This is a genomic window from Seonamhaeicola sp. ABD4_175 (assembly GCF_056160885.1).
The window spans coordinates 692,058-807,400 of record NZ_JBSWYC010000002.1; the positions used below are offsets into that span (position 1 = coordinate 692,058).

Here is a 115,343-nt window from a genome sequence, read left to right on the forward strand (position 1 = left end):
GTTACATAGTTTAAAAATCTTCATATATAAAAACACAAAACACTATTTAAAAATTACAGTATGGGCAAATTAAAATTTATTACCATAGCTTTTTCAATTGCTATGCTTTGGGCTTGTAAAAAAGAAACTCCTGTTAACTATGCGTTATTTTCTGGAAATATTAGCAATACTAAAGGTGGCGAACTTAAAGTAAGCTCGTTAAATGGTTTTTCAAAAACAATTAACGTGAAAGACACAGGCATGTTTTCTGATACTCTTTTTATAGAAGAAAACGGTGTATACAATGTACGCTTTGGCAATTTAAGATTTGCTGCATATATAAAACAAGGCGCTAATATTAATATTGAAGCCAATGAAAAAGAGGCTTTAAAAAGCCTGAAACTAAAAGGAAGTAACGCAGAATTAAACAACTACTACGTTAACAAAGCCATTAAGAATTTTGATTTTATGATGGATAGAGAAAGTAATTTTAATGTGGATGAAACTACTTTTGAAGCTAATGTTTCCAATTTTCAAAAAGATTTAGAAAACCATCTTACCTCACTTAAAGATATTCCAGAAAACGTTAAAGAAAAAGAGTTAAGAGCACTTAACTATGGAAGATTAGCTAAAAAATCTAATTATGAAAGAATGTATGGCTATTTAACAAAAAACCGAGAATTTAAAGCTTCTGAAGCCTTTAAAAAAGAATTGGAAGAAATCACGCTTGACAACGGGGAAGATTATTTATACTCATCAGATTATCAAAGCATGGTTTCTAATAGTATTCGAAGTGCTGCTATGAAATATTACAGTCAAGATTCTTTGCCCTATCCAGAGGCAAATGCAAAAGCAATGGCTGATATCGCTAACCCAATCATTAAAAACGCCGAGTTATATAAAGCTATTTCAATGCGTTTACCAATGTCAAAAGATAAAGACAAAGATCTTCAAGACTTTTTAAATGCATCAACAAACCAAAAACACATTAAAAAAATAAAAGAATTACACGAGTCTCTAAAAGTTTTAGATAAAGGGCAACCATCTCCTAAATTTCATAATTATGAAAATTATGCAGGTGGCACAACTTCTTTAGATGATTTAAAAGGTAAATACGTTTACATTGATGTTTGGGCAACTTGGTGCGGGCCATGTAAATATGAAATTCCATTCTTAAAAAAAATAGAAGAGCAATACCATGGTAAAAACATTCATTTTGTAAGCATTTCTACAGATAAACAAAAAGACAAAGATAAATGGAAAGCTATGATTGCCGATAAAGAAATGGGTGGTATACAGTTAATTACAGATAACGATTTTAACACTTCTTTTGTATCTGATTATAAAATTATGGGTATTCCTCAATTTATACTATTAGACCCTAATGGTAATATTGTACAAGCCAATGCTCCAAGACCTTCAGATAAAAAACTAGTAGAATTATTTAATTCTCTAAATATATAATTATGAAAAAAAGTATTTTAATATGCTTAGTGGCTGCTATATTTTTTGCATGTAAAAACAAGCCAAATGCACAAGAAACTATTACTGGTTACACTATTACAGGTACCATTAAAGGCTTAAGTTCTGGTACAGTAAAAATTGTAGAAGAAGGAAATAGAGACCGCTCTAAGTTAAAAACAATAAATAGTACAGAAATAGCTAATGGTGAATTTAAACTTACAGGAAAAGTAGAACACCCAGATATGGTTAGCTTAGTTATTAATGATAAAAGTAGTAGTTTCTTTTTAGAAAATAGTCCAATAGAAATAACTATAAATTGGTCTGATGTAAAAGAAAACGATTGGCGATTCACTTCTACAGTATCCGGTTCAAAAACACATGATGAGTACACAAAAATAGATCAGAAAGCAAAAGCTGTTTTTAAAGACCCTAAGTATAAGGTTTTAGACTCTCTTAGAAATTTGGTTATTGCAGCTAAAAAAAGCAAAAATCAAAAAGATATGGATAAAGTATCGGCGCTTCAAAAAGAACTAAGACCATTAATGTTAGAACAAAGTGAAAGGTATACCAATACTAAGTTTAATTATGTAAAAGCAAATCCTAGTTCTCCTGTTGCTGTACATATTTTAGGGTTTCAGTATTCTGAAGGCAGAATGAGTAAAGATCAACTAAAAGAATATTACAATTTATTTACAGGTGATGCCCGTAAAACATCATTTTTTAAAAACTATATTACAAAGGTTTATAAAGATAATTTTGAAAACTTAGGTGTTGGTAATACAGCACCAGATTTTACACTTAAAAATTTAGAAAAAAATAACCTTACGTTATCTAAAATAAATGCCAAATATAAATTGGTAGATTTTTGGGCAAGCTGGTGTGTGCCATGTAGAAATTCTTTTCCTCATTTAAAAGAATTAAGAAAAGAATATAAAAATGATGGTTTTGAAATTATTGGTATAGGTACTGCAGATGTTGAAGATAAATGGCGTAAAGCTATTAAAGAAGACCAAACGCCGTGGTTACATGTATTTGATACTTCACCTGTAAAAAATGGAAGAGCATCCTATGGAGCAATAGCAAAAGCTTATGGCGTTCCTCATTTACCAACTACATTTTTAGTAGATGCTAATAACACTATTGTATTAAGAAACCCAACCAAAGAAGAGTTAGATGCTAAACTTAAAGCGCTATTTGGTCATTAATAAAGTAGTAGAATTATGAAAAGCACTATATTAAAATTATCAGGATTACTGCTTATTAGTTGTCTGTTTTGTATGAGTTGTAAAACCAATAATGCACCAAACGGATATACAATTACAGGTAATGTTAAAGGAGCAGAAGATGGTACTTGGGTAAAACTTAAAAGCACACCATCATTATTTACCGATCCTTTAATTACTATTGATAGTACTACAATTACTAATGGCACATTTAAGTTTACTGGTAAAGTGGCTAATGTAGATATGGTAGGTGTACATATTGGTACAAAAACTAGCGCATATTTTTATCTAGAAAACAGTAAAATTGCCATTGATATAGATGTATTAAGTTCTGAAGCAACAAGTGGATACAATGCTGCCAAAGTAACAGGATCTAAAACTCAAGATTTTTACAAGCTACAATTACAAAAAATGGATAGCATTAAAAATCAAGATAAATACGGTGCTTTTAAAGGGTTTAGAGAAATGGTTATGGCCGCAAAACAGTCTAAAGACGCTGCTTTAATGGATAAAGTAAAGCAAAAAATGGAAGCTTTAGAGCCCTTAGAAAAACAGCAACAGGAAGAGCTTAAGACGTTTAAAACAAACTTTGTAAAAAACAACCCTACATCACCAATTGGACCTAAAATAATGGGAGTTTCATTTAGTGAAATTATGATGTCTAGAGAAGAAATGAAAACAGTATATAACCTTTTTAAAGGTGATGCTGTAAAGTCTAGTGCTTTTAATTTCATTAAAAAAACCTATGAAGATTATGTAGAAAAGTTTGTTGCAGGTGCTACGGCTCCAGATTTTACCTTAAAAACAGTATCTGGAGATGACTTAACCCTGTCTAATGTTAAGGCTAAATATATATTAGTAGATTTTTGGGCTAGCTGGTGTGTACCTTGCAGAGCTTCTTTCCCTAAGTTAAAAAAGGTTTATAACACCTATAAAAGTGAAGGTTTTGAGGTTGTAGGTGTGGCTACTGGTGATAAAGACAAAAATTGGAGAGATGCTATACAAAAAGACCAAACGCCTTGGTTGCATGTTTTTGATGTAAATAAAAAATCTATAGGAAGAAATGGAGATGTAGCTGATGCCTATGGTGTTCCTTTTTTACCAACTACTTATTTACTAGATAGTAACCTAAAAATTATACTTAGAAACCCTACAAAAGAAGAATTAGCTACAAAACTTAAAGAATTATTTAAGTCTTAAACTTAACAATATATACTATGAAAAAAATACACAAAATACTATTTGTTTGCTTTATAGCGCTTATAAGCTTTAATAAAAACAACGCTCAAAATAAAGATAATACTTTTACAATTACAGGTGAGATTAAGGGCTTAAAAGGAAATTTATATTTTAGACATCCAGATAAAGAGTATACCAGAACAACACCTTCAGATTCTATTATAGTTACTAATGGTAAATTTAAATTAACAACAAACGTTTCTAAAGTTGCTTTAATAAGGGTGTTTCCTAAGTTTAATGGTCCTGACAAAAAACTATCAAAAATACCAAAAGGCGGTAGAGGTTATTTTCCTGTTAAATGTGCTTCTATAATGGTATATGCATCGCCAGGTGCAAATATCACAATTAAAGGCGAAGCAAAAGATTATTTTGATGCCTACCCAAGCGGTGATGCTTTTAATGATGGTTTAGCTAAAGTTAACAAACTTATGTACCCAATGTATAATGAGATGGGTAATTTAGCAGTAGAAAGCACCTATACTGATGATAAAGCTAAAAAAGAAGAGATTAATAAAAAGTCAGAAGCTATTTCTAAAAAATCTATAGATGCTCTAGTTAATCATATAAAAAATAACCCTAATGCTTTAGCTTCTGCTTGGTATTTAAACGATTTAATGTTGCGTACCCAAGTTACTAATGAGCAAGCAGAAGAACTATTTAGCGTATTATCTACAGATTTAGCTGCTTATAAAGATTATAAAGATGTTGCAACAAGAGTACAGGGTATTAAAGAAACTGCAGATGGTTCTCCTGTACCAAGCATAAAAACCAATGCAACTTTAAATGGTGAAATTTTTGACATTAACAGCCTAAAAGGTAAGTATGTTCTTATAGATTTTTGGGGTATATGGTGTGGTCCTTGCGTTGCAGAAATGCCTGAAGTAAAAGAGTTTCAAGAAAAACATAAAGATAATTTAGTAGTTGTTGGTATTAACTCTGGAGATACAAAAGAAAAAATAGAAGCCTTTGTAAATAAAAATAATTACGGTTGGATGCAATTAATGAGTGATAAGAAAAATACACCAGACAATTTTGTAAACAGGTTTAACGTACAAGGGTTTCCTACGAAGTTTATAATAGACAGAAGAGGAAAAATAATTAAAAGATTTGTTGGTAGCGGAGAAGAAGCCTTTAAAATGCTTGAAGAGTTACTTAAAAGCTAATTAATAACAAAAATTATGCGTATAAAACATTTTATGGTATTTATAGCTTTTGTTGCTATTAACTGCACAATTGTTGCACAAACTAGAGGTAATGAGTTTGATGCGCCTACACCTGTAGATCCTGTGAAAGTTAATGCAAATATTGTTTCTACAGAAGACCCTACAGTTAAAACATTAATTTTTAATGCAACAATTTTAGAGGGCTATCATATTTATGCCTATGTATCTCCACAAGATCCATATATACAATCTAAAATAGAATTAAAACTTCCTGAGGGTATTAATAGTATAGGTGAACTTCAAACCCCAACTATTAAGGCTTATCCAGGAAAAGGAGAGTTATATGTGTACACCGGTAAAATTCAGTTTAAGCAATCTATAAAAATAGGGGCTAATTACAACAACACAAATACAATTACATGCGGATTGTTTTATCAAACCTGTAATGCCAATATTTGTTTACCACCTACACAAAAAGACGTTTTATTAACTATAAAAAATTAAGGAATGAAAAATTCACTACATAAAATTTTGCTTATCATTATTATGATAGCTTTAGTGCCTACAGGCTATAGTCAAACACAAAAGTCTAATTTAAAAATATTATATGTAGGTACAAACCCAGACAAACCATTAACAGATAGAGAAAAAAGAATATCTAGTAACATAGAACGTAAAGTTGCATTACGAAAAACTAGAGCAAACGATTTTAAAAATTTTATTGGCCAATATTTTAATTCTGTTACAGTAGTATATGGTGATGAATTTAAAGAAGAAATGGCATCTGATTATGATGTTACCATTATTGATGCGTACTTAAAGCATTTTGCAGGAGGCTATACAAAAGATGAAAATGGAGAAATAACAGGCTATACAACCAGAAAGTTTTTAACAGAAAACTATAACGCTGCAACAATAATGATTGGGGAACCATCTGCATATATTGGAGAAGGAAGAGATTTAAAAATTGACCATTTATGTTTATGTTTAGATGCTCATGCTCATGGTATGAAATTAGATCACCCTATTTTTAACACACCTAACAAAGTAAGCGTAGCCTATGAGACCATAGAAACACCTGCTAACTACAAGGCAAGATATGGAGGCAGAAATTTAGAAGAAACAATGCAAATGTGGCGAGTACAAACCGAAGGATATACCGAAGGAAAAGGAATGCCTGTAGGTTTAGTTTCTACAGGTTACGCTTTTGACAATGGTATAGATGCCGAATGGATTTCTGGAGGTAACAACTCTAAAGGTGTAGAAGCTACTGCTATTGGGCGTCATGCAAATTTTTTACATTGGGGTTTTGCTGCAGCACCAGAATATTTAACAGAGAGTGCTAAACTAGCTTTTATAAATGCTATTCACTATATAGCACCTTTTAAAGGAACAAAGCAGATTACTAAAAAAATAAAAAGAATGCCTTTAAGAGAATATCTTAGAGAAAGCCAATGGACGGTTTCTGATGAAGGTTCTGCTGCATGGTTGCATTATGTTAACAAAGACCTAGATAAAAGAAAAGAAAACAAAGCAAAACTACAAGAAAAGAAAGATGCTGGTGAAGAACTCTCACAACTAGAAAATATGATGTTAAGAATGCCTATAGAAAAACATACAAGAATTTGGACTATTAGGCATGAGCCACAAAAGTTAAAGGACAAGTTTGGAGAAAATTGGGCTATGTATGAGAATTATTATATTGAAAATATGGATTATTTTTACCCAATTCCTAATGAAAGATACACATATTGGAGTGATGTAGATGAAGATGCTAAAGCTTTAGGAATAGCGAATAACAATATTAAAATTTTAGAAACCGCTATTACTATGCTTGTTAATAAAGACCGCACAGAAATGGCTAAACGTATCTTAAAAAGGTACACTAATGAATCATTTGAATCGGCTAAAGAATGGAAAAAATGGTTTAAGAAAAACCATAAAAGCCTTTACTTTTCTGAAGGTGATGGTTTTAAATTTATTGTAATTCCTTAATATTCCCCAACAATATTAGGTATTCAAAATGAGCTTTAATTAGCTCATTTTTTTTATATAGTGTTTAAACAAAAAAGCATCCCAATTTTCAATAATGAAAAAAGGAAAGCTTTCCATTGGTAAAATACTGAACTGCTCCAGTATCTCAACCTTTTTACCTCAATTTATATTGAGATAAAACAACACAACATCTTTAAAATGCCAAAAAAGCCTTAAGAGTCTTAAGGCTTTTTAGCAATTTTTGCGGTCTGGACGGGACTCGAACCCGCGACCCCCTGCGTGACAGGCAGATATTCTAACCAGCTGAACTACCAGACCGTTGCATGATTGCGGATGCAAATATACAAGGCTTTTTCAATATCGCAAATCTTTTTTTATGTTTTTTTAAAAAAAAATTTCTGACGCATATGCATTACACAAAAACGCACTGTTTATAAGGCTTTTAACTACTATATGAATTTTTGCCTCTCTACCATATAAGTTGTTAATATATGGTTGAAACTATCGTTAATATCGGCTTCTACATATTTTATTTTGTATTGCGCGCATTTTAATTTTAATGCTGTAAAATATGCTTTTACCCTTTGCAAATAGTTTTCTTTTACATTATCGGCATACAAATTTATATATTCGCCTGTTTCAACATCTATAAAACGCTTTGGTGTGTTATCAAAATTAAAGGCAAATTCTTTTTCTTTATCAAAAACATGAAATAATATTACTTCGTGCTTATTATATTTTAAATGCCTTAGTGCCTCAAACACTTTAGTTTCATCTTCATTTGTTTGAAACATGTCTGTAAATAAAAAAATCATAGAGCGCCTATGAATTTTCTCTGCTATTTCATGTAAATAAGTGTATGTTTCGGTTTGCTTATTTAAAGGTTTTTTAATGACGGTTTCGCTTAAAGCATTTAATAGCATTTGATGATGACGCTCGCTGCCTTTTTCTTGGGCATAAAAATTATAAGCATCACTATAAATACTTAAACCAACGGCATCACGTTGTTTTTTTAGCATTTGCATTAATGCGGCTGCGGCAAGTGCTGAAAACGCTATTTTGTTCAACTTGTTTATTGAAAATTGCGTCATTTCAGGATAATGCATTGAGCTACTATTATCTAAAATAATGTGGCAACGTAAATTGGTTTCATCATCATAACGCTTGGTATAAAGCTTATCGGTTTTTGCAAATAGCTTCCAATCTATATGGCGCGTACTTTCTCCCCTATTATAAATTTTGTGTTCTGCAAACTCTGATGAAAACCCATGAAACGGACTTTTATGCATACCCGCAACAAAGCCTTCAACTACTTGTTTTGCAAGCAGCCCAATATGCTTAAAACCTTCGGCTTTATTTAACTCTTTGCGAATATCCATTTAGTATAATACTACTTTAAAACAGCATCAACTATTCCGTATTCAACAGATTCATTGGCACCCATCCAATGGTCTCTATTAAAGTCTTTCATTACTTTTTCAAAAGCTTGCCCACAATTATCGGCTAGTATTTGGGCACTTAACTCTTTAGTTAAAATAATTTCTTTGGCAGTAATTTCAATATCACTAGCTTGCCCACGAGCACCACCACTTGGTTGATGAATCATTACACGAGCATGCGGTTGTATAAAACGTTTACCTTTTTCACCTGCCGATAAAATTATTGAACCCATTGACGCAGCAAAACCAGTGCATATAGTAGACACGCTACTTTTCAGGGATTTTATACAATCATAAATAGCAAAACCTGACGTTACGTAACCTCCTGGACTATTAATATATAAATGAATGGTAGCTGTTTCTAAAGCATCTAAATACATTAAACGATCTATAACATGTTTGGCTGAATCATCATCAACCTGCCCCCATAAAAATACTTTTCGTTCTTCTATTAATTTGGCATCTATAGCATCTTGTACTTTACCTTTTTTGCTCATTGTTTATAATGTTTCTTGATTTAAAAATTACTCTAAAATAAAAAAAGGTTTGCCATTACAGCAAACCTTAACCATTTTCTTTTTCTATAATTTATTATAATGCTGCTTCTATAGCCTCAGTGTATGAGTTTTTAGGAGCTACACCTACTTTTCTATCTACAACCTCACCGTTTTTAAATACTAAAACCGTAGGTATGTTACGCACACCGTATTTAGCAGCAAACTCTTGGTTAGCATCTACATCAACTTTACCAACAACAGCTTTACCTTCGTACTCACCGCTTATTTCTTCAATAATTGGTCCTACCATTCTACATGGCCCGCACCAAGCAGCCCAAAAATCTACTAATACAGGTTTGTCACTTTTTAATACTGTTTCTTCAAATGTTGCATCTGTTATTTCTAATGCCATAATATATATTTTTAAATGTTATCTAATTATTTAATTACAAAATTAGTCAAAAAAAACGCCGAAGCTTACAAACTAACAATTTGTTTTGTTTATATCGTTATTATTTGGGTTTATTAAAAAAAATTTCTGCAATTTACTTAATTCAATTTATAATGAATATGTTGCGATTCTAATTCTGAAATTAATTCTTGGCAAACACGTACTTTTTGTTTTCTACTTGGCATATTCAGCTTAATCTTATCCTTAGCATCATACACTATAAAATTTAAAGCATGATTACCAGGATGCATGCTTAATAAATCTTGAATTTTAGTAATAGTATCTTCTTTTAAATCGTTTATATTAAGTTGAAGCGATAGTTTTTTAGCATACTGCTCCATAACATCATGCAACAACTGAAAACTATTAAACTGTATACGTGGGTCGCTTTTTTTACCAGTATCTTTATTAGTCCAACCTTCACGAACAAAGGCCTTAACAAACACAAAACTATTTACCATTAAAAAGTGCCTAAACTTTAAATAATCTTCGCCAAAAATTCTGAATTCGAAACTATCGGTGTAATCTTCAATAGTAAACATACCCCAACCTTTACCCTGTTTACTTACACGATGTTGTACATCGGTAACAACACCACCAAACACCAATTCTCTATTAACGTAGGGTTCTAAATTATTAAACATGCCAACGGTAGCATTACAGAAGGTTTTCATTTCTGTTTTAAAATCATCCAACGGATGCCCAGAAATATAAATACCAACCACTTCGCGCTCTTTAGAAAGCTTTTCCATGGTTCCCCAATCTTCACAAGGCGGAATTGTGGGTTCTGCAATTTGAACATCGCTAGCTTCACCAAACAAACTTACTTGTGCTGAATTTTCGTTTTCCTTATGTTTTTGAGCGTATTTAATAACCATTTCTAAAAAGGTTAAATCGCTTTCTTTATGAAAATACTGTGCTCTATGCGTATCTGTAAAACAATCGAAACCACCTGCATAGGCTAAATTCTCGAAAGCTTTTTTGTTTGCTGCTCGTAAATCGATGCGTTTTGCCAAATCGAAAATAGATTTATACGGGCCATCTTCTTTTCTATTATCAACAATTGTCATTACCGCACCATGGCCTACTCCTTTTATAGCGCCCATACCAAAACGAACCGCACCATCGTTATTTACCGAGAATTTATAATAACTTTCGTTTACACTGGGCCCAAGAACATCTAGCTTCATTCGTTTACACTCTTCCATAAAAAATGTAATGGTTTTAATGTCGTTCATGTTATTAGACAGTACTGCTGCCATATATTCGGCAGGATAATGCGCTTTTAAGTAAGCCGTTTGGTAAGCAATCCACGCATAACATGTGGAGTGCGATTTGTTGAAGGCGTAACTAGCAAAGGCTTCCCAATCTTTCCAAACTTTTTCTAATATTTTAGCATCGTGCCCATTTGCAGTAGCCTGCTCAATAAACTTAGGTTTCATTTTATCGAGTACCGCAATTTGCTTTTTACCCATGGCTTTACGCAAAATATCGGCTTCACCTTTGGTAAAATCGGCTAGTTTTTGCGATAGTAACATTACCTGCTCTTGATATACCGTAATACCGTAAGTTTCCTTTAGGTATTCTTCCATGGCCGGTAAATCGTACTCAATTTCTTCGTCGCCATGTTTTCTTCGAACGAAACTTGGAATATATTCCATTGGCCCAGGGCGATACAAGGCGTTCATGGCTATTAAATCTTCAAACACCGTAGGTTTTAAATCTCGAAGGTGTTTTTGCATTCCTGGAGATTCGTACTGAAACACCCCAACGGTTTCACCGCGCTGGAATAACTCATATGTTTTTTCATCATCTAAAGGAAAACTTTCTGGATCTAATTGAACATTGTGTCTTGCCTTTACAATTTTAACGGTGTCTTTAATTAAGGTTAATGTTTTTAACCCTAAGAAATCCATTTTTAGTAATCCTGCCGATTCTACTACAGAGTTATCAAACTGAGTTACATATAAATCGGAATCTTTTGCAAGCGAAACAGGCACAAACTTAGTAATATCGTCTGGTGTAATAATTACACCACAGGCATGAATACCGGTGTTACGCACCGAACCTTCCAACATTCTAGCAGTATTTACAGTTTCTGCTTCAAGACCACTTCCTTCAGAAATATTTAAAAGTTCGTTTACTTTTTCTAGTTCTTCAGCTCTAAATTTACCTGCCAAAGCTTTTTCATCTAAACCAAAAATTTTATTTAGTTTAGACATGTTTGGAATTAGTTTAGCAATTCTATCGGCATCAAACAACGGTAAATCTAGCACACGTGCAGTATCACGAATACTGGATTTTGCTGCCATAGTACCGTAAGTAATAATTTGCGCTACTTGGTTGGCGCCGTATTTTTCAATAACATAGTCCATTACCCTACTTCGGCCTTCATCATCAAAATCGATATCGATATCGGGCATACTAATACGATCTGGGTTTAAGAAACGCTCAAAAAGCAAATCGTACTTCATGGGGTCTATGTTGGTTATCCATAAACAATATGCTGCTACCGAACCTGCAGCTGAACCACGCCCTGGCCCCACCGATACATCCATATTTCTAGCTTCACGAATAAAATCTTCAACAATTAAGAAATATCCTGGGTAGCCTGTGTTTTCTATAACGCTTAACTCAAAATCGAGGCGTTCAGTAACATCTTCGGTTAGCGGTTCGCCGTAACGTTTTTTTGCGCCTTCGTAAACTAAATGACGTAAATACGCATTTTCACCACGTTTCCCTCCATCTACTAAATCTTCATCGTGTTTAAATTCGTCTGGTATATCAAATGCAGGTAATAATACATCGCGTGCTAACTGGAAAGCTTCAATTTTATTTACAATGTCTTCGGTATTGGCAATGGCATCAGGCAAATCTTTAAATAGCGCCTTCATCTCATCAGAAGACTTAAAATAATACTCCTGATTTGGTAAACCATAACGATACCCGCGACCGCGACCTATTGGTGTGGCTTGCTTTTCGCCATCTTTTACACACAATAAAATATCGTGTGCATTGGCATCGGTTTGTTTTTGATAATACGTGTTATTGGTGGCTACTAATTTTACATTGTGTTTACGTGCTAATTTAACCAAGGTATCGTTTACACGATTTTCATCTTCTTGATTATGGCGCATAATTTCAACATACAAATCGTTGCCAAATTGTTGTTTCCACCAAATAAGGGCTTCTTCGGCTTGATTTTCGCCAATATTTAATACTTTACTTGGCACTTCTCCGTAAAGGTTACCTGTTAAAACAATAATGTCTTCTTTGTATAGTTCAATAAGTTTTTTATCAATTCGCGGTACGTAATAAAATCCATCAACAAAAGCATGCGAAGATAGTTTTGCTAAATTGTGATAACCGTTTTTATTTTTAGCTATTAAAACAATTTGGTAACCGTTATCTTTTCGGGTTTTATCTTTATGGTCTTCACAAACAAAAAACTCGCAACCAATTATGGGTTTTATTAATTTTTTATCTGTGATTTCTCCTTTTTCTTCTGCAGCCTCAATAGCTTCTTTTATGCTCTTATTTTTGTTATTTATTGCATTTATAAAATGAAATGCACCCATCATGTTTCCGTGATCGGTTAAGGCTACTGCTGGCATATTGTGTGATGCTGCAGCCGAAACTAAATCTGGAATACTTATGGTTGACTGTAATACCGAGAATTGTGAGTGGTTATGAAGGTGTACAAAATCTACTTCCTTTAATTCGGAAATGTTTTGTTTTATTTCTTCGGAAGATATTTGAGGTTCTTCGTTTTTTTGAAGCTTAGCTCTAATTTTAGCACTTTCCTTTTTTAGGTTTATGTGTTTTAAACCTATAAGCTGAATTTCTTGCGGATTGGCTTCTTTGAAATTTTTAAAATAATCGGGCTCTACATCAAGTTGCTCCTTGGTGTATTCTTGCAAACGTACAAGCTCTAAAAAACAACGTGTTGTTGCCTCTACATCGGCAGTTGCATTATGCGCTTCGGCAAAAGGCTCGTTAAATAAAAACTCGTGCAACTCGGTTAGGGTTGGTAATTTAAATTTACCACCACGGCCACCCGGAATTTTACACAGTTGTGCCGTATGCTCGGTACAGGTATCTAAAACCGGTAATTCTTGTAATGCGTTGGTAACATTTTCACGAACAAATTCGGCGCCCATAATGTTTAAATCGAACTTTACATTTTGCCCAACTACAAATTTGGTTTTACTTAAAGCTATGTTGAATTTTTCTAAAACTTCGGATAGCGGCACACCTTGTTCTGCTGCTAACTCGGTAGAAATACCGTGAATTTTTTCGGCATCGTACGGGATATTAAATCCATCGGGTTGTACTAAATAGTCTTGACTTTCAATACAATTGCCCAAAGCATCATGTAATTGCCATGCAATTTGTATACACCTTGGCCAATTATCAACATCGGTAATGGGTGCATCCCAACGTTTTGGTAATCCGGTAGTTTCAGTATCAAAAATTAAGTACATACGTTTAAATTTATAATATGTTTGAGCAGCTAATGTTTAAAAAAACGAGTTTATAAAAATACGCAGAATTTCGGCTTTTTCAACAGGAACTTGTTATGAGTTTTAAACAAATAAAAAACGCAACCTACATTGCGTAGATTGCGCTTTTTCAAACTAACTAACCAACTAATTTATGAAACTAACTCTTCATGCACCTTTTCGGTATTGATTGCTGCTTGTATGGCATTTTTTTGATTAAATAACATAGCATCAATACTTGGTGGTAATGTTCTTTCTTTTATTATTTCGTTATACTCTTTTAAACTGGCTTCTTCACCACGAATGGCTTCTTGTAAAATAGCTTCTTCGTCGTTTGATGAAAATAAAGATTTTAAGCTCATCCAATTTCTATGCATTGTGCCTTTAAAACTTCCTGTTTCTTTAGGCTCTTCACCATAATTTAAAATTTCTGTTCTTATTTGTTTAGCAAACTCGCTGCGCTCTGTAGCTCTTCGTTTAAAAAAGATTCTCAAATTGGTACTTTCTACATTTTTAGCTGCATTTAAATACCCTTTTTCGGCGTCGTAATTTTTTACTAAAAGTTCATTTAACTTATTTGAAATTTCTTCAGTGTACTTCATAATTCTAATCTTATCATTTTAAATTTCAATAATTTTTTTTGAGATGCTTATTGTTTCACATCTATTGTAAATATAAGGCTTTACAAAGCTTATGTCAAGCTATTTAACAAGGTTTAAAATACCTTTAAGAACGTATTAACAGTTTAGTTTAAATCATAATTTTAAGGTAAGACCGTTCTGTATCAATAACATTTTTAATTGATGTTTTGTGTTCTTGTAAAACATTGTTAGTGCTATTGGGTAATTTGTTGTTTTTTAAAAAATCTTCGTACTTATTAAGGTTGGCTTTCTCTTCTTTAATAGCCTCTTCTAAAACTAAAAGCTCTGTATTGTTACTAAAAATGGTTTTTAAATTTAACCAATTCCTATTAAGAGTTTCAGCAAAACTACCCGTGTTTTCAGGTTGTTTACCAAAATTTTTAATTTCATTTTTTAGTTGCGCATCAAATTTATTTTTATCATCTACACAACGCTTAAAAAACAACTTAAGTCTGCTGTCTTCAACATTTTCAATAGCATTTAAATAGCCTTTTTGCGTGTGATGATTTTTTAATAATAACTCGTTTAATCCGTTAGAAACTTTATCAACATACTCCATAATTCAATTACATTTTAAATTTCAATAATTTCTTTTATGATGCGTATTGTTTCACATCAAACTTATTTAAAACTACAAAGTAAAATAGCCAATAAAAAACGTTTAACACTGTTTAGCAGAATTTTAATACAATTTAACAACTCAAAATATTGCTGTAACGACTATTAATAGCGTATTTTTGAAAACCAGCAACTAAAAAAACAATGAAATTTAATTACTTAACATTCATATTAATATTAGCCAGCTTGCAATTACTTGCGCAAGAAACACCTTTGTATATAGGCACATTTACAAATGATGGCAGCCAAGGTATTTACCACACAACATTTAATGAAGAAACAGGAAAAATGGGCGTAATTAATTTAGCTATTGCTACAGACGACCCATCATTTTTAGCGTTATCACCAAATAAAACCCACCTTTATGCTGCTCATAAAAACGGTTTTGTTTCTTCTTACAAAATAGAACCCAATTATAAATTATCATTACTAACCCGCGTTAAAAGCGAAGGTAAAGGCGCTTGCCATATTGCTGTAAACACTGCAGGTAATAAGGCCGTTGTTTCTAATTATGGTGGTGGCACTGCGGCTATTTTACCAATAGATTCTGATGGTATGTTAGGTGAAGCTTCTCAAGTTTTTAATAAAAATTCTGAAAATAAAACCTCAAGAGCGCATTCAGCTTTTTTTAATGAAGATGAACTTTACGTAGCTTATTTGGGCAAAAACGCTGTGTCTCAATATAAATTACAAAAAGGTGATAACAATAATAATATTTACAAACTGAAAGAAAACGCCATTGTTAACGTAACCGGAAACCCAGGACCAAGACATTTCACCTTTACAAAAAACGGAAAATTTGTTTACATTATAAATGAGCTAGCAAGCTCAATAACCGTAGCAAAAAAAACTAAAAAAGGCTTTAAACTTGTTGAAACCGTTTCTACACTTCCAAAAGATTTTAATGAAAAAAACAACTGTGCAGATATTCATTTATCTAACAACGAACGCTTTTTATATGGCTCAAACCGTGGACAAAATACTATAGCTATTTTTGAAAGAAACCCAAAAAATGGCAAAATAAAACATATTAAAAACGTGCCTGTTCATGGTAACTGGCCAAGAAACTTCACCTTAAGTCCTAATGGCAATTATGTTTTAGTAGCAAACCAAAAAAGTCATAATATTTCGGTATTTAAAGTAAACAAAACCAATGGCAACCTCAACTTTTTGTACGATGTTAAAACACCATCGCCAGTTTGCTTAATATTTTAGCTAAATGCTTGAAAATTAAAAATATTAGAGTATCTTTGCGCCCTCATTAATAACCCGAGGTCGGGAACCTCAAATAATTAATAATTATGCCAGTTAAAATTAGATTACAAAGACACGGTAAAAAAGGAAAACCTTTTTACTGGATTGTTGCTGCAGATTCGCGCGCAAAAAGAGATGGTAGATACTTAGAGAAATTAGGTGTTTACAACCCTAACACAAACCCTGCAACTGTTGATTTAGATGTTGATGGTGCAGTAAAATGGTTACAAAACGGTGCACAACCAACAGATACCGCTAAAGGATTATTATCTTACAAAGGTGCATTATTAAAAAATCATTTAGCAGGTGGTGTAAAAAAAGGTGCTTTAACTGAAGAGCAAGCTGAAGCAAAATTCAATGCCTGGTTAGAAGAAAAAGCTGCTAAAATTCAAGCAAAAGCCGATGGTTTATCTGAAGCTGAAGCAAAAGCGAAAGCTGATGCATTAGCTGCTGAAAAAGCTGTTAACGAAGCAAGAATTGCTGCTGCTGCACCAGTAGTTGAAGAAACTGAGGAAGCTACTGAAGAGGCTGCTACCGAAGCTGAAGCTACAAACGAAGAAGAATAAAAATTAATTTTTTATACTTTTAAACTCCGGTACAACGTATCGGAGTTTTTTTATTCCCACGAAAGTGAGAATCTAAACCAATAATAAATTTCTAAAAAAAATATTTCCGTATGCGCGGAAATAGAAAAAGATTACCTTTTCTATGAAAAAAGACAATTGTTTTTACTTAGGAAAAATTGTAAAGAAATATAGCTTTAAAGGCGAAGTGTTGGCAAAACTTGATACAGACCAACCAGACATTTACGAAAACTTAGACGCTATTTTTATAGACCTAAAAAATAATCTTGTCCCTTTTTTTATAGAAAAATCGCAATTACACAAATCTGATTTACTACGCATTAAATTTGAAGATGTAGATACCGAGGCCGATGCCGACGCCATAATGAAAACCAACCTGTTTTTACCTCTAGAAATGTTACCAAAATTAGAAGGTAATAAATTTTATTTTCATGAAGTTATTGGTTTTACTATAACCGATAAAAACTTTGGAAATGTTGGCACATTAAAAGCAATAAATGACGCTACAGCGCAAGCCCTTTTTGAAATAGACCGCAATGGCACCGAGGTATTAATACCAATGAATGATGAATTTATTATAGAGGTAAACAGAACAAATAAAACTATTATTGTAGAAACCCCCGAAGGTTTAATAGATTTATACTTACAATAACTAAAGTGCCGCCATTATAGGCTCTCCTCTTTCAATTAAATGTATTCTTGCCTGTACAATATCACGCTGTTTTAGTAAAGCTCTACAAAGTGATAGTGGTAAATTTATTTGAGACAACAATTCATCATATTTAGCAACACACAACAACTCATTTGCATAAACTTTAGATAAAAAATCTAAGTCACTACCCATTTTAACTTGTTGCTTAAAATTAGTTCTAATTAAATGAAAACGTCTTTTTAAAACAATTTGCATCTCGTTGTTTTCATCAAAACGTTTTAATTCCTTCTTTAATGCTTGAATAAACTTATTGCGCTGTGCAGCACTTTTTTTACTAAAAGCTATATTATCTGTAAATTTTAGGTCTTTACTAGCTTTATTATAAGCGTTTTCAATTTCTTCATTTAAAATAACTAAGTCGTTTAGCTTCTCTACAATGTAATCTGTCTGTTTCAAATCCCAAAAAATTTTTCGTTTTTAAATATACGTATTAACAACTCTGTTTCGATTTTTAAAGTATAAAGTTTTAACAAATGTTTTCAACAATCAACAATAATTCTTTACTATTGTGCTTACAAAAAACACAAAAATGGCTCAAAAACCCTTTAGTTTCAAACAGTTTACAATAAATCAAAACAAATGCGCCATGAAAATTGGCACAGATGGAGTTTTACTTGGTGCTTGGGCTAGTATAAAAAAACAACCTTTTGCCGTGTTAGATATTGGTGCTGGCACTGGTATTATTGCGCTTATGCTAGCACAACGAAGCAATGCTGAAGTTATTGATGCTATTGAAATTGATGCCGATGCTTACGAGCAATGTGTTGATAATTTTGAGCAATCTCCATGGGGTGATCGTTTATTTTGCTATCACGCGTCATTAGAGGAATTTGCTGAAGAAATTGATGATGAATATGACCTCATTATATCAAATCCGCCTTTTTATTCTGAAGACTTTAAAACCGAAAATACCTCAAGAGACATTGCTCGTTTTCAAGACGCTTTGCCATTTCACCATTTACTAAATTGTAGCGTAAAATTACTATCAAGAAACGGCACTTTTTGTGTGGTTATTCCTTTTAAAGAAGAGGAAAAATTTATAACCTTGGCTAAAAATTTTAAGCTTTATCCAAACAAAATATTACGTGTAAAAGGTAACAAAACATCTGACATAAAACGCAGTTTAATTGAATGTTCTTTTACAAAAAGCAATGTTTCAATAAATGAATTAACTATTGAAACAGAAAGACACGAATACACACCAGAATACATTGAATTAACAAAAGAATTTTATCTTAAAATGTGATTTATTAAAGCCAACTCACTAATACATCATTAGCCTTCATGCTTTAGTTTCAAAATTAAATACTTCACAAATAAACCTGTTTTCTTTAAATTATTTTCAATAAATTTGATTTTAAACTGAATAATATCAAATTATGAAGCCAGATTTATTCGAAGCTCCAGACTATTATAATTTAGACGAGCTCCTTTCCGAAGAACATAAATTAGTACGTAATGCTGCCAGAGACTGGGTAAAACGTGATGTATCTCCAATAATTGAAGATTATGCCCAAAAAGCAAAATTTCCCACACAAATTATTAATGGCTTAGCCAGTATTGGCGCTTTTGGCCCATACATTCCAATGGAATATGGTGGCGCTGGTTTAGATCAAATTAGTTATGGCCTCATCATGCAAGAAATTGAACGTGGTGACTCTGGTGTGCGTAGTACGGCTTCGGTACAATCATCATTAGTTATGTATCCCATTTGGAAATACGGTAACGAAGCACAACGAAAAAAATATTTACCCAAACTTGCTAGTGGTGAATGGATGGGGTGCTTTGGTTTAACAGAACCCGACCATGGTAGCAACCCTGGTGGTATGGTTACTAATTTTAAAGATATGGGCAACCATTATTTACTTAACGGCGCTAAAATGTGGATTAGCAATGCACCTTTTGCGCAAGTAGCTGTAGTATGGGCTAAAAATGAAGAAGGCAGAATTCATGGCCTTATTGTAGAACGCGGTATGGAAGGCTTTTCTACACCAGAAACACACAACAAATGGTCTTTACGCGCAAGTGCTACTGGCGAACTTATTTTTGATAATGTAAAAGTACCTAAAGAAAATTTATTACCTAATAAATCAGGGTTAGGCGCACCATTAGGGTGCTTAGATTCTGCCCGTTACGGTATTGCTTGGGGTGCTATTGGCGCTGCTATGGATTGCTACAATACTGCTTTACGCTACAGCAAAGAGCGCGTACAATTTGGCAAGCCTATTGGGCAATTTCAGTTACAACAAAAAAAACTAGCTGAAATGATTACAGAAATTACTAAAGCGCAGCTTTTAGCATGGCGTTTGGGTGTTTTAAAAAATAACGGCAAAGCAACTTCTGCTCAAATTTCTATGGCAAAACGCAACAATGTTGCCATGGCTTTAAATATTGCTAGAGAAGCCCGCCAAATGTTAGGTGGCATGGGTATTTCGGGTGAATTTTCTATTATGCGCCATATGATGAACCTTGAAAGTGTTATTACTTATGAAGGCACACACGATATTCATTTACTAATTACTGGGCTAGATGTTACTGGTTTAAATGCCTTTAAATAAACACGTATTTCATTTAGAAATCAACAAACTCACTACATCGTTTTAGTAAAAAATCTCTGGTGAATATGACTTTTGACAGTTTTTTTCAGAAGTTCTAAATCTAACTTTGTTAACACAATAACCAACTGCATACAGTTAGTAAAGTTAGAACTTATGGAAAAATTACGAAAAGACATTGTTCAATCTATAAATTTAAAGTTAGCTGCTATTGGGCAACCAACTTTTAAAGATGACGAAGGTAGTAAAGAAACGTTTAGCGACCCTAAATTTGATGAGTTAACTACCGGATTAATAATGAGTATAAGAGAGAAGTCCAGACTTCTAGCAAACCATCTTTCTCCTGCTGATGCAAGAATTCAAAACTTTATAGATGATTATTTAAAAGACATCCCTTTTAATAAAACATACAAGTTACCAAATGATACGCTTATACTTTCTAAAAAAGGACAAGCAAGAGAAGCTAGTTTACCTGCAAACGGCAACTCTTTTGTAAGTGATTTAGTAACATCTAAAAGGCTTAAACAAGGTATTTTAAATAATCCTTTACATGATAAGCGAACAACAAAAGGCACATTCCACATTGTTGAAGGCCCATTACCTGTACCTTTAGACAAAAAAGAAGTTCCAAAAATTGTTTTTGCTCACTTTATTAATGCGGCATTTAATGCACCCGATAATTTAAAAGCTCTACCATTTACATCATTACAAAAAGAGCAAGCTAAAGTAATGGTGTCTATGTTATTAAGACCCGTTGTTTGCCCAGAAGTAAAAGGTGTTATTGAAGAAAAATCATTAGAAGTACGCTTTTTTGCTCCAGGTAACTTAGTAAGTAATTTAGATTTTGTTGAAAACATTTTTGGTAATGCCGGAGACCCAAGTTTAGCGCACAATGATGCAGCTTTAGATACAGAACATTGGACAGGCCACACAGGATGTATAATTTTAGCACCACATTTAAAATCTTTAAAAAAGAAAGATGTTGGGCTACCACATTACAATGATGCTACCGAGCGCCAACGTAAAGACGGTATGTGCTACCAAGATGAAAATGAACTTTATAATGATGGCGGCGCCTTTAAATTAACCTGTAGAGATGAACGCGGTGTTGTAGTTACACTTATTGCTGATAATTACTACGGCTACTCAAAAAAAGAAATAAAAACCCAAATAAGCTACTCTGCTAATCTTTATGGCTTAGTTGAAGAAGAGCATGCTGGTGGTGCTATTGCTTATGCAAGACGTATTATGGGTGATACCGTTAACGGACAAGATTATATTGATAACTATGGATTAGACCACACCTTTGAAGATGTTAAATCTCTTTTAGCTGATAAAATTGAGGTAAAACCAGGAAATTATGCCATAGATAAAAAATACCCAAACGTTATTTATGTACCTGAAACGGCTTACTTCAACATAAATAAAAATAATATTAGCTGGAAACATAATGGCAAAAAACAAAAATTAACATTATCGCCGTTTAAAACCTACGTGCACCCATCGGGTAATAAATTACGTTTAGAAAAACACCCGTCAATAAATTTATGGCGTATGGTTGAAACATACCCTGAAGGTGTATTTTGCCACAAACCCTGTACAGTATCTGGTGGTGGTAAATCAGAGATTTCAAAATCTATGCAAAACGCCATTACGTATAGCTCTTTCAACATTCATGATATTGAAGAAGACTTTAAAAAGGCCGATGAAATTATAGAGTTTGATTATTCAACTAGATGGAAAGTAAAAGACCCTAACCGCCCAAAATCACGTTCATTCTTAAGTGAAAAACGCACATTAGGTTCAGTGGTTAAATTACTAACACCTTCTGAAGAAAACTCTGATGAATTTAATGAGTGGTTAAAAAATATACCTGTTCACGTACGCTCTTTAGTGCTTTTTGTTAAACGTTTATTTAGGCAAGCACATGGTGCCGATTTAAATTGGAAAGACATGATGACTGTTGAAATTATAAACGGCGTAAAAGGCACCAAATTAATTTACAACAACACACCTGTAGTTGGTAGTTACGTACGTATTGGTTTTAATCAACAAGGCAATTGGATGTTAAATAAACTACGATCTGATTTTTCAGCAAGTGAAAAAATTCAAACTGAAGATGATATTTCAGCATCAATAACGCTTCCTAGAAATCAGTTTAAAAACTTAAATCCGGAGTATAACAATCAAAGCTTTAAAGTGCTTACTAACTGTGAAGCACACCTTTTCCAAAGACCAGATGAGGCCATTGTAAGAGGTTATGATAAAGGTGCTGAATTAGATATTATTTCAAATGGCAGATTTTTAACCAATTACGAAATGTTAACTAAAAAAGATGCCATTGCCATTTATGAAGACACAATAAATTACGATAAATACACACAACCTGTTAAAGATTTCATTTTAGAAATTGTTAATAGTGAAGATGAGAATATACAGTTTGTACTACCATCGCACCCAAGAATTATTGAAGATGGTTTACCAACAAAAAACCCTCGTTACCTAGAACCTAACAGGTTTTTTAACGAAACAGAAGCATCATACATTGCAGATATTGGCGTGCGCTTACACCGTAAAGTTAAGCCACAAGACCCAGTAATACATGTTGTAAATGCGGTGTTACCGGGTAGAAGAAACAATCCGGTTGATAAAGAAGCTGGTATTAGACCACTAGCTGTTTACAACCCTATTCACTACCAAGAAACACCAGAATTGTTTATGGATTTTGTTTGTAGTTTAACAGGTAAGTCTCCTTCAACAACCGGAGCGGGTTCTGAAGGAGCGCTTACTAAAGCACCTTTTAATATGCTTACACCAACTACAGATTTAAATAACGCGCTTCTATCACATATTTTAACAGAATCTAACGGCTTTAGTACCGCTGCAGGATATGTGGGTGCCGAAAATAAAATAGACCACGATGTGAGTTTATTAATACCCGAAATTTGGGCAAGAATGACACCTGCAGATAGAGATCCTAAAAACTTAATTGCCAATGGTTCTTTAGAAAAACTTGAAGATTTTGAATACCAAGGCAAAAAGGTATTAGCAAGCAGACTAGGTTACAGAATAACAAGAAAATTCGATTTATTATGTTTAAATAGAATTTTTGATGAACCTACCGCTGTATTTAGTGAACGTATGTTAAAACCAGAATTACAAGGAATGGAAGACTACGTTGATGGTATTAATAACATAGTTGAAGCACAACAAAAAGTAGCCTTAAATTATTTTGAAGATGGTAGCGTTGAAGCAGCTATACCACCACTAAAAATACTATTACACATTATGGCTTACGGCAATTATGAAGGTAAAGATATTAGCAACCCAGAATTACGAAAATACTTTACAAGAGATTATGTTTTAAATAGTAATTGGTATAAAGAACGCTTAAAAATTAAACAACAAAAAGATTTAGCGTACTACCAATCTCAAATTACATACTTAGAAACCTTTATATCTGAACCTAATAATAGCAAATTAGTAGAAGAAATGAACATTAATAACAAATTAGAAACCACTAAAAAGTTATATGAAAACGCAAAAACTAATGCGTATTTAGAAAGCTTAGTGGGTACTATTGGAACAGACCCACTATTTAAAAAGTAGTTTATTTCATTTTAAGCGTAAAAGCGTTTCGCATTTATAAATTATAAATGTTGAAACGCTTTTTTTATTAAATTTTAGTTTGTCATTTTAAAACAATATTTTAGGCTTTTGTTTTACAATAGTTAAAATGGTTTTAAACGCACTAAAAGAACATATTAAAAAAAATATTGAAATTTCTAATGCCGATTTAGAAACTATTTGCAGTTATTTCAAACCAAAATCTATTCAAAAAAAAGATTTTCTACTCACACAAGGTAATATTTACAAATACGAAGGCTTTGTAATTAATGGGTGCTTTAGGGTTTTCTCTATTGATAAAAAGGGTAATGAAAACACGCTATATTTTGCCGCTAAAGATTGGTGGTTAATGGATATTGATAGTTTTATGAACCAAAAACCTTCAAACTTAAATATGCAAGCTCTTGAAGATAGTGAAGTGTTATTAATAAACCGAACAGATAAATTAACACTCTATAAAACACTTCCGGTGGTTGAAAAGTTATTCCGTATCATGTCACAAAAAGCGCTTGTAGCATGGCAACGCAGGTTAATTCGCAACCAATGCGAAACAGCTAAAGAACGCTATCTATATTTTTCTAACACCTACCCTAACATTGCCTCTAAACTAACCGACAAACAAATTGCTAGTTATTTGGGCATTACCCACGAATTTTTAAGTAAAATAAAAAAACAATCATAGTTTTAAAAAATTATCTAAAATTCAACCTAACAAATTCAGCGCTATTTTTTTCTACTATTGAACTTGTTCAACAATTTTCACCTAACAGTTTTTAATTTTTGTGTTTTCAAACAAAACAACAATTATGAACACACTAAAAAAACTAAACTTTTGTATAATTACACTTGTAATTACACTATTTTCTTGCGCATTAGAAGCACAAATAACCAATGATATTACTGATGACGAAGCTTTAAAAGCTCTTTTAGCTGCCAAAGCCAAAGCCGAAGCAGATAACGTACTTGTAAACATAGCTGTTGTAGACGCCGGAGCAAACCTAAAATCATTTATAAGAATGGATGAATCTTACCTAGGTAGTATTGATGTAGCTATTAAAAAAGCTAAAACAGCACGTTATTTCAATATAGACACAGGAAAATTAGGTGAACTTACCCAACCTGGTGGTATTATTTATAATATTGAATTAACTAATAATGGTTTGGTATCTTTTCCCGGAGGTATTCCTATAAAAAATAAAAATGGCAAAATTATTGGGGCCATTGGTGTAAGCGGCGGCACTATAGAACAAGACAGAGAAATAGCAACCGTAGGCGCTCAAGCTATTTTAAATTAATTACTTTTGATAAACAACTAGACATTATGAATACCATAAAAAACCTTGCATTACTATTTACGCTTTTAATAGCCCAATTAAGCTTAGGTCAAAACAACAACAACCTAATGCTTTACAGACAAGATTTTAAAAATATAGCTGGTAAAAATACCGTTTCTGTAACTAGCTACGAAAAAAACGGTAAACACCTTGTATTTGTTGGTGGCGCAGGAAATGTAGATGTATTTAGCCTAGATAAAGAGGGCGTACTTACACCTGTTAGCAACCACAAGCTTTACAAAGAAAAAGGTCCTGCAAGAGGTATGGTAGCTGATAATATTGGAGGTAATGATTTCCTATTTGTAGCCAATAAATTTGGTAACGTTGTTGAAACCTTCAAGATTTTAGATAATGGTTCTTTAGAACGTGCTGCTATGGTAGAAGATACTGAAGACACACACCTTGCTGTTGGTATTACACTGCAAGTGGTGCATATGAAAAAGACATCTTATTTATTTGTAGGCGGACTTGAAAGAACAACTCCTGGTCTTACTTGCTTTAAAATTAATAACGACGGTAGCTTAACACATGTGCAGTCCATGAAAGATACTGATGAGTTACACACTGATGGAATTATTGGCATGTATACCGTTAAAATTAAAGGAAAAACCTATTTATATACCAGCGGTTTTCAAGATAATGGGGTAAGTAGCTTTAGAGTCTATGAAAACGGTAAATTCAAAAACGTAAATAATATTCATGACAACACAACAGATAGATATCTAACAGGAGCATACCCTGTAACTGGCGTTACTTTAGGCAACAATAATTATGTTCTTGTGGGGCACAGACACCATAAATATTACACAAGAGGTGGATTTATTAAAAACCCAGATTTTACATATCATGGAGATGGCGTAAGTGTATTTAAATTAAATAATAGAGGTGCACTTGTACCGCACTTTGTTTTAAAAGACGATGAAACTAATAAATTACAAGGGCAAACAAGAATTGAATTAGTGTCTAGCAACGGAAAAGAAGCCATTTTTGCTGTTGGAACCAGAGATGATGAAGCCATACAACTATGTAAATTAAACGAAGATGGTATTTTAAGTTCTATTAACTATTTAGAAACTGGCTTTTCAATTTACTATGGTTTAAGATCTCATAAAATTGGTGATGATAATTTCCTAATTGCAGGATCTAACAGGTTTGATTTTGGTAAAGCAGTATCTTATAAAATTGCTCCTAAAATAAATAGAGGCAATAAGGTTATTAAACACATTGTACATCTAAAATATAAAGATGAAGCCTCAGAAAAAGAAGTAAATGCTGCCGTACAAGCTTTTGTAAATCTTCAAAATGAAATACCTTCTATTTCTGCTTTTGAATGGGGAGAAAACGATAGTACCGAAAGACACGACAAAGGCTTAACACACTCCTTTGTTATTACCTTTAAAAACGAACACGCAAGAGAACAGTATTTATTTCATAAAGCACATCTTAATTTAATTAATAAATACGCACACCTTTTTGCTGATGCTGTAGTGATGGATTATTGGACAGAACAGTAATAATTCCAAAAGAAAAAATAAAAATGTTTAATTGTTGGCATTAAACGTCAAGAATACTTCAATAATTCTTGGCGTTTAAGGTCTTCAAATAAAATATTCATGTGTAAAATGAAGAAGTTTATTTTACTATGCTTTCTAATTTCATCATTTTCAGTAATACCTCAAGAAAATAATAAAAATACCAAACAAGTTAAGCTAAGTTTAACCGATGGTGTTTATCCTTTTTTGCATTACGCATCTACCGCTGCTGCAAATATTTATGGAGGCATAGAACAAGAAGCAAGTTACTCTGGGCAATTGTATACCGGTGTTACTTTAGATTTTGAAAAATTACTAAAATGGAAGGGTACTCGCGGAAAAATTTCTATGATAAACCGCCATGGTAAAGGGCTTGCAAATGAAGTAGGCTCAGTATTTGAACCTTTAAATCTTGTGGGCGGGCAAAACACATTTTTATATGATTTAAGTATTGAAAAAGATTTTGGAGATAAATTCTCTTGGAAAATAGGGCGCACAACAACTGTTGACGATTTTTCTGTTTCAAAATGGTATTTTTATTCTATAAGTAATACCATAAATGGTGTTATTAGAGCGCTTTTATTAGATGGGCAAACAACAACCTTTCCTTTTGCTACTTGGGGCACAAGGTTTAAATACAAACCAAACACCAAACATCAATTTCAACTAGGGGTTTACCAGTTAAGCAAAACTGTTTTTGATGATACTAAAAATGGTTTAGATTTTGCGTTTAGAGCAACAGATGACACATCTGTATTTTTACAATATGATTGGTTTGGAGAAATTTCAAACCGTAAAACTAGAGCTTACATTGGTGCTAACCAGGTTTTTGGAAACTTATCAAATTTAGATTCCAACAGTATCACTAAATATTTTCTACGCTTATATGGGCACATTGATGTAAATTTAACCAACATTATAAATGCATTTTTAACAATGGCTTATACACCACATGGTGCTGTTGCAAAATTACCTTTTCAATCTAGTTTTGGTTTAAATTGTAAAGGGCCAATAAAGTCTAGAATTGATGATAGAATACTATTCTTTGCTACCTTTGGGGCATTTAGCAATGAATGGGCAGCTGTACAAAACCATAATTCACTTTCACCTGAAATGGTTTTAGAGTTGGGTTATCGTTTTCAAATTACCAACTATTTTGTATTACAACCTGCCATACAATACAGTATTTGCCCTGGTGGTACTGGCACAATTAATAACGCCGTTATTCCAGGTATTTGGATAGAGGCTAGCTTTTAAATATTTTGATATTGCTAACTTTGTACACATAAGTAAAGCATTAAAACATAACTATAAACACAAAAAAATGAGTGATTTAAAAAATAAAAAAGCCATTATAACTGGAGGCGGAAGAGGTTTAGGCAAAGCAACAGCCATAGCCTTTGCTAAAGAAGGAGTAGATGTGGCCATTACTGGCAGAAACGAATCTGTTTTAAAAGAAACAGTAAACGAGCTAGAAAGCTTTGGCATTAAGGCCATTTATTCAGTTTTTGATGTTGGTAATTATAACGCTGTTAAAACCAGCATTAAAGATATAATTACGCGTTTAGGTGGCGTAAATATTCTGGTTAATAACGCAGGTATTGCCGCCATTGGTTCGTTTATTGAAATGCCTGTTGAACAATGGGAACAAACTATTCAAACAAACGTAATGGGCATGTATTATGTTACCAAAGAGGTTTTACCTCATTTAATAGATAATAATGAAGGTGATATTTTTAATGTAGCCTCTACAGCTGGTTTAAATGGCAACCCTAATATTTCGGCATATTCTGCATCAAAATTTGCGGTAATTGGCATGTCTGAATCTTTAATGAAAGAAGTAAGAAAAAACAATATTAGAGTTATTACTTTAACACCAAGCACCATAGAATCAGACATGACCATTGGTTTAGGTATGTTAGAAAAAGGTTCTGAAAATGTGCTACAACCAGAAGATTTTGCGCAACTCATAATATCGGGTTTAAAGTTACCACGAAGAGCCATGTTAAAAACAGCTGCTTTATGGACCACCAATCCGTAATAAACATCTAAATTTTAATGTATTAAGAAGCGCTTCAACATTGAAGCGCTTTTTTTAATTACAAACATCAATTTCAAAAATTGTATCTTTAAAAGAAAAATGATTTTGAAAAAACTACTCAAATACGTTATGTTTTCTGGCGTATTTTACCTTGGCTGTTCTTCTTCAGATGTTAAAAATGAAAACACAACCCAAGTTGAAAAAGAAGAAATAATTGAAACTACTCCAGAGAACACACCCGATAGCGTTATAAAAATACTATCGTTAGGTGATAGTTATACCATAGGTGAAAGTGTTTGCAAAACCTGCCGTTTTCCAGAACAGCTAAAAGATAGCATTATTAAAAAAATTGGCAATAATGATGTTAATTTAAAAGTAATAGCCCAAACCGGCTGGACTACTTCTGCCTTAAAAAATGCTATTGCTAATGAAAATTTAGATGATAATTATAACTTGGTTACCCTTTTAATTGGCGTTAACAACCAATACCAACAGCAGCCTTTTAGTGTTTTTGAAAAAGAATTCCCAGAGCTTGTAAGCAACGCTATAACTTTGGCGCAACTAAAAAAAGATAAAGTAATTGTAGTTTCAATACCAGATTACGCTTACACACCCTTTGGTAATGGAAATTCAAGCATAAGTGAAGAAATAAATATGTACAATAATTTTATAGAACGTTACTGTAACCAATACGGTATAACCTATGTGTACATTACAGATATAACACGCGAAGGCCTTGAAAAACCAGAACTTGTTGCTAATGATGGTTTACATCCATCTACACTAGCATACAGCCAATTTGTTAGTTTTATTTTACCCGAAGCATTAGAAAAAATTGGATACACTACAAACTAATTATAACTATATTAGCTTAAAGTTTTAACTAGTATGTTTTCATCAAAAAAACGTTTAAACCACGCTTACAAAAACGCCAAAGTTGTAACGTTTAATAATACCAGTAAATACATTTTATTTAGTGATTGCCACCGTGGCGACAATAGTTTTGCTGATGATTTTGCTAACAACCGCAATATTTACTTTCACGCCTTAAAACATTATTATAACGAAGGTTTTAATTATTGTGAATTAGGTGATGGTGATGAGCTTTGGGAAAACCTATCGTTCTCATCAATTTTAAATGCACATAAAAATGTGTATATGCTTTTAAAGCAGTTTCACAAAGAAAACAGGCTGCATATGATTTGGGGAAACCACGATATGGTATACCGAAACCCCAACTACGTTAAAAAACATTTATCTACATATTTTGACCCAAAAATTGGAGAAAATGTTGAGCTATTTAAAAATATAACCTACAACGAAGCCATTGTTTTAAAACATGAAACCACCAAACAAGAATTATTTTTAACCCACGGGCATCAAGCCGATTGGTGGAACTTTTTATTTTGGAAATGGAGTCGTCTTTTAGTAAGAATACTTTGGAAACCCCTTAATGTTATGGGTATTGCAGACCCCACAAGTCCTGCTAAAAATTACACCGAATTAATTAAAGTTGAAAGGCGTGCAAAAAAATGGATAGCCCAAAACAACAATTTACTAACTATTTTTGGCCATACTCACCGCCCAAGATTTCCTGAACCCGGAGATATTGCTTTTTTTAATGACGGCAGCTGCGTTCACCCACGTAGCATTACAGGTTTAGAAATAGAAAATGGTGCTATTTCGTTAATTAAATGGCATATTGCAACTAAAGACGACGGCACTCTACAAATAGTTAGAACACTATTAGAAGGTCCTGTAAATTTAATTGATTACAGAACGTAAGTATGCTCCAAAAACGTTACGAAGGGTTTTTACAAACACCCGTTTTATGGAAAAATAAATCGGTTTTTAATTTAAAACAGTTTGACATTGAAACCCAATTTTCAAAAATTAATATTGAGGTAGATGAAACACTTCGTTTAGGCAAATATATTGAACGTTTTGTTTCTTTTGAACTATTGCAACAACCTGATATTTCAATAATAGCAGAAAACATTCAAATACAAAAAGATAAAATTACTTTAGGGGAAATAGATTGCTTGTTACTAAAAAAACAGCAACCCATTCATTTAGAAATTATTTATAAATTCTATTTATATGACGAAACCGTTGGACAAAATGAAATTGAGCACTTTATTGGCCCAAACAGAAAAGATACTTTAGTTGAAAAACTATTAAAACTTGAAAAAAAACAACTTCCGCTACTCTATTCAGATACTTGTAAACCGTATTTAGAAAACTTAGATTTAAATATTAATACTATTTTACAGTATGTTTATTTTAAAGCACAATTATTTTTGCCGTATAATAACCAAAACATACAACTTAAAACGTTAAACAATAATTGTATTGCGGGCTATTATATTAATACTAAAGATTTAGAAAATCTTTCAAATTGTAAATTCTATATACCAACAAAAAAAGATTGGTTAATAACACCTCACCCTAATGTAAACTGGAAAAACTACACTGCTTTTAAAACAAAGGCTCATAATTATTTTAACACGCAATTCTCTACACTTTGTTGGATTAAATTTAAAAACGGAAGCATAAAAAAAATGTTTCTAGTTTGGTGGTAAACTAGAAACATTTTTATGGTATTTTAATGTAAAGCCTGTTATTCTTTAGGTAGTCTTTCGTCAATCATTTTTAGTGGCATACCTTCCATTAAATCAAATACATCAATAATGCTTCTAAAGGTATCTTCTTCTTCAGATTGTTCGGTAATAAACCATTGTAAAAATACTTCTGTTATAAAATCATCAGCTTTTCTTGCTGCTTTAAATATTTTATAAATAGATTCTGTAACGGCTATTTCTTGCTCTAAACCAGTTTCATAGATAGCTCTTAAACTTTCAAAATCATTATTTACGTTGGTTACATTTGGTGAAATTGCTGCTCCGCCGTTATCATTAATAAATGTAAATATTTTCATGGCGTGTTCACGCTCTTCTTCAGCTTGCTTGTAAAAAAACGCTTTGCTATTTAATAGCTCACGTTGGTCACACCAAGAGGCCATGGCTAAATATGAAGCTGATGCTTTCATTTCCATAGCAATTTGATTATTTAGCATGTCCATAACATCTGTGTTAATAGACATTTGTTTTCTAACTATTGTATTCATACCTAATGTGCTTTTACACAAATTTACAATAAAAATGTGGTGTAAAAGAATGCAAACAAAATTTAAATAAAGTCTAAATAAATAGAATTAAGCTAGTACTGGCGCTTGAAAAAATACCGCAATTTGATCTTTTAGTTTTAATAACTGCGGAATTTCTAAAAAAAGCAAATGTTGCTTATCGGCTACAAAAAGTAAAACGAAGTTTTCGTTATCAATAATATTATTTAATGCATTATAAGTAGTTAATGCATTTATTTTACGCCTTAACTCAAGCATTTGCGGAAAGCTTAAGTGTATTACCTTATTTGGTGTAATTAAAGCATATTTACAAAAAGTAATATGCTGTATTTGATAACTGGTATGGGTGTTAACTACATTTTTCACAGGTGCAAATATAGCCTTTATTTAGAATAAATAAAAACAAAAATTATTTAAGTTTAAGCTTTGCCATTATTTAACTTTCAGGAGCAAGTTCAACAGCTAAACCATCCATTTCGGGTGTTATTTGTATTTGGCAGCCTAAACGGCTATTATCTTTTACATCAAAAGCTTCAGATAACATAGCCTCTTCATCATCACTCATTGGAGGTAAATCATTATCAGTTAGCACATAACATTGGCAAGATGCGCACATAGCCATACCACCACAAACACCAATGGTACCTTCGGGAGCTAACTCATATGAGCGAACAACTTCCATTAAATTCATGGCCATATCTGTTGGTGCAACTATATCATGCGTTACACCATCTCTATCTGTAATTTTTAAATTTACGTCTTGCATTATAAAGTGTTTACTGCCAAAGGCATATCATAATTTATGCCACAAATTTAGGTTAAGAAAATCATTTATCTAAATGTTTTCTCTACTAATTTAATAGGAATTAAAAAAATTGAAGATTTTATAAAAATAACATCACATTATTACAACATTTGCAGTAATGCTATGCACTTATATTAATTACTTGCTCTATTTGAGGCGCATACTTTTTTATAGTCATTTCTACACCCGATTTTAATGTCATTTGGTTAACACTACAACCAACGCATGCTCCTTGCAATTGTACTTTTACAAGTTTATCATCTTCTATTGATAAAAGCGAAATATCACCACCATCACTTTGTAAAAATGGGCGAATTTCATCTAATGCCTTTTCAACATTTAGTTTTAGTTCTTCTGAAGTCATTCTATTACTTTTTAACTGCCGAACAACCTGCCATGGTTGTTATTTTAATGGCTTCGGTTGGTGGTAAATTTTCGTTACGTGCTACTACTTCTTGCACTACATTTTGAGTTAATTTTTCAAAAGCTTGCTCTAAAACAGTAGCTGTTTGTAATGCTGCTGGCCTACCAACATCACCAGCTTCTCTTATGCTTTGCACCAATGGTAATTGCCCTAGAAATGGTACTTTTAAATCTTTGGCTAAATTTTTAGCACCTTCTTTTCCAAAGATATAGTATTTATTATCTGGCAATTCTTCTGGTGTAAAGTACGCCATATTTTCAATAATTCCTAAAACAGGCACCTGTATGCTATCTTGCTGAAACATTGCTACGCCTTTTTTAGCATCGGCTAAGGCAATATTTTGTGGTGTACTAACTACTACAGCTCCTGTAATTGGTAATGATTGCATGATGCTTAAATGTATATCACCTGTTCCTGGAGGTAAATCTAAAAGTAAGAAATCTAATTCTCCCCAATGCGCATCAAATATCATTTGATTTAATGCTTTGGCCGCCATTGGCCCACGCCATACAACAGCTTGATTTGGTTGTGTAAAAAACCCAATTGACAATACTTTTACTCCGTAATTTTCAATAGGTTTCATTTTAGATTTTCCTTCAACATTAACGGCTAGAGGTTTTTCAGCTTCAACATCAAACATAATAGGTATTGATGGTCCATAAATATCGGCATCTAAAACACCAACGTTAAAACCCATTTTTGCCAATGATACTGCAAGATTAGCTGTAACGGTAGATTTACCTACACCACCTTTACCTGAAGCTACTGCTACAATATTTTTAATACCAGGTATTGGCTTTCCTTTTATTACATTGGGTTTGGGTGTTGCAGGCGCATCAACTTTTACATTTACTTTTATTTTGGCTTTTTGGTAAACATGTTCATGTATTGCTTTTAAAATATCAACTTCAACACGTTTTTTTGCTTGTAAACTTGGGTTGTTAATTGTAATATCTACAACCACTTCATCACCAAAAGTTACCACGTTTTTTACGGCGCCACTTTCAACCATGTTTTGTCCTTCACCAGGTACCGTAATGCTCTCTAATGCTTTGTATATATCTTGCTTATTAAGCTTCATGTAATTATAATTTATTCTAATGTACAAAGGTAATGATTATAGGCTGAAGAAATGTTACCTTAACACAAGTTTTGTTTATTATGCTATTTAATTTAGTTATTGCACTTTAAAAATGATTTTAAATAAGAATTAGCAAATATTACTGCGCTTCTGAAGGATCCCAAAACACGTTTTCAAAATTTTGAATTTGATTATTAACCACCTTAACACCTTCGCTTTCTAAAAGTTGTTGCATAAGGTTTGTGCCATCAAAATGATGTTTTCCGGTTAGCAATCCATTTCTATTTACAACCCTGTGTGCGGGCACATCTTTTCCGCCAGATCCGTTCATGGCATACCCAACCATTCGAGCGCTTTTGGCAGCTCCAAGATATTTTGCAATGGCTCCGTAACTTGTAACACGCCCGTATGGTATTAAACGTGCTACTTTGTAAACTTTTTCAAAAAAACTTAAGGTTTCGGGTTTCAAGGTGTTTTAAAGCTCTTTTACAATATTTATTAATGTTACTATTGAAATTATTCCGGTGATACCGCCAATAATGTAGTTCATATTTTTTTGTGATGTAAATGCCTTGTTTTTCACTTTATCAAAAAAGAAAATATACATGTAAAGCATTACAAAGGTACCTGAAACTGCACCAGCTACATACGCTATTACATTTATTTGCTCAAAATTAAGCCACCCAAATGATGCTAATGTAATAGTCATGTATGCTTGATATGGTATTGGAAACACATTTATTGATGACAAAAACAAACCTTGAAAAAACCTACTATGTTTACTTTTTGTTTTGGTTTTTATTTGCTGTTTGGTGGTTGCTTTAGCTACAAATAAAAAGTACACCGTAATAAGAACAAAAATTACAAAGGCTACACGTTGTAATACATCAACCACTTCTGGGTGCTTGCTTAAATACCTTGCAAAAACTGATGCCACATAGGTTTGTACTGCTACAATTACACAAACACCAATAGAAAATATTATACCACGATTATGCCCTTCTTTTAAGCTAATTTTTGCAGCCGTCATGTTTAACAGCCCTGGTGGTATTACTCCAACTAATGCAATAATTAAACCTAAAAAAAAGATGATGGTTATATTCAAAACTAGTTAATTTGAAATTTAATATACGTAATTGGTTTATTTTGCTCTAGGTATTGCGACTCATAAAATGTTTGAATAGCGGTAACTTCTTCTGGGCTTCCTTCTTGTTTATAAACATCATTATTGGCATATAGCACATTATGACCAGCACCATGAAGTAAACCTAATGTATAACCATGCATAAATTCACTGTCGGTTTTTAAATTCATAATACCATCAGGTTTAAGCACTGTTTTATATTTAGCTAAAAAATCGGCATTGGTTAAACGGTGTTTAGTACGCTTATATTTTATTTGCGGGTCTGGGAAAGTAATCCAAATTTCATCAACTTCATTAGCTTCAAAAGCAAAAGCTATTAATTCAATTTGAGTACGTAAAAAAGCAACATTGGGTATGTTTTCATCAATAGCTGTTTTAGCACCACGCCAAAAACGTGCGCCTTTAATATCTATGCCTACAAAATTTTTATTAGGGTATTTTTTAGCTAAGGCTACAGAATATTCGCCTTTACCGCAACCAAGCTCTAAAACTACAGGGTTATTATTTTTAAAAACTTTTGAGCGCCAGTTACCTTTTAACTCAAAAGTAGCATCAACCAACGCTTCTCTTTTAGGTTGAAATACGTTTGAAAATGTTTCGTTTTCTCTAAATCGTTTTAGTTTATTTTTACTTCCCACTGTGTTTTTAACTATTTCTTATTATTTGAAAATATTTGGTAAAATTAAGGAAATATACACAAGCCTTTATATGCTTATCTTTGTTTTTCTTATTTTTTGTGTTTGTGAAACTTTTTTAAGCACTTTCACACAAAAAATATTAAATAAAACCAACATTTTGGTTTTGCAAAAAACACCCAAATACACATTTGTGAAACACAATAAAAAACGAATTTTAGTAGCTCCTTTAAATTGGGGTTTAGGGCACGCTACCCGATGCATACCTATTGTAAAAGCCTTATTAGATCATGGTTTTGAACCCATTATAGCCAGTGATGGTGTTGCTTTAAAACTTTTACAAAAAGAGTTTCCTATGCTGTCATCTATTGAATTACCCGGATACAACGTAACCTACGCAAAAAATGGAAAAAACTTTAAAATGAAACTTATTAAAGATTCTCCTAAAGTTTTAAAAGCAGTTAAAAACGAAAAAAAAGCAATTAAAGATATTGTTGAAGCGCATCAAATTTCGGGTGTTATTTCTGATAACAGATTGGGTGTTTATAGCAAAAAAGTACCTTCGGTTTTTATAACACATCAACTTAACGTACTAAGCGGAAGTACCACTTGGTTTAGTACTAAAATGCACCAAAAAATTATAAAAAAATTTAGTGCATGTTGGGTACCTGATACTGATGGCGACATTAATTTAAGTGGAAAACTTGGACATACAAACACCTTTGACATCCCCTTAACTTACATTGGCCCATTAAGTAGATTTGAAAAGAAAACTACGACAAAAAACAATAAATTATTAGCTTTAATTTCTGGCCCCGAACCACAACGCGGTTTGTTAGTTGATAAATTACTTAATGAACTTAAAGATTACCCTGAAAAAACAATATTAGTTAAAGGCTTGATGGAAGATGAACAAACCATACAAGTTATGGGCAATATTACGGTTTACAATTTTATGACATCTGATCTTTTGGAAAAAACCATTAACGAAAGTGATATTGTTATTTCACGTTCTGGTTACACTACGGTAATGGATTTAGCAAAATTAAATAAAAAGGCTTTTTTTATACCAACACCTGGGCAATTTGAGCAAGAGTATTTAGCAAAACGTTTAACCGAAATGCGCCTTGTACCAAGTTGTAAACAAGATGATTTTAAAATTGAAAAAATTGAAGACGTTAAAAACTTTGAAGGTTTAAAGGCTTTTGATTTTGATGTAGATTACAAAAAATTATTCAGCCTTTTCTAAGGTGAATGAAAACTCACTACCAACACCATATTCACTTTCAACATAAATTTTTTCGTTGTGTGCTTCAATAATATGTTTTACTATTGATAAGCCTAAACCAGAACCACCCTCTTTTCTTGAGCCACTTTTATCAACTCTAAAAAAGCGCTCAAACAAACGTTTAATGTGCTCTTTTTCAATACCTTCACCATTATCTGTAACACGTACAATTACTTTGTTCTTTATTAAGTTTTCAATACTAATTTCGGTGGTTCCTTTAATTCTACCATATTTTAAAGAATTTACAACTAGGTTTGCCAACACTTGCTGTATACGTTCTTTATCTGCCCTAACCATTATTGGTTCGGTGTAATCCATATCAAAGGTTAAAGTAATTTTCTTTTTTGCGGCTTTCATTTCAAACATATCAAATACGTTTTCAACAAGCTCAACAATATCAAAAGCTTCGGTTTTTAAACTTAAATCGCCTACCTCAAGTTTGGTAATCATATCTAAGTCTTTAATAATATACCCTAACCTTTCAATGCCTTTACTTGCTCTTTCAAGGTATTTAAGTCTAATGTTTTCATCATCCATACCACCATCAAGCAGCGTTAAAATATAGCCTTGTACTGTAAACAATGGTGTTTTAAGCTCATGTGATACATTACCTAAAAATTCTTTACGGTATTGTTCTCTTACTTTTAAGGTTTCAATTTCTATTTTTTTGTCTTTTGCAAATTTATCAATCTCACGGGTAAGTGTTTTCATGTCTGTTGTAATGGCCGTTTTATTTAAACTAGCCGATTCTAACAACGTTAAATCATCATAAATTCTTTTTACACGTTTGTAAATGAATTTTTCAATTCTAAATTGAATAATTATAAAGCAAAATATATATACACAAGTAGCAAAAACAGGTATATAATACCACTGTGGTGGATGAAAATAATATAAAAAAACGCTTATTAAAAGCGTTATAAATGCGGTTATGTATAAAGACGTGTTTATAGCAAACCTATATGTTTTTTTAAACTTTGCTTGCGCTTGCATGTGGTACTAACTAATCTACAAATTTATACCCAACGCCTTTAATGGTTTTAAAACTATCATCACCTAATTTTTCGCGTAGTTTTCTAATGTGAACATCAATGGTTCTGCCACCAACAACTACTTCATTACCCCAAACGGTGTCTAATATTTCATCTCGTTTAAAAACCTTTCCTGGCTTTGAGGCTAACAAAGATAATAATTCAAATTCTTTTCTTGGCAATATTATTTCTTTGCCTTTTGATGTTACTTTATATTCGTCTCTGTTTATTACAAGACTGCCTATTTTAACGGTATCAGAAACATCTTCTTCTTTGTAACGGCGTAGTAATGCTTTAACCTTGCTTACCAATACTTTTGGTTTTATTGGTTTGGTTATATAATCATCAGCACCAGCATCAAAACCTGCTACTTGCGAGTAATCTTCACCTCTTGCAGTTAAAAAAGTTATAATTGTGTTTTTTAAGTCTGGATTTTTACGCAATAATTCACATGCTTCAATACCGTCCATTTCAGGCATCATTACATCTAAAATAATGAGTTGAGGCAATTCTTTTTTTGCTTTTTTAACGCCTTCACTTCCGTTTTCGGCAGTTATTACTTGGTAGCCTTCACTTGTTAAATTGTAGCCTACAATTTCTAAAATGTCTGGCTCATCATCAACTAACAATATTTTAATGTCCTTTTTTTTCATTTTTAATAATTTCAAAAGGTAAAGATAAAACTAAAAGCATAATATACTCATTATTGACTAATTAATAACATTAAGGTAACAAAGTACTTACGAAAAGTTAACCTTTCGATGTATTGCGCAAATGTTTAACACTTTTTTGGTATAAATTTTGTTGTGTTTTCTTAAATTTACACTACCTAAACGGTACTTTATGGGAAAAAATTACTTTTTATCTGTTTTTTTTATGCTAGTTTTTTTGTTTTGTACCCAAAACGGTATATCTCAAATTTATGCAACAAATACGCCTGCTAAAAACAATATTGAAGGTTTATCTATTTACCCCAACCCTGTAAAAAGCGGCCATACCTTTATATACATATCTTCGAAAAAAAATTTAACAAAGCATGTTGAGTTTTTTAATGTAATAGGAAAATTAATTTACAAAACTAAGCTAATTGGCAAAGAGTTAAACATAGCCAATTTAAGCAAAGGCGTGTATATTTTAAAAATATCTGAAAATAACGTTAGCGAAACCAGAAAATTAGTGATAAAGTAAAGATAACGTTATTTACGTGTAAAAAAAACATCAATTTACACATAACACTTAAAATACCTTAAAGTTTATACATAATTTAGGAGCTTAATTAATTTAAACTCTCATCCTTATGAAAAAACTTTACTTCTTTCTACTTACTATTTTATTAGCAAATGCTTCTTTTGGGCAAACAACTTTAGCCACAGATAATTTTACTTATCCAAATGGACCATTGGTTGGCAACGGCTCTTGGACAACACAAGGTGGAACAGCCGGAACTCTTCTTGTAACGAGTGAAGAGATAGCCGTTTCACAAGATAGTGGCTCTGAAGATGCTGAATTGAAATTTGCAGACAATTTAACAACAGGTGTAATTACTGCTACTTTTGATATTAAAGTTTCTGCAACTGCTATTACTGGAACTGATTTTGAATACTTTGCTCATTTTTCTAATGATACAAGTTTTGACTTTAGAACACGTATAGATGTAGTATCTCCAAACGCTACTGGAGATTATAGTTTAGGCTTAAGCGCTGCATCAAGTACCAATGATGCAAAACTTACTACTGATTTTAATTTTGGAGATACTGTTTCAGTTGAAATATCATTTAACCTAGATACTGGAGTTGCTTCTCTTACTGTAGGCAGCGAAACGATAACTTCAAATGGCAGCACTGGAGAAACACTTGATACTTTCAATTTAAGACAATCAAATTCTTCATCAGATGAAACAATTTTTGTTGACAATTTAGTAATCACTCATGCAACTACCCTTTCATCTAACCAAAAACAAATAAAAGGGTTTGCTTTGTATCCAAATCCGGCAAAAGGCTTTGTTAATATTACTAGCCAAAGCAATGCAAAAATTTCAGTATCAGTTTTTGATATGTTAGGCAAGCAAGTAATTAATGCCGTTACAAACAATAACACCCTAAACGTTTCAAGTTTAAAAGCTGGTGTTTATGTTTTAAAAGCTACGCAAAACAATGCTGTAACTACACAAAGATTAGTTATTAAATAATGAATTGAATACACATACATTTAAAAGCGTTGCAATAGCAACGCTTTTTTATTTTAACTACTTTTGTATTTTGTTTTTATTTGAAGAAAATTGCTTGATAAATGACAGATTACCATAGTATTTTTAACATTAAAACTAACGAAGCTTTTGAAAAAAAGGCTCTTGAAATTTTTAAATTTCAGTTTGAAAACAATAGGGTTTACAGGTCTTTTTGCGATTTACTCTATAAAACACCCAGCGATGTTAAAACCTTAACAGATATTCCGTTTTTACCCATTCAGTTTTTTAAATCGCATACTGTTTTAAGTTCAGAAAACACCATTGAAACCACTTTTACAAGCTCTGGCACCACTGGGCAAAATACCAGTAAACACCATGTAACCAATATTAAAATTTATGAAAACAGCTTTAATTTTGGGTTTACAGAATTTTATGGCAATGTTGAAGATTATGTGGTTTTAGCACTACTACCATCATATTTAGAGCGCCAAGGCTCTTCATTAATTTATATGGTTGATGCGCTTATAAAACAATCAAAACAGCCCGAAAGTGGTTTTTATTTAAATAACTTATCAGAATTAAAAAACACCCTATTAAGGTTAAATTCTGAAGGAAAAAAAACACTACTAATTGGTGTGTCTTTTGCACTTTTAGATTTAGTTGAAACCTATAAATTCAATTTAAAAAACACGATAATAATGGAAACTGGCGGCATGAAAGGCCGCAGAAAAGAGTTGATACGTGATGAGCTTCATACGTTATTAAAAAAAGGTTTTGGTGTTGATAAAATACATAGTGAATATGGCATGACCGAACTTTTAAGTCAGGCTTATTCAAAAGGCAACGGCGTTTTTACCTGCCCAGGTTGGATGCGTATTTTAACCCGCGACACCGAAGACCCATTAACTATTAAAAAAACAGAAAAAACAGGCGGATTAAACATTATAGATTTGGCTAATATTAATTCTTGCTCCTTTATTGCCACACAAGATTTGGGCCGTTTAAATACTGATGGCTCTTTTGAAATTATTGGCAGATTTGACCATTCTGATATTCGCGGATGCAATTTAATGGTACTTTAAAAAAATTAAAATACACCTGTAAGGTTTTTAACTTTTAACAGACCAAATAAAAGAGCTAAGAAAAAGAAAGATTAGTTTTTATTTAATTGGTTAGTGATAAGGCTTGGTTTTTACACCAAGCCTTATTTTTTTATACTATTCTTAAAATGAAGTAATTTTTTTTACCACGCTGCAATAACACAAACTTATTGTTTATTAAATCTGAAGCAGTAATACTATAATCTTCTTTTACTTTTTCTTTATTTACAGAAATTGAATTTTCTTTTAAAGCGCGTCTTGCCTCTCCGTTAGATTTTAAAAACCCACCCTTTTCGGCCAAAGCAGCTACCATATCTAATCCGTTTTCAATATCACTTTTTGAAATTTCGGTTAACGGCACACCATCAAACACATCTAAAAATGTTTGCTCGTTTAATGCTTTTAAATCTTCACTGGTTGATTTTCCAAATAAAATACCACTGGCTTTTATGGCGTTATCTAAATCTTCTTTAGAGTGTACCATGGTAGTAATTTCTTCAGCTAAACGTTTCTGTAAATCACGTAAATGCGGTGCTTCTTTGTGTTCTTCAACTAAAGTTTCTATAGCCTCTTTAGTTAAAAAAGTAAATATTTTAATGTACTTTTCAGCATCTTCATCACTGGTATTTAACCAATATTGGTAAAATTTATATGGTGATGTTCTGTTAGCATCTAACCACACGTTTCCGCCTTCGGTTTTACCAAATTTAGTACCATCGGCTTTTGTTATTAATGGGCAAGTTAATGCGTAACCTTTACCACCGCCAATACGCCTAATAAGCTCTGTACCTGTGGTAATGTTTCCCCATTGGTCACTTCCGCCCATTTGTAAGGTGCAGTTTTTTTCTTTGTATAAATGAAGAAAATCATACCCTTGTACTAATTGATAAGTAAATTCTGTGAAAGACATGCCTTCTTTAGCTTCAGAAGACAAACGTTTTTTTACAGAATCTTTAGCCATCATGTAATTTACGGTAATGTGCTTACCTACGTCTCTAATAAATTCTAGAAACGAAAAATCTTTCATCCAATCGTAATTATTTACTAAAACGGCAGCATTGGCTTCGCTACTTTCAAAATCTAAAAAACGTGCTAATTGGCTTTTAATAGCATTTTGATTGTGGCGAAGTGTTTTTTCATCTAACAAATTACGTTCGGCAGATTTTCCTGAAGGATCACCAATCATACCTGTAGCACCACCAACAAGCGCATAAGGTTTGTGGCCTGCTAATTGAAAATGACGCAACATCATAACACTTACCAAGTGCCCAATATGTAAAGAATCGGCCGTTGGGTCTATACCTACATAGGCGCTTTGCATACCAGACATTAAATGTTCATCGGTTCCTGGCATGGCATCATGTAGCATACCTCTCCATGTTAATTCTTCAACAAAATTCATTTTCATCTTTAATATAATTTATTGTACTGCAAATATAAAAATACCATACAATTAGTAGGTTATAATTAGTATTCTTTCTGAAGCTTTTTAGCTTAGGCTAATTAAAATATTCATTATTTTAGCCACATGATTTTAGTTACAGGCGGTACAGGTTTAGTTGGATCTCATTTGCTTTACAAACTTATAAGTAATGGCGAAAAAGTAAGGGCTATTTACCGAAACCAAAAAAAACTTGAAAATATTAAAAACGTATTTTCATGCTACACTAATAATTACCTTGAGCTTTACAATAAAATTGAATTTGTTGAAGCTGATATTTTAAACATTCCGTTGTTAACTGATGCTTTTAAAGGTGTTTCATACGTATATCATTGCGCAGCATTTGTATCTTTTGAACCTGATAAATACCAACTCTCTAGAAAAACTAATATTGAAGGTACAGCCAATGTTGTAAACCTATGCTTAGCAAATAGCATTAAAAAGCTATGCCATGTAAGCTCTATTGCTACTTTAGGAGACAGTACAAATAATGCGTTAATTGATGAAGATGCTATTTGGAATCCTGAAGCCGATAACAGTATTTATAGCATTACTAAATACGGTGCCGAAATGGAAGTTTGGCGCGGTACCCAAGAAGGTTTAAATGCTGTTATTGTAAATCCTGGGGTTATTTTAGGCGCAGGTATTTGGCGCTATGGCACCGGAAACTTATTTAAACGCGCACAGAAAGGTTTTACCTATTACACCAATGGTACTATTGGCTTGGTAGCAGTTAATGATGTTGTAGATATTATGATAGCGCTTGTAAAAAGCACTATTACTAAAAAGCGCTTTGTTTTAGTTGCAGAAAACTGGACTTACAAACAATTTTTACAAGCATTAGCAAAATCTGTAAACAAAAAAGCACCCAAAAAACAAGCACCTATTTTTCTTTTAACAATAGCTTGGAAGTTAGATTGGTTAAAAACAAAACTTACAGGTAAAAGACGTGTACTTACTAAACATGTAGCATCTGCATTAACCACCGAAAAAAACTATAGCAGCAAGCATGTTGAAACTGCCATAAACTATACGTTTACACCTATTAATAAAACAATAGAAAATATTGGTGCTTGTTTTTTAAAGCAACACTAATTACAACTCAATATCTAAATTTTCTAATTCTTGTATTGTTTTGTCATCAATTGACGGTGCTGGTTTTACAGTGTTTTTACCTTTTTTAAATTTAATAGAATCGCGTGTTTTTAAAACGTCATTTAAAGAATCTTCACTATGTTTAACACGCTTTTTTTGTTCTTCTTTTTGTATCTTTTGGTAATGCTCTTTAAGTTTTACTAAACTATCATTTACCATTTGGTAAATTTCTTCATAGTCTTTCATTTTGTATGTATAATACACATTACTTTCGGCAAATTGCAAACTATCAATATTATACTTATTGTAAATATAGGTATTTGGAAAAATACCTTTGTCTTCTAAAGTTTTTCTGTTTACAGCATTTGCAGACCCTACTAATTTGGCATCTATTAAAATATTAACCATTTGTTTTTTAGAAATTAAATTCTTTGGCTTCTTAGGGCTATTATTACACCCTATAAAACTCAAAATGGTTAAAAAAACTATAAAAAAACGTTTCAACATTACCTATTAAAAGTTAATCGTTTAGCATATTTTGCATTACTAAATTTTGCATTTTGGTAAGCAATATTACCATTTACAAAGGTATGCGTTATTCTAGATTTAAAGGTTGTGCCCTCAAAAGGAGACCAGCCACATTTGTACAATATATTTTCTTTAGTTACTGTCCATGGGTTGTTTAAATCTACCAACACTAAATCTGCATAATAACCTTCTTTAATATAACCGCGACTTTCAACATCAAATAAAATAGCTGGGTTATGGCACATTTTTTCAACTATTTTTTCAATAGAAATTTTACCTCTATGGTACATTTCTAACATAGCCGGTAAAGCATGCTGCACTAATGGCCCACCAGAAGGTGCTTTAGTATAAACGTTTTTTTTCTCTTCTAAAGTATGTGGTGCGTGGTCTGTTGCTATAACATCAATTCTGTCATCTAGTAAAGCTTCCCAAAGCTGTTCTCTATCTTCAGCTGTTTTCACTGCCGGATTCCATTTTATTAATGTGCCTTTCTTTTCATAATCTTCATCAGAAAACCATAAGTGATGTATGCAAACTTCGGCCGTTATTTTTTTATCTTTTAAAGGTGTTTTGTTTTCAAATAGACTAGTTTCTTTTCCTGTAGATAAATGAAAAACATGTAACCTTGCACCGGTTTCTTTTGCTAATTCTATAGCTTTTGAAGATGATAAATAACAAGCATCTTCACTTCTAATTATGGGGTGTTGTGAAATAGGAATATCATCACCATACTTTTCAATATGTGCTTGTAAATTGTTTTTTATTGTGTTTTCATCTTCACAATGTACTGATATTCTTAAATTGGTATTTTTAAAGATATTTTTTAAAACCTCAGGGTCATCTACCAACATATTTCCTGTTGAAGACCCCAAAAACAATTTTAAACCTGCTGCTTGATTAGCATCTAATTTTAAAATTTCGTTTAAATTATCGTTTGTACCACCAAACATAAAAGAGTAATTAGCCGATGATGTTTTTGCTGCAATGGCAAATTTTTCTTCTAATTTTTCAACAGTTGTAGTTTGCGGGTTGGTATTGGGCATTTCAATAAATGATGTAATACCACCGGCTATTGCTGCTTTAGACTCGGTTTCAATGTTTGCTTTTTGTGTAAGTCCTGGCTCTCTAAAATGTACTTGATCATCAATAACACCAGGTAAGAGATATTTGCCTTCTGCATCTAAAACTAATACATCGGCAGATTTTGGTGTTAAAGATTCTCCTATTTTCTTTATGTACTCGCCTTCTATTAATATATCGCCATTAAAAATAGCCCCCTCATTAACTATATTGGCATTTTTAATTAGTGTTTTTTTCATTTATTTATATTTAAATAGAATTACGTTTTACTTTTTAAATAAGCTTTTAATTTTCATTGAGACAACACCAAAAATAGCTTCAGATATTATGCCGCGGTGTAATTTAGATTCGCCTTTAGTTCTATCTGTAAAAATTACGGGCACTTCAACAATTGTAAAGTTTTTTAAATAAGCTTTAAATTTCATTTCAATTTGAAATGCATACCCAATAAACTTTACAGCATCTAAATTTATAGCTTTAAGCACATGGTTTTTATAGCACACAAAACCCGCTGTGGTATCTGTAATATTCATACCCGTTATAAAACGCACGTACTTTGATGCAAAGTACGACATAAGTACTCTTCCCATAGGCCAATTTACCACATTTACACCTGTTTTGTAACGTGAACCTATTGATACATCGGCACCATCAATAGCACATGCATTGTATAGTTTTGGTAAATCGTTTGGGTTATGTGAAAAATCGGCATCCATTTCAAAAATATAATCATAACCCTTACTTAAAGCCCATTTAAAACCATGAATATAAGCCGTACCAAGTCCAGATTTTTCTTTTCTTATTTCTAAAAACAATCTGTTACTGTAACTTTTTTGAAGCTCCTTAACTTTTATAGCTGTTAAATCTGGTGAATTATCATCAACAATAAGCACATGAACATCATTAGATTGCCCTAAAACTGCCTTTATTATAGCTTCAATATTCTCAATTTCATTATACGTTGGAATAATAACTACAGCTCCTACCATTCTAATACTCTTGAACATTTAATTTTGGCAAATGTACATTATTAAGCCCGTATTTTTTTTAAATTTTCCTTAATAATTTTAAGCTTCTTCTTAATAAAATATAATAATTTTAAGGCATGCTTAGAGAAATTATACATAATGAACTTTTTACCATTTTGCTAGTTATTGGTATCGCTTTAGTTGCTATTGCTAAATTAGCTGATCCAAAGCGGTTTAACGACTTTATTTATGTAATAGGAAACTCTAAATATTTAAAAATTTACTCTAGAGAACAGAAGTTTTTTGATAAGTTTGATGCTCTTTTATTTTGCAACTTAATAATTTGTGCCGCTACTTTTACATATGTTGTTTACAGGCATTTTACTAATATTAAAAGTACCAATGTTAATTTATTATTTAAAATGGCGGTTGGTATTGGCGCTTTTATACTTATAAAAGTACTTTTAGAAAGGCTTATAGCCAGCCTTTTTGAAATTGACAAATTAGTTGACAACTATATATTTCAAAAAATAAGCTACAAAAATTACATTGGTATTTTATTACTGCCTATAAATGCTATTTTACTATACAAAATTCAAGTTTCTTTAACGGTAATTTACATAATGGTTATTATTTTATTAATTGCAAATATTATAGGAATAATAACATCATTTAAAATGCATCAAAGTTTTATAAAAAACTATTTATTCTATTTTATTTTGTATCTTTGCGCACTTGAAATAACACCCTATCTTATATTATACAAGGTGTTTATGAGTTAATACAGAACAAACTACTTGTGCCTATGAAAGTGAAAACAATTTTAGTATCTCAACCAGAACCTAAAATAGAGAACTCACCATACTTTGATTTACAAGAAAAACGAAAAGTAAAAATTGATTTCAGACCGTTTATTCATGTTGAAGGTGTACCTGCAAAAGAAGTAAGACACCAAAAGGTTGATTTAAATAATTACACAGCCATAATTTTAACTAGTAGAAATGCTGTAGATCACTTTTTTAGAGTAGCTGAAGAAATGCGCTTTAAAGTACCAGATACATTGAAATATTTTTGTCAATCTGAAGCTGTTGCTTATTACCTTCAAAAATATGTTGTGTATAGAAAACGTAAAATTTATGTTGGTAAACGTACATTTTCTGAGCTTTCACCATTAATAAAAAAGTATAAAGACGAAAAGTTTTTATTACCAAATACCGATAAAGTTAAACAAGAAGTACCTGACACATTAGATGCCTTAGGTGTAGATTGGAAACAGGCCACTTTTTACAAAACTGTAGTGAGTGATTTATCAGATTTAGCTAATGTTTATTATGATGTTTTAGTATTTTTTAGTCCGTCTGGAATTGAATCTTTATTTCAAAATTTCCCAGATTTCAAACAAAATGACACTAGAATAGCTGTTTTTGGAAACACAACTATAAAAGCGGTTGAAGCTAAAGGTTTGCGTGTAGATATTGCTGCACCAACACCCGAAACACCTTCAATGACAATGGCTTTAGAAAAATACATTGACAAAGTTAATAAAGGGAAATAATTACCATAAAATACTATTAAAAAAGGCTGATTTTTTTTAAAAAACCAGCCTTTTTTCTTTAACTAATAAACACTTAAAATGCGTAGCGTTGCGGTCCGCCACGTCTTATCTCTTCACTACAGTGCGCTTCAAACTTTTTAAAATTTTCTCTAAAAGCATTTGTTAATTTAAAGGCTGTAGTGTAATATGCTTTATCATCATTCCAAGTAGCTCTTGGGCTTAATACACTTGTTGGCACGCCAGGGCAACTTCTTGGTTGAGCTACTCCAAATACAGAGTGAATATGGTAATCGTCATAATTATACAAACCTAAATCACCATTTAAAACGGCATTTATCATGGCCCGTGTATATTTAAGTTCCATACGCTTTCCTACACCATAAGGGCCACCCGTCCACCCAGTATTTACCAACCAAACATTAACGCCAGATTTAACCATTTTTTCACTTAGCATTTCAGCATATTTTGCTGGATGTAAAGGCATAAAAGGCGCACCAAAACATGCTGAAAAAGAAGGTACAGGCTCAACGACACCTGCTTCAGTTCCTGCTACTTTTGCTGTATAACCCGATATAAAATGATATGCAGCCTGACTTGGTGTTAATTTTGAAATTGGCGGAATTACACCAAAAGCATCAGCCGTTAAAAAGAAAATATTTTTTGGGTTTTTGCCTATTGAAGGCACTTTTATATTTTCAATATGATGAATTGGATAACTAACCCTTGTATTTTGTGTAATGGAAGTATTTGCAAAATCTACCACACCATTATCATCTAATATAACATTTTCTAATATGGCGCCTTTTTTAATGGCATCATAAATTTCAGGTTCTTTATCTCTTGAAAGGTTAATTACTTTAGCATAACAACCACCTTCAAAATTAAAAACGGTGTTTTCGTTTGTCCAACCGTGTTCATCATCACCTATTAAACTTCTTTTTGGATCTGTTGATAGTGTGGTTTTTCCCGTACCAGATAATCCAAAGAAGATAGCAGTATCACCCTTTTCACCAACATTGGCACTACAGTGCATTGGCAATGTGTTTTTAAAAACTGGTAATATAAAATTTAAAGCTGAAAATATACCTTTTTTAATTTCGCCTGTATAACCTGTACCGCCAATAAGTGCTATTTTTTTTGAAAAATCTAAAATTGCAAAATTATGTTGTCTTGTACCATCAACTTCAGGATTTGCCATAAAACCTGGGGCATTTACAACCGTCCATTGCGGATTAAAATTATCTAACTCTTCATCAGTAGGTCTTAAAAACATGTTGTAAGCAAATTGATTGCTCCAAGGATATTCATTTATTACACGTATGCTCAGTTTATAATTTTCATCGGCGCATGCGTAAGAATCGCGTACAAATATTTCTTTGTTAGAGAGGTAATTAACAACTTTACTATAAAGTTTATCAAATTTATCTGCATCAAAAGGAATATTAATATCGCCCCACCAAACGCGGTCTTTGGTAATATCATCTTTAACAATAAACCTGTCTTTAGGTGAGCGCCCTGTAAATTCACCGGTATTAACTGCCAAAGCACCAGACGAGGCCTGAGCACCTAAGCCCTTTTTAATTGATATTTCATGAAGTGCTTCTGCCGAAAGCTGGTAATGTAATGTAGCATTTTTTATGCCGTAACGTTCTAACGAAATCGTTTTCGTAGTTTGGGTGTTTTTATCCATAAATTCGTAAAAATTTAAGTTTTACGCAAAATTAATAGTTTTATTTTGATAATTATACTTTTTAAACAGCTATTTCTGTTTAATTTTTAAAAATTTCACAATTAAAATACTCCAAGCAACTACAAGTAACAAACCACCAATTGGGGTTACAAAACCAATAGTTTTAAAGTTAAAAGCAGACAGATTATTAGTTGCTAAACCATAAATAGACCCCGAAAAGAACAAGACTCCACAAACTACTAAATAGAAAATAATAACCTTGGTTTTTTCAGTTAAAAAAGAAGTACCTCCTACAAAAAGCAAAAATAATGCATGATACATTTGATAGCGCACGCCTGTTTCAAAAGTTTTTTGAGCCTCCGTTGAGATTAATGATTTTAAACCGTGTGCGCCAAAAGCACCTAAAATTATGGCAATTACACCAAATATAGTACCTGCTAATAATATTTTTTTGGTCATTATTTATTGTATTAATATTGCAAAATTAGTGAACTAAAACTAGTAATTTATTTACCGGGTTAATCAATTTTAATATTTTAGTTTTAAATTGAAATCAAATTATTAAATTAGCCTTTTAAACAGAAATCATTTTAAATGAAATCAAAAGACAAAGCTTTAACAATAGACGGAATAGACAAAAAGATATTGCGTGCCCTTATGGTAGATGCTAGAACGCCCATTTTAGAAATAGCCCGAAACGTTGGCATTTCTGGGGCTGCCATACACCAGCGTTTACGTAAACTTGAAAAATCTGGTTTAATAACTGGTTCAAAATTTGTAATAAACCCAAGAGTTTTAGGCTACACAACTGTAGCTTTTATTGGTGTTTATTTAGATAAAGCCATACATAACCCAGAAGCTATTAAACAACTTAAAAAAGTGCCCGAAGTACTAGAATGCCATTATACAACTGGCAATTGGAATGTACTTATTAAAATTATTTGTAAAAATAATGCACATTTAATGCACTTATTAAATGACGAAATACAAACTATTTCGGGAGTTTCTAGAACTGAAACATTTATTTCACTAGATCAACAAATTGATCGCCAAATGAAGATATAAATAAAAACCCCGAGCTAACACTCGGGGTTTTTTATTGATAATTATAATAGTTTTTTTACTAAAAGTTTTTACTACTTCATTTTCATTAACCAATTACGTACATCAACTTCTTGTTTAATGATGTTTCTTAATTCATCAATTTTAACGCGTTGTTGCTCCATAGTATCTCTATGCCTTATGGTAACGGTATTATCTTCAATGGTATCATGATCTACTGTAATACAAAATGGCGTTCCGTTAGCATCTTGCCTACGGTAACGGCGTCCTACAGCGTCTTTTTCATCATAAATAACATTAAAATCCCATTTTAATTCATCAACAATTTTACGTGCTATTTCAGGCAAACCATCTTTTTTAACCAGCGGCAAAATAGCTGCTTTTACTGGCGCTAAAACACTTGGCAATTTTAAAACAGTTCTGGTAGTACCATTTTCTAATTCTTCTTCTTGTAATGCATTAGAGAAAACTGCTAAAAACATTCTATCTAAACCAATTGATGTTTCTAATACATAGGGCACATAGCTTTTGTTCTCTTCAGGATCAAAATATTGTAATTTTTTACCTGAAAATTTTTCATGCTGACTTAAATCGAAATCAGTTCTAGAATGTATCCCTTCTAATTCTTTAAAACCAAACGGAAATTTAAACTCAATATCGGCAGCAGCATCAGCATAATGTGCTAATTTTTCGTGGTCATGAAAACGGTATAAATCTTCGCCCATACCTAAACTTAAGTGCCATTTTAGGCGGGTTTCTTTCCAGTGTTCATACCATTCTTTTTGTGTGCCTGGTTTAATAAAAAATTGCATTTCCATTTGTTCAAACTCACGCATTCTAAATATAAATTGTCTGGCAACAATTTCGTTTCTAAATGCTTTACCTGTTTGCGCAATGCCAAACGGAATTTTCATTCTTCCTGTTTTCTGTACATTCAAGAAGTTTACAAAAATACCCTGAGCTGTTTCTGGGCGCAGGTATAAATCCATAGCACTTTCTGCACTTGCGCCTAGTTTTGTACCAAACATAAGGTTAAACTGTTTAACGTCTGTCCAGTTTTTGCTTCCGGTTAGCGGGTCTGCAATTTCTAATTCTTCAATTAGGGCTTTAACATCGGCTAAATCTTCGTTTTCTAAAGATTTTGCCATTCTAGATAGAATTCTATTTATTTTTTCTTGATAACCAAGCACTCTACCATTGGTAGTTACAAATTCTTCTTTGTTAAAAGCATCACCAAAACGTTTAGCTGCTTTTTTTACTTCTTTATCAATTTTAGCTTCTATTTTAGCACAATAATCTTCAATTAAAACATCGGCTCTGTAGCGTTTTTTAGAATCTTTATTATCAATTAAAGGGTCATTAAACGCATCTACGTGTCCTGATGCTTTCCAAGTGGTTGGGTGCATAAAAATTGCAGCATCTATACCAACAATATTTTCATGCATTTGTACCATGGCTTTCCACCAATAATCTCGTATGTTTTTCTTTAGTTCGGCTCCGTTTTGTGCATAGTCATAAACAGCGCTTAAACCATCATAAATTTCGCTACTTTGAAATACATATCCGTATTCCTTTGCATGCGATATAACCTTCTTAAATTTATCGTCTTGATTTGCCATAGGTGCAAAAATATAAAACGCCCTGAAACTAAAAGCGTCCAACATTAAAATTTATTGAAATTTGTGGTATTTTTATGTAAGTTTACTCATCTATTTTCTAAATTAAATAAACTTCACAATACCAAAATAAATGATAGCTGATGTAGTAAACTTATTTTTTCCTAAGGTTTGTTATGCCTGCCATAGTTTGCTACAAGATAATGAACACGATATTTGTATTGATTGCCGGCATGATTTACCTGTTACAAACTTTCATTTTGATGATAATAATAGCGTTAAAAAAGTACTTTATGGCCGTGTAAAAATTGAATTAGGCACCGCTCTTTTTAGGTTTGAAAAAAAGAGCAACGTACAAAGGCTCATACATGGCTTAAAATATAAAGGCTATGAAAAAATTGGGTTTACACTTGGCAATTGGCTTGGTGGTGAGCTTAAAAATATTGATGCCTACAGAAATATTGATTGTGTAATACCCGTACCTTTGCACAAAAAGAAATTACAAAAACGTGGTTATAACCAAGTAACTAAATTTGGACAACAATTAGCACTTGCATTAAATGCCCAATTTATTGATAATGTATTGGTAAAAATTACAAATACCACTTCACAAACCAACAAAACACGTGTTGCACGCTGGAAAAACACTAACGAACTTTTTGCATTAAAAAATATGCAACACATTGAAAACAAACATATTTTATTAGTTGATGATATTATAACAACTGGCGCTACCTTAGAAGCGTGTGCCACGGTGTTACAACAAGCTAAAAACATAAAAATTAGCATTGCCACCATGGCAATAGTACCGTAATTTGCACGTTATATTTCTAATTTTATGTAGGTTTGTGCAAAATTAAGTTGGTAATGAATAAAACCCTTTCAAACGTTGTTTTATTAGTTTTTTTTGGAACGCTTTTAATTAATTGCGCTAACCGTGGTACACCCGATGGCGGCCCAAAAGATGAAGAACCTCCAAAAATTGAAAAATCGTCTCCAGAGAACTATTCTACCAATTTTAAAGGCAATGAAATTGAGGTTGAATTTGATGAGTATATAAAAATTAAAAACATTGAAAAACAACTCATTATTTCGCCACCAATGAAATACCAACCTGAAATTAGGCCAATGAGTGGCGCTAGTAAAACAATAAAAATTAAAATTATTGACACACTTTTACCAAACACCACCTATGCTTTTAACTTTGGAAATAGTATTGTAGATAATAACGAAGGAAACCCATACCCGTACTACAGATATGTGTTTTCTACCGGAGATTACATAGATTCTTTAAAAGTACAAGGCCAAATTATTGATGCTTATAACAGAGCACCAGAAACCTTTGTAAATGTAGCTTTATATGAAGTAGATTCTACCTTTACAGATTCTATTGTTTATAAAGAAGTACCTAAATACATCACCAACACACTTGATAGTCTTACCACATTTTCTATTGAAAATATTAAAGCCGGCAAATATATGCTTATGGCTTTAAAAGATAATAATGGTGATAATAAATTTCAGCAAAAAACAGATCAAATTGCATTTCATAAAACGTTTATTAACATACCTACAGATACCACATACACATTAAAACTTTTTAAAGAAGCGTTAGATTTTAAAGCTGTAAACCCAAAGCTTATTTCTGGTGAAAAAATTGCTTTTGGTTATGAAGGAGATTATAAAAACATGCAAATAAAAATACAGTCTGAAACACCCAAAGATTTCAAGTATAAAATCACTAAAGATAAAGAAACAGACACACTATACTACTGGTACAAACCAAGGTTAGAGGTAGATTCGTTGTTATTTAAAGTAACAAACACCAATTATGAAAAAGATTTTACAGCAAGAATTAGCGTGCAAGAACGCGATTCTTTAATGCTTAATGCCAACCCTACAAGTTCTATTTCTTTAAATGAAGATTTTAAAATTTCAGGCACAACACCACTTACTTTTTTTGATGCTGAAAAAGTAACTTTAATAGACAAAGATTCTACCAAAGTAAACTTTACCACAGCATTTGATACTATTAACAACACCTATGTTTTCAAATTTAAAAAAGCGTATGAAAACAATTATAATTTTGAAATAAAACCCGAAGCTTTTGAAGATTTTTACGGCACTTTTAATACAGATACACTAAACTATAGTGTTAGCACCAGAAAAGAATCTGATTATGGTTACGCGCGTTTTACATTAGTTAATGCCAAATACCCACTTATACTTCAATTAACCAATGATAAAGGCGATGTTAAATTTGAAACTTATGTTGAAAAACAACAAGAAGTAGACTTTTTAAATGTTACACCCGGAAAATATTTTGTAAGAGCCATACATGATGCTAACGGTAACAAAAAATATGATTCTGGTAATTATTTAAAAAAGATACAGCCAGAACACGTGAGCCACTTTATTTTTGACAATGACGAAGAAATAAGAGCCAATTGGGGTTTAATACAAACGCTTAAATTTTTAGACTAAAAGCATCCTTATCATCTAGAAAGCGTAGCGCGTTTCTATATTTTAAAACATGTTGTTTTTGCAAGGTTACAACTTCAACCTGTGTTTTATTTGGTTGTGTATTTGTAATTTTAGCACCTAAAACATCATATACTGCAGAGTTGCCTGAGTATTCAATACTTAAACCATCTACACCAACTCTGTTAACTCCAATGCAATAACTCATATTCTCAATAGCTCTTGCTTTTAAAAGCGCATCCCAAGCATTTATACGTTTTTTGGGCCAGTTGGCAACGTATAATAACACATCATAATCTGTTGTGTTTCTTGCCCAAACAGGAAACCGCAAATCATAACAAACTAAAGGGCAAAATTTCCAACCTTTATAATTAACAATAAGCTGCTTAATTCCTTTTGTGTATACTTTATCTTCACCGGCTAATGTAAATGTATGTCGTTTATTGTAACTGTATATTTTTCCGTTAGGTTCAACAAAAATTAAGCGGTTGTAATAATTATTATTTTCAGTTATTACAACACTACCCACAATTGCAAGCTGGTGTTTTTTGGCGGTATCTATCATCCAATTAACTGTTTTACCTTGCATGGTTTCGGCAACAGTTTGGGCATTCATTGTAAAACCTGTTGTAAACATTTCTGGCAACACAACAACATCTACATTTTGTGGTAGTGCTTGTATTTTATTGTAAAAATTAAACCGATTTTGTTCAGGGTTTTCCCAAACTAAATCGGTTTGAATTAGTGCTATATTTAGTTCGTTTTGCATATTGAAAATTACTTATTTAAAACAGCAAAACCAAACTTAAACTACGTTTACACTTAAATAGATTTAAGTTTTTTTTCGGCTTTAATAAACTTTTCATTAAGCTTTTCTAGCTTTTGCTCATATTGTATTTCTTTAATTGGAGATAGCTTTCCTTTTTCTTTTAAGCGTTTAAACTTAGCTTGTGTTTTTTCTAAATTATTTTTTGCTTTATTGTAGTTGGCCTGTATCGTTTCTTTTCGTTTTAATGCTTTGGTTGCTTTTTTACGTTTTTGCGCTTCTTTTTTTCTTTCTTTTTCGGCTTTCTTTAAATCTTTCTCTTGCTTTAGTTTTGTTTTCGCGTCAGCTTTTTCATTTTTTAATGTAGCTTTAATAGCCTCTTGTTCGGCTTCGGTTAAGGTGGCCGTTACATCTTCACCATTTTTATAAATTTTACTGCCTTTTAGCTTGTAATTAACCGTATTTACTTTACTATTTTGAGCGTTACATGTTATACTAAAAAACCCAAAGCTTAGTACTAAAATTAAAAGTTTCATATGTAATATTAAGTTTATTTTTTATTAAGACACACTGCATTAAAAAAAGTTACATACAAAAAAAAGTAACGTTTAGGTTGGATTTTTAAACGTTACTTTTATAAATGGCTTAACCTTGAGTTAAACCAGTTTTCGCTTTCCTCTCAAAAGCTTAACTATTCTTCTTTTCATTTTACATTTAATTTTTTGCATTTCTTTTAAATTATTTTCAACCTGTTCATTACAGGGTTTATGCTCGCAATCGTAAAAGTTTTCAATAGTCTTTATAAAATCTATTGTTTTTATGCATTGCATTAAATTAAAGTGTTCTTTAGGTTTTTTTATTTGAGAAATAATGTTTTTATGTAGTTCTTGTTTTTTAATGAAACTATTAGATATTAAAACGCTTTGGTTATTTTTTAAACTATCTGTTTCTTTTTGTATTTTATGAGATTGTAATAGAAAATATAGTGTTATAATAATGTTTACAATTACAACCACTGAAAGTATTTTTATTATTAACATGTTTAAGTTTTTTTAGGTTAGATTTAGGTAAAACAATAGGATAATAATTCTCCTTTACTAGAATTATGTATTGTTAAAAATTAGAATTAAATAAGCTGTTTGTGTTTCATTTTATTTTCTGAAGATTCTTCTAAATAAAATTTAGCGTTATTAATTACCCTAGATAAATCTTTATCTAACTTGTAAGAAACTATTAAAATGTGACATGATAAGGCACCGAAAACGATGACAAAAACTAGTAAAATAAGTAATATGTTGAAGATTGACATACTTTTGATTTTTAATGGATTAAACAATTTACTACAGCAAATTTATAGATTGTTTTAATCCATTTTTCCGTTTATCGATAAAACGCCTTAACTGTTTCGGTTAATGGTTTTATTTTTAAGATTAGATATATTAAACAATATCCATTTTCTTCAATAAAAAGGATGCATTCATGTTTTGGCAAACACCTTGTTTTAGCATGTAATCAAAATAAAGTTCGTTATTAATAATTTCGGCATCAAAATAATAATTCTTCACATGTTTAAGTTCATTTTCAATAGCACATAAACTCAAATCGTGCGTTGCAATAATACCTGTAGCGTGTAATGCCACTAATTTTTCAACAAATTTTTTAGATCCAATAGCCTTATCTGTACTATTGGTACCTTTTAAAATTTCATCTAAAATTATAAAATAAGAATCGTTTTTAATGGTATCAACAATAAACTTTAACCTTGTTAATTCTGAAAAGAAATACGAACTATCATCTGTCAAAGAATCTGTAGTACGCATGCTTGTTATTAATTTTACCGGATTGTATTTACTAGATGTTGCACAAACTGGCAAACCAACATTGGCCATAACTATATGTAAAGATACTGTGCGCAAAAAGGTACTTTTGCCTGCCATATTTGCACCGGTTACAATAAAAAACTGTTCATTATCAATTTGTAAATTACTATCTACACGCTTTGAGGCGTTTAATAGCGGATGCCCCAACTTTTCAGCTTTAATAACTTCAGAAGAATTTGTTATTTCAGGATACACAAACTGCCTGTGGTTAAACGCATAATTACCTAGTGAAATGTAAGCATCAAAAAACTGTACTACTTCAAACCAATCATTAACTTTATGACCGTAATTTTTAATCCATTGTTCAATTTTGTAACTATTTTTTAAATCGGTTAAAAAGTATCCATTTCCAAAAAAAGCACCAATAATGTTGTTTCTATTATCTAAAGCATCTAAAGCTTTTGAAAGCTCTTTAAAAATTACTGAAGCTTTTTTGTTTTCAGAAGTTATAAGCGCTTGTTTTTCTTTTAAAAGTTTAGATTGAAATTTGGCCTCTTCAATTTGCTTTAGTAATACACTGTATTGCCTAAATGTATCCTTTAATTTATCTGTTTTAAATGATAATTCGTTTATTTTTTTCACATAAACACCCGTAATACCCAAACCAACAAACAACCAATACCCAATAATAGACGGTGCAATAAAACCACCCAAAGTTGCCAGTAATAAAACGCCTGTAATTATTGAAAAAACCAAAGGCAACCAGCGCATAGTTTTAGGCAAAAACAACGTGTAACTTTTAAGCCAACTAATAATAGATTTTGCTGAAGTTTCAATGGTTACCAAACTAGACGCTGCTAAATAAAACTGGCGCCACTTTGGCATTTCACTCAATTCTTTTATGGCTTTTTGCCTCACCGAGATATCATCAACATTATTAGCTTTTAATAGATTTGAAAGTGTTTCTGTGCCCTCATTTATTGTAGTTCTGTTTATGAATTGAAAGAAAGAACCACGACCAAACAAATCAATATCTAAGCTATAAAAATGTGAAGGATCTTGATATTTGCTACCACTATCTCTGTCATGAAATTTACCCAATGCAATAGCAATTTCATCATTATTAACAGTTACCAATGCTTCAAAAAAAGCCTTATTATTTTTAACATCGGTGTATTTTGATAATAATTTCACAAAAACAACCACACCAATTAACGCTATTAAAACAGCAATCTGCCAAGTATTAATTGTAAAATAAACACCTAAACCTGTTAATAAAAATACTGTTAACCTCACCAAGCTAAGTGATATCATTTTTTTATGACAAGCTTTGGCTTTTGCCTTATATAATGTAACGTTTTCTTTGTAAAAGTTGTTTGTATCTATCATTTTTAAATAAAGAAAAGCCCTGAAAAAACTTCAGAGCTTTTATAATGTATTGTTTTTAAATTTTAGTCTCTTCCAAATACTTGTAGCGCCCAATATAATAAGTTAGCAAGCGCACCAATAGCCGCTACTAAGTATGTTCTTGCAGCCCACTTTAAAGCATCTTCAGAGCCTTTATATTCATCTGGAGTTACAACATTTTTATTTTTTAACCATGCCAATGCGCGGTTACTAGCATCATACTCTACAGGTAATGTTATAAAGCTAAACAAGGTTGCAAACCCCATTAATACAACACCTGCCACAGCTACCCACCAGCCTAAACCTAAACCAGCGGCACCACCTAACACTAAACCACCAATGATTAACCATTGAGACATGCCAGAACTAACACTTACAATAGGCACCAATGTTGAGCGCATTTGCAACCAATTATATGCCTGGGCGTGTTGTACAGCATGCCCAACTTCATGTGCTGCTACTGCAGCCGCAGCAGCGTTACGTTGGTTGTAAACAGCCTCACTTAAATTAACGGTTTTGTTTTTTGGGTTATAATGATCTGTTAACCTTCCTGCTGTTGAAATAACTTCAACATCATAAATACCATGATCTGCCAACATTTTTTGTGCAATTTCTGCACCACTCATGCCATTACGTAATGGTGTTTTAGAGTATTTATCAAACTTGCGTTTTAGCGTGTTACTAACCGCCCAACTTACAAGTGTTATAGCACCAATTAATATATAATATCCTATCATTTTGTTTTTTCTTTTTAATTATAAAGTAAATATAACAATAATTACACCATAAATATAAAAATGAAAGTTTGTCATATAAAAAAAAGAAAACCCTAACAAACAAATGTTTATTAGGGTTTCTGCTATTAACCTGATCAACTTAAATTATGCAGTTTCAAACGCTAAATCAAACGCTTCTGCAATTTCTTTATAAACTATTTTACCGTTTACTATGTTGAGTCCTTTTGCAAGTGATTTATTTTTCTTGGTTGCTTTTTTCCAACCCATGTCTGCTAACTTAATAACGTACGGTAATGTAACATTAGTTAAGCCCACTGTTGATGTATAAGGCACTGCACCAGGCATGTTTGCCACTGAGTAATGCACCACCTCATCTATAATATACGTTGGGTCTTGGTGTGTAGTTGGTTTTGTAGTTTCAAAACAACCACCTTGATCTACAGCCACATCAACCATTACGGTACCGGGTTGCATATCTTTAAGCATATCTCTTGTTATAAGTTTTGGTGCTTTGGCTCCTTTTATAAGTACACCTCCAATAATTAAATCGGCGTCTTTAATGTGTTTTCTAATGTTATATTCACTAGAAAACTCGCTAATTACGTTATTTGGCATAGTTTCGCTAACATGCCTTAAGGCTTTCATATTTATATCTAAAATAAATACGTTTGCGCCTAAACCAGAAGCCATACGTGCTGCTTGCACACCTACTACGCCTGCACCTAAAATTAAAACCTTTGCTGGTGGTACTCCCGGAATTCCGCCAAGTAAAATACCGCGTCCCATAATAGGTTTTTCTAAATATTTAGCCCCTTGTTGAATAGACATTCTTCCAGCTACTTCAGACATAGGAATTAACAACGGCAAAGAACCATCTTTATCTTCAACAGTTTCATAAGCAATACAAACAGCCTTACTTTCAATCATAGCTTTTGTTAACGGCTCACTAGATGCAAAATGAAAATACGTAAACACGGTGTGGTGTGGTTTAATTAACGTATATTCTTGTTCAATAGGTTCTTTAACCTTCACAATCATTTCGGCAGTTGCGTAAACATCTTCAATAGTATCAAGAATTGTTGCGCCTGCTTCAACATAATCTTCATCTAAAAAACCACTGTTAAAACCAGCATTTTTTTGCACATAAACTGTGTGATTTCTTTTAGCAAGTTCAAAAACCCCAGATGGCGTCATACCAACACGGTTTTCATTATTTTTAATTTCAATAGGAACACCAATTTTCATAAGCGGTGATAATTTTTAAGTTATTTGTTAAAAACGGTTACAAATTTAAAACATTAGATTGAAAAAAAATTCAAAAATCATGTTTTTATTAAAAAATAATTAAGGAAATGAACATATATTTATGAATTAACTAAAATAGACATTCACAGCATATCTTTTTTAACTATTTTGTAATTAAGACGTATAAATATTAAAAAACCCCTAATTTTTTTGAAATAGTACTAACGTTTAGAGTATTTAATTTTGAAGTAAACCAGTAAGAAAGACGATATAATGGTGATAGAGTTTGCCAAAATCATTGATAAACTATTCATTAAAATGCCATACACTAGCCAAAATAAAACACCAATGAAAAAGATGAGCAGCATGGGAAGTGATAGTGCCGATACATCTTTAGTTTTCCAAGTTTGATAAACTTGAGGTAAAAAAGCCGATGTTGTTAAAACAGCGGCTGTTAAACCTATAATTTCTATATAATCTATATTAAAAACTTGCATAATGGTTAAAAAACATTGCACAATTTTAACCTACAATATTTACAATTTTACCGGGCACTACAATAACTTTTTTAGGCGTTCTGCCGGCTAATTGCTCTTGTGTTTTTTGGTGAGCCATTACTGTTTTTTCAATATCTTCTTTACTCATATCTAATGGCAACTCCATGGTAAAACGCATTTTACCGTTAAATGAAATTGGGTAGTTTTTACTGCTTTCTACTAAATGACTTTCATCAAACTTAGGAAATGCAACTGCGCTAATACCTTTATAATCATTTGGTAATTCATCTGGTTGAATGTATTTACCAAACTCAACACAAGCGTAAAGCTGTTCTGCTACATGTGGCGCATACGGTGAAATTAACACCAATAACGGCTGTAAAATAGCTTTACTTGTACATTTTTGAGATAATAACTCGTTTACAGCAATCATGAAGGTTGATACTGATGTGTTGAATGAGAAATTTTCAATATCTTCTTCAACCTTTTTAATGGTTTTATGTAGTGTTTTAAGGTTGTCTTTGGTTGGCTCTGCATCAGTTACTTTTAGTCCGTTGTCATCAAAATACAGTTTCCAAAGTTTTTTTAAGAAACCGTGCACACCGGTAATACCAGCTGTATTCCAAGGTTTGTATTGCTCTAACGGGCCTAAAAACATTTCGTATAAACGTAAACTGTCTGCTCCGTAATCTTTACAAATATTATCTGGATTGACTACGTTGTATTTTGATTTTGACATTTTTTCAACTTCTCGTGAAACTTTAATAGTTGTTTCTGAAGAAATATTTTGATTATCAATTACTTTTTTTCCATCAAAATAATGAGCATTTTGTAATATTTCAAATCTTTTATCTGTTGTCAAAGAACTGAAGTCTAATTCGTTACTAATATTAACAAAATTAATATCAATATTAGAAGTTTTGAAAGACTTGTAATAAATTTTAAATTCAGAATAAATACTATTAGCATCAATAAAAGAATTAACTTTTTGGTATAAAAAATCTTTAACTCCAATAGTTAACTCGTCTACATCACTTTCTTTATTCTCCAAAGAATCAAAAAAATCTTTTCCAATAATAACTTGACTATCTATAACTTGAATATCTTCTGAACCTTTCTTTAAACGTCCCTCAATAACATATAAAAAGGCGCTTTCTCCCAAAATCATACCTTGGTTAATTAGTTTTTTAGCAAACTCATCATGACCAACATAGCCTTTATCAAACATAAATTTTTGCCAAAAGCGCGAGTATAGTAAATGACCTGTGGCGTGCTCAGAACCGCCAATGTATAAATCTACCTGTTGCCAATAATTAATGGCTTCTTTTGAAAAAATAGCCTCATCATTTTGTGGGTCCATGTAACGGTTAAAATACTGCGAGCTTCCTGCCCACCCTGGCATGGTGTTTAACTCTAAAGGAAAAACTGTTTTGTTATCAATTTTTTGGTTTTCTACAACTTCGTTTTTATCGGTATCCCAAGCCCATTTTGTGGCGTTCCCTAATGGTGGCTCACCGGTTTCGGTTGGTAAATATTTTTCAACTTCGGGTAACTCAATAGGCAAATATTTAGCATCAATCATTTGTGGCATGCCATTAACATAATACACAGGAAATGGTTCTCCCCAATAACGCTGGCGGCTAAATACGGCATCGCGCAAGCGGTAATTAGTTTTTCCTTCGCCTTGCCCAATTTGCTCTAACTCATAAATTACACGTTTGGTAGCTTTTTTATAATTCATGCCATTAATAAAATCACTATTGGCAATAATGGTTTTGTCTTTATCGGCAAAGGCTTGTTCAGAAATATCTACACCTTCAAAAATATTTGGTATTTCAATTCCGAAGTGTTTTGCAAAATCATAATCGCGCTGGTCTCCACAAGGTACCGCCATAACAGCTCCTGTGCCATAGCTAGCAAGTACGTAATCGCCAATCCAAATAGGAATAGGCTCTTTAGTAAACGGATGTTCTGCATAAGCCCCTGTAAATACGCCCGAAATGGTTTTAACATCGGCCATTCTATCGCGCTCGCTACGTTTTGCTGTAGCTTCAACATAGGCATTTACCGCAGCTTTTTGCTCTGGTGTTGTAATTTTTGACACCAAATCATGTTCTGGTGCTAAGGTCATGAAACTTACCCCGAAAATGGTGTCAGGACGGGTGGTGAAAACCTCGATAGTCTCGTCATAATCATTTACATTGAAAGTTACCGAAGCCCCAACCGATTTTCCAATCCAGTTACGCTGGCTTTCTTTCAAAGAGTCTGTCCAATCTATAGTTTCTAAACCTTGAAGTAAACGTTCTGCATAAGCAGAAATGCGCATACTCCATTGTGTCATTTTTTTACGCACAACCGGATGTCCTCCGCGTTCAGATACGCCGTTTACAATTTCATCGTTTGCTAAAACGGTTCCTAAAGCCGGACACCAGTTTACTTCAGTTTCAGCTAAATAAGTTAAACGGTATTGTAGTAATATTTGTTGTTGTTTTTCTTTTGAAAAGGTTTTCCAATTTGCTGCTGTAAAGCTTTCAATATCATCATCACAAGCAGCGTTTACATTGGCATTTCCTTCGTTATTAAAAACATCTATTAATACTGAAATGTCTTCAGCTTTATTAGTATTGTAATTAAACCATGAATTAAATAATTGAATAAAAATCCACTGTGTCCATTTATAATATTTTGGGTCTGATGTTCTTACTTCGCGAGACCAATCGAACGAAAAACCAATTTGATCTAGTTGGCGGCGGTATGTTGCAATGTTTTCTTTGGTTGTAATTGCAGGGTGCTGACCCGTTTGAATGGCATATTGTTCTGCCGGAAGCCCAAAAGAATCATACCCTTGCGGATGCAGTACATTAAACCCTTTATGGCGTTTGTAGCGTGCATAAATATCAGATGCAATATATCCCAACGGATGCCCAACATGTAAACCTGCACCACTTGGGTACGGAAACATATCTAACACATAATATTTGGGTTTATCACTTTGGTTTTCGGCTTTAAAGGTTTTATTTTCTGCCCAATATTTTTGCCACTTGGCTTCTATTTCGTTGAAATTGTAATTCATGACTCTTTTAAAGATATTTAACGTCATTGCCAATAAAGTGAAGCTATCTGCTAATTAAAAAGATTACTTCGTGGTTGCTACCCTAGTAATGACGGCTGCAAATTTAAACTTATTATAACACTATTAAAAGTTAAACGTTGTATTAGTTAAGGAATACAGAATTCTTTTATATTTTTACTGCATTAATGAAATAGATTTTATGAGTTCATATTTTGAAAAACAACAAAAACGCCGACTTATTTCTTCATACTTTTCAGTAGTATTAAGCATTGCGTTAGTATTGTTTTTACTTGGCTTGTTAGGTATTATACTTTTGAATGCAAAAAAAGTATCAGACCATTTTAAAGAACAGGTAGTTGTTACCATTTATTTAAAAGAAAATGCCAAAGAAGTTGAAGTTAAACAACTTGAAAAAAGTTTAGCTATGAGCGATTATGTAAAATCTATTGAATACGTTAGCAAAGAGCAGGCTGCCCAATTTATGAAAGCTGAAACAGGCGAAGATTTTATGGATTTTGTAGGCTACAACCCTCTACAGAATTCTATTGATGTGCATTTAAAAGCAGATTATGTAACCTCTGAACATTTAGAAACCGTATCTTCCGAGGCTTTAAATAAAAAGTTTGTTGATGAAGTAAGCTATGATAATGACTTGGTAAACCTAATGAATGATAACGTTAAAAAAATTAGTTTTTGGGTACTTATTATAAGTGCACTTATTACTGTAATTGCGGTGCTTTTAATAAATAGTTCCTTACGTTTATCTGTATACTCAAAACGATTTACCATTAAAACAATGCAAATGGTTGGGGCAACCAAACACTTTATACGCAAACCTTTTATTTGGAAAAGCATACGTTTAGGCATTATTGGTGCTACATTGGCTTTAATTGGTATGGCCATTGTGCTTTATTATTTAAACCAAACATTTCCTGAATTACAATTACTTGCTAAACCTGTTTTAGTTGTTTTACTTTTTGCTTTTGTTTTTGCCTTAGGTATTATTATTACTTGGATAAGCACCCATTTTGCAACCCAACGTTTTTTAAATTTAAAAACCGATGAGTTGTATTATTAAGTATAAATTACATTTAGATTAACACTTTGGCACCAAATAAATGCTTTAATTTGCAATATTGATTTTAAAACCATGGGAGAAAAAAAACGAAAAGAAGACACAAAAGCCATGTTTGTTTTTGGTAAAAAAAACTATAAATTCATGTTTATTGGTTTAGCTATTATAGCTATAGGCTTTATTTTAATGTCTGGTGGCGGTAGTGATGACCCCAATGTTTTTAATCCTGAAATTTTTTCTTGGAGACGTATTCGCTTAGCTCCTGCTTTGGTTTTAGCAGGGTTTGGTATTCAAATTTATGCTATTCTTTTAAATCCGGATAAGGAGTAGTTTTCCAAAAAACAGTAAGAAATCTATTTAAACCTCTTGTTATAGAACAAAGAAAGGCTAATCCGTTTTATTTCCTAACAGCAAAAACCCAAAGTTTTCAGCCATTTGCTTCACATATGTGTAACTATTTCGCATAGCATCTTGTAAAGATTTTGCTTTGCTAATAACAGCGTTGGCATAGGTAATTCCCATAGCATCTATATCATTTTCTGATAATTCTACAGCGCCACAAAAAGCAGCAACCTTTATGTTTTTCGCTTTCGCGGAAGTTAACACTCCTTGAATGGTTTTACCAGACATTGTTTGTGTATCTAATTTACCTTCGCCTGTAATAATCCAATCTGCATGCGTTATTTTTGCATCAAAATTCGCTAAGTTTTTAATAAGTTCTATACCCGGAATTAATTCGCCTTTTAAAAACAATTTTGAAGCAATACCCATACCTCCAGCGGCACCAGCTCCTTTTACATTTTGCACATTAACTTTAAAGGTTGCCTCTAAATGTTTTGCAAAATCTTGCAAGCCTTTATCTAGCATTTTAATATCTCTTTTGGTTGCACCCTTTTGGGCAGCATACACAAAGGCTGCGCCGTTTGGTCCGTATAACGGGTTTGTAACATCGCAAGCTACACTAAATTTTGTGGTTTGTAATTTTGGGTGCGCTTTTAAAACACATATTTTTTTAATTTCTGAAAGATGAGCGCCAATAGGTTCAACTTCTTGGTTGTTGTCATTAAAAAAACGATATCCTAAAGCTGTTGCCATACCCACACCACAATCGTTAGTTGCGCTTCCGCCAATACCTAAAATAATGTGTTTAGCACCTTTATTTAAAGCGTCTTCAATTAATTCACCTGTGCCAAAGGTAGATGCGTTTTTACAATCAAATTCTTTAGCTTTTAACAATTTTACACCAGAAGCTTCGGCCATTTCAATAAATGCGGTTTTAGAATCTTCAGCATATAAATAAGATGCTTCAACAGCTTTAAAAAATGGATTATTAACTACTAATTTCACCCTATCTCCTTTCAAATAATAATTCACAACGTCAATGGTGCCATCGCCACCATCGGCTAATGGTAATTTTAAAATTTCAATCCCAGGGTTTTTGGCTAACAAACCTTCCTCTACTGCATTACAAAACGCTTCACCTGTTAGTGAATTCTTAAATTTATCTGGAGCAATTACTACTTTCATTGTTAAAAATTTAATTTAAAATTTGTGATAATGACATAGCTAACAAGGCTATTACTACAAAATATGATAGTAAAATAAGCACTTCCTTTTTTCCTGCTTTATAAAATACAACCTCTAAGCCTTGCTTAGTTTCTTTCTTAATAATTAAACTAATTGTGTATGCCACAATAATAGTTACAAGACAGCCAATGGCATTCCACCAAAACCAAAATACTTCTGGCACATACAGCCACAAATACATGTTAAATAACACGCCTGCCACAATACCAATATTTGCACCTAACGCATGCGTTTTCTTTGTTAAAATTGCCAATATAAATGCAGCTAAAATAGGCCCGTAAAATACTGAGCTTATTTTATTAATTACTTCTATAACTGTGCCCTCAATACTGCCAGCAAAAAATGCAAAAAACAGGCATACTAAACCCCAAAAAAGCGATAACAACCTAGAGTTCATTACATATTGCTTATCAGACATGTTTGGTTTGAAGCGTTTAACAAAATCTTCTAAAGATACGGCAGACAATGAGTTTACTGTTGAACTTAATGAAGACATTGCTGCTGACATTATTGCTACTATTAAAATGCCTATAATACCATTTGGTAAATATTTTATAATGAAAACTGGCACCATTAAATCGGCTTTTTTACCTTCTAAACTTGTGATGTTAGATTGGTAAACGCTATCCATCATACTTTGAAAACTAGCATCTTGTAAAAGCAATGTACCCAACACCAAACCCATAATACAGTAAGTTAATGTTATTGGAAAACGAAACAAGCCATTTGCTAACAACAACTTTTTTATTGTTGGCATGCCTTTGGCAGATAACAACCTTTGTGATTGTGTTTGGTCTGTGCCGTAATACGAAGCATACAAGAAAAAACCACCAATTACCATGGGCCAAAAGCCAAATTCGTCATTTTTATTGGCGTTGTTAAATCCCCATTTAGAGAAATCTACAGCCGTTAATCTATCTTTATCAACGTTGGTTAAAAAGTTTTCAAAACCACCCAATTCACTTAAACCATAAATTAAACAGATAATAATACCAAAAAACAAGATGAGCATTTGAATAACATCTCCCCAAATAACAGCTTTCATTCCTCCCTGAAACGAGTAAACCATTGTTATGGCACCTATAATTAAAATAGAAATCCAGAATTCAATACCAATAGTAGCCTGTAAAATTAAAGCCATAGTGTACACCATAACACCTGTTGCTACTGAACGACTAATTTGAAACACAAAACTTATTAACAAACGTGATGAGGCATCAAAACGTTTTTCTAAATACTCATAAACACTAACAATTCCAGATTTATATAATGATGGAATAATGGCTATTAGTAAAAACGCCATAGCTAGTGGCACGCCAAATTCATAGGTTAACCACTGTAAACCACCACCTTCTTTTAAACCTACAAATGCCGGAGCCGATATGAAACTTATGGCCGATAATTGCGTAGCCATGGTTGACAAACTTAATGGAAACCAACCCATTGATTGACCACCCAAAAAATAGTCTTTAGAGTCGTTATTTTCTTTAAAAAAATAGCCAATTCCTAAAAAACCTAGCAAATACACTACTATAATGATATAATCTATGTAATTCATAATGACTTATTTTTTTAAATGTTTATTCTATTTATTTTTTGTTTAATAAATCTACCAATAAAGCTGCACTCCATGAAAAATTATTGCCGCCATAACCTGCATTTACCGTACCGTGAATTTCTTTTCTAGAATCAAAATACTCATAAAAACCGTTATGTTCAATAATACTTACAGTATCATTTTTTACACGTTCAGCAATAGCATTGTATCCGTAATCAATCAAACCATTAAACAACATCCAGTTTAAGTTTACCCAAACAGGACCACGCCAATATTTTTTAGGGTTGAAACGCTCACTTGTAGGATCAAAAGATGCACACAAGTATTGATTATCTCCTCCAAATCTTTCTATCATAACGTTAACCATAGTTTCTGCTCTTTCTTTACTAGGAATATTTGCAAATAATGGTGCAAATGATGATGATGACAAAAAGTTTAATTGTTTTTCGTTTCTTAAATCGTAATGTACATAAGCGCCTAAATTTTCATCATATAATTTAGTATTAAATGATGCTATAGCTTTTTCTTGCCATTGTTTTAATTGCTTAATTTTAGCATCATTATTTCCTAAAAGCTCATATAAGTTAATTAAACTTTGATTAGATTTTATTAAAACGGCATTAAATAATGGGTCTTGTACTAAAAACGGCGATAATTCAGCTATTTTTTCATCGCTGTAATTATGTGCTTTTGCTATTTCAATAATATGCAAATAGTGGTCGTACTCACGTTTTGATGGTCTTTCAGAAGCATCAACATGTGTAGTATCTCTACGTTCAAAGGTGTATTCTGGCGGATTCATTGTTTTCCAAATGTCATCCCAAATTGGCGAATTATCGGTACCAGATTCCCAGTTATGGTAAATATAAACTAAGCCTTCGTTATTAACATCTCTGTTATTGTAAAAGTACTCATGGTTAAAGTACACTTTATCAATTGTTTCTTGAATAAACTTTAAAGTTGCCTGTTTATCTTTACTAATTTTATAAATTTCTTCTAACACAAAACCTGTTACAGGTGGCTGTGTCATACCTGTAGATTTGTATTTTTTTGATGATAATGGGTGTAAATCTGATCTATGAAAATCTGGACCAGGAAAATACGTATCGCTTTCTGTATGAAATATAATGTGCGGTATAAAACCGTTGCCCCATTGGGCGTCTAGTAAGGTTTTAATTTCTTGTTCGGCTTTTGGCATATCAAAATGTGCAAAACCAATAGCAATTAAGCCAGAATCCCAAAACCATTGGAATGGATATAACTTAGCACATGGTACACTAAAACCATCTTTCCAGTTATTATTTAAAACCTCTTGAGCTGTTTTGTACAAAGCGTTTTTCATGTTATTTTTTTTGTGAATTAAAATAGTGCATGTGCTAGTTTGCAATAAAAAAGCCCACCACCAGTAACCTTAGCTAAAAGGTGGTGAGCACAAACTAAACAACTAATCTATTAATCTATATTGTGAATGAATTAAAAATTGAATGTAGCAGTTAAGAAAAAACGTCTTGGTAAAATTGGTCTTCCGAAGAAAAACTCAGCATCACCCGCTTGGTTAATGTTTCTTGGATCTCCTTCGGTTACGCCTTCATCATCAAATAAGTTGAATACTGAAAAACCAAGCCTTAACGTATCTGTACTATCTTCGCCTCCCATAGGAAACTCATAACCGGCACCAATACGTGCAATTGTTATAGCATCTAATTCAACTGTGTTAGTATCTGAAGTAAACTTACTTCCTGTATGATTTAATGAGAATAAAGCATCCCATCCATTATTATCATAATACACACCTGCCGAACCTAAGAAATTTGGTTGTCTTGCAAGTTCATTACCTTCATCGGCAGTAGTAGTAGTGTTTGCCACTAAATCTGTTCTTTCGTTTTTGCTAATTTCATGTGCTTGATAGGTTGCAGAACCTCTTAAACTAAGGTTATTAGCAAATGCCCAATCAAAAGTAGTTTCTAAACCAAAGGTTCTTGTGCTTTGTTCAGAGCGGAATAAATCTACTAAAGTACCACCGCTAAAACCTTGATCTATTTTAATTCTGTCACTTAAACCAACGTAATATCCAGCAAATGATCCTTTAAATTTTTGAGTACCTAATTTTGCACCAGCTTCAAACTGAATAATTTTTTCTGAGTCATATTTACTACCCGTTACACCAGTTGCAATAGGTGCAAAACCTCTAATTTGTGGAAAGAAAAACCCTTTTGAAAAGTTTGCATACAGGTTAACTGTTTCGTTTAATTTGTATAAAGCAGCTAAAGATACTGCCCAATCTGTAGCATCAACTTCTGCTCTAATAAAACTACCATCGGCGTAATTTACGTTTGCCAATTCTGGTGTTAATTCTGGGTTATTGTATACTTGTGTTGATACTATGTTACCATCATTAAATATTCCTTTTGTGTTTTCAATTCTAAAACCAACATCAAAACGCCATTTATCAAACACCATTTCATCAGTAATATAGAAAGCTGTTTTGTTTTGTGATAAAAACCTATTTGATGTCATACCAATTCTGTTGTATAAACCACCTTCAGAAAACACAACATTATTTCCACCAGCATCAGTATAGCTTAAGTTTACAAGTTTTGGATTGTTATTAAACTCTGATAAAACTCTGTATTGGTAGTTTACATCTTCAGCTTCAGTACGTGCTAAAAACACACCTGCTGTAATGTTATGTGTGCCGTTTTCAGCTTCTAAAGTTTTTGTTAATGATGCCTCACCAGAGTAATCTGTCATTGGTCTTAATCTATCAATATGTAAGTTATCAATAACTAAATCGTTGCCATTAATACCAGCTGCTGTTCCTTGATATTGGGCAACGTAACCTAAATTACCTGGCGCTACATTGTTTACATAATCATTTAATGTAATTGGGTTGTTATTATCACCATTACCACCAACATATAAAGCAAAATTATGTTTATAGTTTGCGTATCTTACTTTTGATTTAAATTTTAAATCATCAGCAAAGCTATAGTTAAAATCGCCCATTAAATAACCACCTTGTGTATGAACACCATCTTCAATTGGACTTTTGTAAGCACCGCCTGCAGTTAAAAATGACGTATGTGCCAATTCACCAGATAATAATTGAGAAACCTCTTCACCATCATTACCTGTTAAGCGTGTTCTGCTGGCACCATCTAAAGGTAACGGCATAAAAAATTGCGCTCTATCATTAATAAACTGACCGTGGATGGTAAATGATCCGTTTTCAAATTTTTGTTTTATGTTAGCTCTAAACTGCGCACCTTTTGTTGGTAAACCTGTTTCTATTGGCCCATCATCTTTTCTTACAAAGCCTGTAAATGCGTAGTATGTGTTAGAGTCTTCACCACCTAATTTTCCGCCAGAATAGAAATCTGTTTTAATACGTCCTTTATCTGCCCATTCAACATTAATAATGTTTTCATCATTAGAATCGCCTGTTTTACTTGTATAGTTAATAATACCAGCTACAGAACCAGCACCGTACAAAACTGCGGCACCACCACGTACAAATTCTACACCTTTAAAACCTATGTCTGGTCTTGCATACACATCATGCGCCGATGAGTTTAAACCAAACGTACTCATAAGCGGCATACCATCATACTGCAACGGATTGAATACATATTGCCCGCCAGATGGCAAACCTCTAACAAATATGTTTGAAGCTGTTTCACCTCCGCCACCTTCGGCAGTAATACCGGGAATACTTCTTAAAACATCTGCTTGCGAGTTTACAGAAAGCTTGGTTATTTCTTTCTGTTTTAGTGAGCTTATAGACATTGGTGTGTCTTTTTGTGATCTAAACGTTGCAGAGGCAGTAAGTACAACCTCATCTAAACTATTGCCGCCTTCTTGCAATACTATTTCTAATGCAATTGGGGAACCATTCAATGTTATGTCCTTAATAAAGGTTTCATAACCTATAAAAGATACTTGTAATTTTTGGGTACCGCTTAAACTTGTGTTAAAGCTAAACTTGCCATCAAAATCTGTTGTAGCGCCAGTTGAACTGTTTAAAATAAGCACATTAGCACCAGTTACTGGTACGCCGCTTTGATCTTTTACTGTTCCAGAAACATCTGTTTGCGCAAACATTATAGAAACACTAAAAAAGCATAGTAAAGTTAAAATAGTATTTTTCATCTTATTTAGAATTAGTTAATTATAACTCAAATTTATAATCAATACCATAAAAAAAGCACTAAAAAATTAGCATATTTGTACGCAAACGTTACCGCAAACGTTTGCAATTTAAAATTTGTTATTATGAAGAAAGAAAACGTATCATTAAAAAAGCTCGCAGAAACTCTAAATTTATCTATATCAACCGTTTCTAGAGCCTTAAATGATCATCCTGACATTAGTGAAGCTACAAAACAAAAAGTAAAAACCTTAGCCAAAAAATTAAATTACACACCTAATTTGTTTGCTAAAGGTTTTAGGCAAAAAAAAACCAATATAATAGGTGTAGTTGTACCAAATATTACGCATTATTTTACTAGTACCATTTTAAAAGGTATTTTAGAAGAAGCTTCATTAAAGGGTTATAAAGTTATTATATCTGAATCTGATAACGATGCCGAAAAGCAAATTGAAATGCTTAACACCATGTTGCAGTTCAATGTTGATGGTATTTTAATGTCAATATCAAAAGTTACAAGAAAAGTAGACCGCATTTTAAAAGTTATAGACAGAGTTCCAGTTATTTTATTTGATAAAGCTTCAAACAAAATACCGTGCTCGCAGGTAGTTATAAATGAAGAAGAAGCGGCCTACAATGCTATTGAACATTTAATTAACATAGGAAAAACACGTATTGCTATTATTAAAGAAAATGAATACTCATATAATTCTGAGCGTAGATTTGCTGGTTATTTACGAGCATTAAAAGAACACAACATTGAAGTAGACGAAAAAATTATTATTAGTGTTGATGATATTTCGCTACGCCAAGGCAAACGTATGGCCAACTTACTTTTAAGCTTAAAACAAAGACCCGATGCTATTTTTACTATAACTGATAGTGCTGCTATTGGCGTTATTCAAACCTTAAAAAAGTTTAATATTAAAATTCCTGAAGACATTGCTGTAATTGGTTTTAGTAACTCAATAAGTTCTACAATTATTGAGCCTATGCTAACAACTATAGATCAACCTGGAGAAAAAATAGGCGCTACAGCCGTTAAATATTTAGTTGATGATATTGAAAACCCTAATGAACTTACCAATAAAACCATAGAAATTAAAGGCAACCTTATTATAAGAGATTCAACTTTTAAAGCGGTTTAAAAATAAATTCACAAACTAAATAGCTGTAAAAAAGTCTATTTTAATACTTTTGCTGCCATGGATACAATAGATGCAATTATTTTAGGTATTATTCAAGGCCTTACAGAATTTTTACCAGTGTCTTCTAGCGGACATTTAGAGTTAGGAAAAGCCATTTTAGGTAATAATTCTGTGCCCGAAGAAAGCTTACTTTTCACCGTAGTGTTACATTTTGCCACTGCTTTAAGTACTTTAGTTATTTTTAGAAAAGATATTTTAGATATTATAAAAGGCATTTTAAAATTCCAATGGAATGAAGACATGCAGTTTCTAGCAAAAATTGTAATATCTATGCTGCCTGCTGTAGTTGTTGGGTTGTTTTTTGAAGAACAATTAGAAGCGCTTTTTAGTGGCAACATTATACTAGTTGGCGCTATGCTAATTGTAACAGCTGCCCTATTATTTTTGGCAGATAAAGCTAAAGACACCAACAAAAAAGTTAGTTTTAGTAACGCTTTTGTAATTGGTATTTCGCAAGCCATTGCTATGTTACCAGGTATTTCGCGCTCTGGCGCTACAATTTCAACCTCTGTTTTATTGGGTAATGATAAAACTAAAGCTGCACGTTTTTCGTTTTTAATGGTTGTACCTTTAATTTTTGGTAAAATTGCTAAAGATGTTTTAAGTGGCGATATTTCTATGGAAAGTCAAAATTTCACAGCACTTTCCATTGGTTTTGTGGCAGCTTTTGTTGCCGGCCTTTTTGCATGTACTTGGATGATTGCCTTAGTTAAAAAAAGTAAGTTATCATATTTTGCTATTTACTGTGCCATTGTTGGTATTATAGCTATTGTTGTTTCATTTTTAAACTAGTTTAATGACTGCAGAAGATTATTTAACCGGACAGGTTTTACTTATTGACAAACCTTTGCAGTGGACCTCTTTTCAGGCAGTTAACAAACTACGCTGGGAAATTAGACGTGCCTTCAACATAAAAAAAATAAAAGTTGGGCATGCAGGCACCTTAGACCCTTTAGCAACTGGGCTTTTGGTTATTTGTACAGGAAAAAAAACGAAAGAAATAAACACATTTCAGGCTCAAATTAAAGAGTACACTGGCACATTTGTTATTGGCAGCACTACACCTTCTTTTGATTTAGAAACCGATATAAACGAAACGTTCTCTACTGAGCATATTTCCGAAGAAATAATACACCAAACCACTAAACAGTTTGTTGGTGACATTGAACAATATCCGCCTGTTTTTTCTGCTATTAAGAAAGATGGAAAACGCCTTTACGAGTTTGCTAGAGAAGGAAAAGACGTTGAAATAAAACCAAGAACAGTATCAATTTCTACATTTGAAATTACAAATATTACGCATGCAAACACACCAAAAACCAACAGCATTCATGTTGAATTTAAGGTGGTTTGTAGCAAGGGTACATACATACGCTCTTTGGCTAACGATTTTGGAAAAGCATTAAACAGTGGCGCGCATCTTTCAGTTTTAAGACGCACAAAAATTGGCGATTTCAATGTTGAAAATGCGGTATCTATTGAAAACTTCATAAAAAACCTTAACAACTAATTATTTCTATTTTACGTATATTGTAATACATAAACTTTAATTATTGCACTTAACAGATAAACATAAAGCCCTATTATTAACGTTTTTTGTTGCTGCATCAGTTATTCTTACTGTTTTTAGCTTCAGCTTAAAAAAACATAACGAACGTATAGCCGAAAGTTATTATGAATTAGAGCCTGAAGATCCGCTTTCTAAAGAAGAAACTGAAGTTTTAAACGCTTTAGATAAATTAAATAACACCAAAGCCGAAACCAATAGCGCTTTTAATGAAACACAAAACGCCAACCGTTTTGCTCAAGCCTACAAAACCATTGCACCACCCGAAGATTATGAACCACAAACAAGCGATATAAATGCTGCAGACACCTATACTGGTGGCTACAAAGAAAAATATAAAAACATGCAAAAGGCAGAAGAGTTGAATGAAGATTTACTTTCAAAATTCAACAAAGCAAATGCAGTTTTAAAAAAGCAAACAGGAGCTCATAATAATGCTAATAGCACCATTGGTTTTTCTTTAAAAAACAGAACCAAACAGCACATACCAATACCCGTTTACCTTTGCGAAGAAAATGGTAAAATAGTAGTAACCATTACTGTAAATGCTGCAGGCAATGTTATTGATGCTTATGTAAACAACGCATCAACATCAAATAACGCGTGTTTAATTGAACATGCTTTAGATTATGCAAAACAGTCTACCTTTAGTGTAGATGCTGCAAAACCATCACAAATTGGTACTATCACATTTAATTTTATTGGCAAAAACTAGGCTGAAATTTGCACAATAATTGTGTAATATCTTTTACTATTGTTTGGCCCTTATCATTATTATACCAATGTTGTAAATCTTCTTTAAATTCTGGTGTTAACGCGCCATTTTCAGCTTTAAACCTATTTACAAAATTAGTAGCCTCACTTGGTCTTGGCCCATAGGTTGCAAGCACCTCTTCGGTACTATTATCAATCATTATTAATTTCGGTATAGATTTGCTTCCGTTAGTTAAAAACATATCCATTAAAGCTTCGTTTTCATCTCTTAAAACTACTTTTAAAGTAATATTAGGGTTTACTTCAGCAATTTTATTTAGCGCGGGCATTACATGGGCCGCATCTCCACACCAACTTTCTGTAATTACTAACCAGGTTACAGGTAGTTCAAAATCAGCCAATATAGCTTTTTGTTTTGGGTCAATTTTTAAAGTTTTATCCCAACGTTTCATTCGGCGCGCACTTAATTTGGTATAGTTAATACGCGCTTCACTTTTGTCTTCTCCTGTTGTGTTGTTATTTGCTGCCAATGTATCAATTACCTCGCGGTAGGTATTGTAACTAATACTTTTATTTAAACTAGTTTTTATAGTTGTATTCATAGTAATAATATTTTTGCAACGTTGTAAAATTAGTATCTTGCCATTGCTTATTGCATGATATTTGTCATAAACACACTTTAAAACTTACAAAGTTATGAATGCTAAAAATAGATGCGCTTGGTGTAAAGATGATGCGCTCTACCAAAAATACCATGATGAAGAATGGGGCGTTCCTGTTTATGATGATAACACATTATTTGAATTTTTAATTTTAGAAACATTTCAGGCTGGTTTAAGTTGGATAACCGTATTACGAAAACGTGAAAATTTCAGAAAAGCTTTTGATAATTTCGATTATAAAAAAATAGCCACTTACAACCAAACTAAAATTAACAGCTTATTACAAAACGCTGGAATTATTAGAAATAAACTGAAGGTAAATGCTACCGTTACCAACGCACAAGCTTTTATTAAAATTCAGGAAGAATTTGGAAGTTTCAGCAAATATATTTGGGGCTTTGTTGATGGTAAACCCATTAAAAACAACTTTAAAACACTTGCCGAAGTTCCTGCAAACACGCCTTTAAGTGATACAATTAGTAAAGATTTAAAGAAACGCGGATTTAAATTTGTAGGCACAACAGTTGTTTATGCGCATATGCAAGCAACAGGTATGGTTAATGATCACGTAACTAACTGTTTTAGGTATAATGAAGTTTAAAAACTATATTTTTTTAGCGCTACTTTGTAATGCATTTTGTTTTTCGCAGGTGAAAAATGAAAAAGAAGAACGCATTAAACAAACTGATTTTCCTGAATTAGCAAGCTCCTATTTTAACTTTTTAGCAAATAATGTTAGCTACTTAAAATTTTATAAAGAAACCGATGGTGAAAAAGTTAGTTTTGAAACCAAATTTAAACTTAAAAAACTACACTACAGCGTTGAATTTGACAGCATTGGCACTTTAGAAGATATAGAAATATTAATAAAACAAAAACATATACCAAAGGCATCATTACAAAAGATTAAGCGTCATTTTTCTGATAAATTTGAAAAAATAAGATTCATTAAAATTCAAAAACAGTTTATAAACAATAGCAATAAAACAGACAAACAGTTTATTGAACACATTGTAAATAACCCCAACCAAAAACCTACACATTTTGAAATTATTGCCGAAATTAAAACCAAAGAGCGTCACGAATTAAGAGAACTTACTTTTAATGAAAATGGTACTTTTAAAAAATCTAGAAGAGTTACGTCTGCTTCATACGAGCATGCATTATATTAAAAACACACTACACATATTACTTTTTTTAATAATATATACAGCTGCTTCAGCACAAAATAACTTTAGTAGTTTGGGTGAAACCATGGCATCTGTAAACCATAATTTCAGTAAAGAATACAGTGCTAATTTTGCTGTTAGAAGTAGGTATTTTTTATACCAAAACAACTTAAACTACAAACAACAACAAGTAGATTTTTACCATTTTTCAACTTTTAAACTAAACTTTATTCACAAGTTAAGCTTAGGTATTTATTTCCGTAACCGAGATTGGTTTAACACGGGTAGTGATGAGTGGCGTTTTACACAACAGTTTAATATAACCAAACAAAAACTAGGCATACGATACGGCCATAGAATACGGTTTGAACAACGAATATTTAACGCCTTTACTGCCTTTAGGCAGCGTTATAGATTTGCTGTAGATTTTCCGTTGAATGGCGAAAAACTAAACATTGGAGAAACGTATTTAGTAGCCAGTACCGAAGCTTTAGTTAGTTTTAGTGAAGCTCATAAACCTTTATTTGACCAAAGATTTACAACATTAATTGGCTGGCAAATAGACCAGCACTTGAAACTACAAAGCGGCTTAGAATTTAGGTGGGAAAGTTATAATGTAAACGCTAAAAACAATCTTTATTTATTAACGACTGCGGTACTTAAAATTTAAGCCTCTAAATACTGTAAAAATAAATCTCTAGCTATATTTTCGGCACCTAAGCTTTGTAAATGGTCTGTATGTACTTGGCAATCTATAAGTTTATAATTACTGTTTTGTATAAAGGTTATAAAACCCACTTTACTAGCATTGCTTACTTTGGCAAACATACTTTCGCCACAAAACACGCCATTTTTTAAATCTACACCATATAAACCGCCAACAAGCTGGTTGTTTTGCCAAACCTCAACCGATATTGCCAAACCTACTTTATGTAAGTTTACGTAGGCGTCAATCATGCTATCAGTTATCCAAGTGCCTTGTTGCCCAAAACGTTTAATTTTTGAACATTCTTGCATTACTTGTTTAAATGCGGTGTTGGTAGTTACTTTAAAGCGCTTACTACGCAATACTTGTTTCATGCTTTTTGAAACCTTTAATTTATTAGGAAATAACACAAACCTAGGGTCTGGGCTCCACCAAAGTATAGGCTCTTCAGCATCAAACCAAGGAAAAATACCCGATTTATAAGCAAGTACTAAACGGTTTACAGATAAATCTCCTCCAACAGCTAATAAACCTTCGGGTGTAGCTTCATTCACACTAGGAAACCATAAATTTTTACTTATATAATGCATGTTGTAAAATTAAAAAACCTCAACATAAAATGCTGAGGTTTTTTTAATATTCCTGTGTAAACAGAATTATTTAATATCATTAAAATGGTAAATCATCATGATCTTCTTCGTTTAAATTTCCTGCTGGCTCAAACGCATCAGTTGGTGGTACGGGTGGTAAATTACTATCTCCTGCTGCTTGTTGTTGCACTGCTTCAATTCTCCAACCCTGTATAGAGTTAAAATATTTGGTTTCACCTTGCGGATTTACCCATTCTCTTCCTCTTAAATTAATATTTATTTTTACTTGTTGCCCTACTTGGTAATTGCTTAATAAATCGGTTTTATCTTGCACAAACTCTACCATAATATGTTGTGGGTACTGCTCTTCTGTAGTAACAACAATTTCTCTTTTTCTAAAACCATTAGCTCCAAAAGTTTGTGTTTCTCCTATTACTTTTATTCTTCCTTGAACTTCCATTACTTAAAATATGTATTTATTATTTACTCTTACTTAATAAAATTTTCCAAGCACTTTGCACATCGCCATAACTTAAATAGTTACTGGCTAGTTTATGCTTTTCTCTATGCGATGCGGTTTTTATATTAGGATACCTGCTTGCTAACTTTTTAATAAATGCATCAACTTCATCGTTACTTGGTAATGCTTCAACATTGCCTAACATACCTAAATCATTTCCTGTTAAAATCATTGAATTTTTTACATGCTCAGGAAAATTATCAACGCCAATACCTAAGGTTGATAATGGTTTAGGTATTTCAAAAAAGCCTCTTCTGGCTCTACTGTAAAAACTACCACCTGCTCTGGCAACTAAATCTAATCGTTTTTGATTTATGGTGTTATCTTCATTTATAACTTCATCATCAATATGAAGTTTTAAAACTTCACAAATAACCAAATTACCTGCACCACCCTCGGTGCCTAAAGCTATAACTTGGTTTACCTTACACTCTAACTGCACTGGCGATTCTGCAACTCTAAACGGCTTAACCACATCAGATTTTAACATAGTTAAACCTGCTTTTTCAAATTCATTTACGCCTTCAGGGTACTCTGTACTTGATAATGACATTTGTTGCACCAAATCATAATTAACCACATTTATAACCACTTCCTTAATACTTTCAACATTATGCAATGTGTGTTTTGTAGTGTTATCTCTTACTCTTCGCGCAGGCGAAAAAATTAATATAGGCGGATTTGCACTAAAAACATTAAAAAAGCTAAACGGCGATAAATTGGCTTCTCCCTTATCATTAATTGTACTTGCAAAAGCTATAGGTCTTGGTGCAACAGCACTTAACAAATAACTATGTAATACGCTGGTTGATAGGTTTTTTGGATTAAATGACGCCATTAACAAATTTAGTTTTAACAAAGGTAACTATTATGTGTTGTTTGAAAAAACAGAATTACTAACAACTAGCACAATAATATTAACAGAATTGCATTATATTACAATGTAAATGTATAGTTAATGCTTTTTACTAAAAACCAAAACACATTTAGGTGGATAATTATTGCCACTTCTTTCATTATTGTTTCTGTTATTTTATGGAAAACCTACGAGTTTTTTCAGCATTTTAAGCATGAAGAACGTGTGAAAATGGAAAATTGGTCGTTTGCACAATCTGATTTAATTAAAACAGACAACCTAAACGAAAACATGGGCGATTTACCATTACAGGTAATTACTAGTAACAAAACCACACCCATGATTATGGTTAACAGAGATGGCAGCATAGATTTTAACAACATAGACCCAAAAAAAGCACAAGACACCGCCTATATTAACAAACTTATTTTAAAATTTGAACAAGAAAACACCCCTATAAAAGTAAAGTTTGATGGTAAACTTTACAACACCATTTATTACGGCAACTCACCTTTATTAAACAAACTAAAATACTACCCATTAGCATTAATACTAATTGTGGTACTGTTTGGCGCGGTTATTTTCTTCTTTTATAGTAGTAATAAAAATGCTACCCAAAACAAACTTTGGAGTGGTATGGCAAAAGAAACGGCTCACCAAATTGGTACACCATTATCTTCTTTAATTGGTTGGACCGAAATTTTAAAAACCGAAAATGTAAACCCAGATTATATTATTGAAATTGAAAAAGATATTGATAGACTACAAATTATTGCCGAACGTTTTAGTAAAATAGGCTCTTTACCTACACTAGAAACCGCTAATATTGTTAAAGAAACCATTACTGCTTACGATTATTTAAAAGCAAGATCATCAAACCTTATAAATTTTAATTTAATAACATCTGAAAAAATAATACCTGTTAAACTTAATAAACAGCTTTACAGTTGGACTATTGAAAACTTAGTTAAAAACGCCATTGACGCCATGAAAGGCCGCGGTAGTTTAACTATTGAGATTTTACAACTTGAAAATCTTGTTAAAATACAAGTAACCGATACCGGAAAAGGCATTGCAAAAAAAGATTTTAATAAAATTTTTGAACCCGGTTTTACAACCAAAAAACGTGGTTGGGGTTTAGGTTTATCGCTTACTAAACGTATTATTGAAGATTTTCATAATGGAAAAATAAAAGTACTTTCTTCTGAAAAAAATAAAGGCACCACAATACAAATTACCTTAAAATATGCTTAAAACATGAAGGAATCATTTATTAATTTAAAAGAGGTTACTTTAAAAAATAATTGCCCTGAGTGCTACAATAATGAAGGCTTACGTTTAACCTTTACACAAAAATTTGTAGAAACTATGTTTTATAAATCTATTACAAACCAAATTGAACATGTTTTAGAGTGTAAAGTTTGTAAAACAACTATTTACCCTGTGCAATGGACTGATGATATTGATCGTGTTTTTGAATATCAGCAAAAAGCTGTTACGCCAAAAAAAGCTTCAAAATATTTTAAGAACACTTTTTGGGCTACCATTTTATTAGGAATTTTGTTAGTTATAACAATTACGGTGATGCTAGTAAATCCTAATATTCTAGGTGTTTTTTAATAGCAGTGGCTACACTTTCAAATGCTTCAGGTGTTAAGGTTTCCTTTTTTATAAAACGTGCATCATCCATACTATGCAGTGGTATTAAGTGAACATGTGCATGTGGCACCTCTAAACCTATAACGGTTATACCTACGCGTTTACAGGGTATAGCTTTTTCTATAGCTAAAGCAACTGTTCTTGAAAAGCGCATAAGCCCATTGTAAGTAGCTTCATCTAAATCAAAAATTTTATCAATCTCTTTTTTAGGAATACAAAGTGTATGTCCTTTACTATTTGGGTTTATATCTAAAAAAGCTAGAAAATCATCGGTTTCTGCTATTTTATAACAAGGTATTTCGCCATTAATTATTTTGGTAAATATTGAAGCCATAATTATATTTTAAACCTGCCAGATAACACTAGCAAGTTTTAGTTTTTTATCTAGAAATTTCTACAATATCAAATTTCATTACACCACTTGGCACTTTAATTTCGGCAACATCACCAACAGATTTACCTAATAAACCTTTACCAATTGGCGAGTTTACTGAAATTTTACCGCTTTTTAAATCGGCTTCACTTTCAGCCACCAACGTATAAGTCATTTCCATACCATTGGTTTGGTTTTTTATTTTCACTTTTGAAAGCACTAAAACTTTTGATGTATCTAACTGAGATTCATCAATTAATCTTGCTGTTGAAAGTGTTTCTTCTAATTTAGAAATTTTCATTTCAAGTAATCCTTGTGCTTCTTTAGCGGCATCGTACTCTGCATTCTCACTTAAATCACCTTTATCTCTAGCTTCAGCAATAGCTTGAGATGCTTTTGGGCGTTCAATATCTTTAAGCTGTTTTAGCTCATCTCTTAATTTTTTTAATCCTTCAGCTGTGTAATAAGATACTTTACTCATAACTTCATCGTTTATTTAATAACTTGAAATGCTGAAATACAAATAGTTTAAAATCTGTAAGTTCAGCATAAAAAAAATCCCGTTCTCACGAGATTGTAATGCAAATATACAAAATATTTAAGTTGGTTTACTTTTTGTTGTAAATTGCAATCCATTTTTTTACTGATTATGAAAATAATTTATAGCATACTTATTTTACTGGTTTTAAGCGCTTGTAGCAGTAATTCTGCCACAGATGAAAACTGTAAATTTTTAATAGATATTAATGTTTATGAAACCATAAACCTAAGCTTACCACAATACAGCCAATTACCTTTTGCAGGTAACCCTGTTTATTTGCCAAATGCGGGAAATGCGGGAATAATTGTTGTTAGTACGGGAGCCGATTATTATGCTTGGGATGCCGCAGACCCAAATGTTATACCTAATGAGTGTTCGGTGCTAACACCTTCGGGTTTAAATGCTACTTCAAACTGTGCTACTAAAAACAAATACAGCCTTGTAACTGGCGAACCTTTGGAAAACCCAGAATTACGTTGCTCATTAAAATTTTACCGCGTAGAAAAAAGCGGAAATATTTTAACCATTTTTAATTAGCCAATACCATTTTTTAAATTTATTAAAGTTGCATTAGGTAGCTGCTCTTGTAAAAAAGCAATAGCTTTTTGGCTTCTAACACCAGATTTACAATACACAACCAAAGGTTTTTCAGTAGAAATATTTTGAAACTTTGTAGCTAATTCACCTAAAGGAATATGTTGGCCACCAATACTATGTTGAGCGCGTTCCCAAGGCTCTCTTACATCTAATAAATTATAGGCTGCTTTGTTAGTGTTTAAGGTTTCTATTAAAATGCTTTCTGAAGGTTTTTCAACACCACAAAACACGTTATAATCAGCTTCTAAAGTTGTAATTTTTAACGCTTCATTTTTACTAAAATCAAACATCATTTGTTCCATATTAAGCACATTAAACGTTAATAGCTTACCTGATAAAACAGTGCCTTTTTCTAATATAATTTTTAAAACTTCATTGGCCTGATAACAGCCAACAATACCCGGTAAAACACCTAAAACACCAACATCTGAACATGATGGCACTGAACCTGCACTTGGTGGTGTTGGGTATAAACACCTGTATGTTGGTCCGTTTTTATAATTAAATACTGATAGTTGCGCTTCAAACTTAAAAATAGAACCAAACACTAAAGGCTTGTTGGTAATTACAGCAGCATCATTACATAAATAACGTGTTTGGAAATTATCAGAACCATCAACAATAATATCATATTCTGAAAATAAATTGACGGCATTTTTTGTTGATAAAAACGTTTCAAAAACATTAAAATTAACGTGCGGATTGAGTTGTTTTAACCGTTTTGAAGCCGTTAATGCTTTAGGTTTACCAACATCATCAACCGTATATAAAATTTGACGGTGTAAATTACTAACATCAACCACATCACCATCAACAATACCAATAGTGCCAACACCTGCTGCGGTTAAGTATTGTAAAATAGGGCAACCTAATCCGCCAGCACCAATAACTAATACTTTTGCTTGTTTTAGTTTTTCTTGTCCTTCAAGGCCTATTTCATCAAGAATAATATGTCTGCTGTATATTTTTTTTTCGTTATCCGTTAGCATTTTGTGCTATTTAAAATGTTGCCAATCTTTCCAAACGGGCTCTAAACCTTGCTTTTTAAGCATTTGTGCAATGGTTTCGGTGGGGCGCTCATCAGATATTTCAAACTGTTCTAAAGTTTGAGGATCTACGGTGTAACCTCCAGGGTTTGTTTTACTTTCTGCACTTACCGATGTAATACCTAAATGCACCATGTGGTTTCTAAATGTTTCACTTTCTCTGGTAGACAAAGATAACTCAACATCTTCATCTAACAACCTAAAAGCACAAATGGTTTGTACCAAATCTTTATCTGTCATTTCTACTTTAGGCTCTAAACCACCACTGTGTGGGCGCAAACGCGGAAAAGAAATAGAGTACTTTGTTTTCCAGTAGGTTTTTTGCAAATATTTAAGGTGTAATGCTGTGAAAAAACTATCTGCTCGCCAATCTTCTAAACCAAATAATGCCCCTAAACCAATTTTGTGAACACCTGCACGCCCCAATCTATCGGGTGTTTCTAAACGATAATTAAAGTTCGATTTTTTTCCTTTGGGATGATGCTTTTTATATTCGGCTTCATGATACGTTTCTTGATATACCAAAACGGCATATAAACCAGCATCAATTAAGGTTTCGTATTCCTTTTGGTTTAATGGCTGCACCTCAATTGTAATATTTGAAAACTTGTCTTTTATAAGCTCAATAGCATGTTTAATATAAGGCACACCCACGGTTTTGTTAGCTTCACCTGTAACTAGTAAAATATGGTCATATCCTTTACTTTTTATGAAAGCGACTTCTTTTAAAATTTCGGCATCTGTTAATGTTCTTCGCGGAATTTTATTAGTCATACTAAAACCACAATAAGTGCATATATTTTGACATTCATTAGACAAATACATAGGAATGTACATTTGAATAGTGTTACCAAAACGCTTTTTAGTAATAGCCTTACTTTGTACTGCCATTTGTTCTAAATACGGTGCTGCAGCTGGCGATAATAGGGCTTTAAAATCTTCTAAATTGCGTTTTTGTTTGGCTAAAGCAATTTCTACATCGGTTGCTGTTTTGTTATGAATATTTGCCAATACATCATTCCAAGCATATGAATTAAATACATTTTTAAAAGATTGCATAACTACTATTTAGTTTAAAAATGAGGTTAACGGGCTACTAGCCTCGGCGTGTTGCTTAACACTTGCTAATTTTGCATTGTAAGCCATTCGGCCAGCTTCAACAGCCATTTTAAAAGCAACAGCCATTTCAACAGGGTTTTGTGATACGGCTATGGCTGTATTTACCAAAACAGCATCGGCACCCAACTCCATAGCATAAGCCGCGTGCGATGGGGCGCCAATACCAGCATCTACAATTACAGGCACATTACTTTGCTCAATAATAATGTCTAAAAACTCCATAGTTTTTAAACCTTTATTGGTGCCTATTGGTGCTCCTAAAGGCATAACACATTGTGTGCCAACCTCTTCTAACCGTTTACACAATACCGGATCTGCATGAATATATGGCATAACCACAAAGCCCTGTTTTACAAGTGCTTCAGCAGCTTTTAAAGTTTCAATAGGATCTGGCAATAAATATTTAGGATCTGGATGAATTTCTAACTTAATCCAATTAGTTTCTAAGGCTTCACGTGCTAATTGTGCTGCAAAAACAGCTTCTTTGGCATCTCTTACACCCGATGTATTTGGTAATAAATTAACATGTGGTTGTTGTATACTTTTTAGCATTTCATCATTTTGATTATGCGCTTCCACACGTTTTAATGCCACGGTTACCAACTCACTTTTTGAAGCTAAAATAGCTTCTGCCATTACGTTGTTTGCACTAAATTTACCCGTGCCTGTAAAGAGTCTTGATGTAAATTCTTTATCGGCTATTTTTAATGTATCGTTCATTATTTTATTTTTTAAAGCTGTAGCGTTGTTCTTGCGCACTACCAGCATTTAACAGCGTATGAAACGCTTTAATTTTATTAAAATCGCGTGTTATTTCTCCTGAAATTGCTATACCGTGAATACCTGTTTTTAATAATTCTGGCACATCATTTATTGTTATGCCTCCAATAGCTATAATGGGCATACTAGTATTTAAAGCATCAATAATTGACAAATAACCGTTTGCGCCTAAAATAGGACTTAACTGCTTTTTTGTTGTAGTAAACCTAAACGGCCCTAAACCTATATAATCTACCTTTTCATTAATACGTTGTTGGCAATCATTTAGCGTGTTGGCTGTACCACCTATAATTTGCCAGCTTTTTAAAGTTTTTCTTGCTATGGTAGGGTTAGCATCTGTTTTTCCAAGGTGTACACCGTCGGCATTTACAGCTTCAGCAATTTTATAATGGTCGTTAATTATTAATCTAGTTTGAAAATGACTGGTAATGTCTCTAGCTTCTTCGGCTGTTTTTAAGATTTTTTTTTCAGAAACATCTTTTAAACGCAATTGCACTAATTCTGCTCCGTATTGGCAAGCTTTTTGGATGTTTTCTAAATGCGCTTTTGGTGTGTTTCCTTGTGAAATATAATGTAGTTTATTTATCATTTTTTTACTAGTTTTTTTATTATATCTTATTGTGAATGCCTAAAAGTGATTCATTGGAATTTAAAAACCGCTCTATGTATATTTTTGATGAAACAGCCGCCTCCTCAAGTGGTAAACCCAAACAAATTTGAGATGCCAATGCAGATGATAACACACAACCACTACCATGTTTTTGAAACACCGTTTTAGCATTAGGTAATATGTTTACCATTACAATACCGCTGTGGTACAACTCATCAGTTCCTTTTTTATCGGTTCGGTGTCCGCCTTTTAAATAAACATTGGTTTTACTTGAAATATGCGCTATGGTATCTTCAATATTTTTATCTGGATATAGCATTTGTATTTCATCATAATTAGGTGTAATTAAGTAGCATTTTTTCCAGATTTCATCTAAAATATCTTGGTTTTCGGTAGTATGAAAATCGAAACCCGCCGTTGCTTTTATTATTGGGTCTAAAATTATTTTAACGTTAGCATTTAATGTATGCAACACATCAATTAAAACAGATAGTGTTTTCCAGTTTTTAACAATGCCTATTTTAACTACATTAATTGTAAACCTATCAAACAAGGTTTTTATTTGAGCAATTATTAAATCTTTTTCAACCCAAATACATTCTTTAAAATTGGTATCATTTTGAATTGTAATAGCTGTACATACTGATAAACCGTATAACCCATGAGCCTCAAAGGTTTTAACATCTGAAGTTAAACCTGCACCACCTGACGGATCATGACCTGCAATGGTTAGTATATATTTATGTGTTTCCATGTTATTATATTAAAACTAATTAAAATGACATTTCATTGTTTTGAAAACCTCAACAGGCGTATTACTTTGCCAAATACCACCCAAAACGCCTACGCCTTTATAACCAAGCTTATCAAATGCTGTTAAATTATTTGCTGTAACACCGCCCATACCTATAATTGTTTTATTAATGTGATTAACGTTAAAACCACGACCACTATACCCTTTTTTTGAAATAGATGAAAACACCGGACTTAGCAAATGATAGTTAAAAATAACCGGACAATTTTCTAATTCATCAGGTTCATGAAACGAAGAGCTTATGGTTTTTGTTTCTAACAAATTACATGTTACGTTTAATAATTTAGCGTACTGCGTAATAAATTGTTTTTTATTTATTGAAGATGGCATTGTGTTTAAAACCTGACGCCTTTTGACTTCTTGAAAATGAATACCTTTTAAATTAAAATTGTTTAATAGCTCATGAAAACGATGCGTTACTATACAATTGTGATATTTGGAATCTATTTGGTTTAAGTAATCACAATGTTGCTGATAATTCATATGAGGTTTTCTAAGGTGAAAATACTGCAGCCCGTTTTGAAACAATTGTTGAAGTACATCAATTTCATTTGTAACGTTATATTCTGGCGCTATTAAAACTATCATTTTTTTTGAGTTAGGGATTGTAGTGGAAATCCTTTTGCTTTTTTTGCAAAAGATTGCAACGGAAAGCCCGCCCACGCTTTTTCAGCGTGGGAACTCCCTTATTTTTATTTACAAATAAATTTCAGATCCTTTTTCTTTAAATTCTTCAGATTTTTCATTCATACCTTTTTGAAAAATTTCGTTGTTTTCATCAATATCATTTTCGGCAGCAAAATCTCTTACCTCTTGTGATATTTTCATTGAACAGAATTTTGGTCCGCACATTGAACAGAAGTGGGCAATTTTAGCACCATCGGCAGGTAAGGTTTCATCATGAAATTCGCGTGCTTTTTCGGGGTCTAAACCTAAGTTAAATTGGTCTTCCCAACGGAACTCAAAACGTGCTTTACTTAAGGCGTTATCACGGTGTTGAGCCCCTGGATGCCCTTTGGCTAAATCTGCTGCATGAGCTGCTAGTTTGTAAGTAACTACGCCTTCACGCACATCGTCTCTGTTTGGCAAGCCTAAATGTTCTTTTGGTGTTACGTAACATAAAACGGCGCAACCGTACCACGCTATCATTGCAGCACCAATACCCGATGTAATGTGGTCATAACCTGGTGCAATATCTGTAGTTAGTGGGCCTAAGGTGTAAAATGGTGCTTCATCGCAAGCCGCTAATTGCTTATCCATGTTTTCTTTTATCATGTGCATTGGCACATGCCCTGGGCCTTCAATAAAGCATTGTACTTCGTGCTTGCGCGCTAATTTTGTTAGTTCACCTAAAGTTTCTAATTCGGCAAATTGCGCTTGGTCATTAGCATCGGCAATTGAGCCTGGGCGTAAACCATCGCCTAAAGAAAAGGCCACATCGTATTGTTTTAAAATTTCGCAAATGTCTTCAAAATGCGTGTATAAAAAGTTTTCTTTGTGATGTGCTAAACACCATTTTGCCATAATGGAACCACCACGAGATACTATACCTGTAACGCGTTTAGCCGTCATGGGCACGTAACGCAATAAAACACCTGCGTGAATGGTAAAGTAATCTACACCTTGTTCTGCTTGTTCAATTAGGGTGTCTTTAAAAATTTCCCAAGTTAAATCTTCTGCAACGCCATTTACTTTTTCTAATGCTTGATAAATGGGTACTGTGCCTACTGGTACTGGTGAGTTACGAATAATCCACTCGCGCGTTTCATGTATATTTTTGCCGGTAGATAAATCCATAATAGTATCTGCACCCCAACGGCATGCCCACACTGCTTTTTCAACTTCTTCTTCAATAGATGATGTTGTGGCTGAATTACCAATATTAGCATTTACTTTAACTAAGAAGTTTCTACCTAAAATCATAGGTTCACTTTCAGGGTGGTTTATGTTATTTGGAATAACGGCGCGACCACGAGCAACCTCTGAACGCACAAATTCTGGGGTTATTTTTTTAGGAATTGAAGCCCCAAAATCTTGCCCTGGATGTTGTTTAGCTAATTCGGTCATTTCATCAATTTTTTGATTTTCACGAATAGCAATGTATTCCATTTCTGGGGTTATAATGCCTTTTTTAGCATAATGTAATTGTGTTACGTTTTGCCCTTTTTTTGCTTTTAATGGCTTTTTTAAGTGTGAAAAACGCATATGATTTAAACTAGTATCGTTTAAGCGTTCATTACAATATTGTGAAGAAAACTGACTTAATTGCTCTACATCTTTTCTATTTAAAACCCATGGCTCGCGTATTCTTTCAATTCCGTTGTGTACATTAATGTCTTTTTCAGGGTCAGTGTACGGGCCAGATGTGTCATATACCGTTACGGGCTCATTGGGTGTTACTTTACCCGTCATAGAATCTTTAGTATCACTTAGCGTTATTTGACGCATAGCTACTTTAATTTCAGGGTAAATTTGCCCTTTAACATAGATTTTTTTTGAATTTGGAAATGGATTTCTTGTAATTAATTGCGCTGTTGGTGCCGTGTCCTTTTTTTTCATTTTTTATTGCTTTTGGCTGTTGTAATGAGCCTTTGGTGTTTATATTATTTAAATTTATATTGAAGCTAATGGCTACTTAAAACCCAATATCTTTTAGCTTTTATCCGCCTTGAGTTGCTTGAATAATTAAAATAGTATCGCCGTTAAAAAGCACTTTGTTTTCCCAGTTAGCTTTTGCTATTATTTCTTGGTTAATAGCTACAGCAATGCCTTGGGTTGATGATACCGTGTTTGTTAAAAACTGTTGTAATGAAATATTTTTGGGTGCGCTTTGGGGTTTGTTGTTTACTGTTATTGTTATCATTTACACATGTTTTAAAATGACAACTTTAGGTAGAACGCCCCGTTTTTACGAAGTGTAGGTTTTAAAAAAACCTCTGTATTATTATAAATAAAACATTCACTTTTCCCTACGTAAGTACTAACTTCATCAGGTTCAAAGGGTAAATCTCAGTTTCAAAAAAAATTGACATTATCAATTTTAAGGAAACACCCCTAAAGTTTATCTTTAACAAAGATACTACTAATTTTATTTAAAATGAAAAAAGCACCTCTGTAATGAGATGCTTCTTCCTTTGGCAATTATAAGTTAATTGTTGCTTTCGTAGAAAAATTTAAATCTATTTTAAAACTTTAAAGTTACGCCTAATAGAAAGTTAGAGGTGGCTTGTGGATAGTAACCTGCGCCTTCTATTGTAGTAACTTCACCGGGTACAGACCAATCATCATCAAATGTGAAGAAAAATCCATTTGAAATATATTTTTCACCAAAAATATTATTTACTAAACCTGTAAGCGTTATAGATTTAAAAATTGATTTAGTTTTAATTTCATAAACAACATTTAAATCGTTTACAAAATAACTATCAAGCTTAGAAAATTCTGAGTCTATATTACCCATGTATTGTTCACCTACAAACTTGCTTAACAATGTAGCTTGAAAATTAGGCATAAAACTATACGTTAAAGCATTACCAACCACAACATCTGGTGAAAAGGCAATATTAGTTTCACCTAAGTTTTGCAAAACACCGTCGCGTTTAAAAAATGTTTCTTGGTTTTTATTTGAACTTATAGTAAAGTTAGGTTGTAGTGTTAATTTATTTAGAGCAACAGTAGCTTCAACCTCTAAACCAACTCTATAACTTTTACCTGTATTGGCTCTTATTTGAGCCCCAGAATTATCTAAAGCACCGGTTGCCACCAACTGCTCATTGTAAGCCATGTAATAAGCGTTTGCATTAAAGCCTACATTTTTGTTTTTGTAACGCCAACCTAATTCAAAATCGTTTAACTCTTCTGGTTTTACTTCTGGGTTGTTTTCAAAATCGCCTCTGCTTGGTTCTCTATTTGCTCTTGCATAAGAAAAATACAAATCGCTTTTTTCATTTAAACTATAATTGAAACCTAATTTAGGGTTAAAGAAATTAAACGTTTTATCTATTTTAAAAACTTCTAAATCTGAATTAATACCGCTTGTATCATAGTTAACACCTCTGTATTGCACATCGGCATAAAGGCTTAAATTATCATTAAGCTTGTAAGTTAATTTTGAGAACGCGTTGAAGTCATATTTATCACCATCACCTTCATAATAACGATCTCGAAAATTATTGGTGTTTGCATATTGTTCCCAAATTAACTCTCCAAAATGATTGCCATGATAGGTACTGTAAGACAAACCAGTAATGATGTTTACCTTATCATTTTTATAATTTACATTGGCATTTAACACATAAAAATTGTTATCTAACCATCTTCTGCGCACATAATCTTGAGAGGTTACTTCTTCGCCATTAACTGTTATTGGATCTTTGCCCAAAAATTCGAAACTAGCATCGTTTGCAAAAAACACATTTGAGTAGTAGTAATCATCAACAAATTCTTCAAAAAAGCCTCGACCGTCTGTATAATTTAAACCTAAGTTTGTGGACCAATTGTTGTTCCATTTTTGATTCCAATGTAATTGATAATGGTCTTGTTTGTAATCATCTACTTGGTTATCATAATACCCTTCAAAAACACCATTTTCATCTAACTGAATACCACTAATATTGTAACGTCTGTTGTCATTTATATTTGGGTTTGCACCCACTGCAGCCACATCTACAGGATTAAAACCGTACCAAGACTGGTATGTAATTTCATGCCCACCAAAAACCACAGCTTTAAGCAAAGTTCCGTTATTTACATAACTACCTTGTACAAAGTAACTTTTTAGGTTTGAAGTGGCTCTATCAATATAACCATCTGATTTTATTTGTGATAATCTACCAGCTAATTCAAAATGATTATTTAGTAAACCTGTACTAAATTTAACATTATGGCGTCTTGTATTATAACTACCAAAACTATGCGATGTTTCGCCTTGTGTTTCCTTTGAAACGGCATCGGTTAAAATATTTACACTAGCCCCAAAAGCACCAGCGCCATTTGTTGAAGTACCTACACCACGTTGCACTTGTAAACTTTCTACCGATGATGAAAAGTCTTGTAAATTTACCCAAAAGGTTCCTAAACTTTCAGCATCATTATAAGGTATACCATTAATAGTTACGTTGGTTGAACTACCACTTACACCACGCACTCTAATACCTGTGTAACCTATACCAGCACCGGCATCACTAGTTGTTACAACCGATGGTAAATAGTTTAATAAAACAGGAATATCTTGCCCTAAATTGCGCTTTGCAATTTCTTCTTTGCTTACATTTGAATGTGTAATGGGCGAATCTGCATCTACACGTACTGCTTTTACTAAAACCTCGTCTAGTTTTTGGGTTGAAGTTGAATCTGTTGTTTTGTTGTTTTGTTGCGCATTAATTGTGGTAAAACATATTAATGCGAATAAAAGAATTAAGTTTTTCATGTCGATTACATAAAACGTTATAATCGAATAAAAAGAGGTAATTATTCTTCAGTTTATATTAAATTGATTTTTAGAAAATGTGATACTTATTTAATATTCAAACTGCTTTAAATTTAACAGTTTAGTATAACATAATCTTTAATTCCTAAACAGCATTACCTGTTCTAGGTTCAATGGGTATGATCTCAGCCTGATTCCAATTGTCAATCATATTTAGCGGTTAACAGTTTTACTGCTTACTGAAAATTTGGACTGATTACTGGATGTAGCACCCCTTTTTGAGAACGCTGCAAATGTACTAACCAAATAGTAATTATTAACTATTTGTTTACTAATTTTTTAGTTTAAATTAGGTTTTTGCCTATTAGCTTTTTTTAAAGCCTGTTTCTTTTTAGTGTCTAATCTTTTTTTAACTACGGCTTTTGGTACTTTGGTTGCAATACGTTTTTTAGGTTTAATTAACGCTGTTTTTATTAGCTGCAAAAACCTACGTATTGCCAATTCTTTATTTTTAAATTGACTTCGGGTGGTGGCACATTGTAATATTAACACGCCGTTGTTGGTAAGCTTATTTTTTAGTTTTAAAAATATACGTTGTTTTTGCTCTTGGGTTAAAACATTTGATTGAGACACGTTAAAACTAAGCTCAATTTTTGTAGCTACCTTATTTACATGCTGCCCACCACTGCCCGAGCTTCTTACGGCTTTGAAATTAAGTTCGTTTATTAAATTATTTTGGTTAAACATTAATTTGTTTGGTGTGCTGGTTTTAGTAAATCGTTTACTGTTTTTACGGGGTTAAAGGTTTCTAAAGGTACTTCAACAAATACGGTAATCCAGTCTGCCATACTACCATTCCAAAGTCCAGGTAACTCTAAAGCTTTAATATCTGTACCGTTTTGTGTTTTCATGGTAATAAAAGCGGCATCATAATCTACATAATCTTTCAAATTAAATTTTTCACCTTTATAATTTTTAACGGCACACACTAAATCTGTTGGGTTAAAATGTGTGGCTTTGTAAACAATACTTTGTTGTTCTTTACTACTAAAATTTATTTGAGCAAACTCTACAATTTGTAATGATACATTACCATTAGCTTCTTTAACCCAAAATGGTCCGCCACCTGGTTGTCCTTCATTTTTAACCATACCGCAAACACGCATTGGCCTATTTAATTTTTTCTTTAAATAGACTTTTTTCTCTTCAAGCGAAAGTGTATCAAACTGTTTGGTTACAACAACATTTAACCTGTGAATTAAAAAAAGTGCCATTATTTTTAGGTCTTCTTCATTACAAGTATTTGTATCTAATTTATTTAGAAATTCAAACACTTTGTTTTGAATGCTAAGTAAAACACCTGCCAATAGTTTTTTGTATTCAGAAATGGCTATATTTTTACTTTCAACAGTTATGTTATCAATATTTTTTATGAAAATAAAATCGTAGTTTAAAGCATCTAAATTCTCTAAAAGCGCACCGTGACCTGCGGGTCTGAACAAAATAGAGTCATCTTCATTTCTAAAAACTTTGTTGTTTGATTTTAAAGCAACTGTTTCTGTTTCTTGTTTTTGATACGAATAACTTACATGAAAATTAACACCTGTTTTATCTGTAATTGATTTGTTAACTTTATCAAATTCTGCTTCAAAATATTTATGATGTTTTTCAGAAACTGTAAAATGAAGATGTGCTTTATTATTTGATGAAGCGTAGATTGTTGACTCTAACAAATGCTCTGTAAAAGCCGAAACATATTCATTTTTATATTTATGAAACGGCAACAGCCCTTTTGGGTAAAAACTGTAGTTTAAAGCGCCTTCGCTTAACATGGTTTTTACAAAAACAACACGCTGCTCATCTTCAGGTAAAGCGTTGTAATTTAAAGTAGTTTTTTCTATTTTTTTTATAACATCATTATAAAACGGAAATGCCTGTAAATTTGAAAAAAATGTATCTACTAAGTCATTGCTCTGCGCTTTAATGTATGCTTTTAAGGTTTCTTTTTTAGGATTGAAAGTTTTTAAAAACTGAAACAAAAATTTAAACATTCTTGTAGCAGCACCCGAAGCCGGCACAAACTTAACAATAGACAATGCGTCTTTTTGTTTTTCATAAAGGTTAATATACTCTTTGGTTTCAGCAGCATTAAAACTTTCAATGCCTTTATTAATAGTTGCTGCAGCCAATAATTTTGAATAAGACATGCCATTTTTTAAGCGTTCTATTTGGCTATGTACTTGGTCTATTGTTATGCCTTTGTTATGTATTTGCTGTATATCTTTTTCGGTAAACATTATTTATTGTTTTTTAATAGCTTATCTATATGTTTTACGGCCTCATTTAAGCGTTCTGTTTTACTTCCTTTTAACAACACAAATGGCCTGTTTTGCTTAATTAATTCGTTTTTAAAGGCTTTAAACATTTGTTTTCTTTCGTTGGGTTTATCGCGTAAATCATCGGCTTCCCAAGGGACATCAATATAAGTTAAAAAATATAAATCGTAAGTATTTTCAATGGCAAATTTATGTAAAGTTTCATTGCAAATACCTCCGTAATACACTTCAGAATATACTTTAGTTTCTAATAAATCTGTATCACAAATTAAAACGGTATCTGTTTTTTGTGCTAGTGCATTTTCTAACCGCATTTGGCCAATGGCTATGGGTAACAAATCGTGTGGTTCGCAAGTTTTTCGTTCGTTATTCCATTTATCTTGTAAATATTCACGAGCGTATTCTGGCACCCAAACCGAATTGTAATAGCGCGCTAACTGCCTAGACAAGGTAGTTTTTCCGGTAGATTCTGGCCCAAATAAAACTACTTTTACGCAGTTTGCAGGTTGTTGTTTAAGCTGTTTTTCCATGCTTTGTAACCGTAAATTGCAATAACGGTAAATATTAAATATTGAAGTGATGTAAACACCAAGCCTTTATACAAATATAAGGGCACAGAAATAACATCGCCAATAATCCAGTACACCCAATTTTCTAATTTCTTTTTAGCCATAAGCCACATGCCAACAAAAAATATAGCCGTTGTAGTGGTATCAACATAAGCCGTCCAGTTATTAAACTTATTATTAACCAAATAAATAACAGCTACAAAAATTAGTGTTAACACAAATATAACAACAGTATATTTTTGCTCTTTTTTAGTGGTTTTGGTAACAGGCACTTGGCTGTTATTGGCATCTTTTCTTGTCCAGTAATACCAACCATAAATACTCATTGTAAAATAATACGCATTAATTAGCATATCACCCAAAAGACCGTAAACTAACAATATATAAACAAAAATAGCGGTACTAATTATACCCGATGGGTACACTAAAATATTTTCTTTTTTTGAATACCAAACTGATAAAAAACCAAAAAACACACCAATAAACTCCAACACAATTAAATGCGTTGGTATGCCTTGATATTGCGAAAATAACCAATTAAAAATGTGGCTCATAATCGTGTCTGTTTGATTTTACAATTTTCATATAAAGTAAGCCTTTATCAATAAGCTCAAAAGCTTCTTTTATTTCTGTAGTTAATACATGCATCACTTCGTCATAATTACCAAAAACCTGAGTGCTCAATGGGTTTTCTATTACTTTTAAGTTTGAAGCTCTTAACTTTTTTATAAAATGAATTATAGCTGGCTCAAAATTATCTTGTAATGGCGTTAATGTTAATTCTACTGATATTTCCATTTAATATTTCTTCTTTTCATTTCCACGAAGGTGGAAATCTTAGTGTTTCTAATTTTATTGAAATACTTAAACAAGCTCTCTACAACCAGGTTTAGTACAACAATTTATTTCCTTAAATCATCAAAAAAAGATGCATCATTTTCAAAAGCAGTACCAATAACAACTAGGTCTGCTCCATTTTTAAATACATTTTTTAATTGTAATTTGGTTTTAATGCCACCACCAACTATTAATGGCACATTAAGTTCTTTTTTTACGTTGTTAATTACTTTTAAAGGAACATGCTTTTTGGCACCACTACCGGCTTCTAAATACATTAATTGCATTCCTAAAAGTTCTCCTGCCTTTGCCGTATCAACAATATATTGAGCGTTATTTTGATCTAGTGGTTTTGTTCCTGTTACACGCTGTACCGCTGTGTCATTGCCGCCATTAACCAGTAAATAGCCCGTTGGTATTACCTCTAAATTTGTTGCTCTTAATTTAGAAACTGCTTTTACATGTTTACCAATAAGATATTCTGAATTTCTGCCAGAAATAAGAGATAAAAACAAAATACCATCGGCTTTATTTGTAATTTGGTTGGTATCTCCTGGAAATAAAATAATGGGTAAATTAGTGTGTTTTTTTATTTCATTTACCAAAACATCCGTTACATTTTCATGTACTGTACTGCCGCCAACAAAAATATGAGTTGTTATAGATGCATTTAACTTCAACATAAAATTGGCTACTTGTACCACTTCCATTTTATCCGGATCAATTAAAACAGCTAATAATTTATTACCCTTTAAAGCCGCTGTTTGTATGTTTTTGTATATAGTGTTCATACTAAGCAATGGCATAAGCACAGGTAAAACCTTCAAACGCTAAAAATGTTATGTTATAACGGCACTTTTTGTTGTTATAATCAATCCAAGCCAAGGTTTGCTCGTCTTCAATATTAAAAGGAATTACTAAACAATGATTTTTAAAACTTAAACCAGGTGTAGCATATAATTTGTATAACGATTCTTTTACACACCAAATTACGGTAAGTTTTTTTATGTAATCATTAGCGTTTTTATCTAAATACAAATTTTCATAATCAATAAACTTATGCGCAATTAAAGATATTTTATCGCGTTGTTTTTCAACATCAATACCTACTTTACAATTGCTTACAATCATTGCCGAAAAATTAAACGAGTGTGTTATTGAAATTTGTTTACCATCTTTTAAATAAGGTTTTCCAAAATCGTCATAAAATAAATCGGTATCTGTATACCCAAACTCCCTAAGCAAATGGCGTACACTTAAAAATCCGCGTTGGTGCATTTCACTTTTCATACTGTTAACTCTATTAAGGCTATTTTCAGTAAGTTGTAAAGGCGCCATTAATGCGTTAAAAGATTCTGTAATCTTCCAAATTTTAACACATGTTTGTAAATTAGGTGTAAGGGTTTTATAAAGAGGCATTTAGTTTTATGAAAGTTATTGGTTATCTTTGCACTTTAAATTAAAAAGACCCACAAATATAATAATATGAGTACAAAAACAGTTGCTTACGTTCCTAATAAGGTTAAAGATATTTCATTAGCCGCTTGGGGAAGAAAAGAAATTGAATTAGCCGAAGCTGAAATGCCAGGTTTAATGAGCTTACGCGAAGAGTATAAAAACTCGCAACCACTTAAAGGTGCGCGTATTGCAGGTTGCTTACACATGACTATACAAACAGCCGTTTTAATTGAAACATTACAAGCTTTAGGTGCCGAAGTAACTTGGAGTTCTTGTAACATTTTTTCTACACAAGACCACGCAGCCGCTGCCATTGCCGATGCCGGAACCGCTGTTTACGCATGGAAAAACATGAACGAAGAAGAATTTGATTGGTGTATTGAACAAACTCTTTTCTTTGGTGAAGACAGAAAACCTTTAAACATGATTCTTGATGATGGTGGCGATTTAACAAACATGGTTTTAGATAAATACCCAGAGTTAGTATCTGGCATAAAAGGTTTAAGTGAAGAAACCACAACAGGTGTACACCGTTTATACGAGCGCGTTAAAAACGGTACATTACCAATGCCAGCAATTAACGTAAACGATTCTGTTACAAAAAGTAAATTTGACAACAAATACGGTTGTAAAGAAAGTGCTGTTGATGCCATACGTCGTGCAACCGATGTAATGTTAGCCGGAAAACGCGTTGTAGTTTGTGGTTATGGTGATGTTGGTAAAGGTACAGCAGCTTCTTTTAGAGGCGCAGGAAGTATAGTTACCGTTACAGAAATAGATCCAATTTGTGCTTTACAAGCTGCCATGGATGGTTTTGAAGTTAAAAAACTAGAAACCGTTGTTGGTAATGCCGATGTAGTAATTACAACTACAGGAAACAAAGATATTGTAAGAAGCGAGCATTTTGAAGCTATGAAAGACAAAACCATTGTTTGTAACATTGGCCACTTTGATAACGAAATAGACATGGCTTGGTTAAACACAAACCACGGAAACACAAAGGTTGAAATTAAACCACAAGTTGATAAATATACCGTTAACGGAAAAGATATTATTGTTTTAGCCGAAGGCCGTTTAGTAAACTTAGGCTGTGCAACAGGACACCCAAGTTTTGTAATGAGTAACTCATTCACAAACCAAACCTTAGCACAAATTGAACTTTGGAACAACGCCGAAGCCTACAACAATGATGTTTACATGCTACCAAAACATTTAGATGAAAAAGTAGCAAAATTACACTTATCTAAAATTGGTGTTGAGTTAACCGAGCTACGCGAAGACCAAGCAACATATATTGGTGTAACCGTAGAAGGACCTTATAAACCTGAGCATTATAGATATTAATCTAGACTTCTTAAGATTGTTAGAAAATTAAAAATCCCAAGCAGTGATGTTTGGGATTTTTTAATACTTCTCAATACAATTCTTCATACTTCAGAATCACTCAAAGTGGCGTTTTATAAAATTCATTAAACAAAATTTATTTTGGCATTTTGGCAATTGCTAAAGCACCGTGCTTTCCGCTATATCTTTGTTGTGCTAAACCTGTTTCAGCAGCTATAATCGTATAAAATCTAATTTTTAGTTTTCACAGCAATATTCTGTACTTATAAGCACAAAAAAGGATGCCGCATCAATCACTATTGCTACACGTCTTTCGGTTCATATTCGCCCTCAAAATACCACCACAAACTAGAATCTATAGAAGATTTCATTTTATTAATATCTACATCATCTTTTAAAAAAACCGTTAAATTTTCATCAACACGATTACACTCAACACTATTTCTAATTTCAATAGCGTCAATTTCATTAAAATGCTCTAGGTGTGTTTTAATTCTATGATCTAGAGACACATCACCTAAAAAAATTTTAATGGTAGGCTGCATTGGGGAATTCCTAATTTCTGATCTAAATGGAAGCATATCTGTAATTTTTTAAAGTGAATTATATAAAGTTAGTAATTTTTTTAAAAAAAGTCAATAAAAAAAGCCCTTCTCCTAAAAAGGAAAAGAGCTCTTTTATAAAACAAATAATAATTACTCTTCTAAATTAAGCTTTTTTAAATCATGAAAAAAGAACGTTTTGTCATTATTCATGCTTACAAATAATCCGTTTGGAAACGCAGTACCTAAAGCCATTGTAGTAACATCACAACCATCAGTTTCTGTGGTTCCTAAATTTACTTCTTTTACAAAAGCATTGGTTTTAACATCAAAAACATTAAATGTACCTGCTTGTTGGTTTGATACTATTAAAAACGATTTATTAGGGTAATGCGCAATGGCAATACCTTCAATATCTTCTTTAAAATATTCGCCACCAAAACAGAAAATTTCTTTATTCCCTTTACTTGGTTCTGCATGGTATTTTCTAATACAATGCCCTTCATCAGAATAATAAACAACACCTTCTTTGTTGTTTACAGCAATAGCTTCTATTTCTTTTTTCCCACTAAATTGGCCAAATTTTCTAACTAAATTAGCGTGTACTCCTAAAGTATCAGCAGTTAATTCATACTGGTATAAATAATTTTCTTTAGGGCCTGTTTTACGGCCTACAATGGCGTATAATTTGTTAGTTTTTTCAGATTTATAAAGCGCAATACCCATTGGCAAGTTAGCTTCGGGTTGTGTAGCATCTGTAAACACTTTAAAACCGCCATTATCTAAAGGTTTCATATCTGGCACAGAAAATAATCGTATTTGTTGGCGCTCTCTTTCGGTAAATGCCACAACATCAACTTGTGTTGAGTCGTTTATTTTAAAGCCATAAGCAACATCTACATTATTTGGGCGTTTTAAACCTCTAATTGTTTTATTTTCTATTATTTTACCTTGAAGATTAAATGCGTAAATAGCCCCTTCAGTGTTTTTATCTGTACCAAAAACAATACTTTTTGATGCATCGTTTTTGTTTATCCAAATTGCGGGGTCATCAGTATCATGCAACGTCTTTTCTGTAACAACACTAGGCGCTATTACAGGCAACTTTTTCCCGCATGATACAATTAGTAACCCTACAATTAATATTATAAATTTATGCATTTAAAACAGTTAGTTTCTTGGCTTGAAAATATCATATTTTAAACCAAAGGTAAGGCGTCTTCCGTAGTACTCTGCTTGCATAGTTCTATTTTTAACACCTTGAAAATAACGCAATGGTTGGTCTGTAATATTATTAACATCAACATACAAACGTAAGTTATCACTAAATGCGTATGAAGCGTTAAAATCTAATAAAAACTGCTCATCATAATGTCTGTCTTCAAAAGCACTACCGCCAATTTCATCAATATAAGAATCTGAATAATTAGCCGATAAACGTATGTTTAATTTTTTGCTATTGTAAGCTAAAGAGCCATTAAACATATTTGGTGCTGTACCTGGTAAATCTAAATCGGTTCTTTCATCGCCATCTTCATTTCTAACGCCATCGGCACTAGAGGTTAAATATGTGTAGTTTGCCATTAGGCTTAAGTTTTTAAGAAACCCTGGAAGGAAATCTAACTGACGTTGAAAAGATACTTCTGCACCTAATATGCTTGCATCATCACCGTTTTGTGGTTGAAAGGCATCATAACCTGTAGCAGCATCTTCAAATTGGTACACGTAAATAAAGTCACTAATATCTTTATAAAATGCACCACCTGAAAGAATACCAACACCTTTAAAGTAATGCTCTGCCATTACATCAAAATTCATAGATTCTGTAGCACTTAACTCTGGGTTACCTAAAAATATTTCTTCGTCATCGTTTACAACATCAACCGTTGGAACAACATCGGCATAATTTGGTCTAGCCAAGGTGTTTGTCCATGCAAAACGTAAAATAGTATTGTTGCTTAAGTTATATTTAAAATGTACACCAGGTAAAATATGTACATAATTTTTTTCATCAGTAATTGTTCCTACTAAATCTTCTTCATCTTCAATTTGGTTACCAGTAGCTTCGGTTTTTGTGCTTTCAACACGCACACCCACCATTACGTTTAATTTGTCAGATAAATTTTGCTCTGTCATGGCGTAAGCCGCGTATACTTTTTCTTCAACATTGTAGTTTGCTCTAAGGTATTCATCTGGCACTTCAGATTTTTTAAAAGCATCTTCATTGTTTAAATTTAATTGCCCTAAATATTCAGGATCTGCAAAAAAGCCTGCTGCGTATTGGCTACCAGCTAAATAATCTTTATCGGTTTGATCTACTAATGGTAAACCAGATAAGGTATCAAAAAATGGCGATAATGGTTCAAACTCAAAGAAATTATTATCTCTTTGTTTTTCTTTTAATTTAATTCTACCTCCAAATTTTAAGAATCCGTTAGCGCTATTTAAAATATTTAATGGTAGTTTGAAGTTTGCAAAGATGTTAAAATCTTCTTCATCAGTATATTGATTTTCTTCAGTTATTTCACCAAACTCAAAATTACTTGGTGTGTTATCAGTGTTATTTACAGGTGTAAATAATGGAAATTCAGAATCTGCTACATGGTTATTAATAATGTATTTAGATTCGTACTCCATGTAACGTTCGTTTAAGCGCTCTTCGGAAGCTTTAGCGTATGACGCCATCCAGTCAAACTCTACTTTACCAAATAAATGCTCGCCACCTAAACTGTAGTTTTGCATGCGTTGATCTTCTAATCTAGCATTTTTATTTCTATCGTTATCTATACCACCTTTTGATTGTCTTTTTACTTCAACAGGAAACATGGTTGGCACGTTATCGGTAATTGTAAAATCACCTACTTCAATATCTTTAGCATCTAAAATTTCATGTTCTAACCTATAGCGATTTTCTCTATCGTCTCTCCAGTTGTACATAGATTTTAAGTACACTTTATTATTTGCGTTAAAAGCATAATCTAAATTTACAGAAAAGCTTCTACGAACGCGTTGTACTATATATGTTCTTTGTTCAAATACGTTAGCATATGGGTTTACTTCCATTTCAACTTCTTCATCTGTATTGGCATCATAATAAGCAAACTCATCGGTCCATTCAGCTTCAATATTATCAGAACCAAAATCTGAATCGTTAAAAGAGGCAGAAGCCATCCAGCCAAACTTACCGTTTTTAGATTTATCGCCAATTAAAAAAGAAGTGTTAACAATACGTCTATCAGTTATAAAATTAACACCAGAACCTAAAGTTGCAGCAGCTCTAAATCCGTTTGGCGATGTTCTAGTAACTAAGTTTACAGAACCACCAAGGGCATCTGCATCCATATCTGGTGTAACAGCTTTATTAACTTCAATAAGTTGAATCATATCTGAAGGAATAAGATCCATTTGAATATTTCTGTTATCACCTTCAGCCGATGGTATTCTGCTACCATTTAAAGTAACAGAGTTTAATTGAGGTGCCAAACCACGCACTATAACGTTACGCGCTTCACCTTGGTCTACCTGCATGGTTATACCTGGAATACGCTTAACAGCATCACCAATGTTTGCATCTGGAAATTTACCAATTTGGTCTGTAGATACAACATTTGTTATGTTTTGTTTATTTTTTTGTGCGTTTAAAGCTTTTGCTTGCCCGTTATTATAACTGTTAATAACTACATCTTCTAGTTCTAAAGCTTTTTCTCTAATAAAAATAGTAACGCTCACAGTTTTTCCTGCTTGCACCTCTACTTGTGTTTCAGTATCAGCATAACCTAAATACTTTACTTTAAGAGTTTTGTTTCCTTCTGATACGTTTACAAAAAGGAATTTTCCATCAGCATCAGAAATAACGCCTTTATTATCGGCCTCTATTAAAATATTTGCAAAAGGTACTGGTAAACCTTTTTCATCAATAATTGCACCTTGAATATTTCCATTTTGAGAGAATCCTAAAAACGAAAACAACAAAGCAAAAAGCAAAATTAAGTGTTGTTTTTTCATTATAAATTTAATTGTTAGTTATGACTGCGAAATAACAAAACAACTAAACCAAGTTTATTAAATAAGATTTAAGTTAAGGTTATTAACACTTAAGGAAGTTCTTTATTTTTAAACTAATTTAACATTGCGTAAAAGTTTAATAAACATTAAAATTTAAAACAAAAAAAACTCTTTCTAAAAATAGAAAGAGCTTTTATATTTTAACAAACAAGTTTAATTAAGCTTCAAAAGGCTCAATAGAAACATATGATTTGTTATCTTTTTTCTTAGTAAATTTTACAATACCATCTACTTTGGCATGTAATGTATGATCTTTTGAAGAGTACACATTCTCACCTGGGTGATGCGTGTTACCTCTTTGTCTTACGATAATATTACCAGCAATTGCTGCTTGACCACCAAAAATTTTAACACCTAAGCGTTTCGATTCTGATTCTCTACCGTTTTTCGAACTTCCGACTCCTTTTTTATGTGCCATTTTATTTCGATTTTAAGTTTTTATGAATATAAGAACTAAAGCTTATGCCTTACCTCCGTCTAATTCGTCTTGCCATTTTTTAAGTTCATCCCACTTACCTTCAGCAGCTAATTTAGCTTGAGCTGGCCAAGTATCTGTAACATGGTTACCTCTAACATCAGCAATAATTTCAGAAATTTTTTCTGGAGTAGAAGCTGCTAAATCTGCAAATGTTGCAATACCAGCCTCAACTAATGTTGATGCAATTTTAGGACCTATACCTTCAACTTTCTTTAAGTCATCAGCTTTTGCTGTTGCTTTTTTAGCTGCAGGTTTTGCTGCTGCCTTTGGAGCTTCTTTTTTTGCTGGAGCAGCTTTTTTAGCTCCTGAAGCCGCAATACTTTCAATTACTATTTCAGTTAAAGATTGACGGTGACCATTTTTTACACGGTAACCTTTACGTCTTTTCTTTTTGAAAACAATAACTTTATCACCTTTAAGGTGCTTAACAACTTTTGCTCCTACTTGAGCTCCGTTTATAGCCGGGGCGCCTACAGTTACTTTGTCTCCATCTGCAATTAAAAGAACATTATCAAAAGCAACACTGCTTCCTTCTTCTCCTTGTAAACGGTTAACAAAAACTTTTTGGTCTTTTTCAACTTTAAATTGATGCCCTGCTATCTCTACAATTGCGTACATAGCGTAACGTTTTTATTAATTAATTTTGATATAAATTACACTTTTGATTCTTCAAAAGCGGATGCAAATATACTGCTAATTAATTAATCTACAAACGTTTTATTGATTTTGAAGAATATTTCTACTACTTTTAAACAGTTGCATTACAGTTAACGATGCAACTACAGTAGTTGCAAACCCCATTACCGCAACTATAAAAGTTACCATACCAATATCTATATTAAAGGTGCCACTTAATGTTTGCATTAATGAAGACAAAAAACCAGGACTAATTTCTGTTGAATAAAACAAAAAGAAAACTGTAAAAAACAACGTAGCTACAAAACCCGTTGTTAAACCGGTTTCAAAACCTTCTTTGTACGAAAAATTACTTGATAAATACATTTTTCTGTATTTAATTGCTTCATATATACCAATACCAGTAATTACCGCATTAAAAAAACTAAATGCTGGATTTATGTGTTTATTAAATAATGATAAAATTAAAAAGTATGCTATTAAAACGGCACTTGTAACAAGGCCAAACCTAACCGAAAGTGATAATTTTTTCATGATAATTTTTTTTTAGTTTCTCTTAATTTACTAAAAAATTACCACTATTAATAATTAACACGCTTTAAATTAGCTATTTATATTCATTCTTTTATGTGAAAGATACACACCTATTAAAATTATAATAGTAGCTACACCTTGTATAAAACTAAACTGTTCGCCATCAATTAAACCCCAAAACACTGCTATAATAGGCATAACATATGTTACTGAAGATGCAAATACAGGTGATGATATTTGTACAAGCTTATTAAATATTACTTTAGCTATTGCCGTACCAAACAAAGCCAACACTAGCATGTATAAAAGCGCGGGTTTTATTTCAGGGCTTGATAAAGTTTCTTCTTTAAAAAAACCGGTAGATACCAGCACCACTATTGCTGGCACAACTATAGCTACAAAATTACCTACCGTTATTGTTAAAGCATTCATAGTTTGTAAATAGCGCTTTATTATATTAACATTTGCAGCATACATTATAGTAGCTATTATTACTAATAAAGTGTACGTGTAGTTTTGGTTTGGGTTTAAAGCTGCACCGTTAAATATTAACATTACCGTACCAACTAAGCCTACTAAAACACCCATAACCTGACGCTTTGTTGAGGCTACTTTAAAAACTAAAGCCCCTAAAATAATAGTGTTTAATGGCACTAATGAATTTAAAATAGAGGCAACAGAACTATCAATTTCTGTTTCAGCAAAAGCAAAAAGGAAAGACGGAAAAAATGTACCAAAAAAACCTGCTAAGGCCACCCATTTCCATTCTGCCAGTTTTATAGTTTTCACTTTATTAAAACCTATAATTAATAAAATAATGGTTGTAAATATTGTTCTTACAGCACCAACTTGCAATGGTGTTAAGCCCACCAAGGCTTTTTTTATTAAAATAAATGAGCTGCCCCAAATTAATGAAAGTACAATTAAATAAAACCATTTAATATTTTTCTTCATGCCTTGTTATAAGTATGCAAAATTGCAACTTTTAACACAATTAAACGTTATTTATTTAGTAATTTTGCATTAACCTACATGTTAATTTATAAGTGCTTAATTAACGTGATTATTAATTTGTAATTAAACAAGATTTAAATTTTATAAATTCATAGTAAAATGAACATTTTAAAAACATTTACAGCTATAGCTATTTTAGTTATTACGCTTACAAGCTGTAAAAACGAAGCTAAAGCCGAAGTTAAAACCATTGAAGTTACCACTGAAACGGCACAAAAAACTGACCCGAATGCTACTTATGCAAAAGCAGAATTTACAATTGATGGTATGACATGCGAAATTGGTTGCGCTAAAACTATTGAAAAAAAATTAGGTAAAATGGACGGTGTAAAATCGGCTAAAGTTAATTTTGAAAAAAAATTAGCAATGGTAGAGTTTAACGAAGCCAAAGTAACCACTACATCATTAGAAGAAACTGTAACACATGTTGCCGACGTTTATAAAGTTAGCAACATGAAAACTGTTGATGCTTTTTCGGCTCAATAATACAACACACAACGTTTACAAAAGCTTCTTTTACAAAGAAGCTTTTTTTTATTTCCACTTTAAGCTTTCCATTAAGCGCATAATATCTTTTTGCAAATAATTAGCTGCTGGGAAAATAGAATCATAATTTGGTTTTGCATAAAAATATAACGAACCTGTTAAAAAGTGGTTTACACTATCTGTTACATAAAATTGCGCTGGCGATGCCACATTACCTTTAACTTCAGACAATAAACCATACACCTTTTCAGCTTTATTTTCAAAAGGTGTTACAGGAATTTCATCGGCCTTTTTTGTATGCTCTAAGGTGAATTTTTGTGCGTCTTTTAAAAAATCATTTAAATAATTTTTATTGCCTTCAACCGCTTTATAAGTTAAAAAGATAGTTCCTTTTAGCTTTGGGTATTTAATGTTTATAGCATAACTTTTTGTAGGCGCTGGCATTACTTTAGCTTCTGCTTTGGTTGCTATTATATTTTTTTCAAATGAAAAAGGCAGGTTTAAATTAGCTTTTACATATTTAGCTTCAGGGTAATCTAAGCGTAAAAACGCTTTGGGTTTTGGCTTATAATCATCATTACAGCTTGCTAGCATTATAATTAAAAACAGACTTACAATTAACCTCATTTAAAGTATGGTGAATTTTACTAGTTTAATTCTTTTTTTATCTAAAGCTTCAATAGTGAAAACGTAATTTTCAAAATTTATTTTACTATTTAATTTAGGGAAACTCCCTGAGATTTCTAAAACAAAACCCGCAATAGTTTCGGCTTCGCCTTTATTATTTTCAAAAATAGTTTCGTCTTCAATTCTCACTATTTTATAAATGTCTTTTAAGGTTGTTTTACCTTCAAAAACAAAATTATTATCATCTAGTTTAGAGTATTGTAAATCTTCATCGTCAAATTCATCACTAATATCACCTACTATTTCTTCAATAATATCTTCTAAAGAAATTAATCCTGAAGTACCGCCATACTCATCAACAACAACTGCTAAATGCACTTTTTTCTCTTGAAATTCAGTCATTAAATCGTCTAACTTTTTATTTTCAGGCACAAAAAACGGTTCTCTAATTAAGTTTACCCAATTAAACTGCTTTTTGTTTATGTGTGGCAGCAAATCCTTAACGTAAAGTATGCCTTTTATTTGGTCTATATTATCTTCATAAACCGGAATTCTGGAGTAGCCGTTAGCTATTATTTCTGGCATTATTTCTGTATACTTTTGCTCTATATTTAGCGCAAAAATATCCATGCGTGGGCGCATAACCTGTTTGGTATCTGTATTACCAAAAGATACAATGCCTTGCAGTATTTTATGTTCTTCGGTGGTGGTATCTTCTTCACTTGTTAACTCTAGGGCTTGTGATAATTGATCTACACTTAAATTAGATTTTTGTTTTCCTAATTTATTGTGAATAGCCAAAGTTACGCTTTCCATGGGCGAACTTAACGGTGAAAATAACACATTTAAAACACGTAGTGGCAATGCCATAAACATGGCGAATTTCACATTGTTTCTGCTAGCATAAATTTTAGGCAGTATTTCGCCAAAAAGCAATATTAAAAAGGTAATTACTATAACCTCTAATACAAATTTTATAGTGGAATCTGTTACGTTTTTAAACATAAAATCTCCTAAATAAGCAAACAATATAACCGTTGCAATATTTATAAAATTATTGGCTACAAGAATGGTTGCTAATAGTTTTTTGGGTTGCTCTAACAACATTGAAACAACCTGCATGTGTTTTGGGTTAGTTTCTAAACCGTTTTCAATATCATTTTTTGTGAGTGAAAACATAGCTACTTCTGCGCCAGATATTAATGCAGAACATGCTAAAAGCACAAATAGCAATACAAAACTTGAAACTAATGAAACGTTTATTGCAATTATTAAACTTAAAAAACTGGTGGGATCAGGATCCAAATGTTAGGGTTTTAGTTAAACATAAGTTATAACCTGTAGTGGTTTTAAAAAGGAAGATCATCTTCATGTTGTGCCGGAGTTTCACTTACAGTATTTTGAGTTGGGCTTGATGTTTTTGGTTGAGATTGTGCTGCACTGTTTACTGCATTGTTTTCACTTTCTTTTTTTGTGCTTAAAAACGTAAAATCTGTACACTGTACTTCAGTACTGTAACGCTCTGTTCCTTTATCATCTTGCCATTTACGGGTTTTTAAACGTCCTTCTATATAAACTTTATCGCCTTTACTTAGGTATTTTTCACAAATTTCGGCACCTTTATTTCTAACAACAACATTATGCCACTCTGTGTTTGTAACACGCTCATTAGTTTGTTTGTTTGTGTAGGTTTCATTGGTTGCTAACGGAAATCTTCCAACGCATCCGCCTCCTTCAAAATAATGCATTTTCACTTCATCTCCTAAATGCCCAATTAGCATTACTTTATTTAATGTTCCTGACATAGCTTTGTTTATTTTGTTGCAAAATTACTTAATTGTATGTGCATTTTTTAAAATTAATAAAAAAATATGGTTTTGTAACTTTAATTAAACCTAAAAACCTCTATAAAATTACCTATTAAAACAGGTACTGCATAGGTTTTTACATCTTCAAAAAACACACCTTCTTTTGGCAATTTATCTACATTTACTATCCAGAATTTAGTATATAAATGTTGGTGCGATAGCTTATGAACTAAACTATCGTTATTATACAAGGTTAATTTAAATGATTGTTTTTTTAAAAGATCTTCAGTTTTTAACTGCTTCATAAAAACATCAAAATCAACATCTTTTTTTGTTTCAACTAAAGGAAACTGATACAAGTTTTGCCAAATACCTTTGCCTATACGTTTTTCTAAAATAGTTTTACCGTCTTCAGAAATAAAAACTAAAAAATTAAAATACCGCTTTTTTACTTTGTTGGCCTTTAACTTTACTGGTAATACTTTTACCTTGTTTTTTGCCAAGGCTTCGCAAGAATTATTTAATGGACAAACGCTACAATTTGGGTTTTGTGGCTTACACTGTATGGCACCAAACTCCATAATAGCCTGGTTGTAATTGGCAGGATTTTTATTATCAATTAAAGTTTGTGCTAATGTTTTAAAATATTTTATGCCTTTTGTTGTGTTAATAGGTATATCTACATTAAAATAGCGTGCTAAAACCCGGTAAACATTACCATCAACCACTGCTGTGTTTTCGTTATAACAAAATGACGCAATGGCACTTGCTGTATAATCTCCTACGCCTTTTAGTTTTAATAAATCTTTGTAATTATTAGGAAATACTCCATTTAAATTATTCACCACATATTTAGCAGCCGCATGTAAATTTCTGGCTCTAGAATAATAACCAAGACCTTGCCATAATTTTAACACATCACTCTCTTTAGCTTTAGCTAAATGAAAAACAGACGGAAATGCCTTTAAAAAAGCATAATAATAAGGTAAACCTTGTTTAACTTGAGTTTGTTGTAAAATAATTTCAGACAACCAGATGTTATAAGGATTATTAGTATCTCGCCAAGGAAGGCTTCTTTTATTAACTGAATACCAGCTAGTTATTGTTTTATTGAATTGCATTTATAAAAATTACTCAAAGCGCTAAAATAATAGTTTATAATATTAAATTTTAATGAATTAGGTTTGAAATATTGAATATTAAATTCCTATATTTGCAACCCTTAAAAAAATTATATAGTAATCTAAAATAAATTAATTAAAATGACGAAGGCTGATTTAGTAGCAAAAATCTCTGAGAAATTAGGTATTGAAAAAGGAGATGTACAAGCAACGGTTGAATCTTTCATGGAAGAGGTAAAAACATCTTTAGAAAGTGGTGATAATGTTTACTTAAGAGGTTTTGGTAGCTTTATTATAAAAACAAGAGCAGAAAAAACAGGTAGAAATATTTCAAAAAATACAACTATTAAAATTCCTGCACACAATATTCCTGCTTTTAAGCCGGCAAAAGTTTTTGTGGAAGGCGTTAAAACAAACGTTGACGTAAAATAATACATGTGCTGAATTTGTTTTCAGCATTTAAAATAAATCATTAATTTAAACACTCTATTTATGCCAAGTGGTAAAAAACGTAAAAGACATAAGGTAGCTACGCATAAACGTAAAAAGCGTAGACGCGCAAACCGTCACAAAAAGAAAAAATAAATCAAAAAAGTAGTTAGATTAACTACTTTTTTGGTTATTACAACAAAACGTTCTTTGAAATGAGTTCTTTTAAAAAGAACTCCACGGTAACCCCGACAACCATATCGGGACCTGTGAAATTATACCCTGCAAACATGCATTGTATAATTAAAAAATATTGTTTAATCCATCTGTACAACTACTAGTTATTAGTTACTTGTTATTGGTTTTCAGTTGTTTTCCAACACTTTTCACCTTTAACTTTTTAACTTTTATACTAAAAACGTATGGATAAAAATTAACTACATGGATAAAGAATTGATTATTCGTTCTAGTTCAGAAACGGTTGATTTTGCCTTATTAAAAGATGGAAAACTAATTGAATTACAAAAAGATGAAGATGATAACAATTTTTCTGTTGGTGATGTGTTTATAGCCAAAATACGAAAAACTGTTCCGGGTTTAAATGCTGCATTTGTAAATGTAGGTTATGAAAAAGATGCGTTTTTGCATTATCATGATTTAGGCCCAAAACTTCCTTCGCTTTTAAAATTCATTAAACGTGTAAGCACAGGTAAACTAAAAGATTACTCTTTAAAAAATTTCCCATTTGAAAAAGATATTGATAAAGACGGCAAAATTGTCGACGCATTAAAATCTAATCAATCGCTATTAGTACAAATAGTAAAAGAACCAATATCTACCAAAGGCCCAAGAATAAGCTCAGAGCTTTCAATTGCCGGAAGATATATTGTTTTAGTACCTTTTTCTAACAGAATTTCTATATCACAAAAAATAGAAGATAGAGAAGAAAAAGACCGCCTAAAACGTTTGGTTAAAAGTATTACACCACAAGGATTTGGCGTAATAGTACGTACGGTAGCAAAAGGCAAAAAAGTAGCCGAACTAGATAAAGATTTACAGCACTTGCTTAGTCGATGGACTAACATGTGCAAAAAGTTACATAAAGCCCATTTTCCAAGTAAAGTGTTAGGTGAAATGAACAAAGCCTCGTCTATATTACGAGACATTTTTAATGACACCTTTACAGCTATTCATGTTGATGATGAAGAGCTTTATTATCAAGTAAAAGATTATTTGCAAGAAATTGCACCAAAAAAAGAATCTATAGTTAAATTGTATCAGTCAAAAATTCCAATTTTTGAAAAATTTGGAATAGAAAGACAAATTAAAACCTCATTTGGTAGAACCGTATCTATGGCAAAAGGCGCCTATTTAGTGGTAGAACACACTGAAGCCCTTCATGTTATTGATGTTAATAGCGGTAATAGATCAAACAAATCTAACAACCAAGAGGATACAGCCTTAGAAGTAAATTTAATTGCAGCTACAGAAATTGCACGCCAATTACGCCTACGCGATATGGGTGGCATTATTGTGGTAGATTTTATTGATATGACTAATGCTGAAAACAGGCAAAAGCTCTTTAATCATTTAAGAGATGAAATGAAAGATGATAGAGCAAAACATAAAATATTGCCACCAAGTAAATTTGGATTGATACAAATAACAAGGCAGCGTGTACGCCCAGAACTAGATATTAAAACCCGTGAAGAAAACCCTAACGGAGTTAATGGTACCGAAGTTGAAGCACCTATTGGGCTAGTACAAAAAATAACGCATGACCTTGAACAACTATACAGAAAAGACTATAAAAAGCTGACCTTAAACACACATCCTTTTATAGCAGCCTTTTTAACAAAAGGTTTTCCATCTATTCGTTCAAAATGGTTTTTTGAACACAAAAAATGGGTTAAAATTTTACCAAGAGATGCTTACACATACCTAGAATATCACTTTTTTGATAAAAAAGGTAATCAGTTAAAATAAAATTAAACCCGCAACTTTATGCAAGTTAGCGGGTTTTTTTGTTTTTTATCGGTGTTTTTAAATAATTTATTTACATTTGTTAACACCAAACTATTAATTATGAATATAATATACCTTCTCTCAATTTTTAAAATTAAGCTAAATCTACACAGGCTGTTTTAAACATTTCAAAGCTATATTTCATATTTTCAACATGCAACCAAAACCTCAGAACATGCAAAAAAAAGTCCTTATTTATTTTGCTTTATTTATTAGTGTGAATTTATTTTCGCAAAATTTCAGATCAATTTGGAATACTAATAACACAGAATCTGGTTCTTCAGCAAACAACCAAATAACCATACCTACAAACCCAAATTACTCAACTTATAATTATGATGTTAATTGGGGCGATGGAAATATAGACACCGGAGTTAGTGGAAACATAACCCACACTTATGCAGCTCCTGGCATGTATACTATAGAAATTAGCGGCACTTTTCCATCTATCTATTTTAACGATGAAAACACCAGTGATAAGCTAAAAATCATAGAGATATTGGCATGGGGCACCATCCAATGGCAAACCATGGAAAATGCGTTTTTTGGTTGCGAAAACCTAAATTTTGATTTAATTGATGCCCCAGATTTATCCCAAGTTACTTCGCTCCAAAACATGTTTAGGGGATGTGAGGCCTTTAATGGTATTCTTAATAATTGGGATGTTAGTACCATAACCAATATATCTGGTCTCTTTCAAGAATGCATCGCTTTTAATAGACCATTGGATTTATGGAATACAACTAATTTTACCGACATGTCTTACACGTTCCACAGAGCAAGAGCTTTTAATGAACCTCTGGACAATTGGAATGTTGCATCGGTTACAGATATGGAGTATTTCTTATCAGAAGCTTCTTCTTTTAACCAAAACATCAATAATTGGAACATATCAAATCTCACCAATTTAATTGGAACATTTAGATACACAGGTCGTTTCAATCAACCCTTAGATA

At 32.4% G+C, this 115,343-nt stretch carries 116 protein-coding genes, 1 tRNA gene and 1 riboswitch (1 of these 118 only partly in view); of the genes, 47 read left to right on the plus strand and 70 right to left on the minus strand.

Going from position 1 to position 115,343, the window contains the following annotated elements; translation table 11 throughout:
- Positions 1-60 precede the first annotated feature (60 nt).
- Genes ACXAG4_RS09370 through ACXAG4_RS09395 form a run of 6 tightly spaced genes read left to right on the plus strand, consistent with a single transcriptional unit; the run spans position 61 to position 7,063 of the window.
- Positions 61-1,443 (plus strand): TlpA family protein disulfide reductase, encoded by a 1,383-nt coding sequence (locus ACXAG4_RS09370; RefSeq protein ID WP_475295816.1) that lies wholly within the window; start codon positions 61-63, stop codon positions 1,441-1,443.
- Positions 1,444-1,445: 2 nt separating this feature from the next.
- Positions 1,446-2,648 carry a DUF4369 domain-containing protein gene (locus tag ACXAG4_RS09375; protein WP_475295817.1) on the plus strand — a complete coding sequence of 401 codons (1,203 nt, stop codon included), beginning with the start codon at positions 1,446-1,448 and terminating at the stop codon, positions 2,646-2,648.
- Positions 2,649-2,663: 15 nt separating this feature from the next.
- Positions 2,664-3,866, plus strand: a complete 1,203-nt coding sequence (locus ACXAG4_RS09380; RefSeq protein WP_475295818.1) for a DUF4369 domain-containing protein — start codon at positions 2,664-2,666, stop codon at positions 3,864-3,866.
- Positions 3,867-3,883: 17 nt separating this feature from the next.
- The gene (locus ACXAG4_RS09385) at positions 3,884-5,068 is read left to right on the plus strand and encodes a redoxin family protein (RefSeq protein ID WP_475295819.1); all 1,185 of its coding nucleotides are present in this window, start codon (positions 3,884-3,886) and stop codon (positions 5,066-5,068) included.
- A 15-nt stretch (positions 5,069-5,083) separates the two neighbouring features.
- Complete coding sequence (locus tag ACXAG4_RS09390; RefSeq protein ID WP_475295820.1) at positions 5,084-5,572, plus strand: protein-disulfide reductase DsbD domain-containing protein; 489 nt, start codon at positions 5,084-5,086, stop codon at positions 5,570-5,572.
- 3 nt (positions 5,573-5,575) lie between these two features.
- Positions 5,576-7,063 carry a hypothetical protein gene (locus ACXAG4_RS09395; protein ID WP_475295821.1) on the plus strand — a complete coding sequence of 496 codons (1,488 nt, stop codon included), beginning with the start codon at positions 5,576-5,578 and terminating at the stop codon, positions 7,061-7,063.
- 244 nt (positions 7,064-7,307) lie between these two features.
- Here ACXAG4_RS09395 and ACXAG4_RS09400 read toward each other — a convergent pair.
- The 7 genes from ACXAG4_RS09400 to ACXAG4_RS09430 all read right to left on the minus strand — a co-directional run bounded on the left by ACXAG4_RS09400 (position 7,308) and on the right by ACXAG4_RS09430 (position 15,152).
- Positions 7,308-7,381, minus strand: a tRNA-Asp gene (locus ACXAG4_RS09400).
- A 131-nt stretch (positions 7,382-7,512) separates the two neighbouring features.
- Positions 7,513-8,442: a DUF58 domain-containing protein gene (locus tag ACXAG4_RS09405; protein ID WP_475295822.1), complete on the minus strand. Its 930-nt coding sequence runs from the start codon at positions 8,440-8,442 to the stop codon at positions 7,513-7,515.
- A gap of 11 nt (positions 8,443-8,453) precedes the next feature.
- Entirely contained in the window at positions 8,454-8,999 is a 546-nt protein-coding gene (locus tag ACXAG4_RS09410; protein ID WP_475295823.1) for a ClpP family protease, read from the minus strand.
- A 94-nt stretch (positions 9,000-9,093) separates the two neighbouring features.
- The gene (gene trxA, locus ACXAG4_RS09415) at positions 9,094-9,411 is read right to left on the minus strand and encodes a thioredoxin (RefSeq protein ID WP_475295824.1); all 318 of its coding nucleotides are present in this window, start codon (positions 9,409-9,411) and stop codon (positions 9,094-9,096) included.
- A 137-nt stretch (positions 9,412-9,548) separates the two neighbouring features.
- Complete coding sequence (gene dnaE / locus ACXAG4_RS09420) at positions 9,549-13,934, minus strand: DNA polymerase III subunit alpha (protein WP_475295825.1); 4,386 nt, start codon at positions 13,932-13,934, stop codon at positions 9,549-9,551.
- A 170-nt stretch (positions 13,935-14,104) separates the two neighbouring features.
- Positions 14,105-14,554: a ferritin-like domain-containing protein gene (locus tag ACXAG4_RS09425; RefSeq protein ID WP_475295826.1), complete on the minus strand. Its 450-nt coding sequence runs from the start codon at positions 14,552-14,554 to the stop codon at positions 14,105-14,107.
- A 148-nt stretch (positions 14,555-14,702) separates the two neighbouring features.
- Entirely contained in the window at positions 14,703-15,152 is a 450-nt protein-coding gene (locus ACXAG4_RS09430) for a ferritin-like domain-containing protein (RefSeq protein ID WP_475295827.1), read from the minus strand.
- A gap of 203 nt (positions 15,153-15,355) precedes the next feature.
- On the opposite strand from ACXAG4_RS09430, the gene ACXAG4_RS09435 reads away from it, so the two are divergent.
- The 3 genes from ACXAG4_RS09435 to rimM all read left to right on the plus strand — a co-directional run bounded on the left by ACXAG4_RS09435 (position 15,356) and on the right by rimM (position 17,701).
- On the plus strand, positions 15,356-16,426 hold the full coding sequence (locus ACXAG4_RS09435) for a lactonase family protein (RefSeq protein WP_475295828.1): 1,071 nt from the start codon (positions 15,356-15,358) through the stop codon (positions 16,424-16,426).
- 86 nt (positions 16,427-16,512) lie between these two features.
- On the plus strand, positions 16,513-17,031 hold the full coding sequence (locus tag ACXAG4_RS09440; protein WP_475295829.1) for a 30S ribosomal protein S16: 519 nt from the start codon (positions 16,513-16,515) through the stop codon (positions 17,029-17,031).
- 142 nt (positions 17,032-17,173) lie between these two features.
- The gene (gene rimM, locus ACXAG4_RS09445; protein ID WP_475295830.1) at positions 17,174-17,701 is read left to right on the plus strand and encodes a ribosome maturation factor RimM; all 528 of its coding nucleotides are present in this window, start codon (positions 17,174-17,176) and stop codon (positions 17,699-17,701) included.
- Here rimM and ACXAG4_RS09450 read toward each other — a convergent pair whose 3' ends face one another.
- Positions 17,702-18,157, minus strand: coding sequence for a hypothetical protein (locus ACXAG4_RS09450; RefSeq protein WP_475295831.1), 456 nt, complete (start codon positions 18,155-18,157; stop codon positions 17,702-17,704).
- Between the two features lie 133 nt (positions 18,158-18,290).
- Between ACXAG4_RS09450 and ACXAG4_RS09455 the strand changes: the two genes are divergently transcribed.
- From ACXAG4_RS09455 to ACXAG4_RS09505, 11 genes are all read left to right on the plus strand, one after another.
- Entirely contained in the window at positions 18,291-19,007 is a 717-nt protein-coding gene (locus ACXAG4_RS09455) for a tRNA1(Val) (adenine(37)-N6)-methyltransferase (protein WP_475295832.1), read from the plus strand.
- 133 nt (positions 19,008-19,140) lie between these two features.
- The gene (locus tag ACXAG4_RS09460; protein WP_475295833.1) at positions 19,141-20,319 is read left to right on the plus strand and encodes an acyl-CoA dehydrogenase family protein; all 1,179 of its coding nucleotides are present in this window, start codon (positions 19,141-19,143) and stop codon (positions 20,317-20,319) included.
- A 153-nt stretch (positions 20,320-20,472) separates the two neighbouring features.
- Positions 20,473-23,925: a PPi-type phosphoenolpyruvate carboxykinase family protein gene (locus tag ACXAG4_RS09465; RefSeq protein WP_475295834.1), complete on the plus strand. Its 3,453-nt coding sequence runs from the start codon at positions 20,473-20,475 to the stop codon at positions 23,923-23,925.
- A 127-nt stretch (positions 23,926-24,052) separates the two neighbouring features.
- The gene (locus ACXAG4_RS09470; RefSeq protein WP_475295835.1) at positions 24,053-24,625 is read left to right on the plus strand and encodes a Crp/Fnr family transcriptional regulator; all 573 of its coding nucleotides are present in this window, start codon (positions 24,053-24,055) and stop codon (positions 24,623-24,625) included.
- Between the two features lie 124 nt (positions 24,626-24,749).
- Complete coding sequence (locus ACXAG4_RS09475; protein ID WP_475295836.1) at positions 24,750-25,238, plus strand: GlcG/HbpS family heme-binding protein; 489 nt, start codon at positions 24,750-24,752, stop codon at positions 25,236-25,238.
- A 26-nt stretch (positions 25,239-25,264) separates the two neighbouring features.
- Positions 25,265-26,791: a Dabb family protein gene (locus ACXAG4_RS09480; protein ID WP_475295837.1), complete on the plus strand. Its 1,527-nt coding sequence runs from the start codon at positions 25,265-25,267 to the stop codon at positions 26,789-26,791.
- 108 nt (positions 26,792-26,899) lie between these two features.
- Entirely contained in the window at positions 26,900-28,066 is a 1,167-nt protein-coding gene (locus ACXAG4_RS09485; protein ID WP_475295838.1) for a carbohydrate porin, read from the plus strand.
- Between the two features lie 67 nt (positions 28,067-28,133).
- Positions 28,134-28,850, plus strand: a complete 717-nt coding sequence (locus ACXAG4_RS09490) for a 3-ketoacyl-ACP reductase (protein WP_475295839.1) — start codon at positions 28,134-28,136, stop codon at positions 28,848-28,850.
- 99 nt (positions 28,851-28,949) lie between these two features.
- On the plus strand, positions 28,950-29,705 hold the full coding sequence (locus tag ACXAG4_RS09495) for an SGNH/GDSL hydrolase family protein (protein WP_475295840.1): 756 nt from the start codon (positions 28,950-28,952) through the stop codon (positions 29,703-29,705).
- A gap of 33 nt (positions 29,706-29,738) precedes the next feature.
- The gene (locus ACXAG4_RS09500) at positions 29,739-30,635 is read left to right on the plus strand and encodes a metallophosphoesterase (protein ID WP_475295841.1); all 897 of its coding nucleotides are present in this window, start codon (positions 29,739-29,741) and stop codon (positions 30,633-30,635) included.
- Positions 30,636-30,637: 2 nt separating this feature from the next.
- Complete coding sequence (locus tag ACXAG4_RS09505; RefSeq protein ID WP_475295842.1) at positions 30,638-31,432, plus strand: DUF1853 family protein; 795 nt, start codon at positions 30,638-30,640, stop codon at positions 31,430-31,432.
- 38 nt (positions 31,433-31,470) lie between these two features.
- Here ACXAG4_RS09505 and ACXAG4_RS09510 read toward each other — a convergent pair whose 3' ends face one another.
- From ACXAG4_RS09510 to trmB, 8 genes are all read right to left on the minus strand, one after another.
- Complete coding sequence (locus ACXAG4_RS09510; RefSeq protein ID WP_475295843.1) at positions 31,471-31,977, minus strand: ferritin; 507 nt, start codon at positions 31,975-31,977, stop codon at positions 31,471-31,473.
- Positions 31,978-32,064: 87 nt separating this feature from the next.
- Positions 32,065-32,361, minus strand: a complete 297-nt coding sequence (locus ACXAG4_RS09515) for a hypothetical protein (protein ID WP_475295844.1) — start codon at positions 32,359-32,361, stop codon at positions 32,065-32,067.
- Between the two features lie 70 nt (positions 32,362-32,431).
- Positions 32,432-32,761, minus strand: a complete 330-nt coding sequence (locus ACXAG4_RS09520) for a 2Fe-2S iron-sulfur cluster-binding family protein (RefSeq protein WP_475295845.1) — start codon at positions 32,759-32,761, stop codon at positions 32,432-32,434.
- A gap of 160 nt (positions 32,762-32,921) precedes the next feature.
- Positions 32,922-33,164: a NifU family protein gene (locus ACXAG4_RS09525; RefSeq protein WP_147134793.1), complete on the minus strand. Its 243-nt coding sequence runs from the start codon at positions 33,162-33,164 to the stop codon at positions 32,922-32,924.
- 4 nt (positions 33,165-33,168) lie between these two features.
- Positions 33,169-34,305, minus strand: a complete 1,137-nt coding sequence (locus ACXAG4_RS09530; RefSeq protein WP_475295846.1) for an Mrp/NBP35 family ATP-binding protein — start codon at positions 34,303-34,305, stop codon at positions 33,169-33,171.
- 139 nt (positions 34,306-34,444) lie between these two features.
- Entirely contained in the window at positions 34,445-34,774 is a 330-nt protein-coding gene (locus tag ACXAG4_RS09535) for an MGMT family protein (protein ID WP_475295847.1), read from the minus strand.
- A 6-nt stretch (positions 34,775-34,780) separates the two neighbouring features.
- Positions 34,781-35,410 (minus strand): LysE family transporter, encoded by a 630-nt coding sequence (locus ACXAG4_RS09540; RefSeq protein ID WP_475295848.1) that lies wholly within the window; start codon positions 35,408-35,410, stop codon positions 34,781-34,783.
- A gap of 2 nt (positions 35,411-35,412) precedes the next feature.
- Entirely contained in the window at positions 35,413-36,087 is a 675-nt protein-coding gene (gene trmB, locus ACXAG4_RS09545; protein WP_475295849.1) for a tRNA (guanosine(46)-N7)-methyltransferase TrmB, read from the minus strand.
- Positions 36,088-36,277: 190 nt separating this feature from the next.
- Between trmB and ACXAG4_RS09550 the strand changes: the two genes are divergently transcribed.
- On the plus strand, positions 36,278-37,333 hold the full coding sequence (locus ACXAG4_RS09550) for a glycosyltransferase (protein WP_475295850.1): 1,056 nt from the start codon (positions 36,278-36,280) through the stop codon (positions 37,331-37,333).
- Here the strand turns inward: ACXAG4_RS09550 and ACXAG4_RS09555 are convergent.
- Together ACXAG4_RS09555 and ACXAG4_RS09560 are read right to left on the minus strand one after the other, a co-directional pair.
- Positions 37,316-38,365: a sensor histidine kinase gene (locus ACXAG4_RS09555; RefSeq protein ID WP_475295851.1), complete on the minus strand. Its 1,050-nt coding sequence runs from the start codon at positions 38,363-38,365 to the stop codon at positions 37,316-37,318. The two genes, ACXAG4_RS09550 and ACXAG4_RS09555, sit on opposite strands and share 18 nt — an antisense overlap.
- Before the next feature lie 10 nt (positions 38,366-38,375).
- Entirely contained in the window at positions 38,376-39,056 is a 681-nt protein-coding gene (locus tag ACXAG4_RS09560) for a response regulator transcription factor (RefSeq protein WP_147134773.1), read from the minus strand.
- 190 nt (positions 39,057-39,246) lie between these two features.
- Between ACXAG4_RS09560 and ACXAG4_RS09565 the strand changes: the two genes are divergently transcribed.
- From ACXAG4_RS09565 to ACXAG4_RS09575, 3 genes are all read left to right on the plus strand, one after another.
- Entirely contained in the window at positions 39,247-39,591 is a 345-nt protein-coding gene (locus ACXAG4_RS09565; RefSeq protein WP_475295852.1) for a T9SS type A sorting domain-containing protein, read from the plus strand.
- 109 nt (positions 39,592-39,700) lie between these two features.
- Positions 39,701-40,591 carry a T9SS type A sorting domain-containing protein gene (locus tag ACXAG4_RS09570; RefSeq protein ID WP_475295853.1) on the plus strand — a complete coding sequence of 297 codons (891 nt, stop codon included), beginning with the start codon at positions 39,701-39,703 and terminating at the stop codon, positions 40,589-40,591.
- A 101-nt stretch (positions 40,592-40,692) separates the two neighbouring features.
- A complete protein-coding gene (locus ACXAG4_RS09575) occupies positions 40,693-41,673 on the plus strand; it encodes a LuxE/PaaK family acyltransferase (protein ID WP_475295854.1) in 981 nt (326 codons plus the stop codon).
- 130 nt (positions 41,674-41,803) lie between these two features.
- Here ACXAG4_RS09575 and tyrS read toward each other — a convergent pair whose 3' ends face one another.
- On the minus strand, positions 41,804-43,099 hold the full coding sequence (tyrS, locus tag ACXAG4_RS09580) for a tyrosine--tRNA ligase (RefSeq protein WP_475295855.1): 1,296 nt from the start codon (positions 43,097-43,099) through the stop codon (positions 41,804-41,806).
- Between the two features lie 120 nt (positions 43,100-43,219).
- Here tyrS and ACXAG4_RS09585 point away from each other — a divergent pair, with 120 nt between their 5' ends.
- A complete protein-coding gene (locus tag ACXAG4_RS09585; RefSeq protein WP_475295856.1) occupies positions 43,220-44,227 on the plus strand; it encodes an NAD-dependent epimerase/dehydratase family protein in 1,008 nt (335 codons plus the stop codon).
- Here the strand turns inward: ACXAG4_RS09585 and ACXAG4_RS09590 are convergent, their stop codons facing one another.
- The 3 genes from ACXAG4_RS09590 to ACXAG4_RS09600 are packed head-to-tail and all read right to left on the minus strand — an operon-like array spanning position 44,228 to position 46,824.
- Positions 44,228-44,734, minus strand: a complete 507-nt coding sequence (locus tag ACXAG4_RS09590) for a DUF4296 domain-containing protein (protein WP_475295857.1) — start codon at positions 44,732-44,734, stop codon at positions 44,228-44,230. It abuts the gene before it with no gap.
- Positions 44,734-46,074 (minus strand): dihydroorotase, encoded by a 1,341-nt coding sequence (locus ACXAG4_RS09595; protein WP_475295858.1) that lies wholly within the window; start codon positions 46,072-46,074, stop codon positions 44,734-44,736. Before ACXAG4_RS09595 ends, ACXAG4_RS09590 begins: the two co-directional genes overlap by 1 nt.
- A 27-nt stretch (positions 46,075-46,101) precedes the next feature.
- Positions 46,102-46,824: a polyprenol monophosphomannose synthase gene (locus tag ACXAG4_RS09600; protein WP_475295934.1), complete on the minus strand. Its 723-nt coding sequence runs from the start codon at positions 46,822-46,824 to the stop codon at positions 46,102-46,104.
- A gap of 116 nt (positions 46,825-46,940) precedes the next feature.
- Between ACXAG4_RS09600 and ACXAG4_RS09605 the strand changes: the two genes are divergently transcribed.
- Positions 46,941-47,585: a DUF4271 domain-containing protein gene (locus tag ACXAG4_RS09605; protein WP_475295859.1), complete on the plus strand. Its 645-nt coding sequence runs from the start codon at positions 46,941-46,943 to the stop codon at positions 47,583-47,585.
- A gap of 23 nt (positions 47,586-47,608) precedes the next feature.
- Entirely contained in the window at positions 47,609-48,358 is a 750-nt protein-coding gene (locus ACXAG4_RS09610) for a uroporphyrinogen-III synthase (protein ID WP_475295860.1), read from the plus strand.
- A gap of 73 nt (positions 48,359-48,431) precedes the next feature.
- Here the strand turns inward: ACXAG4_RS09610 and pckA are convergent, their stop codons facing one another.
- Both pckA and ACXAG4_RS09620 read right to left on the minus strand, forming a co-directional pair.
- Complete coding sequence (gene pckA, locus ACXAG4_RS09615) at positions 48,432-50,048, minus strand: phosphoenolpyruvate carboxykinase (ATP) (protein WP_475295861.1); 1,617 nt, start codon at positions 50,046-50,048, stop codon at positions 48,432-48,434.
- A gap of 69 nt (positions 50,049-50,117) precedes the next feature.
- On the minus strand, positions 50,118-50,507 hold the full coding sequence (locus ACXAG4_RS09620) for a DUF423 domain-containing protein (protein WP_475295862.1): 390 nt from the start codon (positions 50,505-50,507) through the stop codon (positions 50,118-50,120).
- Positions 50,508-50,642: 135 nt separating this feature from the next.
- Between ACXAG4_RS09620 and ACXAG4_RS09625 the strand changes: the two genes are divergently transcribed.
- Positions 50,643-51,113, plus strand: a complete 471-nt coding sequence (locus ACXAG4_RS09625; protein ID WP_147134731.1) for an Lrp/AsnC family transcriptional regulator — start codon at positions 50,643-50,645, stop codon at positions 51,111-51,113.
- Positions 51,114-51,184: 71 nt separating this feature from the next.
- Here the strand turns inward: ACXAG4_RS09625 and ACXAG4_RS09630 are convergent, their stop codons facing one another.
- The gene (locus tag ACXAG4_RS09630) at positions 51,185-52,729 is read right to left on the minus strand and encodes a glycine--tRNA ligase (RefSeq protein WP_475295863.1); all 1,545 of its coding nucleotides are present in this window, start codon (positions 52,727-52,729) and stop codon (positions 51,185-51,187) included.
- A 130-nt stretch (positions 52,730-52,859) separates the two neighbouring features.
- On the opposite strand from ACXAG4_RS09630, the gene ACXAG4_RS09635 reads away from it, so the two are divergent.
- Both ACXAG4_RS09635 and ACXAG4_RS09640 read left to right on the plus strand, forming a co-directional pair.
- Entirely contained in the window at positions 52,860-53,540 is a 681-nt protein-coding gene (locus ACXAG4_RS09635) for a ComF family protein (protein WP_475295864.1), read from the plus strand.
- Between the two features lie 53 nt (positions 53,541-53,593).
- Positions 53,594-55,210 (plus strand): Ig-like domain-containing protein, encoded by a 1,617-nt coding sequence (locus ACXAG4_RS09640; protein WP_475295865.1) that lies wholly within the window; start codon positions 53,594-53,596, stop codon positions 55,208-55,210.
- Here ACXAG4_RS09640 and ACXAG4_RS09645 read toward each other — a convergent pair.
- The 8 genes from ACXAG4_RS09645 to ACXAG4_RS09680 all read right to left on the minus strand — a co-directional run bounded on the left by ACXAG4_RS09645 (position 55,194) and on the right by ACXAG4_RS09680 (position 64,752).
- Entirely contained in the window at positions 55,194-55,976 is a 783-nt protein-coding gene (locus ACXAG4_RS09645; protein WP_475295866.1) for an amidohydrolase, read from the minus strand. The two genes, ACXAG4_RS09640 and ACXAG4_RS09645, sit on opposite strands and share 17 nt — an antisense overlap.
- A 53-nt stretch (positions 55,977-56,029) precedes the next feature.
- Positions 56,030-56,509 carry a hypothetical protein gene (locus ACXAG4_RS09650; protein ID WP_475295867.1) on the minus strand — a complete coding sequence of 160 codons (480 nt, stop codon included), beginning with the start codon at positions 56,507-56,509 and terminating at the stop codon, positions 56,030-56,032.
- A 120-nt stretch (positions 56,510-56,629) separates the two neighbouring features.
- Positions 56,630-57,013, minus strand: a complete 384-nt coding sequence (locus tag ACXAG4_RS09655; protein ID WP_475295868.1) for a hypothetical protein — start codon at positions 57,011-57,013, stop codon at positions 56,630-56,632.
- A 399-nt stretch (positions 57,014-57,412) separates the two neighbouring features.
- The gene (locus ACXAG4_RS09660) at positions 57,413-59,182 is read right to left on the minus strand and encodes a MutS-related protein (RefSeq protein ID WP_475295869.1); all 1,770 of its coding nucleotides are present in this window, start codon (positions 59,180-59,182) and stop codon (positions 57,413-57,415) included.
- Between the two features lie 62 nt (positions 59,183-59,244).
- The gene (locus ACXAG4_RS09665; protein ID WP_475295870.1) at positions 59,245-59,937 is read right to left on the minus strand and encodes a zinc metallopeptidase; all 693 of its coding nucleotides are present in this window, start codon (positions 59,935-59,937) and stop codon (positions 59,245-59,247) included.
- Positions 59,938-60,081: 144 nt separating this feature from the next.
- Positions 60,082-61,182, minus strand: a complete 1,101-nt coding sequence (gene ald, locus ACXAG4_RS09670; RefSeq protein WP_475295871.1) for an alanine dehydrogenase — start codon at positions 61,180-61,182, stop codon at positions 60,082-60,084.
- Positions 61,183-61,403: 221 nt separating this feature from the next.
- The gene (locus ACXAG4_RS09675; protein WP_475295872.1) at positions 61,404-61,679 is read right to left on the minus strand and encodes a SemiSWEET family sugar transporter; all 276 of its coding nucleotides are present in this window, start codon (positions 61,677-61,679) and stop codon (positions 61,404-61,406) included.
- Between the two features lie 25 nt (positions 61,680-61,704).
- Positions 61,705-64,752, minus strand: coding sequence for a leucine--tRNA ligase (locus ACXAG4_RS09680; protein WP_475295873.1), 3,048 nt, complete (start codon positions 64,750-64,752; stop codon positions 61,705-61,707).
- 199 nt (positions 64,753-64,951) lie between these two features.
- Here ACXAG4_RS09680 and ACXAG4_RS09685 point away from each other — a divergent pair, with 199 nt between their 5' ends.
- Complete coding sequence (locus ACXAG4_RS09685; RefSeq protein ID WP_475295874.1) at positions 64,952-65,830, plus strand: cell division protein FtsX; 879 nt, start codon at positions 64,952-64,954, stop codon at positions 65,828-65,830.
- A 72-nt stretch (positions 65,831-65,902) separates the two neighbouring features.
- The gene (locus tag ACXAG4_RS09690) at positions 65,903-66,157 is read left to right on the plus strand and encodes a DUF3098 domain-containing protein (protein ID WP_475295875.1); all 255 of its coding nucleotides are present in this window, start codon (positions 65,903-65,905) and stop codon (positions 66,155-66,157) included.
- A gap of 57 nt (positions 66,158-66,214) precedes the next feature.
- Here the strand turns inward: ACXAG4_RS09690 and ACXAG4_RS09695 are convergent, their stop codons facing one another.
- The 4 genes from ACXAG4_RS09695 to ACXAG4_RS09710 all read right to left on the minus strand — a co-directional run bounded on the left by ACXAG4_RS09695 (position 66,215) and on the right by ACXAG4_RS09710 (position 73,121).
- Positions 66,215-67,354: a glycerate kinase gene (locus tag ACXAG4_RS09695; protein ID WP_475295876.1), complete on the minus strand. Its 1,140-nt coding sequence runs from the start codon at positions 67,352-67,354 to the stop codon at positions 66,215-66,217.
- Between the two features lie 10 nt (positions 67,355-67,364).
- Positions 67,365-68,972 carry a sodium:solute symporter family protein gene (locus tag ACXAG4_RS09700; protein WP_475295877.1) on the minus strand — a complete coding sequence of 536 codons (1,608 nt, stop codon included), beginning with the start codon at positions 68,970-68,972 and terminating at the stop codon, positions 67,365-67,367.
- A gap of 31 nt (positions 68,973-69,003) precedes the next feature.
- Positions 69,004-70,314, minus strand: a complete 1,311-nt coding sequence (locus ACXAG4_RS09705) for an MGH1-like glycoside hydrolase domain-containing protein (RefSeq protein WP_475295878.1) — start codon at positions 70,312-70,314, stop codon at positions 69,004-69,006.
- A gap of 131 nt (positions 70,315-70,445) precedes the next feature.
- Positions 70,446-73,121 carry a TonB-dependent receptor gene (locus ACXAG4_RS09710; protein ID WP_475295879.1) on the minus strand — a complete coding sequence of 892 codons (2,676 nt, stop codon included), beginning with the start codon at positions 73,119-73,121 and terminating at the stop codon, positions 70,446-70,448.
- Between the two features lie 123 nt (positions 73,122-73,244).
- Between ACXAG4_RS09710 and ACXAG4_RS09715 the strand changes: the two genes are divergently transcribed.
- Genes ACXAG4_RS09715 through ACXAG4_RS09730 form a run of 4 tightly spaced genes read left to right on the plus strand, consistent with a single transcriptional unit; the run spans position 73,245 to position 76,609 of the window.
- Complete coding sequence (locus ACXAG4_RS09715) at positions 73,245-74,267, plus strand: LacI family DNA-binding transcriptional regulator (RefSeq protein WP_475295880.1); 1,023 nt, start codon at positions 73,245-73,247, stop codon at positions 74,265-74,267.
- A 57-nt stretch (positions 74,268-74,324) separates the two neighbouring features.
- Positions 74,325-75,119, plus strand: a complete 795-nt coding sequence (locus tag ACXAG4_RS09720) for an undecaprenyl-diphosphate phosphatase (RefSeq protein ID WP_475295881.1) — start codon at positions 74,325-74,327, stop codon at positions 75,117-75,119.
- A gap of 4 nt (positions 75,120-75,123) precedes the next feature.
- Complete coding sequence (gene truB / locus ACXAG4_RS09725) at positions 75,124-75,837, plus strand: tRNA pseudouridine(55) synthase TruB (protein ID WP_475295882.1); 714 nt, start codon at positions 75,124-75,126, stop codon at positions 75,835-75,837.
- Positions 75,838-75,880: 43 nt separating this feature from the next.
- Complete coding sequence (locus tag ACXAG4_RS09730; protein WP_475295883.1) at positions 75,881-76,609, plus strand: hypothetical protein; 729 nt, start codon at positions 75,881-75,883, stop codon at positions 76,607-76,609.
- Here ACXAG4_RS09730 and ACXAG4_RS09735 read toward each other — a convergent pair.
- The gene (locus tag ACXAG4_RS09735; RefSeq protein WP_475295884.1) at positions 76,593-77,210 is read right to left on the minus strand and encodes a thioredoxin family protein; all 618 of its coding nucleotides are present in this window, start codon (positions 77,208-77,210) and stop codon (positions 76,593-76,595) included. The two genes, ACXAG4_RS09730 and ACXAG4_RS09735, sit on opposite strands and share 17 nt — an antisense overlap.
- A gap of 94 nt (positions 77,211-77,304) precedes the next feature.
- Here ACXAG4_RS09735 and ACXAG4_RS09740 point away from each other — a divergent pair, with 94 nt between their 5' ends.
- Genes ACXAG4_RS09740 through ACXAG4_RS09750 form a run of 3 tightly spaced genes read left to right on the plus strand, consistent with a single transcriptional unit; the run spans position 77,305 to position 79,109 of the window.
- On the plus strand, positions 77,305-77,871 hold the full coding sequence (locus tag ACXAG4_RS09740; protein ID WP_475295885.1) for a DNA-3-methyladenine glycosylase I: 567 nt from the start codon (positions 77,305-77,307) through the stop codon (positions 77,869-77,871).
- Positions 77,861-78,442, plus strand: coding sequence for a hypothetical protein (locus ACXAG4_RS09745; RefSeq protein WP_475295886.1), 582 nt, complete (start codon positions 77,861-77,863; stop codon positions 78,440-78,442). Before ACXAG4_RS09740 ends, ACXAG4_RS09745 begins: the two co-directional genes overlap by 11 nt.
- Entirely contained in the window at positions 78,429-79,109 is a 681-nt protein-coding gene (locus tag ACXAG4_RS09750; protein WP_475295887.1) for a DUF2490 domain-containing protein, read from the plus strand. The genes ACXAG4_RS09745 and ACXAG4_RS09750 overlap by 14 nt, the downstream gene beginning before the upstream one ends.
- Here the strand turns inward: ACXAG4_RS09750 and aat are convergent.
- The 3 genes from aat to ACXAG4_RS09765 all read right to left on the minus strand — a co-directional run bounded on the left by aat (position 79,106) and on the right by ACXAG4_RS09765 (position 81,093).
- Positions 79,106-79,735, minus strand: a complete 630-nt coding sequence (gene aat / locus ACXAG4_RS09755; RefSeq protein WP_475295888.1) for a leucyl/phenylalanyl-tRNA--protein transferase — start codon at positions 79,733-79,735, stop codon at positions 79,106-79,108. The two genes, ACXAG4_RS09750 and aat, sit on opposite strands and share 4 nt — an antisense overlap.
- Before the next feature lie 79 nt (positions 79,736-79,814).
- Entirely contained in the window at positions 79,815-80,195 is a 381-nt protein-coding gene (locus ACXAG4_RS09760) for a DUF3127 domain-containing protein (protein ID WP_147134641.1), read from the minus strand.
- Positions 80,196-80,214: 19 nt separating this feature from the next.
- On the minus strand, positions 80,215-81,093 hold the full coding sequence (locus ACXAG4_RS09765; protein ID WP_475295889.1) for a flavin reductase family protein: 879 nt from the start codon (positions 81,091-81,093) through the stop codon (positions 80,215-80,217).
- Positions 81,094-81,213: 120 nt separating this feature from the next.
- On the opposite strand from ACXAG4_RS09765, the gene ACXAG4_RS09770 reads away from it, so the two are divergent.
- Together ACXAG4_RS09770 and ACXAG4_RS09775 are read left to right on the plus strand one after the other, a co-directional pair.
- The gene (locus ACXAG4_RS09770) at positions 81,214-82,365 is read left to right on the plus strand and encodes a sensor histidine kinase (RefSeq protein ID WP_475295890.1); all 1,152 of its coding nucleotides are present in this window, start codon (positions 81,214-81,216) and stop codon (positions 82,363-82,365) included.
- A 3-nt stretch (positions 82,366-82,368) separates the two neighbouring features.
- A complete protein-coding gene (locus tag ACXAG4_RS09775; protein ID WP_475295891.1) occupies positions 82,369-82,731 on the plus strand; it encodes a hypothetical protein in 363 nt (120 codons plus the stop codon).
- Here ACXAG4_RS09775 and ACXAG4_RS09780 read toward each other — a convergent pair.
- Both ACXAG4_RS09780 and greA read right to left on the minus strand, forming a co-directional pair.
- The gene (locus tag ACXAG4_RS09780) at positions 82,709-83,104 is read right to left on the minus strand and encodes an HIT family protein (protein ID WP_475295892.1); all 396 of its coding nucleotides are present in this window, start codon (positions 83,102-83,104) and stop codon (positions 82,709-82,711) included. The two genes, ACXAG4_RS09775 and ACXAG4_RS09780, sit on opposite strands and share 23 nt — an antisense overlap.
- A gap of 46 nt (positions 83,105-83,150) precedes the next feature.
- Complete coding sequence (gene greA / locus ACXAG4_RS09785) at positions 83,151-83,624, minus strand: transcription elongation factor GreA (protein ID WP_475295893.1); 474 nt, start codon at positions 83,622-83,624, stop codon at positions 83,151-83,153.
- 168 nt (positions 83,625-83,792) lie between these two features.
- On the opposite strand from greA, the gene ACXAG4_RS09790 reads away from it, so the two are divergent.
- On the plus strand, positions 83,793-84,221 hold the full coding sequence (locus ACXAG4_RS09790) for a hypothetical protein (RefSeq protein WP_475295894.1): 429 nt from the start codon (positions 83,793-83,795) through the stop codon (positions 84,219-84,221).
- Here ACXAG4_RS09790 and ACXAG4_RS09795 read toward each other — a convergent pair.
- The 16 genes from ACXAG4_RS09795 to ACXAG4_RS09870 all read right to left on the minus strand — a co-directional run bounded on the left by ACXAG4_RS09795 (position 84,218) and on the right by ACXAG4_RS09870 (position 99,239).
- Entirely contained in the window at positions 84,218-85,270 is a 1,053-nt protein-coding gene (locus ACXAG4_RS09795) for a ThiF family adenylyltransferase (RefSeq protein ID WP_475295895.1), read from the minus strand. The genes ACXAG4_RS09790 and ACXAG4_RS09795 overlap by 4 nt on opposite strands.
- Before the next feature lie 6 nt (positions 85,271-85,276).
- Positions 85,277-86,386, minus strand: coding sequence for a 2-iminoacetate synthase ThiH (thiH, locus tag ACXAG4_RS09800; protein ID WP_475295896.1), 1,110 nt, complete (start codon positions 86,384-86,386; stop codon positions 85,277-85,279).
- 9 nt (positions 86,387-86,395) lie between these two features.
- Positions 86,396-87,166 (minus strand): thiazole synthase, encoded by a 771-nt coding sequence (locus ACXAG4_RS09805; RefSeq protein ID WP_475295897.1) that lies wholly within the window; start codon positions 87,164-87,166, stop codon positions 86,396-86,398.
- A 4-nt stretch (positions 87,167-87,170) separates the two neighbouring features.
- Positions 87,171-87,815 carry a thiamine phosphate synthase gene (thiE, locus tag ACXAG4_RS09810; RefSeq protein WP_475295898.1) on the minus strand — a complete coding sequence of 215 codons (645 nt, stop codon included), beginning with the start codon at positions 87,813-87,815 and terminating at the stop codon, positions 87,171-87,173.
- Positions 87,816-87,834: 19 nt separating this feature from the next.
- Entirely contained in the window at positions 87,835-88,590 is a 756-nt protein-coding gene (locus ACXAG4_RS09815; RefSeq protein WP_475295899.1) for a hydroxymethylpyrimidine/phosphomethylpyrimidine kinase, read from the minus strand.
- 15 nt (positions 88,591-88,605) lie between these two features.
- Entirely contained in the window at positions 88,606-89,238 is a 633-nt protein-coding gene (locus ACXAG4_RS09820) for a beta/alpha barrel domain-containing protein (protein WP_475295900.1), read from the minus strand.
- Between the two features lie 108 nt (positions 89,239-89,346).
- Complete coding sequence (gene thiC / locus ACXAG4_RS09825) at positions 89,347-91,209, minus strand: phosphomethylpyrimidine synthase ThiC (protein WP_475295901.1); 1,863 nt, start codon at positions 91,207-91,209, stop codon at positions 89,347-89,349.
- A 100-nt stretch (positions 91,210-91,309) separates the two neighbouring features.
- Positions 91,310-91,513: a sulfur carrier protein ThiS gene (gene thiS, locus ACXAG4_RS09830; protein ID WP_147134602.1), complete on the minus strand. Its 204-nt coding sequence runs from the start codon at positions 91,511-91,513 to the stop codon at positions 91,310-91,312.
- An 86-nt stretch (positions 91,514-91,599) separates the two neighbouring features.
- Positions 91,600-91,716, minus strand: a riboswitch (TPP riboswitch).
- A 118-nt stretch (positions 91,717-91,834) separates the two neighbouring features.
- On the minus strand, positions 91,835-94,078 hold the full coding sequence (locus ACXAG4_RS09835) for a TonB-dependent receptor (protein ID WP_475295902.1): 2,244 nt from the start codon (positions 94,076-94,078) through the stop codon (positions 91,835-91,837).
- A 339-nt stretch (positions 94,079-94,417) separates the two neighbouring features.
- Positions 94,418-94,825 carry an alternative ribosome rescue aminoacyl-tRNA hydrolase ArfB gene (gene arfB / locus ACXAG4_RS09840; RefSeq protein WP_475295903.1) on the minus strand — a complete coding sequence of 136 codons (408 nt, stop codon included), beginning with the start codon at positions 94,823-94,825 and terminating at the stop codon, positions 94,418-94,420.
- Entirely contained in the window at positions 94,825-96,375 is a 1,551-nt protein-coding gene (locus ACXAG4_RS09845; protein ID WP_475295904.1) for a DUF4301 family protein, read from the minus strand. The genes arfB and ACXAG4_RS09845 overlap by 1 nt, the downstream gene beginning before the upstream one ends.
- Positions 96,375-96,944, minus strand: a complete 570-nt coding sequence (locus ACXAG4_RS09850; protein ID WP_475295905.1) for an AAA family ATPase — start codon at positions 96,942-96,944, stop codon at positions 96,375-96,377. The genes ACXAG4_RS09845 and ACXAG4_RS09850 overlap by 1 nt, the downstream gene beginning before the upstream one ends.
- On the minus strand, positions 96,905-97,537 hold the full coding sequence (pnuC, locus tag ACXAG4_RS09855) for a nicotinamide riboside transporter PnuC (RefSeq protein ID WP_475295906.1): 633 nt from the start codon (positions 97,535-97,537) through the stop codon (positions 96,905-96,907). The genes ACXAG4_RS09850 and pnuC overlap by 40 nt, the downstream gene beginning before the upstream one ends.
- Positions 97,521-97,781, minus strand: coding sequence for a thiamine-binding protein (locus ACXAG4_RS09860; protein WP_475295907.1), 261 nt, complete (start codon positions 97,779-97,781; stop codon positions 97,521-97,523). Before ACXAG4_RS09860 ends, pnuC begins: the two co-directional genes overlap by 17 nt.
- A 104-nt stretch (positions 97,782-97,885) precedes the next feature.
- Positions 97,886-98,611 (minus strand): phosphoglycerol geranylgeranyltransferase, encoded by a 726-nt coding sequence (locus ACXAG4_RS09865; RefSeq protein WP_475295908.1) that lies wholly within the window; start codon positions 98,609-98,611, stop codon positions 97,886-97,888.
- Position 98,612: 1 nt separating this feature from the next.
- Positions 98,613-99,239 carry a 4'-phosphopantetheinyl transferase family protein gene (locus ACXAG4_RS09870; RefSeq protein ID WP_475295909.1) on the minus strand — a complete coding sequence of 209 codons (627 nt, stop codon included), beginning with the start codon at positions 99,237-99,239 and terminating at the stop codon, positions 98,613-98,615.
- Positions 99,240-99,305: 66 nt separating this feature from the next.
- Between ACXAG4_RS09870 and ahcY the strand changes: the two genes are divergently transcribed.
- Positions 99,306-100,622: an adenosylhomocysteinase gene (gene ahcY, locus ACXAG4_RS09875; protein ID WP_475295910.1), complete on the plus strand. Its 1,317-nt coding sequence runs from the start codon at positions 99,306-99,308 to the stop codon at positions 100,620-100,622.
- 302 nt (positions 100,623-100,924) lie between these two features.
- Here ahcY and ACXAG4_RS09880 read toward each other — a convergent pair whose 3' ends face one another.
- The 7 genes from ACXAG4_RS09880 to ACXAG4_RS09910 form a co-directional block, all read right to left on the minus strand.
- Complete coding sequence (locus ACXAG4_RS09880) at positions 100,925-101,203, minus strand: hypothetical protein (protein ID WP_475295911.1); 279 nt, start codon at positions 101,201-101,203, stop codon at positions 100,925-100,927.
- A gap of 114 nt (positions 101,204-101,317) precedes the next feature.
- Positions 101,318-102,325, minus strand: a complete 1,008-nt coding sequence (locus ACXAG4_RS09885; RefSeq protein ID WP_475295912.1) for a phytase — start codon at positions 102,323-102,325, stop codon at positions 101,318-101,320.
- Between the two features lie 9 nt (positions 102,326-102,334).
- Positions 102,335-105,169: a TonB-dependent receptor gene (locus ACXAG4_RS09890; protein WP_475295913.1), complete on the minus strand. Its 2,835-nt coding sequence runs from the start codon at positions 105,167-105,169 to the stop codon at positions 102,335-102,337.
- Between the two features lie 217 nt (positions 105,170-105,386).
- Positions 105,387-105,647 (minus strand): 50S ribosomal protein L27, encoded by a 261-nt coding sequence (rpmA, locus tag ACXAG4_RS09895; RefSeq protein ID WP_076698461.1) that lies wholly within the window; start codon positions 105,645-105,647, stop codon positions 105,387-105,389.
- 42 nt (positions 105,648-105,689) lie between these two features.
- Entirely contained in the window at positions 105,690-106,325 is a 636-nt protein-coding gene (rplU, locus tag ACXAG4_RS09900; protein ID WP_475295914.1) for a 50S ribosomal protein L21, read from the minus strand.
- Between the two features lie 99 nt (positions 106,326-106,424).
- Entirely contained in the window at positions 106,425-106,877 is a 453-nt protein-coding gene (locus ACXAG4_RS09905) for a DUF4199 domain-containing protein (RefSeq protein ID WP_475295915.1), read from the minus strand.
- Between the two features lie 69 nt (positions 106,878-106,946).
- A complete protein-coding gene (locus ACXAG4_RS09910) occupies positions 106,947-107,831 on the minus strand; it encodes a DMT family transporter (RefSeq protein WP_475295916.1) in 885 nt (294 codons plus the stop codon).
- A gap of 159 nt (positions 107,832-107,990) precedes the next feature.
- Between ACXAG4_RS09910 and ACXAG4_RS09915 the strand changes: the two genes are divergently transcribed.
- Positions 107,991-108,377, plus strand: coding sequence for a heavy-metal-associated domain-containing protein (locus ACXAG4_RS09915; RefSeq protein ID WP_475295917.1), 387 nt, complete (start codon positions 107,991-107,993; stop codon positions 108,375-108,377).
- A 48-nt stretch (positions 108,378-108,425) separates the two neighbouring features.
- On the opposite strand, the gene gldD is transcribed toward ACXAG4_RS09915, so the two are convergent.
- From gldD to mutY, 4 genes are all read right to left on the minus strand, one after another.
- Entirely contained in the window at positions 108,426-109,004 is a 579-nt protein-coding gene (gene gldD, locus ACXAG4_RS09920) for a gliding motility lipoprotein GldD (RefSeq protein ID WP_475295918.1), read from the minus strand.
- Positions 109,005-110,309: a gliding motility-associated protein GldE gene (locus ACXAG4_RS09925; RefSeq protein ID WP_475295919.1), complete on the minus strand. Its 1,305-nt coding sequence runs from the start codon at positions 110,307-110,309 to the stop codon at positions 109,005-109,007.
- Positions 110,310-110,353: 44 nt separating this feature from the next.
- On the minus strand, positions 110,354-110,809 hold the full coding sequence (locus tag ACXAG4_RS09930; RefSeq protein WP_475295920.1) for a single-stranded DNA-binding protein: 456 nt from the start codon (positions 110,807-110,809) through the stop codon (positions 110,354-110,356).
- A gap of 80 nt (positions 110,810-110,889) precedes the next feature.
- Positions 110,890-111,933 carry an A/G-specific adenine glycosylase gene (mutY, locus tag ACXAG4_RS09935; protein ID WP_475295921.1) on the minus strand — a complete coding sequence of 348 codons (1,044 nt, stop codon included), beginning with the start codon at positions 111,931-111,933 and terminating at the stop codon, positions 110,890-110,892.
- A gap of 141 nt (positions 111,934-112,074) precedes the next feature.
- On the opposite strand from mutY, the gene ACXAG4_RS09940 reads away from it, so the two are divergent.
- The 3 genes from ACXAG4_RS09940 to ACXAG4_RS09950 all read left to right on the plus strand — a co-directional run.
- On the plus strand, positions 112,075-112,365 hold the full coding sequence (locus ACXAG4_RS09940; protein ID WP_076698473.1) for an HU family DNA-binding protein: 291 nt from the start codon (positions 112,075-112,077) through the stop codon (positions 112,363-112,365).
- A 438-nt stretch (positions 112,366-112,803) separates the two neighbouring features.
- On the plus strand, positions 112,804-114,348 hold the full coding sequence (locus ACXAG4_RS09945) for an Rne/Rng family ribonuclease (protein WP_475295922.1): 1,545 nt from the start codon (positions 112,804-112,806) through the stop codon (positions 114,346-114,348).
- Positions 114,349-114,562: 214 nt separating this feature from the next.
- On the plus strand, positions 114,563-115,343 hold part of the coding region annotated (locus tag ACXAG4_RS09950) for a BspA family leucine-rich repeat surface protein (RefSeq protein ID WP_475295923.1) (this coding region is incomplete at its 3' end). 5,008 nt of the annotated region lie beyond the right edge of the window; 781 of 5,789 annotated nt are visible.

Coding starts and splice junctions, on each gene's coding strand:
- ACXAG4_RS09370 (WP_475295816.1), top strand. CDS start 61: ATGGGCAAATTAAAATTTATTACCATAGCTTTTTCAATTGCTATGCTT.
- ACXAG4_RS09375 (WP_475295817.1), top strand. CDS start 1,446: ATGAAAAAAAGTATTTTAATATGCTTAGTGGCTGCTATATTTTTTGCA.
- ACXAG4_RS09380 (WP_475295818.1), top strand. CDS start 2,664: ATGAAAAGCACTATATTAAAATTATCAGGATTACTGCTTATTAGTTGT.
- ACXAG4_RS09385 (WP_475295819.1), top strand. CDS start 3,884: ATGAAAAAAATACACAAAATACTATTTGTTTGCTTTATAGCGCTTATA.
- ACXAG4_RS09390 (WP_475295820.1), top strand. CDS start 5,084: ATGCGTATAAAACATTTTATGGTATTTATAGCTTTTGTTGCTATTAAC.
- ACXAG4_RS09395 (WP_475295821.1), top strand. CDS start 5,576: ATGAAAAATTCACTACATAAAATTTTGCTTATCATTATTATGATAGCT.
- ACXAG4_RS09405 (WP_475295822.1), bottom strand. CDS start 8,442: ATGGATATTCGCAAAGAGTTAAATAAAGCCGAAGGTTTTAAGCATATT.
- ACXAG4_RS09410 (WP_475295823.1), bottom strand. CDS start 8,999: ATGAGCAAAAAAGGTAAAGTACAAGATGCTATAGATGCCAAATTAATA.
- trxA (WP_475295824.1), bottom strand. CDS start 9,411: ATGGCATTAGAAATAACAGATGCAACATTTGAAGAAACAGTATTAAAA.
- dnaE (WP_475295825.1), bottom strand. CDS start 13,934: ATGTACTTAATTTTTGATACTGAAACTACCGGATTACCAAAACGTTGG.
- ACXAG4_RS09425 (WP_475295826.1), bottom strand. CDS start 14,554: ATGAAGTACACTGAAGAAATTTCAAATAAGTTAAATGAACTTTTAGTA.
- ACXAG4_RS09430 (WP_475295827.1), bottom strand. CDS start 15,152: ATGGAGTATGTTGATAAAGTTTCTAACGGATTAAACGAGTTATTATTA.
- ACXAG4_RS09435 (WP_475295828.1), top strand. CDS start 15,356: ATGAAATTTAATTACTTAACATTCATATTAATATTAGCCAGCTTGCAA.
- ACXAG4_RS09440 (WP_475295829.1), top strand. CDS start 16,513: ATGCCAGTTAAAATTAGATTACAAAGACACGGTAAAAAAGGAAAACCT.
- rimM (WP_475295830.1), top strand. CDS start 17,174: ATGAAAAAAGACAATTGTTTTTACTTAGGAAAAATTGTAAAGAAATAT.
- ACXAG4_RS09455 (WP_475295832.1), top strand. CDS start 18,291: ATGGCTCAAAAACCCTTTAGTTTCAAACAGTTTACAATAAATCAAAAC.
- ACXAG4_RS09460 (WP_475295833.1), top strand. CDS start 19,141: ATGAAGCCAGATTTATTCGAAGCTCCAGACTATTATAATTTAGACGAG.
- ACXAG4_RS09465 (WP_475295834.1), top strand. CDS start 20,473: ATGGAAAAATTACGAAAAGACATTGTTCAATCTATAAATTTAAAGTTA.
- ACXAG4_RS09470 (WP_475295835.1), top strand. CDS start 24,053: ATGGTTTTAAACGCACTAAAAGAACATATTAAAAAAAATATTGAAATT.
- ACXAG4_RS09475 (WP_475295836.1), top strand. CDS start 24,750: ATGAACACACTAAAAAAACTAAACTTTTGTATAATTACACTTGTAATT.
- ACXAG4_RS09480 (WP_475295837.1), top strand. CDS start 25,265: ATGAATACCATAAAAAACCTTGCATTACTATTTACGCTTTTAATAGCC.
- ACXAG4_RS09485 (WP_475295838.1), top strand. CDS start 26,900: ATGAAGAAGTTTATTTTACTATGCTTTCTAATTTCATCATTTTCAGTA.
- ACXAG4_RS09490 (WP_475295839.1), top strand. CDS start 28,134: ATGAGTGATTTAAAAAATAAAAAAGCCATTATAACTGGAGGCGGAAGA.
- ACXAG4_RS09495 (WP_475295840.1), top strand. CDS start 28,950: ATGATTTTGAAAAAACTACTCAAATACGTTATGTTTTCTGGCGTATTT.
- ACXAG4_RS09500 (WP_475295841.1), top strand. CDS start 29,739: ATGTTTTCATCAAAAAAACGTTTAAACCACGCTTACAAAAACGCCAAA.
- ACXAG4_RS09505 (WP_475295842.1), top strand. CDS start 30,638: ATGCTCCAAAAACGTTACGAAGGGTTTTTACAAACACCCGTTTTATGG.
- ACXAG4_RS09510 (WP_475295843.1), bottom strand. CDS start 31,977: ATGAATACAATAGTTAGAAAACAAATGTCTATTAACACAGATGTTATG.
- ACXAG4_RS09520 (WP_475295845.1), bottom strand. CDS start 32,761: ATGCAAGACGTAAATTTAAAAATTACAGATAGAGATGGTGTAACGCAT.
- ACXAG4_RS09525 (WP_147134793.1), bottom strand. CDS start 33,164: ATGACTTCAGAAGAACTAAAACTAAATGTTGAAAAGGCATTAGATGAA.
- ACXAG4_RS09530 (WP_475295846.1), bottom strand. CDS start 34,305: ATGAAGCTTAATAAGCAAGATATATACAAAGCATTAGAGAGCATTACG.
- ACXAG4_RS09555 (WP_475295851.1), bottom strand. CDS start 38,365: ATGCAAGCGCAAGCAAAGTTTAAAAAAACATATAGGTTTGCTATAAAC.
- ACXAG4_RS09560 (WP_147134773.1), bottom strand. CDS start 39,056: ATGAAAAAAAAGGACATTAAAATATTGTTAGTTGATGATGAGCCAGAC.
- ACXAG4_RS09565 (WP_475295852.1), top strand. CDS start 39,247: ATGGGAAAAAATTACTTTTTATCTGTTTTTTTTATGCTAGTTTTTTTG.
- ACXAG4_RS09570 (WP_475295853.1), top strand. CDS start 39,701: ATGAAAAAACTTTACTTCTTTCTACTTACTATTTTATTAGCAAATGCT.
- ACXAG4_RS09575 (WP_475295854.1), top strand. CDS start 40,693: ATGACAGATTACCATAGTATTTTTAACATTAAAACTAACGAAGCTTTT.
- tyrS (WP_475295855.1), bottom strand. CDS start 43,099: ATGAAAATGAATTTTGTTGAAGAATTAACATGGAGAGGTATGCTACAT.
- ACXAG4_RS09585 (WP_475295856.1), top strand. CDS start 43,220: ATGATTTTAGTTACAGGCGGTACAGGTTTAGTTGGATCTCATTTGCTT.
- ACXAG4_RS09590 (WP_475295857.1), bottom strand. CDS start 44,734: ATGTTGAAACGTTTTTTTATAGTTTTTTTAACCATTTTGAGTTTTATA.
- ACXAG4_RS09595 (WP_475295858.1), bottom strand. CDS start 46,074: ATGAAAAAAACACTAATTAAAAATGCCAATATAGTTAATGAGGGGGCT.
- ACXAG4_RS09600 (WP_475295934.1), bottom strand. CDS start 46,824: ATGGTAGGAGCTGTAGTTATTATTCCAACGTATAATGAAATTGAGAAT.
- ACXAG4_RS09605 (WP_475295859.1), top strand. CDS start 46,941: ATGCTTAGAGAAATTATACATAATGAACTTTTTACCATTTTGCTAGTT.
- ACXAG4_RS09610 (WP_475295860.1), top strand. CDS start 47,609: ATGAAAGTGAAAACAATTTTAGTATCTCAACCAGAACCTAAAATAGAG.
- pckA (WP_475295861.1), bottom strand. CDS start 50,048: ATGGATAAAAACACCCAAACTACGAAAACGATTTCGTTAGAACGTTAC.
- ACXAG4_RS09620 (WP_475295862.1), bottom strand. CDS start 50,507: ATGACCAAAAAAATATTATTAGCAGGTACTATATTTGGTGTAATTGCC.
- ACXAG4_RS09625 (WP_147134731.1), top strand. CDS start 50,643: ATGAAATCAAAAGACAAAGCTTTAACAATAGACGGAATAGACAAAAAG.
- ACXAG4_RS09630 (WP_475295863.1), bottom strand. CDS start 52,729: ATGGCAAATCAAGACGATAAATTTAAGAAGGTTATATCGCATGCAAAG.
- ACXAG4_RS09635 (WP_475295864.1), top strand. CDS start 52,860: ATGATAGCTGATGTAGTAAACTTATTTTTTCCTAAGGTTTGTTATGCC.
- ACXAG4_RS09640 (WP_475295865.1), top strand. CDS start 53,594: ATGAATAAAACCCTTTCAAACGTTGTTTTATTAGTTTTTTTTGGAACG.
- ACXAG4_RS09645 (WP_475295866.1), bottom strand. CDS start 55,976: ATGCAAAACGAACTAAATATAGCACTAATTCAAACCGATTTAGTTTGG.
- ACXAG4_RS09650 (WP_475295867.1), bottom strand. CDS start 56,509: ATGAAACTTTTAATTTTAGTACTAAGCTTTGGGTTTTTTAGTATAACA.
- ACXAG4_RS09655 (WP_475295868.1), bottom strand. CDS start 57,013: ATGTTAATAATAAAAATACTTTCAGTGGTTGTAATTGTAAACATTATT.
- ACXAG4_RS09660 (WP_475295869.1), bottom strand. CDS start 59,182: ATGATAGATACAAACAACTTTTACAAAGAAAACGTTACATTATATAAG.
- ACXAG4_RS09665 (WP_475295870.1), bottom strand. CDS start 59,937: ATGATAGGATATTATATATTAATTGGTGCTATAACACTTGTAAGTTGG.
- ald (WP_475295871.1), bottom strand. CDS start 61,182: ATGAAAATTGGTGTTCCTATTGAAATTAAAAATAATGAAAACCGTGTT.
- ACXAG4_RS09675 (WP_475295872.1), bottom strand. CDS start 61,679: ATGCAAGTTTTTAATATAGATTATATAGAAATTATAGGTTTAACAGCC.
- ACXAG4_RS09680 (WP_475295873.1), bottom strand. CDS start 64,752: ATGAATTACAATTTCAACGAAATAGAAGCCAAGTGGCAAAAATATTGG.
- ACXAG4_RS09685 (WP_475295874.1), top strand. CDS start 64,952: ATGAGTTCATATTTTGAAAAACAACAAAAACGCCGACTTATTTCTTCA.
- ACXAG4_RS09690 (WP_475295875.1), top strand. CDS start 65,903: ATGGGAGAAAAAAAACGAAAAGAAGACACAAAAGCCATGTTTGTTTTT.
- ACXAG4_RS09695 (WP_475295876.1), bottom strand. CDS start 67,354: ATGAAAGTAGTAATTGCTCCAGATAAATTTAAGAATTCACTAACAGGT.
- ACXAG4_RS09700 (WP_475295877.1), bottom strand. CDS start 68,972: ATGAATTACATAGATTATATCATTATAGTAGTGTATTTGCTAGGTTTT.
- ACXAG4_RS09705 (WP_475295878.1), bottom strand. CDS start 70,314: ATGAAAAACGCTTTGTACAAAACAGCTCAAGAGGTTTTAAATAATAAC.
- ACXAG4_RS09710 (WP_475295879.1), bottom strand. CDS start 73,121: ATGAAAAATACTATTTTAACTTTACTATGCTTTTTTAGTGTTTCTATA.
- ACXAG4_RS09715 (WP_475295880.1), top strand. CDS start 73,245: ATGAAGAAAGAAAACGTATCATTAAAAAAGCTCGCAGAAACTCTAAAT.
- ACXAG4_RS09720 (WP_475295881.1), top strand. CDS start 74,325: ATGGATACAATAGATGCAATTATTTTAGGTATTATTCAAGGCCTTACA.
- truB (WP_475295882.1), top strand. CDS start 75,124: ATGACTGCAGAAGATTATTTAACCGGACAGGTTTTACTTATTGACAAA.
- ACXAG4_RS09735 (WP_475295884.1), bottom strand. CDS start 77,210: ATGAATACAACTATAAAAACTAGTTTAAATAAAAGTATTAGTTACAAT.
- ACXAG4_RS09740 (WP_475295885.1), top strand. CDS start 77,305: ATGAATGCTAAAAATAGATGCGCTTGGTGTAAAGATGATGCGCTCTAC.
- ACXAG4_RS09745 (WP_475295886.1), top strand. CDS start 77,861: ATGAAGTTTAAAAACTATATTTTTTTAGCGCTACTTTGTAATGCATTT.
- ACXAG4_RS09750 (WP_475295887.1), top strand. CDS start 78,429: ATGCATTATATTAAAAACACACTACACATATTACTTTTTTTAATAATA.
- aat (WP_475295888.1), bottom strand. CDS start 79,735: ATGCATTATATAAGTAAAAATTTATGGTTTCCTAGTGTGAATGAAGCT.
- ACXAG4_RS09760 (WP_147134641.1), bottom strand. CDS start 80,195: ATGGAAGTTCAAGGAAGAATAAAAGTAATAGGAGAAACACAAACTTTT.
- ACXAG4_RS09765 (WP_475295889.1), bottom strand. CDS start 81,093: ATGGCGTCATTTAATCCAAAAAACCTATCAACCAGCGTATTACATAGT.
- ACXAG4_RS09770 (WP_475295890.1), top strand. CDS start 81,214: ATGCTTTTTACTAAAAACCAAAACACATTTAGGTGGATAATTATTGCC.
- ACXAG4_RS09775 (WP_475295891.1), top strand. CDS start 82,369: ATGAAGGAATCATTTATTAATTTAAAAGAGGTTACTTTAAAAAATAAT.
- ACXAG4_RS09780 (WP_475295892.1), bottom strand. CDS start 83,104: ATGGCTTCAATATTTACCAAAATAATTAATGGCGAAATACCTTGTTAT.
- greA (WP_475295893.1), bottom strand. CDS start 83,624: ATGAGTAAAGTATCTTATTACACAGCTGAAGGATTAAAAAAATTAAGA.
- ACXAG4_RS09790 (WP_475295894.1), top strand. CDS start 83,793: ATGAAAATAATTTATAGCATACTTATTTTACTGGTTTTAAGCGCTTGT.
- ACXAG4_RS09795 (WP_475295895.1), bottom strand. CDS start 85,270: ATGCTAACGGATAACGAAAAAAAAATATACAGCAGACATATTATTCTT.
- thiH (WP_475295896.1), bottom strand. CDS start 86,386: ATGCAATCTTTTAAAAATGTATTTAATTCATATGCTTGGAATGATGTA.
- ACXAG4_RS09805 (WP_475295897.1), bottom strand. CDS start 87,166: ATGAACGATACATTAAAAATAGCCGATAAAGAATTTACATCAAGACTC.
- thiE (WP_475295898.1), bottom strand. CDS start 87,815: ATGATAAATAAACTACATTATATTTCACAAGGAAACACACCAAAAGCG.
- ACXAG4_RS09815 (WP_475295899.1), bottom strand. CDS start 88,590: ATGGAAACACATAAATATATACTAACCATTGCAGGTCATGATCCGTCA.
- ACXAG4_RS09820 (WP_475295900.1), bottom strand. CDS start 89,238: ATGATAGTTTTAATAGCGCCAGAATATAACGTTACAAATGAAATTGAT.
- thiC (WP_475295901.1), bottom strand. CDS start 91,209: ATGAAAAAAAAGGACACGGCACCAACAGCGCAATTAATTACAAGAAAT.
- thiS (WP_147134602.1), bottom strand. CDS start 91,513: ATGATAACAATAACAGTAAACAACAAACCCCAAAGCGCACCCAAAAAT.
- ACXAG4_RS09835 (WP_475295902.1), bottom strand. CDS start 94,078: ATGAAAAACTTAATTCTTTTATTCGCATTAATATGTTTTACCACAATT.
- arfB (WP_475295903.1), bottom strand. CDS start 94,825: ATGTTTAACCAAAATAATTTAATAAACGAACTTAATTTCAAAGCCGTA.
- ACXAG4_RS09845 (WP_475295904.1), bottom strand. CDS start 96,375: ATGTTTACCGAAAAAGATATACAGCAAATACATAACAAAGGCATAACA.
- ACXAG4_RS09850 (WP_475295905.1), bottom strand. CDS start 96,944: ATGGAAAAACAGCTTAAACAACAACCTGCAAACTGCGTAAAAGTAGTT.
- pnuC (WP_475295906.1), bottom strand. CDS start 97,537: ATGAGCCACATTTTTAATTGGTTATTTTCGCAATATCAAGGCATACCA.
- ACXAG4_RS09860 (WP_475295907.1), bottom strand. CDS start 97,781: ATGGAAATATCAGTAGAATTAACATTAACGCCATTACAAGATAATTTT.
- ACXAG4_RS09865 (WP_475295908.1), bottom strand. CDS start 98,611: ATGAACACTATATACAAAAACATACAAACAGCGGCTTTAAAGGGTAAT.
- ACXAG4_RS09870 (WP_475295909.1), bottom strand. CDS start 99,239: ATGCCTCTTTATAAAACCCTTACACCTAATTTACAAACATGTGTTAAA.
- ahcY (WP_475295910.1), top strand. CDS start 99,306: ATGAGTACAAAAACAGTTGCTTACGTTCCTAATAAGGTTAAAGATATT.
- ACXAG4_RS09880 (WP_475295911.1), bottom strand. CDS start 101,203: ATGCTTCCATTTAGATCAGAAATTAGGAATTCCCCAATGCAGCCTACC.
- ACXAG4_RS09885 (WP_475295912.1), bottom strand. CDS start 102,325: ATGCATAAATTTATAATATTAATTGTAGGGTTACTAATTGTATCATGC.
- ACXAG4_RS09890 (WP_475295913.1), bottom strand. CDS start 105,169: ATGAAAAAACAACACTTAATTTTGCTTTTTGCTTTGTTGTTTTCGTTT.
- rpmA (WP_076698461.1), bottom strand. CDS start 105,647: ATGGCACATAAAAAAGGAGTCGGAAGTTCGAAAAACGGTAGAGAATCA.
- rplU (WP_475295914.1), bottom strand. CDS start 106,325: ATGTACGCAATTGTAGAGATAGCAGGGCATCAATTTAAAGTTGAAAAA.
- ACXAG4_RS09905 (WP_475295915.1), bottom strand. CDS start 106,877: ATGAAAAAATTATCACTTTCGGTTAGGTTTGGCCTTGTTACAAGTGCC.
- ACXAG4_RS09910 (WP_475295916.1), bottom strand. CDS start 107,831: ATGAAGAAAAATATTAAATGGTTTTATTTAATTGTACTTTCATTAATT.
- ACXAG4_RS09915 (WP_475295917.1), top strand. CDS start 107,991: ATGAACATTTTAAAAACATTTACAGCTATAGCTATTTTAGTTATTACG.
- gldD (WP_475295918.1), bottom strand. CDS start 109,004: ATGAGGTTAATTGTAAGTCTGTTTTTAATTATAATGCTAGCAAGCTGT.
- ACXAG4_RS09930 (WP_475295920.1), bottom strand. CDS start 110,809: ATGTCAGGAACATTAAATAAAGTAATGCTAATTGGGCATTTAGGAGAT.
- mutY (WP_475295921.1), bottom strand. CDS start 111,933: ATGCAATTCAATAAAACAATAACTAGCTGGTATTCAGTTAATAAAAGA.
- ACXAG4_RS09940 (WP_076698473.1), top strand. CDS start 112,075: ATGACGAAGGCTGATTTAGTAGCAAAAATCTCTGAGAAATTAGGTATT.
- ACXAG4_RS09945 (WP_475295922.1), top strand. CDS start 112,804: ATGGATAAAGAATTGATTATTCGTTCTAGTTCAGAAACGGTTGATTTT.